The organism is Psychrobacter sp. APC 3426 (assembly GCF_030408035.1).
GTDB lineage: Bacteria > Pseudomonadota > Gammaproteobacteria > Pseudomonadales > Moraxellaceae > Psychrobacter.
In genome coordinates, this window is record NZ_JASDCF010000002.1 from 1 (window position 1) to 115,343 (window position 115,343).

Below are 115,343 nucleotides of genomic sequence, written 5' to 3' on the forward strand. Positions count from 1 at the left end.
GGGTAGTCGTCTTTAGCTTCAATTAGCATACGGACGGCTCGCTCTTGCATTTCAGGGGTATAGTTTCGTGTTTTCATTGTCGTATTCTCTCAGAAAATTGAGTCTCCGACAATCCCGGGGCGGTTCAGTACTTGGAAAATGAAACCTTTAGGCAGTGACATTATCGCAGAATCCAGTGTACGTGCATTTGCTACTAGTCTAAGTACAGCAGTAAAAAATGAACCTGAGAGATTCGCAAAACTAGCATTAACACTACCAAAAGATATCAATGAAAAGTTTATTGAGAATATTTTATATGGACTGGCAGATAACAATTCATTTAATTTAGAGGAAGGTTTCAAGGAGAGCTGGCAACCTTGTTCATTAGAACTTCGTTACAAAGTTATTAGACATTTTGAAGGTTTTGATGAGAGTCAAGCACTGACAAGATTATTAGTAGATACTCCAAAGATTATAGACCATTCTGATATGCTGGATAAGCTTATTGAAATTGCTCTTCACTCATCTAATCCTAATAATAACAAGCTCGATTTATATGACCCTAAAAAGGGAGATGATGCTGAGCATACTACTGCTGAGAGTCTGATGCAAAACTCTATAAACTGTTATAGAGGGATTGCATACGGTGGTATTGCCAAAATATTTTGGGATAATGAAGAGTATGCATGGGATAATTTGAGTTTGATTGACTCTGCTATAAATGATCCTCATCCGGCTGTAAAAATAGTAGCAGTCCGATTATTGACTCCTTTCTTAAATTACGACATAAATTATGCATTGCAAAGGTTTCTAGATTTATGTAAATCTGATTTAAGAATGAGCTGTGCTTATGAATCTTATCATTTTTTTAATTCAGCTTTTACAGATGATTTTAGAGAGCAGTATGTGGCATTAGTTAAACTCATGCTTATTTCTGAATATGAAGAGGTTCGTAAGCAGGCTGGCATACAAGTTTTTGCACGCTACTTTTTTAATGGTTTATTTGAGAATGAGCTATCATCTGTTTTAACAGCTGATGAGTCAGTTAAGCTAGGTATTGCCGAAGTTCTAGTTCAATTTCTAACGGTGGACGATTACGCAGAGCAAGAGCAAAAATTAGTCAAAGTATATAAATCTCTAATCAGCGATAGTTCTCAGGAAGTTAAAGATGAGTTGCTATCTTGTATTAGAGAAAAGAACTTTTGGAATAAAGGTATTACTGAAGAACTACTTGATATTTATATGAATTCTCAAGTAGTGAACAAAAAGCTATACTATTTATTCTATGCTTTAGAAAACTACGTTTTATGTTTAAATGATTTTAAAAGCATGTTATTAAAGTTATTTATTGAAATAGCTACAGCCAGTCTATCTGATGAAACTAAACAAATTGTTTACAGTGAAATGGACAAATTAACCAAAATATTGCAGAGAATATACGATGAAGCGGTCGATGATGAGGACGACGTTACTCTAAGTCTATGCTTAGATGTTTGGGATAGTTTATTAAAGTCAGATAGCTATGAAGTGAAGCAAGCAACTAGGCATATCGAAAATGGATTGCTAAATTAAAGTTTAGCAACTTCTATTATGATATATTTACTGAGCAATAATTGCGTAACATTAATTCTACTATTTAAGCGACTATGAAATCGACTTTTCTACTATCTATAGCCGTTTTAACACTTTCATCTCTTATTTCTACTGTTGCTATAGCTGCTCCTGGCTTCTCAAACGGTATTGAGTTATATGAAAGCCAAGATGGCGGTGTATATTCTACTTCTTGGACAGCTTACCCTATGACTATTACCAGTTATGGTGGTCCAAAATATGATAAGCCAGATAGTAAGCTTGTTGCTTTAACAGCAGATGGTAAGACAAGTGCTTTTAGAGGCATTTTGAGCATTTCTTGTTTAAGTCCAACAAGCTCACATATAGAAAGTGATGAAGATTATAAAAGTCTAAAAGATGCTATGGCTGATGGAACCATTCCTCGTCCAGCAGTGAATGGCTTGTTCGCTAAGTTCTGTAAATAATTAGTGGCATAGCTGATAATTGTGAGAGTTCAAAGTAAATTTAAAGCAAAAAAAATGACCTTATAATACAATAAGGTCCTTATTAACAATCTCATTATTACTTACAGGTTTTTAAAAGAACCAAAATCATAACTATCAAACTTACTATCATCATCAAAAATAGGTGAGTTTAAATAGCTTTGAGTGACTGTTGTAATATGATTCACTTGTTCGATATCGGTAGTCATGAATCCTACAGGTAGAGTGACATCGTATTGATCAGGGAGTTGAACATGATAACAAACAACAGCAAGTGTATCTTCTAATACTATAACTTCGGTATTGCCCTCCAGAAAACCTTCAGAAAACCCGTAAAGGTTATCTTGAGGCACTTCTTTGAACTGATGCTTTAAATCACGAACTTCATTGCGTAGGCTTCTACTTTCTTCAGGTAACGGTAAATAAGTTTTAAAGTTATACAATCTAACCTTTTCTTTATTGCGTTTCACCATAGCACCGTTGGAAATTGAGTTAATTACTTCAATTAGCTTCGTTTGCTTGCCCCAGTAAAAGTCGCTCGGCGCAATCCAAGTCAAGTTTTTAGTTGTTTTTAGATTATTAGCTAGCTCAGTAACTTTATCAATTATTTTATTTTGATGATATGTTTGTCCGACGAAATATGTTTCGTGATTACTATTTAATTCTAAGTCTAAAAACTTATTAAAATCAAACTTACCGCCTACAATAATTTTTAAAGTCTCTGGATCTTTTAAAGACTCCATACTTTGCACGATGTCATATAAGTTGTTTTGCTCCGATCTGTGGTTGCTCAGCGTTTCAGTAATCATTTGTTGAATGTTATCGGACCTAGTAAGATCAAGTTCGCTACGTTCTAATTGAGTGCCGTCTTCAGCATTAATTTCGAAAGGTTGGGTAAATCTAAAAAAGTCAGTATAAAGCTGTTCAATTAAATCTATCTTGTACAGCTCAATGTCCTCCGAAATATTTTCGATTACCTTATCTTCCTTTAGGTTCATAAAGTCTGCTTGAAACTGGCGTTTAGCGACATCCTTACTCTCTGACAAGTCTTTGTTTGGTACATTTAACTCCAGCGCGTTACGATTATCTTTAGAAGTCCTTTTTTTTGGTATAAAGTTTCTATCTAATAACTCTAAATGCAAACGTTGGGTTCTTTCTTGCAAACTAGGTATTTTTGGGCCTTTACTGTTTTGATCAAATAAGAGTTGACCCTTGCTTGACAGTCCGATAGTACCATCCTCATTCCATCTAACCCATCCTTTATCAGTCAAGTCTTGTATGGCGATTTCAGCTTCTCTTTGAGTAAAGTCAAAATAATCAGCTAGATGCTTAGGTTTACACGAATTTAACTTTAGTAAACGTAGGACAAACTCTCTGACAAAAGGAATTCCCCGCTCATCCATATAGGAAAATATGATTTTAAAGCTAGGTGATTTGATGGCAAAATCAATTTGATTAAACACTATGCTCTCAGAATTATTCATTATTTGCGTCCTCGCTTATTTGAGGATAATTTTATAAGGCTGTACTTTGAAGCGTCATCATACTCTTTGATATAGCTAAGAACTTTTGCTAACGGTGTATGTTTATTTTTTGGACTTTCCCAAGTTTTCGTTGCTCCAACAATCACGAGCTTATCCATAGCTCGTGATAGCGATACATTAGTACGGTTAGGCAAATGTAAGAATCCCGTTGTCAGTTGTTTATCAAAACGTGTAAGAGATACAATAATGATTCTATTTTCTTTACCTTGATAACTGTCTACCGTATCGATCTTTATCAGCTGTCTAAAGCTGTCATCCCAAGTATTTTCATTGAATTTTTTACGTAATAGTCGTTTTTGTTCCGCATACATACAGATCACTCCTATTAAGTGATCGCCTTCTTTCAAACACTTTTTGGCCGTCTCACTATTTAAAAGTTCATCATTGTTTTGGATGTCTTGCAGTAATTTGATGATGATATCAACCTCAACCCGATTAGATGAACTCCCATTAGATGCACCTGTATGATACGCATTAGGCATAGAGGATGTATCAAGCCAACTGACACAGGACTCGATCTCTTTGGGTACGCTGTTATATATATCAGGAATATCTTCTTCTTGTTTACCGTTTTCAAGCAAACCGTCGTAAAAACAGTATGAAACAAGATTACCAATAGCAGGTGCCATACGGTATTGAGTTTTCAGTGTAGCGCAAGTATTTTTTCCATATTCAGACTGGAATACACGCTCAAAGTCACTACCTAAAGCATCATCTAACTCTTCACCTCGCTTAGGAATACCTAGTCGTCGTGCTAAAGCTAACTTGTGTTCTTGTGAATAGATGGGAGGTAGTTGTTTATGATCACCAACCAATAGTACTCTCTTCCCAGACTGCATGGCGATGGCTAACTCACTAGAGATTGATCTTGCTGCTTCGTCAATGATAACCCAATCATAGACATTTTCGTTAATACCGATATGTGACTGTCCCATACCAACACAGGTCCCGACTACTAACTGACGCGATCTAGCAAGGAACTCTGCATAGTTAGTACGCTCATTTGATAATGAATCAAGCATATCTTCAGTAAGTTGAATTAACTCACTAGCTTCTGAGCTTTCCTTTGGTTCAACGGAGTATTCTTTATTGATTTCAGAAACTAACTTGGTATAAATATCTTCAATACTTGACTGCTTAATGTTGAAATCTATATTAAAATTGGTTTGAGCCATCTTAGATTCGATATCTTGCTCAATAGCTTTAAGAAGATCTTTTTCCTCTTTATTATCTATATCCTTTTTCTTATTGTCTTTATCACTCATCAATAAATTATAACGCTTAATCTGTTGACCTATATCAAAGTGTATTTGAGCCCTTTTGCGCAAGTAGTCTTTTTCTAGTCCCAATAATAAACCAAGATTTTGAATGCGTTCAATTTTTTCAGCTTTAAGTAACTCGTACTTTGAATTTTGCAAGTTCTCAGAGAATACATCCTGCAATTCACTTGAAACAGTTCTACTACGGTTACTAAAACGTACAACATCCAGTTCTGTAGTAAGCCGACGACAGTGGCGACGTATACGTTCAGCTGCTGTATTAACTGCTTGATGAGACTGGCTTACTAGCAAAATGCTCTGAGTATTTTGTTTTTCAAATAAATAATGTACGAATGCTGCTATAAACTCAGTTTTACCCGTCCCAGGAGGTCCCTGTAGGAGAGATACAGGTCCATTTTTTAATAGTTTTTCAAACGCCTCTTTTTGGGGATCATTTAATCTTATCGTCTGCCCATATTCATTAGTGCGATCATATCGTTTGAAGTCATCTTCACCAATAGTAGAGTCGTAATGAGTAGCGGGTAGTTTACAAGTTGCATCAAAATATTCATAAAGGTTATTGATTACGGCCTCGCCATCTAAAATTCTAGATAGCGCATTTTTACGACGGTTAAAAGAAACCTTACTCCGTTTACTTTGTATATAGACTATTGTGTCTTCAACTATAGAGTTATTACGCTTGACACTACCTGGCTTAAAATGAAGCTCGTTTAAAGAGCTCCTTTTAACATCTATATTTCCATATACAAAGGTCTTATCATTAGCAGTATCTTTGCCTAAAGCTTGTACAATATCGTCTTTATTGAATTGGTCTAAAGGGCTTACTTCTCCATTGTAGGGTACATAAACCTTATCCTCATTCTGCCAAATAACTGAGTCAGTGGCGGTAATATATGGAAGCGCCTCGGTTTCGGTGTTTAAAATTGCTTGCCATAACTCTTTAACTGTAAAGAAGTATGAACTTTCCTTCTTTGAAGGCTCTTCAGTAAACTCAATTATTTCAGAAGTAAAATCAAGCTCAGATTCAGGTTCTACATTTTGATTAGTAGTGTCATCCGTTCTTTGTAACTCTTTAATAAAGTCGTCAACTGCATTAGTAAAATGAGCGTCCTTTAATAGTACTTTGTTTAAATCAGCTAAATCATGACGATGCTTGCTAGTTAGCCGAACTCCTACAGAAATAATTGATTGGCTATCTCTTCTGTCTTTAGCTGATATATGGTCTCGGCTAATAGGCGGTAGGACATGCGTAAACTTTTTTTCTGTTATTGAGTAAAAAGCTTTAAACAAACCACCTAAACCTATAAATTTAACTAGTATATCGTTCTTTTCTTTACTTTTACTTTTTTCAAACTGAAAAAATAGCTCATCGTTTTCTGGATATATTTCAAGCGTGTCAAAAGAATCTCTATTGCCAATACCTACCTCAATCATTTGAACTTCAGATTTTGGTTGAAGAGCGTCTTTAAAACGTTCAAGAGAAATAAAACCTGATTTGAGGTCTAACAACTCAGTAGATACCACTTCAGCAATATCAGGAAATTCAGTAGAGTCTTCACCCCAAGCAACTCCTAATAGCTCACAACTCATTTTCATAACTGCAAAAATATCACGCATTTGAGTCGTAGCGTTTTCAGCGTGGCTAGGAGCGTATTCATAATTTAAGTTGCTACTACCATTTGAGTTAAAGTCTAAAGCATCAAATAGATACAACTGATAATCGATATCATCAGAATCAGCAGCAATTGGACTTATTTTTATATTTTCAGGATGCAAATCACCATGCGTAACACCAATTCCATGAAGATGCTCAATAGCATGAATAAGTTGATTAATGACTCCAAGTTTATGCTCAAGAGTTAACTTATCATCTAAGCTTTTTAACTCTGACCACATAAAACCGTCTTCTACGAAGTCACTAACCATATACAAACTACCAGACTTAGTAGCAATTCCAAACTCGTGAATATTAGGTATGTATTTTGGTGAAAGCTGTTTTAAGTTAGAAATTCTCTGTAGCCAATCGAATAAAATACGAGCTTTATAATCTTCATTAACTGGAAAGGTATTCAACCACGCCTTAACTATTCGACCATTAGATAAGTAAACTTCCTTTTCGTTAGTTTCAACGATGAAGTCTTCATCCTCTCTAAACTGACGATAATGACTAATATTATGATAAAAAGGTTCTAGTTGATCCTTATCAAATGAGAAGTCTTTTTTATCTGTGGGCCTAGCTTCATTGAACGCTTCTAGAAAATCCTTTGCATTTTTGTAAGAATCTTCAGATAAAGCTTTTCTAATAATAAGGGAGTACCACTCATTATCAGCTTCTAACTCATGTTTAAATGACCCAATACTATCATTAGATAAGCGCTTCGATTGTAGAATATGCCAGGATAATACAGCTAAAGCTCGTACATCTAATTGGTAAGCAGTGGGTCTATTTATAGGATAGGCATCTTGGACTAAGTCAGTGTCAGTGGATACGGTGAGTATGTCTCTAATATCTCCAACAGTTCCTTTCTTAGGAAAAAAAGCAGTAGCGAAACCAGATAGCGAGACTTTTTTGTCAGCAGATAGCCAGACACTGTGTTTTCCTAAATCCCTATGAGCAATATCAGCATTGTGCAAATCGACAAATTTATGCAAGAGTAATTTGACATAGTCAATGCGGTCTTTAATTAGAATTTGTTTGGCTATTTGACCTATAAATTGATTAAATCTAAGTTGAGAAGGCATCAAATCAAATAAGTCGGTATGATCTACGGTCATCTCTGATTTTTGGGGGACTGTTTTATAATTCAAACAGGCAGAGTAAAGCTCTTCATTAATACCCTTTAAATGTTGTAAAACCTCATACTCTCGACTGACTAACTTAAACCTACCGTCAGGTGTTTGCGCCTCTGGGTTTTGTATCTTTGAAAAATCCCAACGACGTAATAACGCTTTATCATCTTTAGAATGATCTGAATGGGCAAAATACTCACTATATACTTCATTGGGATGTTTGAATACGGCCTCATCTTCTGCAACATAGCCATTTACGCGAATACTCTTAGGTTTTACATTGCTTCCACCAAAAATATCATCAAATACTGCAAAATCTTTATTTAAAACCTTAGCATCTGGGTGCGGTCTAAAACGGTCATTAAATTTTTTCTCATCTTTGAGTTGTAGGAACTCTTTCAGACTTAGAGTGTGTATTTTCTCATTGTCCTCTAATTTACTGTAATCTGCATTGCCTGTCATTACGACCAAAAAATGTATAATTGGGGTGCGGACTTTATTAGTGAATTTGTTTTTGTACCTCTTTAATATACGGTCCATTAAATACTGTTTATCACGTGTAATAGAAACTGGAGATCTGCCCATATCTTTACTGCCGAGATACCAGCGATTATTTTTACTCGTAACTTTATATTTATTCCAGTCTTTTAGCTCTATTATTAGCACATTGCAATGAGTGATGATTACTAAATCAAATTCACCTTCTTTATTGCCTTTAGGATCAGCTAATCTAAATCCGGAATAACCCTTCCATGGAAACATAGGATTGCTAGGTGCGCTTTTTTGAAATTGAGCCCAACTCATATTTCTATTATCAAGCTCAGCTAGTACATCTGATACTTGAAAGCTTGCTTTAATTTTTCCAATAGCTTCAACTTCATGCTGTGTAAGCCCGCCACCCCAATCCTGTACTTCCATTATTTATCCTTAAATTTTTCTTTATATACATTTAATACTTGATAGTTTGTATCTTAGCTAGCCAAATAATAACGCAAGTTAAATAGTAGATTAAGTGAATCGCCATCCTGTAATGCGCCAATACTATCTATGTTTAATTCAGGGTGGTTGCAATCGTACTGACTAATATTTTTTAAATTATTATTAATGAAGTCTAACTGAACTTGGTTCATTGCAGACAAATATTTTGCGATAGGGCTTAATTTGACTAACTCAAGGCTTTGCGCTTTCTTGAGGTAATCATGCGACTCTCTCTTCAAACCTTTAAAATGATAAAATAAACTTAATTCACGACATCTCAACATATCTATATATTGCATGGAGAAGCTATTTACTGAAATACTGTTTACTATATCGTCAACTCTAGTTATCAACTCCTTAATATCCGACTTTTCAGAGATAAGCAATTTTTGATTTAATACAAATAGAGAAAAGAAGTAGTCAAACTCTTGAGCATCCTCATTTTCATTAATATAGTCAATAGCGATATTAACAGCATCATCTAATCGACACTCTTTACTTAGTATTAGTAGTCTCAGGCAGAAAATACGGCTCTTATCAGATTTATGGCTTAGATAGGGTAATATCTCTTCAATATAGCTTTTGATTACTTCTGTTTTATCAGCGCTATAATTTAGTGTCATACAGCGTATCAGGGTGCTTTTAGCACGAATTGCCATACTAGAACGTAAAAAGTCTGACTTCTCCATATCAGGTGAAATTAACTCCCAGATATTGCGATACTCATCTATCATATTCCAATGAGCACGGGCTAACTCTTCAGACTTTTCAAAGTCTAAAGAGTTAACGTATATCTCTACTTCTCTAGAGTGAAAATCTAATATCATTGAAAAATTGCTTGGATCTGATATAAGCTCATTGATTATAGATTTTTGTCTCTGTACCACTTCTTTAGCCTTATCAACGTCACCGATATGGTTCAAGCACAGTAAAGCTAAATTATTCAATTTAAATTTAAAAGAATTAAAGTTGCGAATACCTAATTCTGTATTAGCATCTTCAAGTATATGTAGTAGCTCAATTAAAATATTTAATTTTTGAAAATAACTTTTATAGACTGTCTTGTCACGCCATATTCTCTCTAAAAGTCCTTCAAAGTATATTTTTGCTCCAGAAGAACCTGTCTGTGTGAATACCACTTTGATGAGTCGGTACAAAGCAGATTTATAATCTTTATTTTTAGGATGTTTATCTACTAATTTTAAGCTATCGAATAATGCATTAATATAATTCTGATTACGCTCATGATTCAAGATTCTTCTTAGTTCAGGTGAGGAAAAGGTTTCAAAAGAAAATAATTGCCCATTATCTTTCAAATCGTTCAAAATTTTATAGTTTTCGGAAAACCTTTGGTTATAAGTTATATTACATATAAAGTCCGCACAAATGAGACCCCATTGATATTTAGCATCTCTCATATGCACTTCTATATTGTTCAATAAGGCAATTTGTCCTGAAGCTACTAAGTCTGACTCTACTGCTTTAGGTAATGCCTGCAATATTTCTTGATCAATATTAAATTGAGTGGTTTGGCGGACTGCATTAATCGTTCTTGTCGCTACAACTAAGTCTAAATGAGTTATTTCAGAATTGAAAAATTCGTGGACGGCAGTTTCAGCCTGAATAATCAAATCTAAAAGCATCAAGCGGTAGGTACGCTCAAGGTTATGTGCGCTGACTTTAGCTTTATTAATAGTGGTAACGAAGCAAGACGGCGTATTAGCAGAATTTAAAGTTTTAAATAAATCTGTGGCAATATTTAAAGCTTTATCATTACCTGAGTTTCTACGTATTTCAGTAAGATGAAAGTCATCTTGACCATTCAGCTCATATTTTTTGATAAGAGGGTATATCGCAGTACGTAACTTATCTTCTGAATTCTTAAATGAATCAGCAATAATTAGCCCACCAATCAGCCAAGATTGATTAGGGCTTTCAAAATCACCCGATTCATCGATATAGAGGGTATATTTCATTATCGATCTCTTATACTAGTAAAATAATCACCGCATTCAGGGCATACAATATTATCAATCTTTGTAGGTTCATTAAGACTAAGCATGTGGTAAGTCCAATAAAACCCATTCTTATAGAGAGGTTGGTGACATTTTCTACAGTTATTAACTGTCCATTTGAAGCCACATTCTTTTTTATTATTACAAGTATGTAGCACTCCATTGGTAAATTCGTTTTCTTTGGGATTACCATCATGATCTAACCCGCAAGCAATACAGTAATTATGCCCATGAGTTTGTAAGAACATTCCAAATAGTCTTTGTAAATTATCGAGGTTGAGAGGGTGCTTAATTACATCAGGGTGTAAGAATATACCTCCGTAACGATGATTAGGAAGTTGATCATTAGTGTCGTTTAATAAAAATGCCTCACCATAATATGCTTGTTTAGACCAAATTCTATTTGATAATGGATTTGAAATTAAGTCACTAACGCTAGTAATAATATATACCCAGTTGTCATTGTCACCTTGTTTATAATCCTTGTTATCTTTCAAATCATTGACTGTTTCCAGTACATTAATAGACGCATAAAACTTAGCATCTAAAACTAAAGTATAAGTACAGTAGTTATTATCACCATTTTTTCGGTTAAAGTGTAAAACGTAGTCTGGGCGAACTAGACGCTCTCCACCTTTAACAAGTATTTCTTTTTCATAAAAAAAGTCTATATAAGAACCGTTATTATGCACAAGTGTTATTTTCACGTTTTTAACATCTTTACTATCGTATATTATATCTGCAACTTTATGGCTCCAGTTGTCATCACTAGGCTTGAATTTAAATTTGTGTATTAAGGTTTTTAAGATGATAATCAATACCCATCTTTCATATATCTTAGGTAGTTCTAAAGATAACAGAGGGTTACTAAATAATTTATGATATTTAAGAGAGTCAAGTATTTCTTTATTGAAAATTTTGTAATATAAGGACAGTACCTTGGAGTACTGTTTGTTATTAGAATAAACTAATGACGTTGGCTTGATTGTAGTTGAATTTATTCCATAACTTTTAAGTAAGCTTATAGTGGTATTAAGATCTACAATCAAGCTAGAGTAAGCAAGAGAAACAGATTCTAGATCTTCTAAATTTTTTTCATTTTTTCTATTCAGATCAGAAATAATTTTTTCATTTTCTTTTTTATATTTACTATCAAATTCGAAGTCTGCACTAGAATAGTTTGATATAAGTTGACTAAAATTTGAAACCGTATCTAGTTCAATCTTTTTGATAGAGTTTAGCTTTACAATATCATAATTTGGGAAACGATGAGATTCTATACAATCGCCTATAACTTTGTACTGGCTATATTCTTCTATACTATTATGTATAGATATAGGTAGCCTGTAACTAACAGAATCATTGCCATATATTGCGTAGCTAAAATCTCCCTTCCATTTTTTTCTAAAATGAAGAACTTCATCAAAATTACAATTATTCTCACTTATATGAAAACTATCAACTAATTTGTCTAGATTATCTTGATGTTTTTGCTTATTTAAATTGATAGAATTAATTTGGTTCTGAATGATCTGTCCATAGTCTGATTTATTTTCATCTATATATTTACCAAAATCTATATATAGCTGTGATTCCAAACTTGATAAAGTTGGATCTATAATATTGTTTATCATACTTAATAGTAATAATCTTACTTCGATAGCCATATACAGCAAAAATCCATTCACTGAATTAATCACTGACTCTGAATAATGTGTGCTTTCATAGTATTTTTTATATGGATTTGCGACATACTGCTTCAGAAAATCTACATCTGGCTTGATTCGTTCTGAACTTTCTAACTTTTTGGACTTAACTAATGACTTATGAAGTTTAACTGCTACACTATTCAAAGATTTGATAAACTCTCTGGCTAACTTTAAATCAATAAGTTGCAGATATTCTATATCTGTATCTTCTACACTACCAGTGCTAGTTATTCCTTTTTTATTATAAATTAGCTTATAAAACTCTCCTCTAAATGCATCCATTATTAACTTCATTCCACCTTCATCTAAGACCTTATCATGAATATTAATCAAAATAGTAGTTTGGCCTACTAATGAAGGTATAATTAGATAACTCTTTCCAATATGGTTTCTAAGATTGGATTTCATAAAAGATTTAGATTTCCCTAGAAAACTATTTTTTTCTACCCACCATTCTTTGGAGTTACTATCTTTTATAGCTACTAGCTCAAAAATATCTTTCTTTTCATTCATTAAATAAGGAGGGATATTTAAGTTTGTATCTTCAAAATATATTGCAAATTGACCGCTACTTTTCATGGGATATGTGATTAATTCAATTTCATAGTCGATACTAGAATCACTAAAGTTAGGTTCAATATCAATATTCCATGGTGATTCAATAATACTTTTGACTTCTCCTGTTTCAGGAAAGCGTTTTACGCTAATATATTTTGCTGTCAATCCTCTCATTATAGATTTTAACCCCAATAGCTAATACTATGATTCAAAGCACCATTAAGGTTTGATTGAAGATTTTCAATCTCACTATATGAATTATAATGCTCTAATCCTAGGTCGCTTAAAAGCATAAAAAGGTCAACCAGTTTATCAAGTTGATCTCTTGTTACAGTCATTCTAGGCAGTATTTTATGCAGGATAAAACCATTAGTAGCGATGATTTTAGCTTGGCTATCATTATCTTCTAACACCTTTATTTGATTTAAATAGTTTAAAGCTTGTCTAATAGCTCTCATTCCGATAGCTATATCAAATTCACTATTAAAAAATTTTGCTAGTTCAGTTATTTCTATACAGAAATCATCGTCCAAATCCATCTCAGGATAATTCAGTCGATTTCCTAGTCTATCAAAAGAGATATTAACTACCTTATTTAACCCTTCTGAAAAAGGAAACTCAGTTCTATAATTTTCTATTTGTAGTTTTAAACTTTTAATATCCATATAGAGTGGGTTATCAAATTTCATAACTTGCACTCTATCAAGAACTTTAGATGAAAAATTGTAAGTAGTTTCGTCAATGTTCGCTGTACCAAAGAAATGGACGTTGTCACCTATAGTAATGTTGGGACGTATAGATGGAACCAACTGCTGATAGAGCTTATGATAGTCTTCAGAAGAAGAGCTTTTATAACCATATTCATTATCTATGTATGCAACCAAATTTTTATATTTAGTAATGTTTTTAGGGGTAATAGATTGAGGAGAGATACCATTCAAAATATCTCCCAATTTCCCCAGATCGGGATAGAGACTTTCTGAATATAATTGTATTTCAATCAGATGATCTCTATCTTCAAGTTTTGATAGGAAATCAGCAAAATAATACTCAACTCTAGCAAGGTTCATCTCATCCAAGCATATAAAATAAGACTTTTCAGGGTTGTCTTCAGCTTCAAATAAGGCATCTAGGAACTCTGTTGAAATATACTGCTTTTGAATAGGATTATAGTAGCCTAATAAGTCCTCTTTACTCATCCAATTAGGCTTAACTGGTATAATATAAGCTTGAGCATTAACAGCTCTTGCAAACTCCTTAACTATTTTCGTTTTACCTACTCCTGATTGACCAGCAAGTATAATAAAATCGTGTGTCCTAACTAGTGCAAAGAAATCTAGTATAGTATTTCTTTCATAATACATTCCTCTAGCTAGAATGTACCCATGAATATAATCTATTAACTTACTGTAACTATCAAAGTCGTTAAAGGCTAATAAGCTTCCTTGATGTATGTGATTATCAGTATTATTTGATAAGTCATCTTTTATCAATCTATATTTTTTAAATATTTCTGTATTTTCTTTATGTATTTTTAATTCGTTACTATGTTTCTTTTTCAAATTCTTAAATAAATCCTCAGACTCTCTTAACTCTTTTATTTTATTAGTCAAAGCTTTTTCTAACTTGATATTTTCACTGACTAAATTTTCTTTATTACTTTTTTCTAATAGAATTATCTCATCCAACTCTTTTAATTGCTTGCGTTTCAATTCCTCTTCTTCAATTAGCTCATATAAAAATTCAATTGACTGCGGAATATTATAATCTTTTTTTATTTTATTGGTTATATATAGATATGCGCTTTCGGTAAGGAAGATTTTTTCAGGATCACTTGGATCTTTAATTAAATCATTTTCGGATATTGTTTTTAGATTCTCTTTTGATAAAGGCTCAAATTTTAATAAATCTATAATATTCTTACTTTTGAAACTATTTCTTATTAAGAAACCTCTTATTATTGTCTTATTATCTGAAAGGGTCTGATAGTAATTCAAAATCTCTGGAACTTTTGATTTCGTTATAAATACATTTTCAATGATCTTATTATTTAATTTTAATGGTTCTCCACTACCACAATATTTTATATTTTTAAGCAAAACTTCACCGTTGGTCATTACTCTTAACTGACCAACGACTTCAATAGGTATAGAGTTATTTTCGAAAAAATCTTTAATAAATTCATCCATATTTGAGTTTATCTCTTGTTCTATTACAGTCTGCATAAAAATTAACCTTTAAAACATGAACCATCAAATAATTTTAGGCGAATATATATTTAATAAATTGACTAAAAATTAACCCTCAAGCTCATCCAAAACCGCACGGAAGCTTGCCAGCCCAGCTTCGATATTATCGATAATGTCACTCGCTAAATCTTCAGGGTCTGGCAGATTGTCTAAATCAGTTAGTGAGTCGTCTTTTAACCATGAAATATCTAGGCTGGTTTTATCACGCTTTTTAATGTCCTCGATACTATATTTGCGCCAGCGGCCGGTAGGGTTGGTTTCAGGGTCATAGGTTTCGACACGCTCATGGATATTATCAGCGTTATAACAAGCTATGAAATCTTGCAAATGCTCAAGCGTCATCGGTTTGCGCTTAAGAGTGTGATGGACATTGGTACGGTAATCGTATATCCACACATCTTTGGTAACGGCATCTTCTTGAGCAGAATGATTATCAAAGAATAAGACGTTTGCCTTAACACCATTGGCATAAAAGATACCTGTTGGTAGACGCAAAATCGTATGTAAATTGGTCACCTCGAGTAGTTTTTTACGCACAATCTCGCCAGCGCCACCTTCAAATAGTACGTTGTCTGGCAAAACCACACCTGCTTTGCCATTAATCTTGAGCATGGTGTAAATATGCTGGAGGAAGTTAACCTGTTTATTAGAGGTAGTCGCCCAGAAATCTTGACGGTTATAGACAAAGTCTTCTTTTTCTTGCTCGCCTTCATCATTGGTGACGGTGATGCTGCTTTTTTTACCAAAAGGTGGGTTGGCAAGTACCATATCGACACTTTTACCTGCTGACCCAATCAAGGCATCATCTGAGCTGATAGGGCTATCACCATCAATCTCACCAATGCCATGCAAGAATAAATTCATCAAGCACAGTCTGCGAGTATTGGCGACGATTTCATTACCCGAAAATGTATTGTGCTTTAGGCTTTCCTTTTCTTCTTTATCAAGCTTATGATGCTGTTCTATATAATCATAAGCCGCAAGCAAAAAGCCACCTGTGCCCGCTGCTGGGTCGGCAATAGTAATATCAGGACTAGGTTCCATACAGGCAACGATAGCTTGAATCAGAGGCCTTGGGGTAAAGTATTGACCTGCGCCAGACTTGGTATCCTCAGCATTTTTTTCCAAGATACCTTCGTAGATATCGCCTTTGACATCAGTGCCCAGTCGTACCCATTTGGTGCTGTCTATCATGTCAATGAGGCGACCAAGCTTAGCGGGATCTTGAATCTTATTCAGTGCTTTGGTAAAGATTTGCCCCAGTAAGCCTTTTTGCTTACCAAGCTCTCTTAGTAGCTGGATATAGTGGATTTCGAGTGCTGCGCCTGACTTACTGGTCAAACTGTCCCACTCAAAGCCTTTGGGTACGCCAATATCTCGGTTATAAGGCGGCAAGCTGTATTCGTGTGCCATTTTCAAAAAGATAAGATAAGTAATTTGTTCTAGATAATCGCCATAGCTGACGCCATCATCACGTAGGGTATTACAAAAGCTCCAGACTTTGGAGACTATAGAGCTGGCTTGGTTGCTCTGCTGATTGCTTGATAAAATATTTGGGGTAGCTGTGTCACTCATGCTTTTCTCTCGTATGGATACTATCTGGTACTGATAAATTATAGATAAATGGCTTTTGTATTAGCAATTAAAGCGGTAATGTTATCTGCTCATCTTTTTTAGATTTCTTTGGTGTCTTAGCAGATTTGGTTTTCGCTTTGCTTTTTGAGGCAGCTTTATCTTGTTTCGCCTGTTTTTCAGCAAGTGCTTTGGCTTCGCGCTCGGCTTTGATTTGGGCTAACAACTCGCTGGCTGGCGGATCATTAGGGTCTTGTGGTACAAGCTTACCTTGAAAGGCTTTATGAAGAATTGAAGTTTTTAGTAGATTAGCTTTAAGGATTTTACTTTCTAAAGTAGATATTATTGAATCTGTTTCACTTAGCTTTTCATCCAATGTACTAACAATAATATCCTGTTCTTGTTTTGAACAAAGAACTACAGGCATTTTTTTGATATCACCGCCTGAAATTCCAGATTGACCAGCAGTGGTTCTAATCCTACGTTCAATAAAGCTTCTACTAACCCCAACATTCAAGCCATATGCCAAAAAGCTATTCTCTACCTCATCTAAATCCACTCTAGCTCTAATCAATTTATCTGGATAAACATAATCCTCTGTCGATTTAAAAAGAGCACATACACCTACATAACGTCTAGTGCCGTTGTATCTTGTAAAGAGCAGATCTCCTTGTTGCAATAAAAAGCTTGGAACCTCATGTTCACTTGAAAGGTATCTGTAATCATCAAGATTAAGGCTGAAAGCTCTTACTGCACTAATACGCAATATTTTTGTGCCCTCATGACCTTCTGGCTTCAAAGATAGGCCATTTCTTATGAGCTCACAAATTCCTTCAAATTCAACAACAACCCATTCATGAGGCAAGTCACTACTATCCAAAACCAAAAGCTCTTTAGGTTTAGTAGGCTTTCTAGGTTTTGACCATTCCTTACCTTGTTCTTCCCAATCTTTAACCGCTTGTTCCCAATCCGCGATTTGCTGATCGTAGTAATTTTGACGAGCGGCTTGAATCTGCTTTAGCAACTCATCAGCACTAGGCAAGGGTTTGCCATGCTTCTCAGCATAATCTTCTCGCCATTTAGCCGTCAGCTTTCCTTCAAAAGCATGCTTAAGTAATGACTGACGGTATTGTCCAAGTTGCCGTTTGGCAAGCGTTAGATTCTCAATACCAGCATCGACCTCTGAAAACAGCGTTTCAATTTTATCGACAATTCGGTTTTGTTCGTTTACTGGAGGAATGGGGATATCAATTGCTTTTAATCCCGATTGTGTTATTTGTGGTTGAGCAGAACCAGATATTACGAATGAAAAGTTAAAGTTCTTCAAATAATAAAATAGATATTTAAAGTTCATTAATTTCGGTATGTTATCTAAACACATCGCATTACCATTTATATATGCGTATGGTTCTGAAATATGAATTTCACCGCATGTCGCCCCTCGACAAGTTATCATCAATGCTGGATCTTCATGATTGTATTCATTAAAGAAACCTATTTTCCCATTAGCACCATATACTGGATAGCCAGTTTCTAATAAGTCCTTTGTAGCTATAGTTTTCCATTGTTTAGGCTCTGAAATATCAAAAATATTACATATTTCCCAACTTACTGGTAAATCTACTTCATTTATCATGCAATCAACTCAATATTTATTTCATTTAGTAATTCGTCAAAGTCCAAGCCTTCACTAAGCACCTCATAAGCTTCACCTAGGCCGCCATACTGGTTAAATGGGCTAAGCTCAAAGTCATCAGAAGCTATCGCAAACGAGGTCGTCACATGGTCACGAATCAGTCGTAACCATGCCATCTGGTTCTCTGTAAAGGGCGTTTTACTTCTTGCGTTATGGGCAAACACCCAGTCTTGGAAGTTTTTACGTACCGTACTGTCAAAAGGTGTTAGCTTATCATCGATACCGACCACACGGCGCACCAAACTGACCAGCGCCGTTAATTCGTCTTCCACCTTTTGAGAGGTCACACCATCGATGATGGAGTACGCTTCCCAAACACTGAATATGGCTAAGGGTGGCTTGCTTGCTTTAATCGCTTCATATAGCTCTTTTATCATCGCAAAGCTGAGTGCCTGACGACGATGCGGCTGATTATACAAGATTTGTAGCGCCGTAATATTGTCTTTATTGGCTTCTATATAATCAGTAAATCGGTTGACAAGGCTCTCGGCTTTTTCGACTTGGTCAGTTTCCCAACCTATATTAGTTACTTCATCGATGTTCAGGTGATCAATCTTCTGCTCACTTTCTCGTCTGATTTCTTCAAGCTCTGTGATTAGCTCACCATTGAGCCATCTGCTGGCTTCTTTCACTCGCTTATGCTGCGCTTTCTTCACAGCTTTATCACTAGGCGTCTCGTCAATACTGATGCCTTCAAGCTGGCAAGCGGACTCATGCACGAGATCGACATCGATAGCCGTGAATAAGCGTTTAACCAACTCACTTAACGATACTCCACCAGTGGCTTTTTCTACCGTAGCGTGTTGTTCAGGTTCCAAAGCGATATCGAGACGTTTTAATCGGCTGGCAAATGAGCTTACCGTATCGGTGTCGGATTGACCCATCATGATACCTGTAGCGAGATCACGAAAGCTGACCGATTTCTTGGTATCTAATTGACTACTACTGGTTTTAAGCGATTTAGTGACCCCGATAGCATCGACGATGACGTAATGCGTTTTAGCACTCCTAGCACTAGGGGTGACCTTTTGGAGACCTTCTTTATCGAGGGTACGTGTGCCACGGCCTTTCATTTGCTCAAAGAAATTGCGACTTTTGACATCACGCATAAAGAGCAGACATTCAAGCGGTTTTACATCTGTACCTGTGGCTATCATGGTCACCGTGACTGCAATACGAGGATTATAGCTATTACGGAAGTTAGCCAGTACGGTTTTGGCCGCTTCACCTTCTTCAGTGATTTCACCTTCATCATCGACTCTATCTTGACCTGCTTTATAAGTAATTTTTTTGCAGAAATCGTTGCCTTTACCGAATTCCTCTCGGACAATATTAATGATATCGTCAGCGTGGCTGTCGCTTTTAGCAAATATCAGCGTTTTAGGCACTTCGTTACGTGCAGGAAAAATATTGGGCAAGCTGTCTTTAAAGCTTTTTATAACCGTACGAATTTGGCTGGGATTGACAATGTCTTTATCTAGCTGTTTAGAAGAGTACGCTTCATCGCTGTCTTGTGCCTGCCAGCGTTTTTTACGAGTGACTTTTTCTCTGTGTTCTATCAGCTCTTTAGCCGTTAGTTTTGCGCCTTCTTTAGTGATTTTAGTCTCTATCAAATAGACCTCATTGCCTACATTGACCCCATCAGCGACTGCTTCTTCGTGGGTATATTCACTAACGACGTTTTGGTTAAAAAAGCCAAAGGTGCGGCTATCAGGCGTTGCTGTCAGACCGATTAAAAACGAATCATAGTAATCGAGTACTTGTCGCCACAGGTTATAGATAGAGCGATGACACTCGTCGATAAATATAAAGTCAAAAAACTCAGGAGGAATGGCGCTATTGTAAACCACAGGCAATGGCTCTTTGATATGTTTCTCGTATTCCTCCAGACCTTCTTGTTCCAATGCTTGGTCTAGCGGCTCACCTTTGAGGATAGAGTACATACGCTGAATGGTGCAAATATAAACTTGGACACCTGACGGGACATGCGGCGAGGTAATAATTTGCGCGTTATAAAGTTCTGTAAACTTGCGATTGTCATCATGTGGTGAGAATACAATCATTTCTTGTTCTGCTTGCTCACCTAAGTTGATGGTATCTACTAGAAACAAAATACGGCGCTTACCTGTGTATTTCAGCAATCGGTACATAATACTAATAGCGGTATAAGTTTTACCTGCTCCTGTCGCCATCTGAATCAATGCACGCGGGCGAGCCTCAGCAAATGACTTTTCTATATTGACAATAGCACGCTCTTGACAATCACGTAGGTCAAGCTCTGACGCTGGTAAGTCGTCTGGATTTAACGGAGGAATAGATTTTAGTTTCTTACGTAAGGTATTCTTGCCCTCGGCAAACCATTTTTCTAGCGTCTCTGGGCGATGAAAGTTGAAGACTTCTCGTGAGCGCGGATTGGGATCATTTTGATTGGTAAAGCGAGTAATAACACCAGTAGACTCATACAGAAAAGCAATATCTGCTTCGTCAATATGCTTAAAGTCACTGGTAGCATAACGTGCGCTTTGTTCTTCAACCGTCGTTATCTTCTGCCCATAGTCTTCAGCTTTTGCCTCAATGATACCGACAGCTTCTCTATCTATGAATAGCACATAATCAGCAGGGCCCGTGCTAGTTGGATACTCCCTAACCGCAACCCCTAGACCGGCATTAGGATTATAGTCCTTGAGTTTCTGTACCAACCAACCAGCTTGTTTAAGTTGGCGATCAATATTGTCTCGGGCGATGTCTTCTGGACGCTGATTTGTTGTCATATTCACGTTCAATCTTAATGTTGAATTTAAATAGACTAATATAGCTGAAAATTGTTGATAAAGCTAAGACCAACAAGTGTTGGAATAAATATTATTCCACACTAAGGGTTAGTGGTACTATGCCAAACATTGCTTTGTAAGCAAATATTGTAGCCATTAAACCCGTGAATAGGAAAAAACGTTTAACTATTCGATGAAAATAAGGTAATAGAATGAATTTTTGGCATATGCAATTGCATGAAGATAATATAAATTGGAAACGTGAAAAAGAGGTTCTCGAGCAAGTAGGTTACATTGGTATGGGTGACTGGAAAGAAAAAAGAAAAGCTCAACAACTTAGCTTTCAAAATGATATGGATATTGGAGACATTGTAGCTATTAAAAGAGGGGAAACTTTAATAGCTTTAGTGAAAGTAATAGGAGAGTATGAATACAAGAGTGAAACCAATAGAAATTTCGATTGGTTTGAGCGACGGCGTCAAGTTGAAATATTAGATTGGTATCGTACCGCATATGATCTAAAAATTGTAGGTAGGAAGACCTTAACTAGATGTGACATGACCAATAGCGATGCAGAAACCAACATCAATATTAAAAAATGGTATGAGAAAGTTATGAGTAACACTGAAATTAATGAAGTATCTGCACTCCTAAAATACAAGCATCAAGTAATTTTACAAGGCCCGCCAGGCACAGGTAAAACTCGACTGGCTAAATTGGTTGCTAAGAATTTGACGCAACCTGAACTTAAGGGTACACCTGAATCCATAATTGATGATTTAGTGAAAAACTTCGATACAGAGTCTGATGAAGTAAAATCAGCTAGATCAAAAAACGATAAATTATTATCTAAATTTTATGAATCTTTTCCTAAGGAGTGCTTAAGCGGACTTTCTTTGTCAGAATATGCAATTGGGCATGGGGATAACGACTCGCTCTGCTGGTGGCTAGAGGTAGGGTTAGAAAGATTGGGTACATTCTCACCAGGATTTTCAAACAACTACCCTATATATTGGAGTAAGAAGAACGATAGATACATGCTCAATAAAAAGGTAGCTAATTCAACTGATGATGAGTCTGCAATGAAACAGATTGCTAATGAGCTATCAAAGCTAATTCAAAAAACTGACCTTGATGATTCCATTAAATTTTTTGGTCCATGTTTCACGTTAAAAGTGTTACATAGCTACTATCCAGATGAATATTTTCCTGTAAACAGTGAGAAAATATTGAATAATGCTCTAAAGCTGTTTGGTAGTTACGACAAGAAGCTAGGAGTAATTGCAAAAAACACTAAGCTAAATGATATTTATCTTAGTAAAAAAAATCAATTAGATACTGACCTTACGAATATTGAGTTTATTAGCATTCTTTGGAATAACTTTAATTTAGAGGATGGAGAGGATTTATCTGAGTTTGATGAAGTGATGACTCATGGTGAGTATAAAATAATTCAGTTTCATCCTGCTTATACCTATGAAGACTTTGTAAGGGGTATCGTTGCCAAGACTAATGATGCTGGAAATATCAGCTATGAAGTTGAGAATAAGATTCTCGCTGAATTTGCAAAAAAAGCTATTGATAACCCTAATGGTAATTACGTACTTATAATCGACGAGATTAATCGCGCTAACCTACCATCTGTCCTAGGTGAGCTTATTTATGCGCTTGAATATCGTGGTGAGAGCGTTGAATCTATGTATGAGTATGAAAATATACTAAATATTAAACTCCCTAAAAACCTATATATCATAGGCACAATGAATACGGCTGATCGCTCGGTAGGTCACATTGATTACGCCATTCGTAGACGTTTTGCATTTTATGACGTATTGCCATCAAAAAAAGTAATCACATTTCAAAAAGCTACAAAGCTATTCGAATCTATTGAGAAATTATTCAAAGGTGATAATGCTCAAATTTCTTCTGACTTTGATGCTGATGACGTTCAGTTGGGTCATAGCTACTTCTTACCATCTAAAAAGGATATATCCGAGGAAGATTTCTATAAAGAGCTTTCTATAAAACTGAAATATGAGATTAAACCCATTCTATACGAGTACATAAAGGACGGTGTTTTATTAGATAGCGCTAGAGAGGTAGTAGAAAACCTTCATGTCTAAGCTAATAAGATCAAACCATTTAGGAACTGTAAGCGAACACAAGCAGATAGATTTTGCTTATAAAGAGGTAGAGGTTTCAGATATATTTTTTCAAGACAATGAGAAGAATGAGCGATGCGTTCAAGTTGTTTATGGTAGAGAAAGCCTTTCGCTCAAAATGTCATACTTTATTGGTGCAGACTGGCTTGTAAAGAATCAACAAGCCATCTATGTAGCACCAAAGATTAATAAAGGGCTGCAAGAAATTGACTATCTAGGCATGCTTCAATCATGTCTTACGCATGGTGATATTGCTAAGAATACTAAAGACCTATACCACATTAAGCTAAACGAGCCTTTTATTGAAATAGATCAGCAGATGGATTTATTAACGCCACTATTGATCATGCAGTTTCTTCAAACTCTAAAAATCTTGGTAAAAAAGGGATTGAAACAATCCTATTATAAAGTCGAGCGTAATCTTAATAGCAGAGTTAAAGGTAAAGTATTAATTGCTCAAAATATCAAAAAGAATATAGTTCGAAATAGAGTTACGAATACCTTTTGTAGTTATGAAGAGTTTGGCTTTGATAGCATTGAGAATAGAGTTTTAAAGCATACGCTAAGCTTTGTTAGACGTTATTTATCTCAATACCCAGAGTATCTTGGATCAATGAAGTGTTTAATTGACTATTGCACACCTGCTTTCGAGAGAGTTAGTGATGAAGTTAATTTACATGAGCTTAAAGCAGTCAAGCGTAACTCCTTTTATAAAGAGTATCAGGAAGCCTTAAAACTCTCTAAGATCATTCTTAAGCGCTTTGGCTATCATATCAGTGAGATCGACAATAGTAGCGTTGAACAAATATCAGTACCACCGTTCTGGATTGATATGTCAAAACTTTTCGAACTGTACGTGTTAGGACTTCTTAAAGATAAATATGGAGATAAGATACTTTTTCAAGCGAAAGGTAGCTACGGGAATCCAGACTATTTACTGATAGATGACATGCAACCACTTATCATAGATGCGAAATACAGACCTACTTATCAACAAGACAAGAATTTAAGCTATATCATTGAAGATATTAGACAGATAAGCGGTTATGCAAGAGACGTGGGTATATTAGATAAGCTAGGCTACCATACGGTAGAGGAGCAGTCATCAAGTGTTGTCAGTTGTGTCGTTATCTACACTGATCAAGATGAGGGCGATAAGCTACCAAACAGTTTAACCGCTGGTAAATCGATTGAAGGCTTTACTAAGTTCTATAAGGTGCCAATCTCTGTTCCTGTTCTCAAAAATCAAACAGCTGAATAAACTCTGTCAAACGGGATCGTTTACCACAACCAACTTTTCACAATCTTGGTCACAAAATGGTCACCGTTTGGTCACTGAGCAGTTGGTCACCGATTTTCAAAAGATAGAGCTTATGCGCAAAAACTTATCATTCATGCATTGTTAAAGAGCAGACCATTTGGTAAAGATGAATAGAGAGAAAGTATCCAGCTCTTATAAAGAAAGGGTTTAAGAAGAAAATTAGACACAAAAAAACCTCAAGTAAACGAATACTTGAGGCGAAACTTGCTTAAACTCGAGAGTTTAAATTCGTTTTAAATATGGCGCAGCGGACGGGACTCGAACCCGCGACCCCCGGCGTGACAGGCCGGTATTCTAACCAACTGAACTACCGCTGCTTAGGTCATCTTTAACGTTTTACCTTTATGAAGAGGTCCACTTCGCTAAAATAGTGGTGGGTGATGACGGATTCGAACCGCCGACATTCTGCGTGTAAGGCAGACGCTCTACCAACTGAGCTAATCACCCTTCGAACAATTGCGATGCAATTTATTCAACAGTAACTGAGCCCTTAAGTTTGTCACTAAGCTCCGTTGCTGTGGGTGTGTATTATATAGATTTACACATGGCTGTCAAATGATATTTTGACAATTTTAGCAAATAATCAAAAATAACTTCTTAATCTAATGATTATCACTGATATAAGCCATATATCTAGAGATGTCTCTACGAAGATACTTATTATTGTTACCTATTGTGCGAAGTGTAAAAGCTACTATACTACTGGTTGTTTATTTTATCTTGATTGTTGGAGGCGGGCATAGATACTTTTACTATTGAACAATACTTTACAACCTGGTCTTGGGGAGACTTTGCAGGGGTGGGTTTGGTATTGCATATTGTTCTTATGATAGTAATGACGCTACGCATTGTCTCTGTACAACGTAATATCGGGGTGTCGATTGCTTGGGTCGCTGTGCTTTATACGTTGCCTGTATTCGGTTTTATCGCTTACATTTTGCTGGGTGAGCCGATGATTGGGCGGCGTTATCGCGAGCGTGTCGATCAAGCAAGCTTACTGATGAATGATATGGCGCGGCGTGAGCATTTGGTGTTTGACCAAGGGCAGGATTTGCTACCAGTCAATTATCGAGGTGTTAGCCAAATTGGTACGCGATGGACAGGGTTTGGGGTGTTTCCTGACCATAAGATGCAATTATTGACTGACCCTAATGCTATTTTTCAGGGTTTGATTGATGATATCAAGGGAGCACAGCGCATTATCCTGATGGAGTTTTATATTGTTTATCCTAAGGGGCAGATATTAGAATTGATAGAAGCTTTGGCAGCGGCGGCTCAGCGCGGGGTAGAGTGCCATATATTGGCTGATAGCGTGGGCAGTTTTAGCTTTTTTAATAGTAGCGCGCATCGTACATTGGAGCGAGCGGGTGTGTTTGTGCATCAATCATTGCCCGTAGGTTTGTTTAAGACGCTATTTAAGCGTTCTGATTTGCGCAATCATCGTAAGATTGTGGTTATTGATGAACACATTGGCTATATCGGCAGTTTTAACTTGGTTGATCCAAGGTTTTTTAAACAAAATAAAAACGTCGGGCAGTGGATTGATGTGGCGTTGCGCATGACCAGTCAGCATTCAATCAGTATTACTACTGCGATGGCAAAGGTCGTGGTTACAGATATCGGTGCTGAAAATAACGATAATTTAGATGCGCTTAATCAGCGGGTGAACAATTATACTCGTAAGCTATATGTGATGGATCCGACGATTAACGACCTAAATAGCCGAGTAAAAGTGCTGGGTGATAGCATTGATTATCACGAGCAGCCAGATATTGGTTCTACCTCTATTGTGATACCTAGGATGCCTATCGTTGAAGGCGTACTGGCACAATTGATACCCTCAGCGCCGCAAGTCACCGCCCATGTGATTTACAATACCTTGGTAACGGTGATTCACCGTGCTAATAAGCGTATCCGTATTACGACGCCGTACTTTGTACCTGATGAAGCGCTATCAAGTGCTCTTACGATTGCGGCTAAGCGCGGTGTTGAAGTGACACTAATTGTGCCGGAAAAGGTTGATTCGTTCCTCGTCCAACACGCATCACAAGCCTATTATCAGGAACTGCTTGAGGCAGGTGTGACCATTGCTTTATTCAAAGGCGGACTGCTACATGCCAAAACCGTCGTCATTGATGATGATTATTGTTTATTTGGCACTGTTAATATCGATATGCGTAGCTTTTATCTCAATATGGAAGTCAGCTTAGCGATTTATACCCCAGAGATGGTGGCACAAGTCGCTGATTGCCAAGAGGTCTATTTGCAAAGCTGTCGACTTTTAAGCCCAGAAGAGTGGCAACAACGCCATGGTGCTGAGCGTTTGTTTGACAATGTGGTGCGTTTGTTTAGTCCGTTATTATAGTCTTCTACTATACAGATGGTGTGTACTTGTTTGCTCAGCAGCATACTAAGCATTATAAATGTTTGGCAATGGTATTATATTTTAGAATAAAGTAAGCTAGTTGGTTATGACCATCAGTATCTTAGTAAACCTAAGCCCATGAACTATTCATAAAAAAGGACGCGCTTGTCTATGTCTGCATCGCCCTCAACGTCCATTGATTATATTGCAGCAGGCTATTGGCAAGACTTCTTGGCTGATCGCGCTATCGCAGGTGGTATCGCTTATGAAAGCGAGCTTCGTGATTGTATATTAGATGAGTCGCTGGCAAGTTTGCAGCGAGTTGATACACTGTTATCTCAGATACGCCGTGACCTGATTAAGCGTGGTTACTGGGATGAAGCGGCGCTATTGATTGATGAGCGTTATCGCAACTTGATGGTGTTTTTGGCATTTTATGCAGGGCGAGTACTGGCGCAGCAATGGCAACATACACCGCATTGGTATGGGCAGTTTGAGTTAGGTAAGCGCTATCCCGAATTGGGACTCATCACCGATGATTTCTATCAGCATATGGCTGTCGTTTATAGAGACGATATTCAGGTGACACACGCAGAAGTCGTTTCTGACAATCATGTACTGTTTTTTGCATTAGAGCCCATCGGCTTGCGTCTGTTTGGTCATATTGATCGACATTTTATTGCTGTGCAAGGTGGTGAGGTGGCAAGCGGATTGTATCAGGCAGTTAGCGCTAGGCTTCCTAATGCCAATCATAAGGCAGGTGTTCATGTAGAGACAGCCAATGCTGTAGATACCTCTAAATCTCTAGAAAAAGTATCGTTCAATGAGATGTCAGCGGATAGCTTATCTCAACAACAGCCTCATATTAAGCCTGAGTTAGCTAAAGCAGACAGATTGCCAGCCAACAGTAACTTAAGCACTGCTACAACGTCACAGCCATCAGCACAAGCGTCTCCGCAGTCTCAACCTCAACCACAATCTAAACCATCACCAAAACTATCGTCAGCGTCTAAACCCAAGACATCACCCACACCAGAGATGTTTACACAGCTGCTTACAGAATTAGATGAGATTGAGGTCGTGCAGACGGCTGGTCAAACTGAATATCAGCAAGCTTATATAGTGTTGATGCAGTTTGAGCAGTATATTGCCAAACAGAACAAACCCCGCTCGCAAATTGTCTTTTCAGAGAAGCACGTGGCGGCAAAGAAACAAGCGTTGTTAAAGTTGCAAGCGTCCGCTAACGCTGGCAATACCGCTGCCATGCTACGGTTAGCAATGTATGAGCTACTAGACGAAGGGTTGGACGTTCAGAAAATCGCTAATACAGATTCAACTGATGAGTTAGGAGCCGAGTGGGTCAAAAAAGCCGCTGGCAAAAATGACAGTCGTGCCCAGCGTTTACTGAGTAAAATGTACTACCAAGGCGTAGGGGTGGCACAGGATATAGACAATGGTAAATACTGGCTCGAACAAGCGGCAGAAAATGGTCATGTGGAGGCCGCGAGTGTGGTGAGTCAGTGGCAGCAAGCACAAGCATTGATAACCACGCAAAAGCAAGAACAGCACAGTATCAAGCGCTATCAGATGTTGCTGGGTGCCGTATTGGTCGTTGCGATACTCATATTTATCATTGTCTAAAATATTTGAGGCAGACAGTGATTAAAGGCGTATTGTTCAGTGTTAAATTGAGGTAGAATTGGCGCGTTTTTTATTGTCACCTTGTATTAATTACCACCTTGCAATAGTTGATTCAATCCAAAAAAGTCATAGCAGTCAAGTGCAAACATATACCAGTGTAGAGATATATGTAATACTTCAAGCGCCTTTAATACTGTCATTCTTTTATCGTGGATTGACCATATAATCTGATTCATTACTAATCTGGGCTTTTCTATGCCATCTTCTGAAATACCACCTGAGCATTCAAAAGTGACCGACCCAGCAGCATTGCCTAGCCATGCTGTTTATCAGCCACCATTTTACTATCAATTTGCCATCAACATACTCAAGCCATTATATCGACTGCAAGTGTGGCGCCGTTCTCATAAACGTGACAACTATCAGCAAGAAGTGGCGCAGCGCTTTGGTAAACAGTATCCTCCGCGACCAATGGTTAAAGAAACCAACGCAGATAATGCGACACCAAGCAAAGGGGTCGTTTGGTGTCATGCTGTCTCATTGGGTGAGACCAATACAGTGGCGCCATTGCTTGATGCCCTGTTGGCTGAGGGTTATCAGATATGGTTAACCAATACCACGCAGACCGGCTTTACCCGTGGTGCCAATCGCTTTGCTGATGAGATAGCGCAAGGTCGCATGAGCCACAGTTATGTGCCTGTAGACAGTCCTCGCGTCATTGAAAATTTCTTAGCACATGTGCAGCCTATTGCTGCACTGTTTGTAGAAACCGAGCTGTGGGCAAACATCCTCACCAAATTATCTGAACACCGTATTCCCAGTATCTTGGTCAATGGTCGGTTATCGGCGTCTTCTTTTAAAAGTTATCAAAAAATTGCGGCGGTCAGTGCCAGCATGGTACAAAACCTGACGTTGATTATCGCGCAAGACAATGCGTCTGCTAAACGCTTTCGGCAGCTAGGTGCAAATAGTGCGCAAATACGTGTGGCAGGGTCACTTAAGTGGGTGATTAATACGCCCAAACGAGACGATAAAACAGACAGTACAACACATCATAAAGCAAGTGAAGATAAGGGTATAGAAGCGCTTGAATGGATAAAGCAAATTGAGTCAGCAAACCGTCCTATTTGGGTCGCGGCCAGCACGCATAGTGGCGAAGAAGCTGCAGCACTGTCCTTACATAAACAATTGCTAGCAGACGCCGCATTCTCTGATGTATTGCTTATCATTGTGCCTAGACACCCTGAACGATTTGATGAGGTAGCTGCGTTGATTCAAGAGTCGGAGTTCAGCCTAGCGAGGCGCAGTGCAAACGACGTTATGACTGCCAACACGCAAGTCTATCTGGCTGACAGTATGGGTGAGCTGATGACGTGGTATAAGTTGGCAGATGTGGCACTGGTAGGTGGCTCGTTGGTCGATGTTGGTGGACATAACCCTGTTGAGCCGGCGAGCGTGGCTACGCCTGTGCTTATGGGCCGCTATACTCAATCTTGTCAAACAGTGGTTGATAAGTTGTCCGAGGTTGGTGCTTTATATCAGCCAAATAATACGTTTTATACTCCTATTAATAGCAGTGCTGCAACCGATGTTGCGGCAGATGTTAATGAGCAGTTAAGTATTAAGAAGACACAGCCTGCTTTAGCACTTGATGATAACAGTGGCAATGATAAGAGCCGTGCTAATACCAATGCTAATAACAGTGATAGCGATGACATAGCGTTGATTTATCAGCAGTTAGCGTCTTGGTTACATCATCTTGAATTGGCAAAGATAGCAGGGCAAGCAGGCGAGCAGATGACGGTACAACAACAAGCGGTACTCACGCGTCAACTGACTATGATTGAAGACGTTATTGTCAACTCACTATAAAAGAATGCCAGTGTGAAAAGAGTGACAACAATGATAACAATGACATTTTTATTCCGTGGCCTTGTCACTGTTGAATTGAATCGACTGTACGAACGAATACTCAATTAAGCAACACTCACATCAAGAGCGACTATGAACTGTATATTATTACCCATCGAAAATATCTCATCAGATGTCGCGCGTATTGATTCTTTGGCGCAAATAAATCATGTAAATAAAGTGTTAGGGGCAACGGTTGGAGATACGCTCAAAATTGGTCAAATAGAGGGAAAGTTAGGCACTGCTATTATAGAGAAGGTCAGCTCAGATAATATTCACTTGCGTGATGTGCAGCTCACAATGACACCACCCCCTAAACTCGATTTAACCGTCATATTGGCACTGCCGCGTCCCAAAGTACTTCGCCGCTTGATTATGGATATGGCCGCGCTTGGCGTCCTCGATATTATTCTTATCAATAGTTACCGTACACAAAAAAGCTACTGGCAAAGCCCAATGCTCAATCGCTTAGATGAGTTTGTGTTAGAAGGGCTGCAACAAGGTGTTGACACGATAGCGCCTCGTATTACGTTGCAAAAACGCTTTAAACCCTTCGTTGAAGATGAGCTGGCAGGTTTAATGACCAATCGCGCCATCGTCGCACATCCTTATAGTGAAAAGTCATTTGCACAATATGTACAGCAGCAGCGCTTAGGACTGCCAGGGTTGGTCTGTATTGGTAGCGAAGGTGGTTGGATAGATTATGAGATTGAGCTGCTCGCCGCACAAGGGTGTGAAGCGGTGAATATAGGTCCACGGATTCTACGTACGGAAGCGGCGGTCAATGCCATCTTAGGTCAGTGGCTGTTTTAGAGGTATGTGATTCAAAAGTATTATGTTTCTCAAGCGTAGATAGACTGACCCAATTCAAATAAGCTAATTCAGAAAAATGAAGTTAAACGAGCTGATAAACACGTTAATCAACCGCCAAACACTTTATAGAAATGGTCTGTATTTAGCGAAAAAATCTGTGTTTAGCAAGCATTTACCAAGCCAAGAAATGAGTGTATGGCTGAGTTAAATAAATGTATTGATAATTAATCTCATTTCCATTAGTATGATGTTTTCAGATATTATGGCCTTATCGGCTCTCATTTTATCGACTTTTAGGGCTGTCTTATCACACGCTTATCTTGTTTATTTATCTTATCTTTTTTATAGCACCATTATGGGGAAAACCATGTCATTGACCGCCATTAGCGCTAACTTTACTTCTACCAAGCTTACTTTACCTGTTGTCGTATTTGGCACAATGTTAGGGTTGGCAGGTTGTAGTAATTCATCTACGACAGAAGAAAACGTAGAAGCAGAAACGTCAGCTGCGGCTACAGAGCAACAAGCTGCAAATGATGGTGCTACCAATGCAGATGGTCAGACGATTACTATTTATTCTTCTCGTAATGAGCAGCTGATTAAGCCACTATTGGATCGTTATACCGAAGAGACAGGCGTAAAAATTGAGCTGGTAACAGACAAAACAGGTCCGCTCATGGCGCGTCTGCAAGCTGAAGGTCAAAACACGCCAGCCGATATGCTGTTAACGGTAGATGCTGGTAATTTATGGCAAGCGGCTCAACAAGGTTTGTTGCAGCCAGTGGCGTCAAGTGTATTAGAAGCGAACGTTCCTGCTAAGTATCGTGACCCAAAGGGTCAGTGGACAGGTCTATCACTGCGCGCCCGTACTATCTTTTATGACCCAAGCAAAGTCAGTGCCGATGATCTATCGACCTATGCTGATTTGGCCGATCCAAAGTGGAAAGGCAAGCTATGCTTACGTACTTCTAAAAAGGTATACAACCAATCACTCGTTGCTAGCATGATGGAACACTTGGGCGAAGAAAAAACCGAAGAAGTCATCCGTGGATGGGTAGATAACCTAGCGACTGACGTATTCAGCGACGACACCAGTATGCTAGAGGCTATTGCTGCTGGTCAGTGTGAAGTGGGTATTGCTAATAGTTATTACTATGGTCGTCTGCTTGATGAAAAACCAAACTTCCCTGTGAAGATATTCTGGGCAAACCAAGGCTCAACTGGTACGCATGTAAACATCTCAGGTGCGGGCGTGGTAGCCGGTTCAGACAACCCAGATGGTACATTGAAACTGATGGAATGGTTGTCTTCTGATGAAGCGCAAGGTCTCTATGCCAGCTCAGACAAAGAATTCCCTGTCAAAGAAGGCGTGGATGAGTCAGAAATGCTCAGAGCATGGGGACAGTTTAAGAAAGACGACATCAACGTGCAAAAATTTGGTGAGTTACAAACGCAAGCCATCCAAATGATGGACAAAGCAGGTTACAAGTAGGGTTTTGAATCACGCCAATCTTAAGAATGGTTAAGGTTGGCGCTGTTTTTTTAAGGTTTGTATGACATAAGTCTCTATGCACATAAGCTTCTATGCATATGACACGGTAATGACAATATGATCACAACGCCAGATGCGTCTGTCAGCCAAAGCGATACCGCTGATGATAATATGATTGATGACAATCAAAAGGTCAGTCAAGACCACGCCGTCCGTAAACGTATTCTCTCGAAATCAGTCTTAGGACTGATTTCGTTGTTTATGCTTGTGCCGATTTTAATCGTACTGTTATCGTGGACACAGCCAGTGGCTGATATCTGGACGCACATGACTGATTATGTGCTGCCGCAAGTTCTAAAGAATACCGCTATTTTATTGCTCATGGTGACGGTTATCTCAGGTACTATCGGTACCGCGCTTGCGTGGGTTACCAGCATGTACCGTTTCCCTGGACAGCGCTTTTTTTCGTGGGCGCTGATGTTGCCACTTGCGATACCTGCCTATGTATTGGCGTTTGTCACCATTGGAATCGTTGATTTTAGCGGACCACTCCAAACAGGTCTGCGCGATTTAGGCATTACCACGGCGATTCCATCGGTACGTAATGTCTGGGGTGCAGGTTTGGTGTTATCATTAGCCTTTTATCCCTATGTCTATTTGCTGGCGCGCCAAGCATTCTTATCGCAAGGTAGACGTGCTATTGAAGCGGGGCAGATGCTGGGTTTGAGCCGCAGTCGAGTGTTTTTTCGGTTGGCATTACCGCAAGCGCTGCCATGGGTTATTGGTGGATTGCTACTAGCCAGTATGGAAACCTTAGCAGATTTTGGTGCGGTTTCTGTCTTCAATGTCGATACTTTTACCACCGCCATTTATAAAGCATGGTTTGGCTTTTTTAGTTTGACCACCGCGGCACAATTGGCAGCTTTATTAATTGGTGTGGTCTTTATCGTGGTACTGTTTGAGCAATACTGGCAAGCAAAGCGCGGTAACTCTGTGACACAAGGGAGCAATCAGCGTTTTGACGCCAGCAAGCCTGCTAAATTTGGCATGACCTTATTGTGTACCTTTGTATTTTCGATTGCTTTTTTAATACCGTTTTTGCAGCTTATCTATTGGACTGCGTTGAATTTCCGCCAAGATTTTGATGCCCGTTATATTGATTTTGTCATCAATAGTCTCATGATTGCTAGCATGACCACCATATTTATTGCCTTCTTGGCGATTATCATTACGTGGATTAAGCGCCAGTATCCGGATAAATTGACCAAGCTCATGACCACATTGGCCAACTTGGGCTATGTAGTGCCAGGAACGGTACTGGCAGTTGGGATATTTATCCCAATCGCTTGGCTAGACAATCAGATGATCGCTTTTGGGATTACCTCGCAACAAGTACTATCAGGCAGCGTGATTGTGATGCTCTTGGCTTTATCGACGCGCTTTATGACCGTGAGTTTTCAGCCAATTGATCGCCAGTTGCAGCGGCTAACCGTCAATCAAGAAGCCGCCGCCAAGTTGCTCAGCGACAGTCCATATCAGCGTTGGCGGCATGTGATGTTGCCTATACTTAGCCCTGGTGTGCTAACAGCGTTATTGATGGGTTTCGTTGAAGTGATGAAAGAGATGCCGATTACCTTGATGACGCGGCGACAGGGCTGGGACACATTAGCGGTAAGGGTGTTTGAGATGACCAGCGAAGGCATGTGGGGACGAGCTGCACTGCCAAGTTTATTGATTGTATTAGTCGGTCTATTGCCTGTTTGGATATTATTGCGTCAAAGCGATAAACAAAGTTAGGATATACAAAGTTAAAGATATTCTTACTGAGATATTCTTAGCCTCAACCGATGTGTTTGAATAATTTTATAGCTTGTTTTATTGTTTACTGTTTCATTCTTTGATTTATGAGTTTTATTTATTAATAGCCAACGGGTACCCTCTATGTACACTGACTCCATTAACGACTCATTAGAATCTAAAGCCATTGGTGGTCATTCTATACAGAATAAGTCCATAAGGGCCAAGGCTATAAAGTCTGTGTGTGTAAAGACCAAATCTAGATTTGAGCATAGAAAGAAGCGACCAATAGCACAATCTCAAGCTCAACAACTCCAAATCAGTAACCCTATAGAGCAAGATGCGCTAAAAAAAGATGCTGTAAAACAAAACCCTCTATCAAACCAATATACTGAGACAGATATCGCCACCACTCCTTATTTTAGTGTGCAAGATTTAATCGTAGGCTATGATGATACCATCATCGTAAGCGGGCTATCACTGACGCTACAGCAAGGTGAGGTTGGCTGCTTTTTGGGCTATAGTGGTTGCGGGAAAACCACAGCACTACGAGCAATTGCAGGTTTAGAGGAAAGCCGCGGCGGTACCATTCACCTAAACAATAAGCGTCTCACTGACAAGACAGGTCGCCATTCATTTGCAGTCGTTCCTGCCAAGCGTGGTATGGGTATGGTTTTCCAAGATTATGCATTATTTGGTCATTTAAGCGTCGCAAAAAATATCGCTTTTGGACTGAATAAATGGTCTGCTGCTGATAAAAAAGCCCGTGTTAACGAGATGTTAAGCCTCGTTGAATTAACTGAGCATGCTGATAAACGTCCAAATGAGCTATCGGGTGGACAACAGCAGCGGGTGGCTTTAGCCCGTGCCTTAGCGCCGAAGCCGAAGTTATTACTGCTTGATGAGCCATTTTCTAACCTTGACGTGGTATTGCGTGAATCGCTTGCCATGAGTGTGCGTGATATTCTAAAACGTACCAACACCACGGCGATATTGGTCACTCACGATCAGAACGAAGCCTTTGCCATCGCTGATAAAGTTGGTGTGATGTATAAGGGCGAGTTGGTGCAATGGGCGACACCGAGCGATCTCTATCATGAGCCTGTCAGCCCATTCGTTGCCGAGTTCGTCGGTGAGGGTGCGATGATAGATGGGATTATTCAAGAGGGACATGTCGAAACGGCACTCGGGGACATCTATCGGCGTATGGAGGTTTGTGATGAGTCAGGGCAGCCGCAATACTGTGAGTATGATTATCCAAACGGTACACCGATTAAAGTATTGGTACGCCCAGATGACATCATTCATGACGATGAGAGTACCCAGACAGCATTGGTTGTTGGACGTGTTTTTCGCGGTGCCAATTATTTGTATCGCTTACAGCTTGAGGATGGTCAGACCGTTCTGTCTCTCGTTCCCAGTCATCACAATCATGAAATCGGTACTCGTATTGGTATTTTGCCCATACTTGAGCATGTGGTAGTGTTTGATGAAAAAGACATCAATGCCACCACTTGGTCGGAATACGACAGAGCCTCTATGGTCGATGAGGACGAATAGCGATTCAACACGGCCTCACTACAGCATAATGTTCTGACAGCATGAGATTGTGAGAGTATCAGTATGATGGTTAAAATTAACGAGTTGCCATCACATGCAGATAACGCCCAAGCCATTTATACGGCTCTAGTTGCGAATAGCGTAGCTCCATTCTAATGACCGCCTCTGGGTCATTGTGTCCACCACGTTTTAGCGGTGCATAATCATGAAACACACGTAAACCGCTGGTGCGTACTGTGCGATAGTGATGTGACTCTAACCAAGACTCAAGCTCTTCTTTAGCGACTGGGTGATTTGGTGTGAGGCTTTTTTTGTTATCGGCTTTATATTCGCTGTTATCGAGTAGGTTAAAGTTACCCATAATGAGGTTGCGATAATCAAAGCTTGCTGGGTTATAAAAGCACAGCGACAGCATGCCACTCTCTATTAAATGCTGGTCAAAAAAGTCCATCACCGCTGCAGGCTCTGCCAACCATTCTAGTAGGGCATGACACAGTATCAAATCAAACTTTTGCATATCCTCTTTAGCCAGTTTAGCGTCAAGCTCCTGATAGGGGCAGACATGCCAAGTGATATTAAGAGGCTTATTATTCTGCTCTGCACTTGTTCTCGCTTTCTCCAGCATATTGGCTGAGATATCATTAACGACCAATGTGTGCCCCTGAGCGGCAAGCTCAATCGCAATCTGTGCCAGTCCTGCACCCACATCTAAAATACGTAAAGGTCGTCCAAGACGGTTGCTCATCTGGGCACTATACTCAAAAATATCACGGCGTAGTACAGCCAAGCGGATATCACCTTTTAGACCGCCATAAACCTTTTTTTCAAAATGATCAGCGATGGCATCAAAACTGCGATCAGTCCGCGTGTCTTCGAGCGCTGTTGATAACGGTGTTTGGGTGGTACTATTTTTACTGATGTCTTTGCCGTTATTGATGTCTGTTTGCTTAGAGGGTTGAGTCGTTTGCATAGATAAAGAGCCACACTTTGTATAAGTAAGAGTAATGAACTACCTCCTACCTTAGAGGTAGGGGGTTTCTGCGGGGATTTGTTAAATTGCTGTTTGTAGAAGTAATGCCTAATTGGTATCAGCAATGATTCATCAGTGTTTGCACCAGCGGTTGCATAAATAGTCGATTAAAGACTTTTACCCGAAGAAGTCTGATTGGTAATACTAGCTACCCTAAACCATTACCCCTTTGGTCAGTAGCATGTTTTGTGATAGCTTTTGAGCCATGTTTGCGGTATAAATATAGGGTAGAGAGTACGAGCTGACCAACCGCCTTTTAACAAATATTATTTATCATGATCAACGACTCTCGATAATCTTCTGATTTAACTGCTAAGGATAGCAACGATGGCCACTTCCCAATCTGACCGTAATAGCGCAGTGTCAACTGCCAGTAACCAACACTCAACCATTGCCACTACTCACAAGCCTATGATGTCACGCTGTCTATTATCGGTTGCCATCGCTAGTAGTTTACTATTGGTCGGTTGTGGTGACGACAATGACTTTGATGTGGTTGACACAGTGACTGCCCCAGCGACCTCTGAGTTTGTTGAGACCTTTGACGCCAGCCAAGTCGATACCAGTCTGACTATTAGCAATAGTGCAACGCCCACAGCCAAATGCGGCGTTACCATAGAAAAGGTCAGCTATGATACCAAGGGTGCTGCAGACGAAGATACCAATGCCACGGCTGCATTGATGCTGCCGACGGGTGATGCTGTTGAATGCCAAGGTGATCGTCCGGTGCTATTATATGCTCACGGCACGACGACCGACAAGTCTTATGACTTTGCGCAAGTCGGTAATAACGAAAACCCTGCGGCAGGCGAAGCCAACTTAATCGCCGCCAATTTCGCCGCGCAAGGCTATATCGTTGTCGCGCCCAATTATGCCGGCTATGATAGCTCAGAGCTTGGTTACCATCCTTATCTCGTTGCCCAACAACAATCAACCGATATGGTCGATGCTTTAGAGAGTGCGCGCTCAATCATCGAACGACAAAAACGTGCTAATGATGACAATTATGTCAACATTGATGATTCAGGCCAGCTGTTTATCGCCGGCTACTCACAAGGCGGCTATGTCACGATGGCAACCGCTAGATTGTTAGAATCACAAGACAAAACAGTGACGGCGATAGCACCATCATCAGGTCCTTATGCACTGGCAGCTTTTGGTGATGAGATATTTACAGGGAATGTTAACATTGGTGCGTCTAGATTTGCGCCATTGCTTGGCATTGGTTTACAAGAAAAATATGGCAATATTTATGATAAAAAATCAGACATATTTTTGGATAAATATGCCAATGCGCAACTGCCAAATGAATTACCATTTGGTGAGCTAGTCGATACGGGAAAACTGCCTAATAATGCGTTATTTCAAAAGAACCCAAGCGACCCAGTGCTGGCAGGTTTAAAACAAGGTAAGGTGTTTTCTGTATTGGGCGGCTATGACGAAAATGACTATTTGATTAAGACAGGCTTTCGTGCAGCCTATGTGGCAGATACTATCAAGAATCCTGATGGGTTATGGGCAGAAAATGGCAACGGACTGACAGCAGCGACTCCTGAAAATAATCTTCGTAAGGCGCTAAAAGACAATGACTTACGTGGCTATGTGCCAAGAATGCCAACACTTATCTGCGGTGGCAATCAGGATCCGACCGTTTACTTTGATACCAATACTGGCTCGATGGTAAAACTACTACAGGCCGCCGCAGCTAATAATCCTGCAAAACCGCTCAATATCACAGTATTGGATGTTGATAAAGATAATGAAGCCCAGCGTCCTGGCAAACAGACTTTCACAATGATTGGACAAGCTGCCATGAATAAATGGGATGCAGAATCCGTAAGAGTTAGCGTGCAAACCAACTTTAGTGATAGTGTTACCAAGGTCAAAGCTGACGCTGCACCACAAGGTGCTATCGCAGAATTGCTAGCGTTCTACACCAATTATCATGGAGGCTTAGTGAGTCCAGCTTGTACACAAGCCACGCGAGAGTTTTTCAATCAGGAATTTAAACGTGCTTAAGAGCGCTCAAACTTAATTCTACAATTCATTTTACTATCAAAAAAACTGTGTCCAATATATTGGGCGCAGTTTTTTCGTGAGTGTTATTTAATACTGCGTAATAGGGAAGATATGAAATCGATAATGTTATCACTGATTGCATCTGTCTTTATGATAGCTCCCATCAGTCAAGCACAGGCTAAAAATACCCCATGCTCAGGTAAAATGGGCGGCGTGTCACATTGCTCAAAAGACGGTAAGTTTGTCTGTAAAAATGGCAAAATCAGTCAATCAAAAAAAACCTGCCAGTGATATGTTCTTGGATGGGGTCAATTGGTCAAAAAATTGTGGCTAATCCGCTGTTTTGCTTGATTTTAATGCCACTCAGATGCCCCTAAATCAGCAAATTTGTGCTAAAATAGCTTCTTTAATCGAACATTACTTTTAACAAAAATCGTATCACCATTTTCCTATTGTTTTGCACGCTTAGCAGTGCTTTTTTATGGTCTATATTTTGATGGTAGCTGCACATTTCTGCAGCTGTATTTCTGTATAATTCATGAGTAATTCAAGCAATCGTGTCAGCATTAGAAAAAGAATGTGAGTGAAGGAGTGTATATGAGCGAATCGGTCAGTCCTATTGGCATCGTAGATGAACTAAAGCAGTCGTATTTGGATTATGCGATGAGCGTGATTGTCTCGCGTGCGCTGCCAGATGTGCGTGATGGGTTCAAGCCTGTACACCGCCGTGTGATGTATGCCATGCATGTGCTGTCTAATGATTACAATAAACCGTATAAAAAATCAGCACGTGTGGTTGGTGATGTCATCGGTAAATATCATCCACATGGTGATAGTGCGGTATATGACGCGATTGTGCGGATGGCGCAGGATTTTAGCTTGCGTTATCCAATGGTTGATGGTCAAGGTAACTTTGGCTCGATTGATGATGATCCTCCGGCAGCCATGCGTTATACCGAAGTCCGTATGACCAAACTAACCCATCAGATGCTTGCTGATTTGGACAAAGATACGGTCGATTGGGAAGACAACTACGATGGTTCTGAGCGCATGCCAAGCGTGATGCCAGCACGTATTCCTAACCTACTGGTCAATGGTGCCACTGGTATCGCGGTCGGTATGGCGACCAATATGGCGCCGCATAACCTGACAGAAGTCATCAATGCTTGCTTGGCGTATGCTGCCAACCCGCAAGTCTCCGCTGAAGAATTGATGTCACATATCTCGGGTCCTGACTTCCCAACGGGCGGTATTATCTACGGCCGTGCTGGTATTTTAGATGCCTATCGCACTGGTAAGGGCCGTCTGCATGTACGCGGTCGTTATCATATTGAGGCGATGAGTGATACAGGTGTCAACCGTGATCGTGAGCGTATTGTCTTTACTGAAGTGCCTTATCAGGCTAATAAAGCCAAGCTTATTGAGCGTATCGCAGAACTGGTGCGAGATAAGAAAATCGAAGGCATCAGCGAAATACGAGATGAGTCTGACAAAGACGGTATGCGTATCGCCATTGACTTGCGTCGCGGTGAAACAGCAGAAGTTATCGTTAATAATTTGTTCTTACAAACACCGCTAGAATCGAGCTTCAGTATCAACATGGTGGCGCTTGATAACGGTCAGCCAAAACTACTGACCTTACGTCAGCTGATTGCAGCTTTTATCCGTCACCGTCAAGAGGTGGTGACTCGCCGTACCATTTATGAGCTGAATAAAGCCCGCGTTCGTGGTCATTTGCTAGAAGGCTTAACGGTCGCATTAGCCAATATTGACGAGATTATTGCGACTATTAAAGCCTCTGCTAGTCGTGGTGAGGCGCGTGAAAGCCTATTGAATAACACGTGGGGTTCAGGTAGCGTCGTTGCGATGCTAAAAGCTGCTGGCAGCCAGTCTGTACGTCCTGACTTTATTGAAGGTGAAGACCCAAAAGCACCGTTTGGTTTGATTGACGATACTGTTGAGGGTGAGCAGCGTTATCGCTTATCACTCGATCAGGTCAATGCCATTTTGGAGATGCAGCTGCATCGCTTGACAGGCCTTGAGCAAGACAAATTGACCGAAGAGTATCAGGATTTATTACGTGAGATTGCTCATTTAGAGTCTATTCTTGGCGACTTTGATAAGCTAATGACTATTATCTCTAACGAGATGATTGAGATTCGTGATAACTTTGGTGATGAGCGCCGTACTGATATTATTGATTCGCGTACTGATTTTAACCGTGAAGACCTTATCCCTGAGCAGACAGTCGTCATGACAGTATCGCGTACTGGCTACGCCAAAACTCAGCCGATTGACGACTATGTCGCGCAAAAACGTGGCGGTAAAGGTAAATCTGCAACTGCCATGAAAGAAGATGATGTGATTGATCATCTACTCGTAACATCAACGCATGCGACGGTACTGTGTTTCACTGATAGTGGGCGTGTCTTTAGCTTACGTGGTTTTGAAGTACCGATTGCCAGTCGCGGTGCGCGTGGTCGTCCATTGGTGAATTTAATCGGCTTAAATCCTGATGAAACCGTCACGACCATATTGCCAATTCCTAAGATAGTAGAAGAGTTATCGGGCAAAGGTGAGATGTCATTGACAGATGCCTTAGTAGATGGCGATGACAGCTTATTAGAAGATGATAATTTAGAAGGTAGCACTCAAGCAGAGCCACCTTTTGTATTCTTTGCAACGGCCAATGGTACCGTGAAGCGGGTAGAGCTTAAGCAATTTGCCAACATTCGCTCGAATGGCTTGATTGCCATTGGATTAGAAGAGGGTGATAAGCTGGTCAGCACACGTATCACTAACGGTAGTCAAGAAGTGATGTTGTTTGCGTCAAGTGGTAAGGCCATTCGTTTCGATGAAAATGATGCTCGCGTGATGGGTCGTACTGCCAAAGGTGTTCGTGGTATGCGTCTGGCTACTGAGGAATTCATCAAGTCATTGGTCGTTATCGAAGATGATGTACGCGAAATCCTAATTGCTTGTGAGAATGGCTTTGGTAAACGTACCTTTATCGATGAGTTCAATACCCAAAATCGTGGCGGTGGCGGTGTGATTGCCATTAAGACAAGCGCTCGTAATGGTGCGCTCGTACGAGCGACTAAGGTTGATCCAGAAGATGACATTATCTTAATCTCAGACAAAGGCACGTTAGTTCGTACGCCAGTTGAGCATGTGGCCAGTTCAGGTCGTAATACGCAGGGTGTCACGCTGATTCGTCTATCAAAAGATGAAAAGTTGGTTGCTATGGCGCGTGTTGAGCATGAAGAAAACGACGATGAGCTAGTCGATGCTATGAGAGAAGACGGTACGTTTGATGTAGAGGGTCAAGAGCAGATAGATATTGATGCGGCGACTGGAAACACAGCGACGACTGATGTCAATGACGTTATCGATATTGCCAATGACCATACCTTAGATAATGAAAGTACAGACGACGAATAAATGTCTCAGTAGTTAGCTATTTAGTGTAGTCTTATATGATTGTTCTAAAAAGCCTCTGACGTTATCGTTGGAGGCTTTTTTTCTGAGTGTTGTTTTTTTAAGGCTGTTTTTATGCTCACGACCAACCAAACCTTTCAAGGAACTCTTGCATCAATATCATCGAGCTTTTTATTCTCGATGATGTTTTTGTTTGGTCTTTTTATGCTGCCTTTAACGGGTACGCAAGTAGCGTCATGGCGTGTACTCATGATGCTATTAAGTCTGGTGTTACTGGTCAGCTTTACCAAGCAATGGCAACATGTCTTTGATTATCTAAAAACCTTAAAAACGCCAAAAGAGTGGCTGATATTTATACTACCGACGCCGATATTGGGTGGGCAGATTTGGCTATTTATGTGGGGTCCGGTCAATGGTTTTGGTCTTGATGTCACTTTGGGCTATTTTTTATTGCCACTGGTGATGATAGTGCTCGGTCGCTTTTTTTATCATGAGCATATGAGCGCATTTCAGTGGATGGCAGCGCTACTTGCTGCGCTGGGTATTGGTTATGATATCTTTCAATACGGCTCGATATCTTGGGTGACGTTGTTTGTCTGTTTGGGTTATCCACCGTATTATCTACTGCGACGTACACTCGCTGTGCCACCTATTACGGGGTTGTTGTCTGATTTAACATTGTTGACGCCAGTGGTGCTCATCATGCTGTCTGTCAGTGGCGGCTTTAGCATGGCAGCGCAGGATGTAAAGTTTTGGTATTTATTGCCGTTACTGGGTGCTTTTAGCGCGCTTGCGATGTCATTGACGATGATTGCCAGTAGCAAACTGCCAGTGTCGTTGTTTGGGGCGCTAAGTTATATTGAGCCAATGTTGCTGTTTGTATTATCAATTACTGTCCTCAGTCAAAGCCTGGAGGAAGGCGGTTCTCTGTTCATGTATGGCATGATTACGCTGGCATTATTGGTGATGATTATCGATAGTGCGATGGGCTATCTCAATCGTCGCCGTGACAATCATTTGCATGGTTACCGAGAGCCGCAAGTGGGCGGCTTCCCACCGCGCCATCGTTTGATAAACCGTCGTATTGATGGCGTCTTAACCGCGCATCGGTTCCGCAAGCTTCGTCGTTATCAGCGAAAAGTGGATAAAATCCAGCGTAAAATAGAGCAGCTTGATTCAAAGTAAACAATGATGTGCAAGTCTTTGTAAAAAGTGCTATTGATATCGATTAAATATATTGAATGTGTCAATGAATAAATGACTTAAGTAGATGTATTGATTATCTATTCTGACTTTGACATAATGCAGCCTATTACCTATATCATATAAGATAAGCGCGATATGATGACAGCGTTTATATCAGTATTAGACGATTGAGTGATATACAAAGAACCTCATCGATGATAAGCCTCCGACGTCCGCGTCTGAGGCTTTTGTTTTTTTCTAAAATTGCCAAGGATGTGCGCCAATTTTAAAAGGCTGTTGTTATGCTCACCACCAATCAAACAACGCAGGGTACTGTCTCTGCAGTGGCAGCAAACTTTGCATATTCATTGCTATTCTTATTTGGCTTGCTGATGCAGCCACTATCAGGCACACAAGTCGCTTCTTGGCGAGTGCTGATGATGCTACTCAGTTTGGTGCTGCTGGTTAGCGTACTAAAGCAGTGGCAACATATTTTTGATTATCTAAAAACCCTGAAGACGCCCAAAGAGTGGTTCTTGTTTATTTTACCAACACCGATATTGGGTGCCCAAATTTGGATATTTATGTGGGCACCAGTCAATAACTTGGGTCTAGAGGTGACTTTGGGTTACTTTTTATACCCGATGATTATGATTATGGTTGGTCGGTTTTTTTATAATGAGGATATGACCCTGCTACAGTGGGTTGCGACCATCTGCGCCGCCTTAGGTATTGCGTATGATGTTTGGCAATATGGCACTGTTTCTTGGGCGACTTTGTTTGTGTGTTTGGGTTATCCGCCTTATTATTTGTTGCGTCGCAAGTTGGCAGTGCCGCCCATTACCGGTCTTATCTCAGATTTGGTTTTGTTGACACCTGTGGTATTGATAGTGTTATATATGAGCGGTGGATTTGAGCTGGCAATATCTACTGAGAAGTTTTGGTATCTGCTGCCGCTACTAGGCATTATCAGTACGGCTGCCATGTCACTAACCATGGTCGCCAGTCAAAAGCTGCCTGTCTCATTGTTTGGCACTTTATGCTATCTTGAGCCGATATTCTTATTTATATTCTCTGTCACTATTTTGCATCAAAGTGTCGATGAGGGTGGTTCGGTATTTATGTACGCCATGATTTTTATCGCGCTGCTGATCATGATTGCTGATAGTGCACATGGGTACTATGCACGTAAGCGTGATGACCGTCTGCATGGTTACAACGAGCCACAGGTGGGGAGTTTTCCGCCGCGTCGTCGTCTAAAAAATCGCCGTATCAAAGGTGTATTGGCAGCACATCGCTTTCGTAAAATTAGAAAATATCAGCAAAAAATAGACAAGATGACACGAAAAATTGAAGAGTTGCATTCTAAATAAAACGGGTTAGCAAGTCATTTTTATTAAACTTGATAGCGATTGTTTTATAGACGTTTTTCACCAGTACCCTACACGGTTTCTGTGTCAATGGCAGGTTAATTACGTTATTATCAAACGCAGTACTGCCACGCTTAATTGGGTGCATAGCACGTTATGCAGTGTACACTATATAAATACTATCGCTTATACACATGATAACTAGGACGGTTTATGTTACATCTTCATCATTTAGCAAACTCACGCTCGTTTCGTATTATTTGGCTGTTAGAAGAACTAAACACTGATTATGAATTGACTTGCTACGAGCGTAATAAAGCGTATCGTGCGCCTGATAGCTTAAAAAAAGTGCATCCAATCGGTCATGCACCAATGCTAGAGGTCAACGATCGCGTGCTGATTGAGTCAGGGTTTATCATCGAGTATTTAATCAAGCATTACGATACAGAAAAGCAGCTCAAACCTGCTGATGACAACGAAGCGGCATGGGAAGCTTATACCTTTTGGTTACACTTTGCTGAAGCGTCATTAATGCCGCCGCTAGTGATGCGCTTGGTATTTAGCAAAGTTGTTGACCAATCACCAATGCTGATTAAGCCTGTGAGTAAAAAAATCCAAAGTCAGGTTGAAAAGAGCATGATTAGTAGCAGCTTAGAAAAAATGCTGTGTATGATGGAACAACATCTGCAAGACAATCATTGGTTTGCTGGTAGCGAGTTTAGTGCCGCAGATATTCAGATGCATCTTGCGGTCGTTGGTGCCAATGCGGGTCCAGGTTTAGACAAGACTAAATATGCCAATATTTTAATTTGGCTGAAACGCTGTGAAGAGCGTGATGCCTTTAAGCGGGCAGAAGAGAAAGGCGGTCGTTTAAAATTCTAAACGAGACGAATGTTATCAACGATTAGGATACGCCCTAATCATTGATTTAAAATTAACATAAAAGGTTTTGTTTATTTATAGACAAAACCTTTTTTAGGATAAGAAATGACAGACTTGAATAAACCCAACAGTACACCGATTGACAGTGAGATTGCAGCCAAACAGCATATAGAGGCGGCAGAGGTGAATAGCCAGCAAGTATCTATCAAAGCATGGTCACAAAAATTGCTGGTAGTGATTTTGTGTGTTGCTAGCTTTTATGGCGGCTGGAAATCTTATGAGTCCAATATGGTCAATGAATGTACGGCTAATGGCGGTAAAATGATTGAAGGTCAAAGAACCATGCTATGCCAGTCATTATAGTAGATAAGGATTTAGTTAAAAGAGGGCGTCTATGTTAAAGCTCACCTTTTTGGGTACTTCCGCAGGGGTACCAACCAAGCAGCGTAACGTCACAGCACTAGCGATTGAGTGCCTAAATCCTTATAGCTCGGGGGCAAGTCGACAGCAAAACAAAAAGTCGCGTCCTTGGGTTTTAGTTGATTGCGGTGAGGGCACACAGCAGCAACTGTTACATACCAAGCTATCTCTACATCAGCTGCAAGCCATTTGTATTACTCATGTGCATGGCGACCATTGCTATGGTTTGCCAGGATTGCTGGCGAGTGCGGCCATGTCAGGACGTACTGCAGCGCTGACGCTTATTGCGCCAAAAGCGATAGCGACGCTGCTTGAAGCCATTACGGTAACGACTGAGCTGTACTTTCCGTTTGCCATTAATTTTATGGCGATAGAAGATGTATTGTCTGAGCCAAATGATGAGCACAAAGGTGATGTAACTATCAATTTAGACCACCAACATCAGCTGGTTATAGATATTCACCCTTTATCACATCGTGTCGCCTCTTATGGATTTGCGATGACTGAAACCATCAGCCGTCGCACGCTCAACACAGAAAAATTAACAGCGGCAGGTATTCCCGCAAGCGCGCTGTGGGGCAGACTGCAACAGGGCGAAGATGTTGTGACCGAAGACGGACGCAATCTTTATTCAGCAGATTATGTCGATAATGACAGCCAACGTACTCGGGTAGTGATTGCAGGCGATAATGATACGCCAGAGCGCCTAAGCGCTGCGGTAGTTGATGCAGATTTACTGGTGCATGAAGCCACTTATACCCATGAGGTGTTAAATAAGATTCAGGCAAAAAACCCAGACTTTGATCCCATGCATAGTAGCGCACAGCTGGTAGGTAGGTTCGCTCAAAACAATGAGGTTAAGAATCTAATTTTGACCCATTTTAGCGCTCGCTATCAAAGCTTTGATAACCCACAGAGTAGTACGCCGAACATGGCGCATATTCGCCTGGATGCCCAAAGTGCTTATGCAGGCAGTCTATGGTTGGCAGTAGATTTTGACCAATATATGGTGAATGGCGCAGCGAATTTGGTAGATGAAGAAGGGGGTAGCTGCGTGCAGTACTTAGGTTCTGCACGCGCTCATAAAAAATGACTTGTAGCTGGTGTTTAACAAATCCCCGCAGAAACCCCCTATCTCTAAGGTAGTGGGTAGTTCATGACTGATTGTCCTCAGCTGCCAATTGTGTCTGTCCTATCCAGTAGCGGCTAAACTGATACGCCACTCGTCCTGAACGTCCACCGCGCTCTGATGCCCAGCGTAATGCTGCCGCTCTGATATTATCAGGTAGCGTCTTATTTTCTTCTTCATTATGATTACTTTCTTTAACGTCATTCGCATTATGTAGATTGCGATTTGGCGAAAGCGATAAATAATGGCGCACGATGTGTAAGTAAGTGTTTTGATCCATGGGATGAAAGGACAACCAAAGCCCAAAGCGATCAGACAGCGATACCGTCTCGTCTATGGTTTCATAAGGGTTGACCTCGTCAGTCTGACCGTTATAGATATTGACATTGTCTTTCATCAGCTGTGGCAATAGATGACGGCGGTTACTGGTTGCATAGACCAATAGCTTGTCTTGCTCTGAATCCAGCGAGCCGTCCAACACACTCTTCAATGTCCGATAACTCTCATCTTGACCGTTAAACGCCAAATCATCACAGTACACCACATAGTGGCAGCCACAATCCGCTGGCAGCGCATTAATGGCGGTGCGTATCTTATCAAGCACCCGCAGGTCATCACGGGCAATTTCAATAATACGCAGTCCTTCGCTATGATAAGCTTGTAGCAATGCCCGAATCAGCGATGACTTGCCAGCGCCGCGTGTGCCTGTCATCAAAACGTGATTGGCAGGATAGCCCTTTAGAAACTGCCGTGTGTTCTGTACCAGTTTTGCCTTTTGCGTATCGATACCATGCAAGTCATCTAAACTTAAAAACAAGTTAACAGCCAGCGGCTCTAGATGACCCTGATGACCGCCAACCCACCGATAGGCCAGCTGTTCAGGATCAATCTCGATGGTTGGCGTGACCTGCTCTTGCAGATACTGCCCAAGCAAATCCAGTAAATGGTCGGGTAGGGCATAATTCATATGGGTGTTAGTGGATTGGGGCATAATAATTGGTCGCTTATATAAATTAAAATGTCGTTTGGCATACTAGACGCATAAAGGTTTCACTTTACCATGAAAAATAGTGCCAGTAATCCATCTACAGAAAAAGCGTGTGCAAAGCACGCAAGTATAGAAAGAAGGTCTTCGAAACAAGCACTACAAACGCAAGCACAGAAAATTCTGCCAGTGCTGACCAATTTATTCTCAAGCTTACATTATAGCCAGATAGCGCATCAACGACTCAGCCAGCAAAGTGATAGTGGTGAGGCCAATTACCAAGGGTTAACGCGCAGTCAGCATGCACAATTTGGGCAGGTGATGATTAAATGGCAGTTAAGTGCTGACAGCAATAAAAAATCGGCTGATTTAGCTTATGAGGCTGACGTTTTAAAATCTATAAATATATCAATCAGTGAAAACAGCCTGCCTGCTATCGCTCCACCAATACTAGCCTACGATAACGTCACGATTCAAATACTAAAACCGTCTTCGCAGCTGACTATCCTTGTCACGCCTTATTATCCAAATGGCAGCTTGGCATCTCAGCTTAATTCTCAAAATCACTCGCGATTAACAGACGTACAAAAGCATCATTTTATTGTGCAGTCTGCTCTTCTCGTCGCCAAGCTACATAACATTGGCTGGCTACATAATGATATTAAGCCTAGTAATATTTTGCTAGATGGTTTCATGCCAAATCATGCGGATAATAGCAGTATCGTACCTGATTTATTATTAACTGACTTTGCTTTGGCAGAAGCAATTAATGACGATATTGCTCAAAACAGTGATAAGGATAGTACGGGAGACAGTGCTGGTACGCCAGCCTATCTTGCCCCTGAACGCTGGCAAGGACAGGGCGCAACGCTACAAAGTGATATTTACGCGTTTGGGATAATGATGTATGAAACATTAACGGGCGAGCGGCCTTTTAATATTGATAATCAGAGTGGTGAGCCGTTAAGAGAGTGGGCAATTCAACATTGCCAACAGCCAGTTCCAACATTGCCGTTAGAGTATAGTGGTTATCAAGGTATCATTGATAAAGCGTTGGCGAAGCGGGTAGAGAGAAGGTATCAAAGTATGGAAGATATTGTGGTGGATTTGGAAAGATTATAATCATGAATGCTAAACTCTAGACACAAAAAAACCTGCTAAAAAGCAGGCTTTAATATTTGGTCTAAGATGTACTATCCGAAAATGGTGGGGCTGGAGAGACTCGAACTCTCACACCTTGCGGCGCCAGAACCTAAATCTGGTGCGTCTACCAATTCCGCCACAGCCCCATTTTCGTTACTCTATCATCAAAGGCAGTTAAATTCAAATGCCATCGAGATAGTTAACTGATTCGGTAGTGCGTCTCAGTGGTTGGCTATTATATAGAGTTTGAATCGTTTGGCAACCCCTATTTGCGATTATTTTTAATTATTTAGCAATTATTTTCGATGTATTTCATAAAATACTGATATTTATAGGAATTTTTTATAATAATTTCTGGTTTTAATTTCAATTATTTTGCTCTGATGCGGTAATTTCTAATTGCTGTAATTTGCGCGTCAAAGTATTGCGTCCCCAACCGAGTAAGTTAGCGGCTGCTATCTTTTTACCACCGCTATGGTTGAGAGCAGCCTTTAGCAATACACGTTCAAACTCTGGCGTTGCGGTTTGCAAGATATCAGTTTCGCCAGTTTGCAGAGACTGCTCAGCCCATATGGCAAGTGCCTGCTGCCAACACTGGTTTTCATTAGTTCGGCTGACTTGATTGTTTTGAACGTTTTTATTGTCTTGATGGTTTTGCTTGTTTTGATTGGGACTATACACGCCATCACTGTGCTGCTGATTTTGAGTAGCTTCTTTTACAGACAGGTTTTGTAGTGGATGAGGTTCTTGAAGCGAGGGCATCTTTTCAATCAGCTCTGGTGGTAAATCCTCGACCATGACCGTATCGCCCGTTGCCATCACCGTCAACCATAAGCAGACATTCTCAAGTTGGCGGACATTACCACGCCACTCAAAAGATTGCATCACTTGTAGCGCTGTGGGGTGAAGCTGCTTTTCAGTGCTATTCATCTGTTCAGCGGCGCGCTGCATAAAGTAGGTGGCTAATGCTGGAATGTCTTCAGGTCGCGTCCGTAATGGCGGTAATGGCAGGCGAATCACATTGAGGCGATAAAATAAATCCTCACGGAATTTACCTTGCTTGACGAGCGCTTCTAAGTTTTGATGAGTGGCGGCAATGATACGTACGTCTACTTTGACTGGTTGCTGTCCGCCCACGCGAAAAAACTCACCATTGGCCAGTACGCGTAGTAGGCGCGTCTGGGTGCTATACGGCATGTCACCAATTTCATCTAAGAATAGCGTTCCACCATCAGCTTGCTCAAAACGACCTTGGCGCGTCGTTGTTGCGCCAGTAAACGCGCCTTTTTCGTGACCGAATAATTCAGATTCAATCAAATCATGCGGAATCGCCGCCATATTAAGAGCAATAAAAGGTTGCTGCGCTCGCGGAGAGTGCTCATGTAGAGCGCTAGCGACCAACTCTTTACCCGTACCTGATTCTCCTGTAATCAAAACGGTAATAGGTGAGTGCGCTAAGCGCCCAATAGCGCGAAATACCGTTTGCATCGCTTGTGATTGACCAATAATGCCGCTGGGGTTGTTATTAGTTTGAGGTTTGGGTTTTTCCTGAGCTTTATTTTCAGCAGCTTTAGGGGGTTTTCTAGCTGATTTAACTACATTTGGTTTGCTCGCAGGCTGTTCTTTGGTATCGGTACTTACATTTGTATTAGACTCGATTGAATGATTTAATACGACTAAATTCGGTTGGTAATTAATAGCTTTATAAATCGTGGCGACCGCATCATCTAAATCAAAGGGCTTGGGCAGATATTCAAATGCGCCTGTTTGATAGCTACTGATCGCAGACGTAAGGTCGGAATGCGCTGTCATAATGACAATCGGTAGCTTAGGGAAGTGCTGATGTACCCAGTCACTAAAGGACAGACCATCCATCATAGGCATACGAATATCGGTCAATATCACATCTGGTAGTGGGTCGGCTGCTTCGTGCTGTTGCAAGACATCATTAAGGCGTGTCCATGCAGCTTGCGCTTGGGTAAAGCTGATAACGTTGAGACCGGCATCCTCAAAAGTATCTGCCAATACCAAGCGCAGCGCTGCATCATCATCGATAAGCCATAATGTCGCAGGAGTGGCATCAGGCGCGTTATTGACGGTGACCATTGGAACTTGCTCATTGCTCGTAAGATGTTGAGTGTCATTATACTGAGTCATGTGTTATGCCTAATAAGCAGTGAGAGGATGGGGTGGCAGCATTAACTTTCAGCGATTGGCTGCTGAAAAGGTAGGTAAAGGGTAAAACGGGTTTGGCTGTTATTGTTTTTAAAACCGCCGCTAGGGTTCTGTAATTGGGTAGAGCTGACATCAATCATACCATGATGGCGGCTGATGATATCTTGCACGATGGATAAGCCAAGCCCAGTACCGGCGGCGCGACTGGTCACCATCGGGAAAAATATCTGACCAATCAGTGCATCATCTATCCCTGAGCCATTATCAGTAATGGTGATTTGTAAGACTTGTTTATGCTGCTGGCTACCAATGGTATGTTGAAAGGCAACCCGCGTTTGGATATGAAGTTTTGGCTGATAGCTGCTAGCACCGTCAAGCTGACACTGCGTAATATCTGACACCAAGTTATTGGATGCGGCTGGCACGTTTTTCTGCAGCGTTTGCTTAAACTCAGTCATCGATTCGCAAGCATTATTAATGAGGTTTAAGAACACTTGGATTAATTGATCTTTATCCGCGCATAATTCAGGCAACGACAAATCATAATCACGCTGTAGCGCCACTTCTGGATATTGATTAACTGTTAAAGCCAAAACATGCTCTAGCGGCTCATGAATATTGAGCATTTGCCAGTTTGGTAGCTGACTTGTGCCAAGGAGTTGTCCAATCAACTGGGTCAGACGATCGGTCTCTGAGATAATGATATCGGTATAATTGCGGAGTTTCACCGCATTTTTTTGCTGGGTATTGTCATGATTTAAATCGGTAGTTTTATTTAGGGTAATAGCGGTAGCTTCCCTTTCAAAAGAAGACATCTCGCTAAATTTGATAAATTGCCGCTGCAATAATTGCGCGGCACCGCGAATACCTGCCAATGGATTTTTTATTTCATGGGCGACCGAACGCAGCATATGACGAGCCACACTATATTGTTGCTGCTGGCGCTGTTCTTCTGAAATACGGCTCTGACGATCTTTGCCCCACATCTCAATAATAAAATAAGGCAGCTGCTTGTAGGTGACAGGTGTCACACTATAATCCACAGAGAGTATGAGTCCGCCATTTAATGGGGTGTTTATCAGATGGTCGTGATCAATAAAAGGTTGTTGATAGTGCTTTGCTTGAGAAAATCGCTCAGTCAAAGAAAACGCCCTATCTTCTCGATTTTTATTAATAATAAGAGGGTCTTGTACCATCAACTCATCGGGTGCAAGTAACGTCAGTATTGATTGATTAAGCAGGCGCCCGCTGCTGATAGCCAGTAGTTGCTCAGCTTGGGCATTTAGCCAAGTAATTGATAGATTATCATCAACCCACAATATAGCTGTAAACAAATGCTGTGATATAAATACCAAATCTGGCGTTGGTTTAGCGGTGATTAAATCAGCTGTCATGAGTGCTGCCTAGAGTAAAGAGATGCTCGATATAATATTTAACCATAAATCAACACTATAGAGCGGCAAAACTGGCGATTTTTGCAAAAAAAACGTACAATGCGCACAGCCATTTTTCTCTAGCAAGGTCAGCCATGCCCAAAACTTCTACCGAGTCGGTTAATACGACTGTTACCATTTCACAGCCAGCTTCTATTGCCCCAAAAGACACTGCCACTATTTTTAATCCTGCTAAGCCAAATATAGCGGAAGACAGTCAGGCCGATGTCAGTCAAGCAAACACTAACCAGACTTATCACCATAAAGCCAACCATAATCAAAACCGTAGTATTGAGCAAAGTAGCCATGTGGTGTCAGCCAATGCGCCGGTGAACGCCGCGCCAAAGATTGGCTTTGTGTCATTAGGTTGTCCAAAAGCCTTGGTCGATAGTGAGCGTATTATCACAGAGCTCAGCCGTGATGGTTATCAAGTCGCCAGTGATTATGAAGGTGCAGACTTGGTCGTGGTCAATACTTGCGGCTTTATTGAGTCGGCCGTGCAAGAGTCGCTTGACGCCATTGGTGAAGCGATTAGCAAAAACGGTAAAGTGATTGTCACAGGCTGCTTGGGTAAAGAGGCGGAAAAAATACGTGAAATGCACCCAGCCGTACTCGCAGTGACCGGCGCGCATGCTTATGATGAAGTGATTACTGCCGTATCGCAGCATGTGCCAAAGCCAAATCGCAGTCAGGATGCAAACTATGATCCAAAGATAGATTTGATTAATGAGGCGGGTATCAAATTGACCCCAAGCCATTATGCGTATCTAAAAATATCGGAAGGCTGTAACCATCGTTGTACTTTCTGCATCATTCCAAGCTTACGTGGCGATTTGGTCTCGCGTCCGATTGATAGCGTGATGAATGAAGCCTTGGCGCTAAAAAACGCTGGCGTGAAAGAGTTGCTTATTATCTCGCAAGATACTTCCGCTTATGGACTGGACTTAAAATATAGAACCAGTTTTTGGAATGGTATGCCGCTTAAGTCAAAGTTTTATGACTTATGCCAAGCGTTAAACGATTTGGGTATTTGGGTGCGCCTGCATTATGTTTATCCATATCCGCATGTGGATAAAGTCGTTGAGCTCATGGGTGAGAAAAAACTACTGCCTTATCTTGATATTCCATTCCAGCATGCCAGCCATCGCATCCTAAAAGCGATGAAGCGCCCAGCGCATAGTGAAAACACCTTGGCACGTATCAAAGCGTGGCGTGAGATTTGCCCTGATATCGTTATTCGTTCAACCTTTGTGGTTGGCTTCCCAGGTGAGACGGAAGAAGATTTCCAATGCCTGCTTGATTGGTTGGTCGAGGCGCGCCTCGATCGCGTTGGTGCTTTTACGTATTCAGAAGTCGAAGGTGCGGTTGCCAATGACTTGCCAAATCATGTGCCTGAAGATGTTAAGCAAGAGCGCTATGAGCGTTTGATGACGCTACAACAGGATATCTCAGCACAGAAACTACAAGAGAAAGTTGGTAAAACTCTGATGGTATTGGTCGATGAGATTGATAGTGAAGAGGGCATTGCGATTTGCCGCAGCTACGCTGATGCACCAGAGATTGACGGTCATGTCTACGTTGATGACATCACGGCGCAAGTCAAAGTCGGACAGTTCCTAACTGTCACAATCGATGACGCTAGCGAGTATGATTTGTTTGCCAGTTATAAAGGCTAGAAAACCACACCGATAACCGAGTGAAAATTGCCCAATAGCGGGCAGTTTTTGCTACAATTAGCGCAATTTAGCCTTTTTACACGTTTGTCATCAGTCATCGTGCTTTTTATAGTACGTTACTTTATGGCATCTCGGGTAAAGTCACAGGCAAAGTCTATTTGTGTTTTACCAATCATTTTAATTATAATTTAATGCTAACAAGGTGACCTCATGTCTGACAAAAACCCGCGTTACTCTCGTATCTTGCTAAAGCTTTCTGGTGAAGCCTTAGCCGGTGGCAAAGATATGGGAATCGATACTGAAGTGCTCGATAAGATGAGTCTGTCAATCGCACATTTGCGTGGACTTGGTGTACAGGTCGGTATCGTCGTTGGCGGTGGTAACTTATATCGTGGTGCTCAGCTTCAACAAGAAGGCTTGGTCGGCCGTGTCACAGGTGACCAAATGGGTATGCTTGCTACCGTCATGAATGGTTTGGCAATGCGTGATGCCCTTGAGCGCCGCAATATTAAAACACGTTTAATGTCAGCATTGCCGATTGGTGAAGTGACTGAAAGCTATAGCAGCCGTAACGCCATTCGTTATTTAAAGAATGGTGAAGTATGTATTTTTGTCGCGGGCACGGGTAATCCTTTCTTCACCACCGATACTGCTGCTTGTCTACGTGGTATCGAAATTGAAGCGGGTCTTATCTTGAAAGCGACCAAAGTTGATGGCGTCTATGACAAAGACCCAAGCTTGCATAGCGATGCGGTTAAATACGACGGTTTGACCTTTGATGAAGTATTAGAGCAAAAGCTTGGGGTCATGGATTTAACGGCAATCGCTTTATGCCGTGAGCATAATGTGCCTCTACAAGTCTTTGATATGACCAAGCCTAATGCGTTATTAAATGTGGTGATGGGTGAAAACGAAGGCACTCGTGTTTATCATTAAGCGTAGGCTTTATCATTGATATGAATATGAAGTGACTGATGTATTCAGCATCGGCACTTGAATAAGATTTATACCTAACAGCAATGAATGATTTATCGACAGCGATAAATAAGGATACATGATGATTAATGAGATTAAGAAAGACGGCGAAGCACGCATGGCAAAGACGCTAGAGGCGCTCGAAAGCACTTTTAGTAAAGTACGTACTGGCCGCGCGCATCCAGGTATGCTATCAGGTGTAATGGTTAGCTACTACGGCGCAGATACGCCATTGAATCAAGTGGCAAGCGTCAACGTTGAAGATTCACGCACACTATTGGTTCAGCCATTTGAGCGTACCATGGTGCAAGCGATTGATAAAGCCATTCGCGAAGCAGACTTGGGTTTGAACCCGATGACCGCTGATGTGATTCGTGTACCGATGCCAGCATTGACCGAAGACACACGCCGCGATATGCAAAAGCTTGCTCGTAGCGAAGCGGAAAGTAGCCGCGTCTCTATCCGCAATATTCGCCGTGATATGATGAATGACATCAAAGATTTGGCAAAAGAGAAAGAAATTTCAGAAGATGACGAGCGCCGTGCCAGTGATGATATTCAAAAAATCACCGATAAATATATCGAAACCATTGATAGCCGTTTAAGCAAAAAAGAAAGCGACTTAATGGAAGTATAAACACTGATTTTTGTCATTTGTAGCGAAGTCAGTTCAGCCGTATCTCTATAGTTAAGCAGCCAATGTGCCATTGCTATTGGCTGCTTATTGTTGTGTTGCCCAAAACTATTAGCAGCTGAACTCGCTGCGTTCCATTTCAAAAGCTGTTAAAAGCCTGATTCATGGTATGTTTGTGAATTTTATGTTTTGGGCTGTTTAGCTGCCATATTGCGCGTTACTATTATATTACCTCAACAATAAGCAAGTCAGCCTATGTCTATTTCAGCACTCCTTCCTCGCCATATCGCTATCATTATGGATGGCAATAATCGTTATGGAAAAGCCAATCATTTAGGCAAAGGCCAAGGGCATGTAGCGGGTAAAGATGCATTAGATCCTATTGTCGAATATTGTGTCGATACTGGCATCGAGGTATTAACGGTATTTGCCTTTTCTAGTGAAAACTGGCAACGTCCACCTAGCGAGGTGGCGCTATTGATGCAGCTATTAGCATCCACTATTCACGAGCAGATGCCACGTATGCACGAGTACCGTATACGTTTGCGTTTTATTGGCGATCGTAGTCAGCTTAGTGAAGAGCTGCAAGCATTGATGGCGGATGCTGAGGCAAAAACCGCTGATTTTACCGCCATGACCTTGGTTATTGCCATCAGCTACGGTGGACAATGGGACATTGCTCATGCAGCAAAGCAGTTGGCCCAGCAAGTAGAGTCAGGTAAGTTGCGCGCGGAAGATATCGACAAAGACCTGCTTGGTGAATATGTGCAACTGGCGGATGCACCGGCAGTAGATATGCTGATACGTACAGGCGGTGAGTACCGACTCTCTAACTTTTTATTGTGGCAATCAGCCTATGCTGAGCTGTTCTTTACCCAAACATTATGGCCAAGTTTTGCTGTAGATGAGCTGTCAGCGATGGTAGCAGAGTTTGCCCAGCGCCAACGTCGTTTTGGTAAAACCAGCGAACAGATTGTCACTGAACAGCAAACACCCTAACAAATATTTCTAGGTGTGATGTAAGGTTCTCTTTTTATTAACTGACATTTTTAGTGTTCTGTAAGCTTAGAGTTTTCTAATAAGTGGTTAATCCTACTTGCTTATGAAATAATAAAGCGCTTTAATTGCTATCAAACGCTATTAGTGGGCTATTGTATATTAGCTGCTATAATGCACTTTTTGACCATGCGTTCTTCATTATTATAAGGCTCGATAAATATGTGGCAACGAATTAAGACGGCAATTGTTCTCGTTATTATCGTTGGTATTGCAATGTTTGCGAGCCAAACTCCTGTTTTATTTGCGCCACTTTTGGCGATTGGTGTCATTATTGCAGCGCACGAGTGGACCAAGCTGATGCCTAAATGGCGCCAGCCTGCGCTATTTGTGTTGCTGGTTTTGGTGCTGACATTAGTATCGCTTATGTTCAAAGTGACTTGGCTGTTTTGGTGGGTGGCTTCACTCGCAATCTGGTTCATGGCGGTCTCTTGGGTACGGGTTTTTCCAACTCATACCAATTGGTATGGTAAAAAGCTGGCATTGATGGGCGCAGTGATTTTGACTGCCGCCATTACCGCTATGTTTTATCTATGGCAACTGTCAGCATGGTGGCTGCTCTATGTATTCTTACTGGTATGGTGTGCCGATAGTGGTGCTTACTTTGTTGGGCGTAAGTTCGGTCGCCGCAAGATGGCACCGAATGTCTCACCCAATAAAAGCATGGAAGGATTGGCTGGAGGCTTGGTCACAGGTTTGCTCGTTGTTGTCGTGATTAGTGTCTTTAAATTACAGCTCACTGGTATACCACTAGTCGCTTTTGTGGGCTTGTCAGCGTTGACTATTTTGGCATCAGTACTGGGTGATTTGTTTGAGTCGATGCTTAAACGCCGTGCTGATGTTAAGGACTCTGGAACGATTTTGCCAGGACATGGCGGCGTATTAGATCGTATTGATTCACTATTGTCTGCTACACCAATATTCGCACTTGGGTTTTGGGCAATACAGCAGTTCGGGCTGATGGTAGTGTAGGTCAGAGTGAGGCAAGGCTTAAGTGTCTGAATGTTTCATGGCAGAGAGGCTGGACTAGTAGCTCAGCTTTTGCCGGTTATTCCGTCTCGCTTTTCGCCATGTGTTGATATGTATCACTATAATCTCAAACCACTACGATTAATCACGTCTTATTTATGTCCTAAACTTCTCATTTATTTTCCACCGTATTATTCATAGGTCCCGATGGTTATGACGCAACGCATCGCCGTACTAGGCGCGACTGGCTCGATTGGCGACAGTACACTAGCAATCTTAGCCGCGCAGCCGCAGCACTATCAGGTTTACGCTTTATCAGGGCACCATCGTCTAGATAAGTTATTTGCTCTTTGTCAGCAGTTTTTGCCAAAGCGTGTCAGTGTGCCTATAGCAGCGGTCAGTGACTTTGCTCAGCGACTTAGTAGAGCGGGTCTTGATATCGATGTGGTAGGCGGTGAAGCAGGGCTCGTCGATATCGCCACCGACTCACAAACCGATACAGTTGTTGCTGCTATCGTAGGTGCGGCAGGTCTGCCTTCTACCTTGGCAGCAGCGCGTGCAGGTAAGCGTATCTTACTTGCTAATAAAGAGGCGCTGGTGATGGCAGGGCAGGTCATGATTAATGCGGTAAAAACGCACCATGCTACCTTGTTACCCTTAGATTCAGAGCACAACGCAATTTTTCAGTGTTTACCGTTGGCGATTCAACAAGATAATAGCCAGATTCATCAGCCGAATCATGGGGTACGTAAGCTGTGGTTGACGGCGTCTGGTGGGCCATTTTTACAACAGTCATTTGCCCAAATGCAGCAAGCTAGCATTGCTGAGGCGGTCAAACATCCTAATTGGTCGATGGGGCAAAAAATATCGGTAGACTCGGCTACGATGATGAATAAAGGGCTTGAGCTAATCGAAGCCTGCCATTTATTTGATTTGCCTGAAGATAAGATAAATGTGGTCATTCATCCACAAAGTATTATTCACTCAATGGTAGAATATAGCGACGGCAGCTTCTTAGCGCAGCTGGGCAGTCCCGATATGAAGACCCCTATTGCCCATGCACTCAGTTATCCTGACCGTATCAATAGTGGCTCGCAGCCATTGGATTTATTTGCTCTAAGTGGTCTTGAGTTTATTGAGCCTGATTTACAGAAATTTGCGTGTTTGCGTTTGGCGAGACAGGCGATGCAAGCAGGTACGCAGGCCACAATTGTACTTAATGCTGCCAATGAGATTGCTGTTGACGCCTTTTTAAAGGGGCAAATTCGCCTAACGGACATTGCGGATATTAACGAACAAGCATTGGATGAGATACAGCTGCCACCATTGAACGAAACCGCTGACATAGAAGATATATTGGCAATCGATAAGATTGCACGCCACCTGACTGATAAGTTGGTAGCAAAGCTAACATAATCGTAGCAAGCGTCTCTTAGCTGATCCATGACATTGATAAACGATATTAGCGAAGATGTTAATAAAAATGCTGAGAGACAATACTGAGAAAAAATCATGACGTTTTTACTAACACTTCTTGCCGCCATATTTGTCTTGGGCCCGCTTATTGCATTGCATGAGTGGGGGCATTACATTGTGGCGCGTCTCTGCGGCGTTAAGGTATTGACATATTCTATCGGTTTTGGACCTAAAATCGCAGGCTGGACTAGCAAAAAAAGTGGTATTGATTATCGTATATCTGCCTTACCACTCGGTGGTTATGTCAAAATGCTCGATGAGCGTGAAGGTGAGGTAGCAGTTGATGAGCAGCATTTATCCTTTAATCGCCAGCATCCGCTAAAAAAGATTGCTATTGTAGCGGCTGGTCCTCTCATGAACTTTATTATTGCCATTGTCTTGTTTTGGATATTGTTTATGACCCCATCCGAGCAGTTGGCGACAAAGATTGGACAGGTGTTACCTGATACGCCAGCAGCCATGGCACAATTGCCAGCTGGTGATACTATCGTTGCGATTGATGGTCATGACGTACAGACGTGGGAAGGTATTAACTATCGTTTAGCAGGGCGTATGGGTGAGACGGATAACGTCAGTGTCACCTTACAATCTGATGCATCAGGTAATAATGAGACCAAAACCTATCAAGCACCCGTCAATGAGTTCATGCAAGGCGATGCGCAAGGCAAAGATGCGTTGACGAGCTTTGGCATGCTGCCATGGCAGCCACAGATTGCGCCAGTGGTTGGTGATTTAGCCCCTGATGGTGCGGCTAGTCGTCAAGGTCTAAAGGTAGGTGACCGTATCACGGCGATCAATGACGAAGAGATAAAAGACTGGATCAGTGCCACGCGTATCATTCGTGATAATCCAGAGGTCTTGCTAAATTTCACCGTCATGCGTGATGGCAAGCCGGTACAATTATCTATTATGCCACAAGGCAAAAAAGACAATTTGGGTAACGGTTTTGGGCAAATTGGTGCTATGGTGGCACAGTCTGAAATTGTCATTCCCGATGATTATAAAACCACAGTAGTCTATGGTCCTGGTGAATCACTGGTGAAGTCGTTTGAAAAAACCGAACAGCTAGCAGTAATGACAGTGAGCTCGATGGGCAAGATGCTATCAGGTATGATTGGTCTCGATAATCTGTCAGGGCCAATTACCATTGCTAAGGTTGCCAAACAAAGTTTTGATATCAGTTGGCAGATGGTACTCTCTACCGCTGCACTGATTAGTTTGAGTCTGGCTGTGCTGAACTTATTACCTATTCCTGTATTGGATGGTGGACATATTGTGTATCATCTCATAGAGCTGATTCGCGGCAAGCCACTGTCAGAAGGGGTGCAAATGGTTGGACTTAATATCGGTTTACTCTTGCTGGTAGGTTTCATGGTGTTAGCAATTGGTAATGATATCAGCCGGCTATTTTGACGATTGCTTATCGCCTTTGGATGATAAGGCAAGATGCGCTAATGGTTTTGCGCCTATTATTCTGCGATTATTAACGGGACACATGAGTGGCTTTGTGTCGCTGTCTCTGTACTAATCGTAATTTTTAGTTTATTTTATGATGCATTTTATATAAAGTGTTCTGAGTCTCCCATGCTGAAGCTGACGACTTTGTGCGAAATGGGCTAGACAATACATGCTTTTTACCTTAACTTAAGCAAGTTTTTTATTGACGGATAGTGTTTATGCGTACGCCTTTATTTATGAGCGCGGCAGGGTTGCCGTTAGTTGTAGCGATGATGAGTATGCCTGTACAGGCTGCAGAATTTGTAGTGACTGACATCGGTTTCAATGGTCTGCAACGTCTAACCCCAGATAGCCTCTATCCGGTTCTGCCTATTACGGTAGGGGATACGGTTAATGACAGCAGTTTGGCTGCCAGCATCAAGGCGCTATATGCCACCGAGAATTTCGCTGACATTCAAAGCCGTGTCGAAGGTGGTCAGCTACGATTCGATGTCGTTGAGCGTCCTACCATTGCAGAAGTCAATTTCGAAGGCAATAAGCTCATTCCAAAAGAAGGATTAGAGCAAGGTCTTGGCAATGCCGGTTTGTCTGTCGGTGATGTACTCAAGCAAGCGACCCTCCAAGGCGTCGCCAACGAGCTACAGCAGCAGTACATCAGTCAAGGGTATTACAACAGTAATATCGAAGTCGACCAAACGCTACTCGACGGTAACCGAGTCAAGCTAGATGTGCGCTTTATCGAAGGCAAGCCTGCAAAAGTCGTCGATATCAATATCATTGGTAACAAGCACTTTAGCGATGAAGAAATTAAAGACGTCTTTGCGGTAAAAGAGTCCTCTTGGACACGTCTACTGTCTAAATCTGATCGCTATGCCAAAGAAAAACTGGCAGCCAGCTTAGAGAACCTAAAAGCCTTATATCAAAACGATGGTTATGTGCGTTTTGCTGTCGACAATGCAGTGCTTAATATCAGTGAAGACAAGCGCAGTGTATTTATCGAAGTCAGTTTAAGCGAAGGTGAGCAATATCAGTTTGGCGAGGTTAATTTTTTAGGTAAGCCAACGTTTGAGACAAGCGAGCTAAAAGAGCTGGTCACTTTTGCACCTAACGAAAAATACTCTCAAGCCAAACTCGATGAGACTACCGCTGAGCTCAAACGTCGTTATGGTAACGAAGGCTATTACTTGGCACAAGTTAGACCGGTACCACGTATCAATGACGATACGAAAATGGTAGAAGTTGATTACTTTATTGACCCAGCACGCCCTATCTTTGTGCGTCGTATTAACTTCACGGGTAACATCAAAACCCAAGATGAAGTATTACGTCGCGAGATGCGTCAATTAGAGGGTGCACTTGCCTCTAGCGAAAAAATACAGCTATCACGCACACGTTTGATGCGTACAGGTTTCTTTAAAGCGGTCAACGTCGATGTCAAACCTGTCCCTAACCAGCCAGATCAAGTCGATGTACAATACACCGTAGAAGAGCAGCCTTCTGGTAGTTCAACCATTGCTGCGGGTTATTCGCAAAGTGGTGGTGTTACTTTCCAGTTAGATTTGACGCAAAACAACTTTATGGGTACTGGTAACCGTGTGAAAGCGGCACTATCACGCTCAGAGACACGTGATTCTTATAGCTTGGGCTATACCGATCCATACTTTACTGAAAATGGCGTGTCACAAGGTCTTAGTGCTTACTACCGTGAGACTAAATACGATGATAGAAACGTTAGTAACTATGTCACCGATTCTTATGGTGCGACGCTGAACTACAGTTACCCTGTTGATGAAACCAAACGTGTCAGCGCAGGCTTAAACGTTGATAATACGTCAGTACGTGGTGGCCGTTTCTTAGGGGTTTCAAACGTGCAGCAGCTGATCGATGATGGCGGCACGCTTGAAAATTTTATTAACAATGAAGGCGAAGCGTCTGGTCGTACTGGTTTTAAAAACGACTATCAAACCTATAACTTGCTATTTGGTTGGGACTACAGCACTTTAGATCGTCCAGTGTTCCCAACTAAGGGTATGAGCCACACTGTTGATGCCACTATTGGCCTTGGTGACACCAATTATCAAAAGCTCGTTTACCGAGGTAATGTCTATTATCCTTTCTACAAAGACTGGGTAGCACGTGGTTATACTAAGCTTGGCTATGGTAATGACTTACCATTCTATGAAAACTTCTACGCCGGTGGCTATGGCTCGGTACGTGGTTATGAAGCTTCGACACTTGGACCAAAATCACAGACTTATTATGATGCTATCAACGATGATGTCCGCTACAAGGACGAAGAAATTGGTGGTAACGCACTGGCAAGCTTCGGTGCAGAACTGATTCTGCCAATGCCGTTCAAAGGGGACTGGGCAGATCAAGTACGTCCAGTACTGTTCGCCGAAGGCGGTCAAGTATTTGATACCACGAATAAAGAAGACCGTACTTTCGTAAACCCTGATACTAATGTTGATACTGGTGTGCCATTATTGACGCAGGATAATGATATGCGCTTTAGTGCGGGTGCTGGCATCACCTGGTATACGCCAATTGGTCCTATCTCATTAAGTTATGCTGTGCCTATCGGTGATAAAGAAGGCGATGAGACTGAAAAAGTACAGTTCCAGATAGGTAATACGTTCTAAGTTAACGACACTGCGTAAAAATAGCGTCTTTTATTAATTTATTATCCTAAGTAAATAAAAGACAGCTAGCGATTAACAGGTCATCAAGCTGATATATCGGCTTGATGACCTGCCTTATATTCATAAGAATATTAACCATTATATTAATAACTATATTAACAGCCACTATGATAACGACTGAGCAACTTATCACTCGGATTGAACAACGTCAGCCTATCGCAAATAAAGCGGCTATTAACGCTGAGCAGTTATGTCAAACATTTAACAGTGTTGGTAGTCTCACGACTGCTGATAGCAAGCAGCTCAGTTTTTTGGCTGATCCTCATTATATCTCTAGCCTTGCGAGCAGCCAGGCAGGTGCAGTTTTAGTCACTGCGGAATATCGTGACCAAGTACCGGCAACAGCGATAGCGTTAGTCGTCGCAAGCCCTTACTTAGCTTACGCTAGTGCCAGTCAGTTGTTTGCTCATCATTCATTATCTAGTGGTATACATCCTAGCGCAGTGATCGCTGATAGTGCGGTCATTGGCGAGCAGGCCAATATTGGTCCTTTTTGTGTGATTGGTGACAATGTCCAGATTGGCGCGCGTACCTCGCTTGATGCTCATGTGGTAGTCGAGGCAAATACGACAGTAGGCACAGATGGTGTCATCAAATCGCAAGTGGTCATCGGACACGACTGTATTATTGGTAATCATGTTAGGTTGCATGCAGGCGTGAGTGTGGGTGCAGAAGGCTTTGGCTTTGCACCAACCAGAGACCCTAGCGATACAGGATGGGAGCGTATCGCTCAGCTAGGTCGGGTGATTATTGGTGACCATGTGCGCATTGGCAGTCAGACTTGTATCGACCGCGGCGCTATTGATGATACGGTAATAGGAAATCATGTTATTATTGATAATCTAGTGCAAGTGGCTCATAACGTGCGCATCGGTGATGGTACCGCCATTGCAGCGCAAACCGGTATCGCAGGTAGTACCAGTATAGGTAAGCGTTGTATTATAGGTGGCGCGGTCGGTATTACTGGTCACATTGAGATTACAGATGACGTCACTTTATCTGGTATGACAATGGTGACCAAATCTATCAAAAAGTCTGGGTCATATTCCTCTGGAACTGCTGCAATGCCGACTGCCAATTGGCGCCGTGCTGCAGTACGTTTCCGTCAGTTAGGCCGTGATTAACACTGATATAAGCAAACAATTATAAGTAAGTATTTTTGAAAATGTAAAATACAGCAAATCGCTAAAAAAATAGAGTGCTAAAAAATAGCCAAAGTATTGCAAGGAAGCCCCATTATGAGCAGCAACGATATTGATATCACAACCGCAGAAGACATTAAAAGTTTGGCTGATCAAGGTCTTACGCTGCCCTTAACCTACCAGACGTTAAAACATTATCTACCGCATCGTTATCCTTTTATGTTGGTAGATAAGGTTATCGCCTGTACGCCAGGTGAGTGTATTACTGGGATTAAAAATGTCACCATTAATGAAGAGTTTTTTAATGGACATTTTCCTGATGAGCCAATTATGCCTGGGGTGTTGATGGTAGAGTCAATGGCACAGGTTTCAGGTGTGCTGGGTTTTATCAGCGCTGGACTCACGGCAGAAGATGGTTATCTCTATTTATTTGCAGGGGTAGATAAGGTTCGTTTTAAGCGCCGAGTCATTCCTGGTGATCAGTTGATTATCCGCGCCAAAACAGTGATGCAAAAGCGTGGTATTTATAAATTTGACTGTACCGTACATGTCGAAGATGAGCTGGCTGCTAGTGCTCAGGTAATGATTGCTCGTCAAGAGCAATAAGTTGTTTTTTTAGAGCCATAGTTAGCATCAACGTATAAAGAGCATGCAAATAACATTGCATCAAAGCAATTGAGAAAATAGAATTATTATTAATAGTTGCAGTTAATAGTCATACAGGCGTCACTATTGTTGATTAAGTATGGATTCTATATCCGCTTCAATATTTACACGAAATTTACTCGCATTAGACGATACAAAGGCCCAAAATATGAGTCAGATTCATCCAACAGCACTCATCTCATCATCTGCCCAGATTGATGAGACTGCCATCATTGGTCCTTATTGTATAGTCGGTGATGAGGTAACCATTGGTGCGCACACGGTATTACATCGCCATGTTGTTGTAACAAAGCTGACCCGTATCGGTGAGTACAATGAGTTTTATCAGTTTGCTAGCATTGGGGAAGATCCACAGGATTTGAAATATGCTGGTGAACGCACTTGGCTTGAGATTGGCGATCACAATACCATTCGCGAAGCTTGTAGCTTACATCGTGGCACCGCCCAAGACAGTGAGCTAACCAAAATTGGTAGCCATAACTTGCTGATGGTAAATACACATGTGGCTCACGACTGCGTGATTGGTGATCACAATGTATTGGCCAATAACGTTGGTGTGGCAGGTCATGTGACCATTGGCGATCACACAATTATTGGCGGTAATTCTGGTATCCATCAGTTTTGTACTGTGGATGACTATAGTTTGATTGGTGGGGCAAGTCTGATATTAAAGGACGTGGCAGCTTTTACCATGGTTTCTGGTAATCCTGCAAAAACACATGGTCTAAATGTTGAAGGCATGCGTCGTAAAGATTGGTCAAAAGAGACGATTGATGTGCTGCGTCAAGCGTATCGCACTATTTTTAGGTCAGGTCTGACCACGGTACAGGCGCTACAAATATTACATGATGAGCTTTTACCTAAAGAGCCGAAAATTCAGTTACTTATCGATTCGTTACAAAAAAGTCGCCGCGGTGTCGTTCGATAACGCTTTCTGTATGTCAATCAATCCTAGAAAAATACTGGGCGGCTATTTGCCAAACTCTTGTTAATTATCGATAGAATTATAAGAAAGCCATAACCAATTGTTATGGCTTTTTATGTTTATGAACACTTGACTTTTATGGTCGCTTAGCAGAAACTTAGCGTTTACGGTATTGTAAACAATTTTTTCTTAATGTTACTGGACGCTTCATATTGAGGCGTTTAATAAATGGTTTAAAAATATTCAAAGCTATTTATGATAATCATGGAAGGTTATCAGTAATATTAATTGAAGCATGAGGACGGAAAAAAATGGCTATTAATAAACAAGAACATGCACAGTGGAGCTCAAGTCTTGGCTTTGTGCTAGCAGCGGTAGGATCGGCAGTTGGTTTAGGGAATATATGGAAATTCCCATATATGGTCGGTGAAAGTGGTGGTTCAGCTTTTGTTATCGCTTATTTATTCTGTATCGCGTTAGTAGGTTTTCCGATTCTAGTTGCTGAGTGGTTGATTGGTCGTCGTGGGCAGAAGAACCCAGTCAATACCTTTGCTGATGTAGCAGCAAGTGAGGGTAAATCACGCAGTTGGGGTATCATTGGTGCTTCAGGTATTTTGGGTGGGTTCTTAATTCTATCTTTCTATAGTGTCATCGGTGGTTGGGCACTTAACTATATTACCAAGGTCGCTTCAGGTGGTTTTGTTGGTCAAGATAGCGATGCTATCGGCGCAACGTTTGATGCGATGTTGGCATCAGCAGGCACTTTGACCATTTGGCATACAGTATTCATGATATTGACGGCTGTTATCGTCGGTATTGGTGTGACAAGTGGTATCGAAAAAACAGCTAAGATTTTGATGCCTTTGTTAGGTCTTATCCTATTCGTTATCGTTGGTTATAACGTTATGAATGGTGGCTTTGGTGAGGCAGTTGCATATTTATTTGCGCCAGACCTTAGCAAACTAACGGCTGATGTGATGCTTGCTGCATTGGGTCATGCGTTCTTCACGCTATCTATAGGTATGGGTATTATGGTTGCTTATGGCTCATATTTGGGCCGTGAAGTGAACTTGCTTAAAACAGCACGTACCGTTGTTATCCTAGATACTGTCATTGCCTTGGCGGCTGGTTTGGCAATTTTCCCAATCATCTTTAGCAATGGTCTTGATCCTGCTTCAGGTCCGGGTCTTATCTTTGTCAGCTTACCAATTGCGTTTGGTAGCATGGGCGCAGGTACTATCATTGGTACCTTGTTCTTCTTGCTGATTACGTTTGCGGCTATTACCTCGTCGATTTCATTGCTTGAGCCAACGGTTGAGTTTTTAGAAGAGCGCACGCCTATGAGTCGTACAGTATCGACTATCGCTGCGAGTACTGTGATTTGGTTGCTAGGTATTGCTGCGTTATTGTCGTTCAACTTGTGGTCTGACTTTACGATTATGGGTAATGGTATCTTTGATGCGTTAGATAAGCTAACCAGTAAATTTATCCTACCATTGACCGGTCTTGCAGCGATTATCTTCCTTGCTTGGAGAATGGATCAACGCAGTATCCAGCAAGAGCTTGGTTTGTCAGAAGGTGCTTGGAAGCTTTGGCAGATTATCGCTAAGTTCGTTGCTCCAATCGCAGTTATTGTTGTATTTATTACCACACTAATGGGCTAGGATTTATACTCTTAAAGAGTATTTGATTGGTCAGTTTTTAAAATTGATGGTTGAAAAAAGGGCTTAAGATAATTCTTAAGCCCTTTTTCGTATGCGCAATAATGTCAATTCGCTAATTTTAAATGCATCAACTATAAAAATAAGATTAGCGTAAGTTTAGCTCAGGAACCGTTTGACCACGCTTACTATAAAACTCATTAACAAACTCATCAAAGGTGTCTTGTTCAATAGCGTCTCTGATACCTTGCATCAAACGCTGGTAATAACGCAGGTTATGAATGGTGGCCAGCTGAGCGCCTAGCATCTCTTTGCACTTATTAAGATGATATAAATAGGCACGGCTAAAGTTTTGGCAAGTATAGCAGTCACATTCAGGGTCTAATGGGCCTTCATCATTACGGTACTGGCTATTACGGATACGTACCACGCCAGTATTGTCTGTATCACCTGTGACGAAATAATGACCATTGCGGGCATTACGAGTAGGCATCACGCAGTCAAACATATCTACGCCGCGGCGTACGCCTTCAACTAAATCTTCAGGCTTGCCAACGCCCATAAGATAGCGTGGCTTATCTGCTGGCATATCATCAGGTAGGTAGTCTAGTACATCTATCATCTCTTCTTTAGGTTCGCCAACCGAAAGACCTCCAATAGCATAACCATCAAAGCCAATCTCTAACAGACCTTCAAGTGATTGTTGACGTAAATCAGGATACATACTACCTTGTACGATGCCGAATAAGGCATTGGTGCTGCCCAGTCTGTTGTGCTCGTCAACGCAGCGCTGTCCCCAACGTAGTGATAGCTCTAAAGATTTTTTGGCTTCATCATGAGTCGCTGGATAAGGCGTACATTCATCAAACTGCATGACGATATCTGAATTCAGGCTATACTGAATTTGCATCGATTTTTCTGGTGATAAGAATACTTTAGCGCCATCAATAGGGGATTTGAAGTCGACACCTTCTTCGGTGATTTTACGCATAGCACCCAAACTGAATACTTGGAAGCCACCCGAATCGGTCAAGATAGGCTTATCCCAATGCATAAATTTGTGCAAGCCACCGAATTTATCGATAACGTCAGTACCTGGACGTAGCCATAAGTGGAAGGTATTGCCTAACACGATATCAGCACCAATGGCTTCAATATCACGTGGCAGCATACCTTTGACTGTACCGTAAGTACCAACAGGCATAAAGGCAGGCGTTTGCACGTCGCCATGATTGAGATGAACTGTACCACGGCGTGCGCGCGTCTCGCCGCTGGCCGTTTTGTGTAAGACAAATTGCATATGATAACCGCTATTTAAGCTATGAAAATGGCGCTAATTATAGCATTGTTAGGAGTTTTTTGGACATGGATGTTTAATGGTGATTCATATATCCATTGGAGCGTGTATTACGACGACAACCAAAAGATACAGACAGTGTCGTTCAGTGCTTGCTGTACCTACGCAGAATTTATTTTATAATGGATTGACTATATGATTAGCTGTGTCAAAATCGCTTGTTCTATTATAGGTAGCACTTGCACTCATCTTCCGTGTTACTCACATTTTTGGAAATGATATACCCATAAAAAAAGACAGCAAGTGCTGTCTTTTTTATATTTAACGTTTATACAAATAATCTTAGCTGTTTTGCTCGCGGATGATATTTAGCATACGGCGTAATGGTTCAGCTGCGCCCCATAGTAACTGATCACCAACGGTAAACGCGCCTAGATATTCAGGACCCATATTGAGCTTGCGTAAGCGTCCTAGCGCAACGGTCAAAGTACCGGTCACGGCTACTGGCGTTAGGCGGTTCATCGTGGCTTCTTTATCGTCTTCGACCAAGTCTAACCATTCATTGCCACTGTTTTTCAATGCGGCTTCGATTTCTTCTAACGGAATGTCTTTTTTAAGCTTGATAGTTAAGCCCTGTGCATGACAGCGCATCGCGCCAACGCGTACACACATGCCGTCGATAGGAATGCTACTAGCCTCAGAGTTACCAAGGATTTTATTGGTTTCAACACCACCTTTCCATTCTTCACGCGACTGCTTGTTCTCTAGTTGTGCATCGATATAAGGAATTAAGCTACCCGCTAGTGGCACACCAAAGTACTGCTTTGGAAAGTCATCTGAGCGTTGAGTTTGGGCGATTTTCTTATCAATCTCAAGAATGGCGCTAGCAGGATCAGCCAATTCATCTTGGACGGCGTCACGCAGGACACCCATACCTTCGATTAGCTCGCGCATGTTGTTTGCGCCAGAGCCACTAGCAGCTTGATAGGTCATGGCGCTGACCCATTCTACCCAACCTTTATTGAATAACTCACCGATAGCCATCAGCATGAGTGACACAGTACAGTTACCACCGATGAAGTCTTTTTTACCATTGGCAAGTGCGCTATCAATGACGCTGCGGTTGACCGGATCAAGAATGATGATGCTGTCGTCTTCCATACGTAAAGTACTTGCCGCGTCAATCCAGTAGCCATTCCAGCCATTATCACGTAACGGTTGGTGCACCTTTGAGGTGTAATCGCCACCTTGGCAGGTAATAATCACGTCACAAGCTGCTAGTGCATCAATATCATGAGCGTCTTTTAATTGGCTGGTCTTCACACCATCGAAGCTTGGTGCGTCACCACCAGCGTTACTGGTTGAAAAAAACACGGGCGTAATGCCGTCAAAGTCTTTTTCTTCCTGCATACGCTGTATCAATACTGAGCCAACCATTCCGCGCCAGCCTACCAAGCCTACTGTTAAATTACTCATGAAATCTAATCCTATTTACAATTATTTGTTACACCGCCAACCAATAACAATGCCGTGAATGGCCATAAAAAGCAAGGCGTTTTGGCTATTTTCCGCTGTTTTTCATACACTATTTGCTATGTTCACCATAACGTTAAGTTATTAGCATGGCGAGAATGATGGCTACAACAATTGTTGCTCGTGACTTCTGTGAAATTGCCGCTATAAGCGGCGTACTTATAACTTAATTATAATAGCCAAATGATTGAAATTGTAACGTTTTATGGCAGTTGCTAGCTAATTAAGTCTCATTAGTAGGCGATACTCTTCTGAAATGCTAAAGTAAGCACCTGACGTCAGTTCAGTTAAAAAAGACGGTATCATTGTTGTTTTAATCAAGGCTTTTTGACAAAGATATTTCGTTGTAATAATAATTCCTATAAAAAAAGATATCATTATCAGTTCAATCATCAATTAATAAACGGCTAATACATATTATGGATCTTTCACTCTTATATTACGGCGCACAGTGGCTAGCAGGATTCATCGCATTTGTAACGATTTGGGGTTGGATACCGCTTGATAACTGGTGGGTGCGTGGTGTTGAATTTCCACGTATTCAAATAATGGTACTAGGCGTTATAGCTTGGATTGGTATGTTGGTATTTTGGCCAAACTGGGAGCTAGGGCAGTGGCTACTATTTATCGTACTAAGTATCACCTTAGCATTTCAACTTAGAATGGTACTGCCCTATACCAAACTATGGAAAAAAGAAGTCCAACAAGCAAAAGTTAAGCTGGAAGGTGAAGCTCATCAAATAAAAATCATGGTCTCCAACGTTCTGACCCCTAACGATGAAACCCAAAAATTGGTTGATTTGGTCAAACAAAGGCAGCCTGATATTTTGATCACTCTAGAAAGTGATGAGAAATGGGAAAAGGCGTTGCATCAAGTCGAGCCAGATTATCCATATACGGTAAAAGTGCCGCTGGATAATCTCTATGGTATGCATCTGTATTCTAAGCTTGAGTTGATAGACCCTGAAGTTAAGTACCTAATGATAGATGATATACCGTCTATTCATACGCAGATGCGCCTGCAAAGTGGGCGCGTTATTTGGTTGTATTGCTTGCACCCGATGCCGCCAAGTCCAACGGAAGCAGACAAGTCAACCACGCGTGATGCTGAACTACTGATGGTGGGCAAGCATATCAAAGAGAATGATCAAACCGCCATATTAGCCGGTGATCTCAACGACGTTGCATGGTCAAAGACGACACGCCGCTTTCAACGCATCTCAGGACTATTAGATCCGCGCATCGGTCGCCACTTTATAAATACTTTCCATGTTAAATATCCGTTTTTGCGTTGGGCATTAGATCATATTTTCCATAGTGCTTGCTTTACGGTCGTTGATATTCAACGTATGCCTTCTGTTGGCTCTGATCACTTCCCAGTGATGACGACTTTGCAATACGAGCCTGAGGAAGCAAGCCAGCAAGAGCAAAACGCACCGACCGCAGAAGCAGACGATATTAAAGAGACCGATAACAAAATAGAAGAAGGTAAAAAAGAGGGTGAAAAAGTATCTAAGGAGCACGCTGAGGAGCAGCGCACCGCAGACTGATGCTGCTCATCATGATGCTGTAAATGTGCTATCAAATACCCAGTGCGGACGTAAGCATATGCTTACGTTAAATAAGGTCTTTAGCCTCTAGTCGCATTAAGTTGATTGCCCTACAATACAACCATCAACACAAGGATACGCAAGGATGCAGTGTTGAGACAGTATCAATAAAAGCACAGGTCAGCCCGCTGTCTTATAGATGACTGTTTATGACTTAGGATAAGTCAGCACGGAAGAGATAATAACAACAATATGAAACGCCATAGCCCTGAACCAATCGCCCTAGGTTCGGGGCTTTTCTTTGCTTGTAGGTTTTTAATTTTCAAACTGAACAGCTAAAGATAGAGAAAAGACAATGACTCTGTAGAGTAAATGAAATAATCTATATTCTTTAGCATTAGAAAAAGGGTACACGCATTGGCATGTACCCTTTTCAACAAAAAATATCAGACTTAATGAGCGGACTCACGTCTCAACAAACTATCCAAGTACCTGGATGTAAGCACCAGCACGTAGCTCTTGTAACCAGTCTTCTTTGGCTTGCGGCGCTAGGCGTTGATATAGTGCTTGGCGAGCCATATTGCGGCGATACTGATCACTGACATCCTGTTGACGTTTGCCATCGACCTTAAGAATATGCCAACCAAACTGAGTCTTAAAGGGGGCAGAGTAATCACCAACGGCTGTGTTTTTCATCATGGCCTCAAATGGACCAATCATATCCTCTTCGCTGACCCAATCAAGATCGCCACCGCGCCCAGCAGAGCCTGGATCATCTGAATAGGTTGAGGCTAGAGCGGCGAAGTCAGCACCGCTACGCAACTGCTCATACAAGTCATTAATTTTTTGTTCAGCAAGGGCGTCAGTCTGTAGCTCATCGACTTTGACTAGGATATGACGAGTATGCCACTGCGGTATCAGCATAGTATCGCTGGCTTTTTTATCAGCCAACTTGATGATATCAATGCCTTCTGGTGTGATTAAAGGTGCGCTTACTGCACCGACATCTAGCTTGGTAATTTCAGTCGATAGTTCGGTAGGTAGAGAGGCTGCTTTATGAAAGCCCATATCACCACCTTGTAGCGGGATAGCATAGCTGCCTTGGCTAGCCGCAATTGCTTCATCGACATTTACATTGGGTGTAAGCAGACGAGTACGCAATGCTTGTGCGACCTTTAATGCTTCTTCGCGCTGGTCTTCTGACAGTCGGCTATAATCATCCATGTAGGGCACGCGTACATGAATCGTTTGATACTCGCTTTGGTTTAGACGCTTGGCTTCTGGTGATGCCAAAAATGCATCAATGTCCTGCTCGCTAATGCGCACACGGCTACTGATTTGGCGTTGCTGTAATGCCTGAATAGCAGCGTCTTCAATCAATTGAGCGCGCAGTGTGGCATAGCTGCCAGGTTGTGCAGCATCTAGGCGTTGCTGCAGTGCTGATACACTACTCAGACCTTCCGCTTGTGCGATTTGGTCAAGGCGTTGATTGATAGCGGCTTCATCAGGGTTTAGACCGATACGCTGGACCATGGATAATTGCAACTCACGTAAGATGAGGGCATTTAGTACTTCAGACTGCAGCTGTGCTGAGTTGGCAATAGGCTCGCCTGCCGCTTGTGCGCGTGCTTGGGTTTGCGTGATTGCATCAACCAACTCGCTTTTGAGGATAGCGTTTTCGTTGACCAAAGCAATGATGCCGTCGGTACTATTGGCTGGCGTCAAACGATTGACGTTGCTTTTTTCAGCAGCACTTGCTTGTTCTTGAGACGCTGGTGCTGATGCAGCGTTAACGGTGGCAGCATGGGCGCTCAATGTAAACGCAAGGCTGGCACTCATAGATAGCAGTACCGCGCGGCTGGTCTGACGTAAAGAAAAAAATCTCATGATGCTCCTCATCAATGTCATCGCATCGGATGGTAGTCGGTTAACTCTACCCAATACACTTAATAATCAAATAGTAGACAGGGTTGTCCATAATAGGGTTAGAAATATTGTTCTACAAATACTGGGTTATAAATATCGATGCAATTCGATATCAGTACAGCTCAATATAATTATAAACTTGGCTTTAAATTATTCTTAGCGATTTGCTAGGATATGAAAGCAGTTTAGTCTTTCCACGCAGTTTGTACCGGTTCAAAGCCCAATATTTTATCAGAGAGCAATCGTGTCAAGCGGCTGCTACCACTACCAAGTCCGTTCAGTCTGATTTCTGCCATAATCGCTTGGGTCGGTTTGTCTTTGACGTTTAGGTCATTATAGTAACGACGGCCATAAACTGCAAAACCAAAACAGCAATCTTCGTAATCAACACCAATTAAAGAGTCGAGCATTTTATCACGATTGTAGTCGTATTGACCTTGAGCCAATACTCGCCAGCTATTATTAATAGGGAAGACTGCTGACGCGGTAAATGCAGACAATGGTAACTGATTGGTATTTTCATCACGCTGACGCTTCACAAATCCCACGTTAAACAAGCTGTTGTCTGATGGCTGATAACGCAGCTCAGTCGTCACAAAGTTTAAGTCATAATCATTGGTCAGCGCACCACTGACATCAACCCAAAAGTTATTGTACGGCTGCGTACTGGTATTCCAAACCATCCCCGAAGAAGAAGAAGTAAAGACAGGCTGCTCATCGTCAAGCGTGACACGGCCATTATCGATATAAAACTGCTCTGCAATGCTACCATCAAAACGTGTCACACCCGTTGCGTCGATGTAACGATAGTTGATACCAGGAGTGATAGCATGCAAGTCTTGCAAACGATCATGTCCTAAGAACCAGCTGTCAGAAAACAACTGCTCATAGTTGATAGAAGCAATACGGGTATTAAAGTTAGGAATATCGTTTTGATCTTCAAAAGGCGAATAGGTGTACTTCAAACGCGGGCTCAATAAGCGATAGCCACCTAGGGTATCGTCAAACGCACCAAAAGGTGAGCCTGCTTGATAAAAGTTCAGCCCAGCATCGATACTCGCTTGCGGTACAAATACCGACTGACTGCCATCTTCTTCACTCAGCTGATTGTCTGCTAGGCTGTCTTCATCGTAGGAGGTATAAAGATGCTGCAAGCTAAGTTTAGGCTTAATATAACCCCAAGACTTCTCTATTGGATAGCCAGCACTGAGTTTGTTATAAATACGCGCGCCACTTTTTTCATTTTCAGAGCCATCATCGATGGATTTTTTGAAATACGCTGAGTCATGGACGCCGGTGATATCAAAGCGCTCTGCCCATGGCAAACGATAATCCAGTGTGAGTTGTGGCAATCGTGAATAAGGTTTGTCTTTATCTTCTAATGGTTGCCCGTTGTCGGTAAAGGCATTGAGCGTTTGAAACGTTTCGACCTTTAGCTCGCCATTGACGTAGTCATTATAATAGTTGACGCGCGCACGGCGTGGCAGGTTTATTGTATTGTCCGACAAGCCTAGGGTATCAAAGTCATTCAGGTAATCTGCATCTGATACATAACTGTATTTAGCATCACCGCTTAAGCGCGGAATGCTACTAGATGACCAGTAATGGTCATAGAAAAAACTGCTGCGGTCTTCGTCATCATACTCTCTATCACTAGGTAAGTATGAGCCGTTAAAAATACCTTCACCGTAGTTTTCGGTCAAATAGCGAAACTCACCTGAGAGCATAGGATTACGGTCAGTATAAACGTGAGTGTTGAGCGTCGCATCGTAATTGGGTGCCAAATTAAAATAGTAGGGCACATCAATCTCAAGACCACTCTCACTACTGATACGGGCACTCGGTAATAAAAACCCACTACTGCGGCGATCATCAATCGGGAAGTTAAAATAAGGCAAGTAAAACACCGGTACATCAGCGATTCGGAAGGTGGTATTGTAAGCTTCACCTCGCCCCGTATCGGTATCTAGGTCAATGCTTTTGGCATCAAATTGCCATTTTCGATTGGTTGGTGGACAAGTGCTGAACATGACCTCGTCCAACTCATATTGTGTATCGTTGGGTCTATTCAAGCGTTTTGCATAGCCGTGAGCTTGCAGATCTACACTGGCAAAAGCAACATCACTGGCGGTTGATTGTCCAGTTTCGGTGTTGTAGTTTAGGCTATCCGCGACGCCGATTAGGCCACCTTGTGATGCTTTATCAACAAAGTTGGCTTGGTCATTACTTAACGAGCGATTTGGCGTGTTGCTGTTTTGTCTACGGTTGTTTTGAACGCCGCTACGCGCAAACTGCTCACCTGTCGCTTGATCAGTAAACATGACTTTACCCTGAGCGGCAGCCACACCCGTGCTCAAATCCAACAAAACCTTGTCAGCTTCGATATGCTGCGTGCCCTGATTGATAATGACATTGCCTGACAGCTCAGCATAGTCGACATTGTCATAATAACCATAGTCCGACTCTGAAAACAGCGGCGCTTGATGATTGGGGATGCCATTAAGATTAGGCGCTGCTTGCCCGTTAACACTACCAGCTTCATTGACCGCACGTTGATAATTGGGATTACCTTTGGGGTATACCCATTGACCCTCACAGCGTTGCGCACTATCTACTGCATTAGGCAATAATTTTAAATCTCTACCGACCTTTGGAATGGTTTGTGCGGTAGGCGCGAGCGTGTTTTGAAGGTGGTCTTGGTTAGAGCCTGATTGGTTAGCATTCAATTGTGCAGAACTATTAACATGCTCTTTTGCTTGCACCTCAGTCTCTGGGGTCAGCTCATAAAACTCTGCCAAGCGCATCAAGCTGTCTTGAATACTCTCATCACTCACATCTGTCTTAGTAGTTGCTTGCGTAGATACTGGTGTGATGGTTTCACTGACTCGTGCATCATTGTCGTTCTGATTGTCATTAATGGCAGTAATGTCTAAAGGACGATTATCGAAGACTTCATTGTCAAAAGCAGCACTGTTGTCAAAAGCAGCATCGTTTAACTCAGTATTATCCCTTTCTGTAGCATTGACTAGAGAAGCATTGTTAGACTCAGTGGTGGCTAAGACTTTTTGGTATGGCTTATTATTAGCATGAGTCGTTGGGTAAGTATTGTTTTGATAGCTGATATCATTATTAGTGCGCTCTGGATTGATGTGGCTACTAGCGTTGACATCATTTGCGACATCAGAGACATAGCTGCTCGTAGCATCATTTAGCAATGGCTCAACGGTTTGTGTCTCTGACTCGGTGAGTGCAGCACTGACCGCTAGGCTCGAGAAGCCTAGGGCACCAAATAGTATCAAACGGATGCTTTGGTAAAGCGGAGAATATAACAAGGGCACACCTATGATTGCAGAGCCAATTGGATTGCGATACTGAGTTTAGCAGTCGTATTATTTTACTGTATATAGCAATAGATATACGCCTAAAGACTCACTAATTGATAATATAATCTCAAGAATTCGGCTGTTTTACATATAATGACGACTAATCATAGTCAAAAAAAACCAAATCAGCTACACTATTTACCAAATTTTATAATATGGCCACGCCATTTCTGTATCCATGGCAAGCACTAAGTGCCAAACCTAAATGTCAAAAGACATATCAAAGCATTTATGACAGCAGCTGTGATGGATAGAGATGTCACTATTTTAGCAAGGTTTTGTCAGACTTATCACTACTTTAGTTGTTTAGACTGATATTTAACCTTTTATGACTGACAAAACAATTTTAGAGAATACTATGACCGAATCGCATATAAACAGCCGTCAACAGCAATTAGAGAGCTGGCTGCAGCAAGTATTTGCAGAGCAAGCATTTACCCTTGATAGCTTGCCTGGTGACGCCAGTGCCCGCCAATATCATCGTATTCAATTGTCAGAAGCTGATAACTCGGAGGTTGCGCGCTATATTGTCATGGATTCAGCTGACGAACAAGATGCCATGCGCCAGTTTATCAATGTGGCCAAACTGATGGCACCAGCGATTAACGTGCCGACGCTGGTCGCACAAGATATAGAAAAAGGCTTTTTGGTTTTGCAAGACTTTGGGGCGGTGGAGTTTGCCCATTTGCTTGTCCATGCAACGCCTGCACAGATTGATGAGCACTATCAGCTAGCAATGCAGACATTGACCGCACTACAAACTGTCCCAGTTGAGACGGCACAGTCTCAACACCAGCTGCCAGATTATGATGTCGAGTTATTAAATCGTGAGATGGATTTATTTAGCGATTGGTTTATACCTTATATCGGTGTCGAGCTTGATAACGCGCTATGGAGTGATTTAAAAGCAGCATTAATCAAAGAGATATTGCAGCAGCCGCAGGTCATCGTTCATCGTGATTATCACAGCCGCAATCTGATGCAAGACCAAGCCGACCACTCGCGCTTAGGCGTGATTGATTTTCAAGATGCTGTGATTGGTTCTTATACTTATGACTTGGTGTCGTTAGTGCGTGATGCTTATGTGGAATGGCCAGAGAGCCAAGTGTCGGCATGGGTTAATGCGTTTTGGCAGTTGCAAAAGCAGGCCGGCCTGACCACGGCAGACAGTATAGAGCAGCTCGAAAACGATATGAATGTCATGGGCGTACAGCGACATCTAAAAGTGTTGGGTATTTTTGTGCGCTTATCGCAGCGCGATGGCAAAGACCGCTATCTGGCTGATATCCCTAAGGTCATGCGCGACTTGATGTACGAGCTGGAATGGTTAGAGGTACAGGGTAGTCATGGCATGCAGCAAGTGGTTGCTTCTTTTAATGAGTATTTAAGAGAGACGATATTGCCAGCTTATCAGAGTAAGTTTGTACAGCAATATATTTAGGCTGCGTTACTGGCGAGTGTCGTGCGACGCCAGTGCTTATCTGATATGTTACGTTGAAACATCAATAGATTTGACCCTGGATTTTGAATTCAATAAAAATAAGACAAAGGAGCGCACATGTCTGAGAGTAACCGAGCAATGATTACCCAAGCAATGATTTTGGCTGCTGGCAAGGGTACCCGTTTGCGTCCGTTAACACTTGAGACGCCCAAGCCTTTAGTAGAGGTGGGTGGACAGCCGCTTATCGTTTGGCATATCAAGGCGTTAAAAGCAGCTGGCATTAAAGATATTACCATTAATGCGTCATGGCTGGCTGATAAGCTGATGGACACATTGGGTGATGGTGCGCAATATGGCGTCACCCTTCATTGGTCAGTTGAAGAGGATGAGCCTTTAGAGACCGCTGGTGGTATTTTTCAGGCATTACAATCAGGCAAGCTTCGAGATGAGCCTTTTATCTTAGTCAACTCGGACGTATGGACGACCTATGATTTTACTCAGCTACAAGAGTATGAGCTGGGTGCCGACCAGCGTGCTCATCTATTATTGATAGATAATCCAGATCATAATGATGGTGGTGACTTTGCGATTAATAACGGTTTGGCGAGTGAACAGCCCATTGGTGATGCAGATAAATATACTTTTGCAGGTATCAGTGTAATGTCGCCACAGTTGGTTGAAGGGCTGGCATCAGGTCAGCCAGCAGCGCTTGCACCACTCCTCAAGCAAGCCATGATAAAGTTTCAAATCACCGCTGAAGTGATTAAAGACAACTGGATAGATGTCGGTACGCCTGAGCGCTTGACGCAAGTCAATGAGTTTATTGACAGCAAGGGTGTTGATAACCATAAAGGCGCCTAGATTAAAGTGCTTAAATTAAGATGGTTTGATTTGGTGAGTGTTAGCCCATCTAAATGACTATCCATTGAATCTCTAGTAAGTAGTCGCAAACGAAAAAGCAGCGCCGATCATCGACGCTGCTTTTTTATGTCAGATAGTAATTAATCAGTGGGGTAGGTTTATATTAAACACCCATGGCCAGTTTGATTAACTGGGCAATCGTAAAAATAACCAAAAACCCTGCTATATATAAGCCAATGAACCATGCCCATTGTGATTGTTTCTTGCTGAGCTTTTTCATGCTCGCCTCCTACTTGCGTGTTAGTACGACTTCTATCTTAAGTCAAGCTAGACACCGCTAAACCAAGCATAGCAACTACCACTACTTACAGCAGTCGCTATTAACTTTTATCCATTTTTGATGATTAATACATATGCTCATGATCCGTCTTACCCTTAAAGGTGTAATAGGCAAAGGCGGTATAACTCAGAATAATCGGCAGCATAATAACAGCACCAATCAACATAAAGGACAATGAGGTATCAGCGGCAGCGGCCTCATAAATGGTCATTTGATAAGGTACGATATAAGGGAAGATGGCAAAGCATACACCGATATATCCCATCAAAAACAGCGCCACTGTTAATAAGAATGGGCGATATTCACGCTCAGTTTTCAAGTCTTTACGCATGATAAAGAATAAGATTATTACGATAATTGGCATAGGTGCTAGGTACAGTAAACCTGGGAAACCAAACCAACCCTCGAGCGCATTGATGTCTGAAAAATACATAAAGGCCGTGACCACAACCATCGCGACTACCAATGCTGAGAGCATCCAACCAGATACCTTACGCGCCCAGACTTGCAAGGTGTGTTCGGTCTTGATGATGAGCCACGTAGAGCCAAGTAGGGCATAACCGATAATCATGGCGAAGCCGCAGATGATAGAGAAAGGCGTGAGCCAGTCAAAGGGTCCGCCCGTATATAAGCGGTTGCTTGCTTCAAGTCCTTGCACCAGAGCGCCAAGCATAATTCCTTGCGAGAAGGTCGCAACGACGGAACCAACAAAGAAGAAAGTGTCCCAAACATGGCGACGTGAGGAGGCCTTAAAGCGGAACTCAAAGGCGACACCGCGCATGATAAGACCAAACAACATCGCTGTGACTGGCAAATAAAGACCCGTCATAATAATGCCATAAGCCACTGGAAATGCAGCAAACAAGCCACCGCCACCCAATACCAGCCAAGTCTCATTACCATCCCAAAACGGCGCAATAGAGTTCATCATGCGGCTACGGTTTTTGTCTGAGCCTGCGAACGGAAATAAGATACCGCAGCCCAAATCAAAACCATCAAGCAACACATAGATAAAGACGGATAGGGCAATGAGTCCGCCCCAAATTAAAGGTAAGTCTAATACATCACCGTAGTTAAACATTAGCGTAACCCTCCATCATCAACGTCGTCCGCAGGAGCGTCTAAATCTTCTTCAGTACTCTTAGCAGGATTGTTATCACCGCTCAGCGCACGGCCTTGACTCTCTGTCACTGAATGCTCATAGAAATTATCATCAGCAGGATCCTCATAAGGTTTGGGCCCTTGGGCAATCAAACGTAATATATAGAAGCTCCCTGCACCAAAAACGAACACATACAGCACGATGAAACCAATCAGCGTCGTTGCCACTTGCTGTGCGGCGAGCGGTGACATACTTTCAGCGGTGCGTATCACACCATAGACAGTCCATGGTTGACGCCCCGTTTCGGTGACAAACCAACCTGCCAGCAATGCGATAAAGCCAAGCGGCGTCATCACTATCCAAGCACGGTGGAACCAAACACTGTCAGGACTGAATTGTTGTTTTTTAAAGTATTTGTAAAGACTGAACAAGCCGACCAGTACCATCAACATACCGATACCAACCATGATACGAAATGCCCAAAATACAATTATGACAGGCGGTTGGTCTTCGGGTGCCCAGTTTTTTAGACCCTTAATCTCACCATCAAGTGAATGGGTAAGAATCAGACCTGAGACATAAGGAATGCTGACTTCATATTTATTGGTCTGGTTTTCTTGGTCGGGAATGGCAAATAGGCGTAACGCTGCACCGCGCTCATCTTCCCAAATACCTTCCATCGCCGCGACTTTGGCTGGCTGATGCTCCAAAGTATTTAGACCATGTTCATCACCAATCAATACTTGAGCAGGTGCCACAAATATGGCCATAATCATTGCCATACCTAGCATCACGCGACCATGCTGACGGTGTTCGACATGTTTCTTGGATTGAAGATAATAGGCGCCGATACCACCAACCACAAAAGCTGTGGTCAAGAACGCTGCGGTCATCATATGAGCGTAACGATACGGGAAGGAAGGGTTAAAGATAATCTCAATCCAATTGGTTGGATAAAGTATCCCGTCTGCACCCATCATAAAGCCTTGCGGCGTCTGCATAAAGCTGTTGGCAGCCAAAATCCAGAATCCTGAAATCAGCGTGCCGATGGCGACAATCGCAGTCGAGGCAAAGTGCATGCGTTTGCTGACACGCCCCCAACCAAACAGCATAATCCCTAAGAAGGATGCTTCTAAGAAAAACGCGGTCAATACTTCATAGGCGAGTAGTGGTCCTAAGACGTTACCGGCCTTGTCAGAAAAGACGGCCCAGTTGGTACCGAACTGGTAGGACATCACCACACCCGATACCACACCCATGCCGAATACCACGGCAAAAATCTTTACCCAGTGTTTATAGACTTCGGCATAGATAGGCTCGCCAGTACGCAGCCAACGGAACTCAAGTACCGTCAGCCAGCTGGCAAGTCCAATAGAAAAGGCAGGAAAAACAATATGGAACGAGATGACAAAAGCGAATTGGATACGCGCGAGCATCAGCGCATCGAGCTGGTCAATCATAAACGTAGCGAACATAAACGGTTACCCTTATCTGTTAGCTGAATAGCGCTGGCTTCCATAAAACGCTCAAGTAACTGTCCGTAACTGTCCATCGAACTAAGGGCAATCATTACGGGCAATGGCTCAGTGTTGATTAGCGAGCAACCTTAGGCATAGAGTGCGGCTAAGCTAACGACTGTTTAGCTGAATTAAGTAATTTATATCCTTATAAATTAATACATTACTGTTATGTGCTGTCAACATATTATGCGCCTACCTCGATAGACACGCAAGCTGTGCAATAAGTCACGCGCGCACCTAGCAGTCATTAAAAACCGCTTAAAAAGCCCTCTAAAGTTGTGACTCATCATCTTGAAAAACAATGAGATACTACAGTTTTTCTTAATAACGTGCATATCCAATAGCTAAGCAGAAAAGCCACAAATATCCAACATGCCGTCAACGATAGAGTTTCATTTACCACCCCATTACTATAGGTTCAGTTTATAGCGAGCGATTATAGCGCCTCAAATTTGAATTACTCTTGTAGCTGCTTATGCAAAATTCGTCTGAGTGTCAAAATAGTCTGTGGGTTGGTCTGGATACTGTGACCACCGTTGATGACCGTTTCGGAAGCTGCCCCATCAAGATGTGCGCTGGTATAAGGCACAATCCCATCTGATAGCCGTTCGGTCAACGCTTGGCTGATGTCTTCATTGACAGTGATTGCTGCGACCAAAGGCTGAGCGGGGATTTTTGACTCATCGCCAGCATTGAGTGGACTGTTGGTATCGTCATCATTAATATCAGTGTTTTCTTCTGTGGCTTGTGATAAATCAATTTTTGCACCACCTGGCTGCATTTGCGCCAGCCCTTGGGTGATATCAGAGTCATTATTGGCAATGATTGAGTGATAAGTAATACGGTCACTGATAGTGAGGTCCTTCGTTAGCTGTATAAAGGAAGACTTATCGCTAAGCTGGCTCGCCCCATTTTGCAGATATAAAGCACCTAATGGGTTCTGTGCCAAGTCACCTTGTGTGGCAATGGTTGCAAGGTTATCAGTAACAGTCTTCACTAGACCAACTGGCAGGTAGACAATGCGGCGTAGGGCACGGGTGAACCAGCGGTCTGCATAGTCAGTACCACGAAACGGCGCGGATAAAAACACAGCCGTATCTACTTGTGGTAACGCTTGTAGCTCGAATCGCTCTTTGAGTTGTTGCTCGCCAAATGACTCTCTAAGTGCATCACGAATTTGACGTTTTTCATTAGTAGACAAGACGTTTTGGTCATCAAGTCTGTCTAAGTCATCGACCAAATTATCGTTGGACAGCATCATGCGAGCGATGAGTGCACCCATACTGTGGCTGACGATGACGCTATTTTTACTGGCGCGATTTTGTCCTTTAGGGTCAGTCTGCTCGTAAGTGCTATTGATGAGGCGCTGGATTTGATAACGGTTTTCTAAAATAGGCAGATTGGTGGGATAAAATATTTGCCAGACCTGATAGTTAGCACGCAACTTATCATCATTGAGAATATCGTTGGTTAAATTTACCCAAGTCGCTGGGCTAGAAGCCAAACCATGCAGCATGATGATCACGCGTTTGTTTGGATCATAAGGCTCAAGCATAAACAACTTGGGCAATCTCGCCTCAGGTTGGCGGGTAATTAAGTTTAGGTAGCCGACACCATCTAGCTGATTCTCTGACAACCATAAGCCGTAACCGGCGGAGAAGTTGGCAGCCAAGGGATACTTTTCATTCAGAATATTGACGTTTTCTGTTTGGTAAGGATTATAAAGGTGAATATCTAGCTGACGGCTGCTCAACACATCGAGCACGCTCTCGCCACTTGGTATGATTAGCCCAGTCAGCAGTAAATGACCGGTAGGATAAACACGAGAGCTTGGTTTGTTTTCCTCTGTATTGCTATCGTTTTGGTCATTGGTCAGTCGACCTGATAGTGACGATACCAATAGCTGACGAATCGTCGTCGTATAACGATCATCCAGTGATGCCACCAAACTAATACCCAATCCTGGACGCTTGCTGATTGAGTTAAGACCAGATAATCGTAGCTCATAGGTGGAGACCAAGTCTGCCAGTGCAGAGGTCTGTTTATGAGCGTTTTGCAGGTAGCTATTTTCATTTGGTAGGTAGACACCAAGGTCATAGTTTTCGACTGCTATCTTCATGACCTTGATTTGGTCGGTCGGTTTACTCTTTAATGGCGACAAGTTAGCGATGGAAGCTTGGTCACTACTGTCACGCTTGTTAGAGGCGATGGGTAGGTATTCTATTTCTGTTTCACCCATTAGCCTGTCTGAGCCATCAGATGACTTATAGAGTTGCGTAATAACGTCATTGCTGGCCGAGTTGTAGATATCTTGAGTTTGGATGTCGGTATCGTTTGGGATGCGACTCTGAGCACGAGACCTATTGCTTTCTTTATCTGCACCCTCAAAATCGTGTTCTAAGCTGTCATAGAATAAATAAGTATAACTAGACTTTACAGCGTCAAATAGACGCTCTTGATAATTGGTCAGGCATTGACTGGTGTTCTCTTGCTGAGCTTTGGCGTCTTTGTCACTCAGAGGTGCATTGGCATAATAAGGGTCAAGTGGCGGGCGAGCAAGGGCATCACGGCAGGATTGAGAGTCAGCAAGCTGGCGTGCCTTTGCATAATGTAGCTCAGCGAAAGTCGCTAATGCAGGGCGATAATGCTCATTGAGCATGCTGTCTGTCAGCTGAGTGAGGCACAAATCAAAGTGTTGCATACAAGCTTGCTCATTGAGCCCTGCTGATAACAACGCTGATGCGGTGTCGCTACTCAGGTTTTTGTCAGTGACAATATTGCCGCGCTGTGCAGTGATAGTTTTTGCGGATGCTTGCTTATTCACAGATACCGTACTACAAGCAGGAAGTAAGGTGACTGCTGCTAGTAGCGCCACTGAACCAATCGATAAGGATTTTTTATTAGCGTGCATTACTATGTGTTTAATAGGGCTAGCGAGAGTCATAGAGCAGTCCAGTAAGTGATAGTAATAAGAACAAATAGGTGGGTATGCGTGATAGTAGCTAAATTATAATAGCCAAACCATCGTAGCCATAAGTGTAGCGTAACTTTAGGCGTTAGACTATTTTATTATAATTACACTAGGACATGCCTAAGGTAGATACGGTGTTAGCGGATACAAAAAAGCGTCTTCACTTTATGTGAGTATAAAGTGAAGACGCCAAGTGATTTATGTTAGGACGGTTTGTGTGTTACTGCATAAAGCCGTAAATAATAGCTGGTCACGCCGTCTTAAACGCAGTCAATGGTGATGACTGTATATGACTGATTTTATACCCCTGGTTTTTGATTGATATCAGGAGCAGGGATATCCCAAATATAGAATTGACCATCTTCGACAAGCTTGATTTGCTGACGAATGATAGCATCGTTTGGATTCTGGGTTGCTAGACGACGCAGACGCTCTAAAGCGCTATCACGGCGATCGCTCAGTAAGTCTGATTGTGCCAAGCTTTGTTCAGCTTCGGTATAACCCAATGAAACGGCACGGTCTAGATATTTTTGACCTTCTTTAAAACCGCCACCTTCTGACAACATCATGCCATATAAAAAGTTGGCTTCACCGCTATCAGGACGAATTTTGATGGCACGGTCAACGTACTGACCACCGCGGATAGTGTAGTCTGATCCCAAGTCTAGGTTACGTCCCATACCATTAAGCTTGGCAGCACGAAGCAATACCTCAAAGGAGGCCTCTGGTGACTTAGCATAAGGCTCAATCCAGTCAGCCAACACTTTTATTTTTTCGCGGGTGTAATGACGCTGTGAGCGGTTAGGGAAGTTCGGTGGATAATGACGGGCATTTGGTGAAACGTCTTCAATGAAATCATCAAGTAGGCTGACGTCTAACTGATCGATATTGCCGCCTCTTTGCTGCGGAATCAACACGGTCGTGACAAAGCTCACATCAGACAACTGTACTTTCGGTGTTGGGATGTTGGCCAATTGACCACTGCGTAGGTCGATACCAGTCGCTGTCATTGGACCAGGCTCATAGACACGAGTAGTACCAGTAAATTCAGGGGTTGCTGACTGCGGTCTAACGTCTTGTGGTTGCAACGTACTCATGGGTGCGCGCATCGGTGCACGATTTTGCGGGGTTGCGTTTTGCTGGGCAGTATTTGACTGAGCAGCGTTTGTTTGAGCGGTACTAGCAGCACTAGGGTTTGCAAGACGAATCACACGTTTGCTCGAATCCATCGCACTAGGTACCGATGTGGCGGCGTCAGCTTCTGCTGCATGGACAGGTGCAGATAGCATCATGGCACAGGCTGCAGCTAGTGCGGTCAACGTTGCAAATTTAGGCGACTTAGTAGACGCGCTAGTAGAGAGAGTAGTGGCTTTCATAAAAATCGTTACCTTATTTATTTAGTCATTATTTAACAGTTAATGGTTTTACGTCCTGTCTATCGTGCAAATATTCTGCACAAAATCGTACAAATTTTTAATACACTAGCAAATTGAACTGAGCGCTATCAGTAGTAGGATTGTTAATAGTCACTGCACCTACGCTTACTATACCTGCAATTCTAAAACCTACAACTAGAAATACCAGGTATTACTTTTATAGGTGATAAGCAGTGGCTTTCATGCGATTGGCCATCCAGCGCATTGTTTGACGGACTGGTGGAGATAATGCTGCGCCGCCACTGGCTAACGCCAGCTCACGATGATGCAATTCTTCAATATCCATTTGCGCCAGTATCTCTTTTGAGCGCTTATCATGTTCGGGCAGCTGTTTGATATGGTCTTGCAAATGCTCGCTGACCTGAGCTTCGGTCTCTGCCACGAACCCCAAGCTAAACTCGTTAGAGATGGCACCAGCAACCGCACCAAGACCGAAAGACATGCCATACCATAATGGTGTAAAGACACTGGCATGACTGCCAAGCTCATCTAGTCGAGTCTCACACCAAACCAGATGGTCGACCTCTTCTTCAGCGGATTGTTGCATGGCTTGTTTGACGCCATCATCTTTTGCGGCAAATGCTTGCCCATGATATAGACCTTGCGCGCATACTTCGCCGGTATGGTTTATACGCATCAATCCTGCGACATGCCGCGCTTCGGTGATGGTCAGCTCAGGAATCTCATCACTACTGACAGGCAGAGGACGGGTACTGGGGTTTGAGTGTGGTACGACAGCTCGTAATGCCTTATCGACCCCAAGTAATAATTGGTCGATTTTGGATAAGGGACGCGGGGCCATAATTCACTCCTGATGGCTTTGGATACAGTCAAATAAAGGGGGTGTTTTTAAATTATCGATTGTTAAGGTGTCAGTTTTCAAGGTTGTTTTTAAGTGTTTAAATTGCTGTTTACACCATTATAGTCATGACTTGATAAACCTTACTATAGCAAACAATCCAAATTTTCCGCATCAATATTATGGGTTTGATGAGTCAATGTTTGCTATGGTGACAAGACGCTCAGTATTGGCATACGGATAATCAGTTGTGTCGTCATTATAAGACGACGTCATCATGCGTTTGGATGACTGCATTTTTAATGTGTTTATTAAGTTTAATATATAAAAAAGTACCAAATACAATATTAAGCAAACCTGTCACTAAAAAGAGCTGTGGTAGGGTCAAGCCCAATGTATTTAGGATAACAATCGCAAAAATCGCAGAGGTGACCATAAATATTGCATTGAAGATATTGTTGGCACCCACGATGCGCGCGCGATGGCTCTTGGGCGCATATGCCTGCATAGAGGCATATAAAGGCACAATATATAGACCACCACTAAAGCCTAAAAAGAATAAATCTGCAAAGACGCGCCAGCTACCACTCATACCAAACAAATCGCCAATGCCAAGCAGAGTATCATTATTCACCGCCATATTAAGACCTGATAATGAAAAATATAAGTCGATAGCAAAGATGCTTAAACCTGCAATACCGAATGGCAACAGGCGCAAGCTAACTTGGTTTTTGGTCAGTGATTTACATAATAGTGAGCCAATCGACACACCAACAGAAAATAGCGTCAATAGGAAAATAACCACTGACTCATCACCTTGTAAGATGACTTTGCTAAATTCAGGTGTTTGAGTGAGAAACGTCGCGCCATAAAACCAAAACCAGCTGTTGCCCAGAATGACAAAGAACAAAAACGGCAATGAATATAAATAGCGTACCGTGGCTAAGCTTGTGGTAAAAATGTTCCAGTTGATTTTCAGGTTCGGCTGCATCGCTGGCATGGTTGGAATATAACGTGAAGCCAAATAACCCAAAACCGCGACCACCAATACGCTGGCGCTAATCCAATATAAAGACTGCGATAATTGGGTTAACACTCCTGCGATAATCATACCAAGCAGAATGGCGAGCGATGTGCCCATTTGAAACAAACCATTGGCGCCAACAAGCTCATCTTCTTTCATGGCTTGTGGTAAGTAAGCGTATTTAATCGGTCCAAAAAAGGTCGAGTGCGTGCCCATCAAAAACAACGCCACAAACAGCAGGGCATACCATTCAAAGACAAAACCAATAGCAGCGACCGTCATTATCACCAGTTCAAGCAGCTTAATAAAGCGCGTGAGCTTAGATTTTTCGAACTTATCTGCAATCTGACCTGCCAATGCTGAAAACAAAAAATAGGGCAGAATAAACAACATCGCGGCCAAGTTATTTAGAATACTGACTTCCATGCCTAACTGACTAGCAGCGGTGTAAGTCAGTACCAGTATCAAGGCTTGCTTAAAGATGTTGTCATTGAAGGCGCCCAAAAACTGGGTAAAAAACATGGCGCTAAAACGGCGGCGCTTGAATAACTGAAACTGGTTGGCCATGAAAATTCCTACAGATGGGTCGCGGCTGGTGGATTAAAGGAAGATTGTTAAAGTAAGACACTATATGCCAATTTTGCTATCAAAGGTAATTATCAACAGTATCAAAAACTTATCGAAATATAGCATAGGTTTTATTAATATTAAGCCGTATAATAGCAAGGCTTGCTCAAAAATACATGCCGCCCACGCTATGATTTCATCATTATCTAAGTTATGATTTGTAAATTTTACAAGGTTGCACCGTAATTCGTTAGTAACGATGAAGCCTTGCTATGGTTAGCTTCTAGGTGGTTTTTTAAGCCTAAAGGCTCTTGCGAATTAGGCAGGTATGTCTCAAGAAGCAGATATAAAAAGTAGCTTTAACGAAAGATTGTAAAAAGCATCTTTAAATAGGTGGTTGAAACTATAAACTGTCGTAAAGATTGGCTGATAACTTTATTATTAGCCTGATGAAAAGCAAACCAGTAAACCACTAATTCAAAACAACTGCTATAAGTTTATTCACCGGTAAGACCTAGCGACTGTTATCGCTCATCATATAGTGCCGCGTGAGGTGATAGGAAATACACATGAAACATCAGCCTTCAACTCTAGCGCGCAACATATCGCCTCTGCAGCGTGATATGCCGAATATTGACGATAGCACCAGCATGCTAGCCCCTCGTATTAATGCCTCGCGCACTCGTTTTGCCCGTTCCGCACTTTTCACTGCCTTGACAACGAGCTTCGTTGGCTTTGGTGTGGCACCAGCGGCGTTTGCTGAAACGCTCAGCAATACAAACAATACTAACCCCTCTATCAGTAAGTCAGTTGCGACCAACCCGTCAACCACAACGACAGATGTTGGGCTTGTCGATGCTGAATCTATCAATAATAAAGTGGCAAATAATGACACGCAGTTGGATATTGCTTTAGATGCTTTGCGCCTAAAAAAAGCGGTAGAACAAGGTGTCATTGATCAATCGGTATTGGATGATTATCGCGAGCAAAGCTTAGGCCTCAAAAAGCCAGATTCAAAACAGTCACCTAACCAGTCACCGAGCGCATCAACCTTCCAAACAGATGCTAATGAAGGTTTCGATGATAGGGATGAGTTAAACGGTACTCAGGCCGATGTGTCTGACGACTACAATGCTAATAATGACGACTTATTACAGCAAGCAACCGCGATACAGCAGCAGGGTTATCAGATGATGACACCTGAGCAAATAGATCGTGAGCTGGCTGCGATGGATATGGAAAACGCCCAAGATATCGATAATATCAATGGCATTGGGAATAGTACCAATAATAGCTTTAATGATAATAGTGGCGCTAATAATACCAATTATCCAAGTAATGGCGACTTTGATGCGCCAATCGCGACATTAAATGATACCACCCCGCCCATCGGGCTAGACGTGGATTTAGATGCGACCAATCTGCCAGCACCAAGCAACCTAGAGACCTTAGGTAAAAATCAAACAGCGGCGGAACAGGCAGAGACCGCTGAGGTTATGTCGCGTCCGATTACTGTCAGTGATTCGGTCAGTAGTGGGCGTGTAGATGAGTCAGGTGATATTAGCGATGAGATTTCAGCAAGTGCTGATGGTATTCTGAATGGAGGTGAGACACCATCAGCTGCTATCAATCCTGATGATTATTTACCAGACTATCAGACCGAGACTCAGGCAGTCAGTCAAAGCATCGAACAAGCCGATAAACCCAAGCCATTGGCTCGTAATAATGGCAATATTGTGAAGCGACTTTATAATCGCTTGTTTAATGCGGGCGCGATGTCTTTGCCGCATGTTGAAACCACGGTTTATTTGCAGCAAGCGGCAGGTGATGCGACTGCTGATGGCAAACCAAAACTCACCAAGGCGGACGATGACGTCCAACCAGTGAAAAACATCAAAGCCGCCCTTGACGACACCACGGTGCAGTCTGTCGTTGACTTTACCGCGGCCTTGCCACGTTTGCGTCAAACCGCATTAGATGCTGCAAAAGCAGTTGGCTATTACGATATAACGTTGCGTCTGCGTCAACCTAACCGTGACACGCTCGATGTCGTCATAGAAAAGCTAGGCGAGCCGGTACGTGTGGATAGTCGTATTGTCGAGATTCGCGGTGAAGGCCGTGAGCAAACAGAGTTCGCAACCTTAGAAAAAGAATTACCGCCACAAGAGGGTGATATTTTCAATCACCGTGTTTATAAAAATAGCAAGGCAGCGCTTGAGTCTTTGAGTAACACCTACGGTTACTTCGATGAGTATTGGCTAAATAAATCTGTCGATATCATCTTGCCAGATAATACGGCAGACGTATCTTTGGTGTATAACACCGGTGATCGTTATGAGTTTGATGACGTCGTGTTTTTTACTTATGATGAGGCGACCAATACACTGACTCAAGACCCTGATAAGCTCCCTGTTGAGCTGTCTTTATTGCAGCAACTGCTTGATTTTAAGCCGGGTGATAAGTTCTATCGTCCAGCGGTCACTAAGTTTAGTAATGATTTATCAGCGACTCGTTATTTCAATACCGTCAACGTCGAATCCATATTGCCGCCAGATGATAGTAGTGAAGCGAGTACCTTAGCTTTTGACAATGCACCAACTGATAGTAACAATAGCGATGAGCGCTTAGATGGCGATGTCACTAATGGTATCCCTGCTACTACGAACAGTAATGAAAGTCCATCTGCCACTAATAATGGCCGTGTCAGCACCGCAAACAGCAGTAATGACAATGGGGATGGTGTAGACAGTGAAGGTGGCGCGACCACTAGCAGTAGCGGAGAGACAGTTAATGCCGCTGATATTGCTGCTATCGAGTTTGAAGCGGATGAAGAGACGCTCGATAAACTGCAAGCCATCAAACAAAAAGCTGAACGCTTAAGTCGTTTGCCAAATGACCGTGTATTGGATGAAAAAGACCAAGAAGCAGACAGTATTTTGGGTAAAATCAGCGACTCAATCAGTAATGTCGCTCAAAAAATATTCCCTGACGAAAAAAGCCTACTGGCTGATGAAAACTTTGTACCACCAACCTTAGCAGGGCGTAAAACACCACAAGAAGTGGCTGAAAGCAAAAAAGTGCCACTCTACGTGTTCGTGTCTTCTAGCAAGCCACGTGATGCCCAAGTCGGTCTAGGTTATGGGACAGATACGGGGGTACGGGCAACCGCAAAAATTGATTATAACTTGCTCAATCGTCAAGGCTATCAAGCGGGTGTAGAAACTGAGGTGTCGAGAATTACCAAAAATGTCGCCGTTTATGGCAGCAGACCTTGGAAGCATCCGCTCAATGATAAGTTAGATGGGCGTTTAACTTACGAAGAGGAAGTCATCGATCAAGGCGAAGGTAACTTTGACTTGTCTACCAGAACGCTAAAAGCGGCAGTGGCACGCAATATCCGCCGTGAAAGTGGTTGGAATCGCAGCTACTCTTTGCGCTATCGATTGGACGAACTAGAGACTGGGGTTGATGAGGCAGAGTTGGACGACCTTCCTATACGTTTTACCTCTTCTAAGCCTAAACAGCAAGCCTTGCTGCTCGGTTATGGTATGAACAAAACTGATGTAGACAGTGCGACCAACCCGACCCGTGGTATTCGTCAGTATTATTCGCTTGAGGCGGGGACAGACAGTGCCCTTAGCGATACAGATTTGGCCATCGTTCGTGCAGGGGTTAGTGGTATCTATAGTTTTGGTGATGACAATAAGCATCAGGTACTAGGCAGTCTCAATACAGGCTATATTTGGGCAGATGACTTTTATGAAGTGCCTTATAAGCTGCGTTTCTTTGCTGGCGGTGACCAAAGTATTCGCGGCTATGACTATGAGAGCTTGTCACCATTAGATAAAGGTTATTTGACAGGCGGCCAAGTGCTCGCAGTCGGTAGTGCCGAGTATAATTATGAGTTTAGACCAGGGTTCCGCGGTGCTTTCTTTACTGATGTGGGCAATGCTTATGACAAAGACTTTGATACGGACACAAAAGTGGGTGTCGGCGTTGGTATTCGCTGGGCATCCCCTGTCGGCGTCGTACGAGTGGATGTCGCCGCTGGTGTGACAGAAGAGAGTATTCCCGTTAGACTGCATTTCTTTATTGGATCGCCTTTATAGTCTCTACCTTGTTCTATGTACTATCTATCGTGCCGATTGCTGGTAATCATTCTTTAACGTAGTTGAGTGTCATGCTGACAAAAAACACCCCACCAAATAGCTCACCAGATGAAGATCCAGCACAGCGCGATGCTCGCGCCGTCAGGCGTTGGTATCCGCTGTCTTTTTTGCTCAAACTGTTGGTGCTGATTTTAATTGTATTGGCAGTTATGTTTGCGGTGTTTTTTTATGCAGCAGGCACAGAGTCTGGTACCAAATTCATATTAGAAAAAGTCGGTGCCGAGACGGGTATCAAGTTTAAATATGGTCGCGGTAATTTGCGTGATGGCATTTGGGTGAGCGATATCGATATCGAGGCGACCGAAGACCTTGAGGTATTGGTGGATAAAGCCTACGTCAAGATAGGCTGGCGCGCTGTGTTTGCTAAAGAAGTGCATCTGCGCGATGCAGACATTCACAATATCGAGATTATCAATAACAAGCCACCAACAGGTGAACCGTTCGATTATAAAACCCTGCAACTGCCAGTTAATTTGCGTTTTGACCAAGCAAAAATAAAAAACATCATCTATAAGCAAGTGACCAAAGAGCCTATCGTTGTCCATGATATCGCCGCGCGAGATTTGACGTGGGTTGGGAGTTTGGTAACAGTGGGTCGCGGTGACTTGCAGTATGCCGATATTGTCAAGGTCAGTGCTTTGCAAGGTGAGGTTGATTTACAAGGTGACTATCCACTAGATTTGAGCGCCATCGCTGAAGTCAGTGCCTTAGAAAAAGCCTACATAGATCCGCTTAATATCACCGCCACAGGGACACTCAAACGTACCGTTGGTAAAGTGCGCAGTCGCTATAATGACAGTGATGTCAGCGGTGATTTTGTGGCGCAAGGCCTGGATGAAGGTTCGCCGTTTCAGGCAAAGTTGCAATGGGATGATATTCTCATTCCTTATGCCGAGAGCCAAAACATTCGTCTCAAAAGCGGTACGGCGACGGCCACAGGGGTCATCTCTGAGATACGTCTGCGTATCAACACCGAGTTGACCGCTAAAGACATCCCTTCAGGTCATTATCAGGGTCGCGGTATTATTGCGAATAGCCAATTGCGCGTTGATCGTTTAGATGCGCAGGTACCAGCTGGCAATTTGGTGTTGCAAGGTATCTTAGATTGGCAAGACAGCTTCGATGCAAAAGTACGCGCAACTGGCAGTAACTTTGACATTCGCCGTGCTATTCCGGACGACTATGCTGATTTCAAAGTGTATGCACCGCAGAAGCTAAATGGTCGGTTATCCGTGCATTACCAGCACCGAAACAGCACTGGAAATCTAGAGATGGACGCAGACCTGCGTCAGCGTGATGGTGAGCATGTCAATGCAAATATCGTCCGTGGCAAGGTCTCAGCCAAATCAAAACAAGCAGCGCCACTATATATCGATGCGCGCTGGCAAAACCTCGTTCGTAAAGACATCCCTAATATTGGTAACATTGACAGTCCACGTGGTCAGGCAGACGTCATCGTCCGCGGCTCACAACTCTCAGTCGATGCCAATGCGGTCATCAATGAGCTCAATGCCGCTCCTAAAGGTAACTATGATGTGCGTGTCCGTAAAGCGGGAGATGTCATTGATATTAATCGCCTCAATTATAATGGCATCGTGGGTGACTTGTCTGGTACGGGACAAATCCAATTGGCGAGCAAAAACCGTCCGCTGACCTGGCAGATTGACGCGCGCACCAAGGGTTTGCTACCCAAAGAGTATCGTAGCGATTTGCCACTGGAGCGACTAACCGGTAGTGTCAATGCCCGTGGTCGCTTACTAAATATTAAAAAAGGTGGTGTGAGTGGTCAGCGTCATATCATCACGTTGAACAATACCGACTTACAAGCACGGCTTGATGCCACCCAAGACGGGCGTACCATCGGTGTCACCGGCGCTGGTGATGCTAGCGTTGATATCGTGGGCGGTGAGCTGTCTGTGTTTGATGCACGCTTTGATGGTCAAGTCGATACTGCCGATGTACCTAAAGGTCGCCTATCGATTGATGCGGCTGGCACGCCCAAATTAATCAGCATTCGTAAATTGAATTACAACGGTGAGGCTGGTGCGGTGAACGCCAAGGGTGTCATTGACTTACGTAAAAATATTGGTTGGACGGTAGAGGGTCGTTTTGACAAGTTTAATGTGGGTTATTTCTTACCCAATAATCCAGCGATTGTTACCGGTGATTTAACGACCAGCGGTGAGTGGCAAACGCCACCTAAGAACAGTGCAAATACGCCAGGTAGGCTGCAACGTTTTGCCGTGAATTTTGATGGAGTGTTAGATGCTGAACAACTACCCGCCGGCAAGCTAACGATTGACGCTAGCGGTGATGCCCAACAGATTCTTATCAAGCGTTTCCGTCATGTAGGGGCAGCAGGTAGTATTGATGCGAAAGGTACTGTTGATGTGCGTCAAGGTATCGCTTGGGATATCAATGCAGTAATGGATCGATTTAATGTCGGTTATTTTCTAAAGGATACGCCAAGTCTTATCACTGGCACCATCGATACGGATGGGCGCTGGAGTGACAACCAACAAATTATTAATGTCAAACAAGTCAACTTAAGCGGCATGCTAAAAGGCCAACCGCTCAGTGCCAAAGGCAGCTTGGCGGCAAAAATGCGTTTGCCTAAAGATTTGGCAAGCTACTTTAAGCGTCTACAAACACAAGATGCACAGGCCCAATATAAGCAAGTGAATGCGTTAATTGATAGCTTAAATGCAGACAACTTAGTGCTGCGTTGGGGCGACAATTACGTTACCGCCAATGGTAATGCCAAGCAGCTACAGGCCAAGGTTAATATCACCAGTTTAGACCAGCTGTCAGATAAATTGGCGGGCAAGGTCACAGGCGGTGCCACCTTATCACAGCCAGCAAGGCAAGCCTTACCAACCCTCTATATTGACTTGGTGGGTGAACGTATTACCTTGCCAGGCTTTATTCTGCGCCAAGGCCGCGTGCGTGGCAAGCTGGTCAATCTAGCAAACAGCCCTAGTCAGCTGATTGTGACTGCTGAAGGTTTGGATGCTGCTGGACAGAGTTTTAAAAGTGTTAAAGCCACCTTCAATGGCACTGAGCAGGCACATGTGGTTGACCTTAATGTTGCTAACGAGCAGCTTGATATTGGCGCCAGACTCAAAGGTGGTTTTAATCGTGACAACCTAATCTGGTCAGGGGTAATTGGTAAAGGCCGTGTGAAATCTAAATATGCCACCTTAAACCAGTTACAGCCAGCGCAATTAATTGTCAATCTGCCCAATGATCAACGTGGCAATAGCAGTGATTTAAAGGTGCAGATGGCAGCACATTGTTGGCAGGCAACTGACCAAACTGGCAAACTTTGCTTACGTGAAAACTTGGTCGCATCACCAGATAAAGGTGAGGTCAATGTGGCATTGCAGAATCTAGACACCTCGTTGTTCTCAGTGTTTTTGCCCAAAGACATCGAGTGGCATGGCAAAATTAATGGTAAGGCCATCGTTGGCTGGCAAAAAGGTCGTGCACCGACTATCAATACCACACTGTACTCAGACAATGGCAAAATCGGTTTGATTCAAGATGGCGATAGTGAGCCGGTTACCTTGCCGTACAAGCGTGTTTCCCTCATTGCTTTGTCAGTCCCTGAAGGCATCAAACTGCGTACGGATATCAATACGGGTCGCGGTGCGCGTGGCTACGCTGAAGTTGTCGTTGATCCGTATAAAACGCCGAAGCCAATCTCTGGCGCACTGGTACTTAATGAGTTGAACTTGGCAGTGTTTAAGCCATTCTTCCCAGGTATGCGAGTATTAGAAGGTGACGTCACCATGGCAGGCGGGCTTGGCGGTACTTTAGATAAGCCACAGTTCTATGGTGATGTAAAATTGGCCAATGGCCGCATTGCCATGCTTGATTTGCCTGTGAATTTGCGGAAGGTCAACGTCGAGGCCAAAATTCGAGGTACACAAGCGACCATTGATGGTACGTTTAATAGTGGTTCAGGTGCAGGTAACTTGACTGGTACAGTCAATTGGCAACAAAAACTGCAAGCGAAGCTCAGCATCATCGGCGAACGCTTGGTGATTACGCAGCCACCATTGCTAGTCGCTGAGATTAACCCTGATATCGATATCATCGTGCGCCCAGGCGATCGTTATGTCGATATTAAGGGGGCAGTGAGTGTGCCATCGGCGACCATTCGTCCACCAGAGGCCAGTGAAGATATCATTACTCAAACAGAAGACGCCGTCGTCCTTGATCGCCGCTTGATTGGTAATATCGATGAAGTCTTGGCTATCTCAAAACCTTGGTCGATTAATGCCGATATCGGTGTTGACTTGGGTGAGGATATTAACTTCCGTGGTTTTGGTGCGGTCATTCCTTTGGCTGGTGCCATTAACATCAATCAAAATGGCACTGGGGTCATGCGTGCCAAAGGGGTGGTGCAGGTATCACGTCGTACCAATATCAATGCTTTTGGGCAGAGTTTAGAGTTGAACTATGGTCAGGTACGATTCAATGGTGATGTGATGAAGCCTAGCCTCAGTATCGAAGCGGTCAAAACCATCAGTGGTAAAACAGTGGGGCTACGGGTTAAAGGCAATGTCGAAAACCCAAATATCATCGTCTTTAATAATGCAGGCTTGACCCAGCAGCAAGCGATGAATGCCTTGGTCACCGGCCGTATCAATAACAAGAGCGCCACCCAAATCAGTGAGCAAGGATTTAAGTCGCAAGTCACTAATAACTTAGCAGCAGCAGGACTGAGCTTTGGACTGAGTGGGACACGCAGCTTAACCAATCAGATAGGTCAGGTTTTTGGTCTGCAAAGTCTGACCGTGGACGCCTCAGGCAGCAGTGAGGATACCAATGTCAATGTCACAGGCTACGTGACCCCTGACTTATATATCCGCTATGGTGTGGGTGTCTTTAATGCCCAAAACAGTCTGTCGATTCGTTATCAGCTGACACGACGTATCTACGTTGAAGCCACATCAGCCGCAGAGAACGCCGTGGATGTGGTCTATAGTTGGCAGTTCTAAACGTCAGCGCTCATATGCTAAGTATCATCTGCTGCATATTGAGTGTGTATCGCCAGCATATCAATGCATTAGGTGAGTGAAGGTATTTAATAACCATACTTTATAATTGTCAGCCAAAAAAACGCCTTTTGATAAGGCGTTTTTTTATAATAGTCAGTCGTTAAATCAACCATTCAATACTGAGTGCTTGTCACTCTATTTCGTTAGAATTAAGCGATTATTACGGGTCAAGCGTAGTCGATACTCTTCACCTTCATGCTCGATACGCACCTCTTTGGTCAAAGCAAAAAGATGCTGGGATTGTAAGGTAGGCAGACGATTTTCGCGGCAGTTTAAATAACGAGAGATGACCATGCTCATAGTAAATTCCTTTTGATAAAACAATAAGTAGTAATAGAAAAACACCTTTAACGATAATAATTATCATTTAGATTTGGTGATTTTGCAAGCCAATTGATAAAATAAAATGCAGACTTTATGTAAACTTATCTAAATCTACTGTGCTGCCTGATTTGTCAGCACTGCTCTTGCAGTGGGGTATTATAAAAATACTATTATTAATCAGCTATTTACTCTGATTTTAAATATTTTTTGCTTATAGCACTGTTAATGAGCATGATGATGAAACTAGCAATAGTGACAGCGACAGCAGTAATAAAATCTGTAAAAAACAGCCATGAAAAATAGTGATAAAGGACATCTATGCCAAGTTCAGTAAACACTCAGTCAGCAACTAACAGGGTCAACACAGTAACGGGTACAGCAATGACGGTAAACGTTGCCGTTGCGGTTATCCATTATCAGGATTGGTATTTACTTGGATTTCGCAGTGCCGCCCAACATCAAGGCAATCGCTACGAATTTGTAGGTGGCAAGATAGAAGCTAGCGAGACCGCAAAGCAGGCGTTAATTAGAGAGGTCGCTGAAGAGACTGGTATCGATATTCAAGACAATATCATTGTTAAGCTTGGGCGTTTGCATCATAACTACGGGGATAAGCAGGTCAGCTTGCAGGTTTATAAAAGCGAATTGACTGACGAGCAGTTTACACAATACAAGGACTGCCAGTACGGATTAGAAGGACAGGTGCTAACATGGGTGCCACTGTCTGAGCTATTGGCAGAGAGATATCCTCTACCGGCTGCCAATAAGACGATTTTAGAATGGCTTAGAGTACCCGCTAAGATAACGATTACTTATCCCTTAGCGTATTTTAATGATTGTTCTGAGTCAGCCGTAGCATGGCTTGAATTTCATCAAGAAAAGCTAACCACTGCCGCTTGGGTATATATTCGAGTAAAAGATGTCACCTTAAGGGACTCGCAGAGTCTAGCAGCCAAGTTACTCGCTGCGCGACCAGACATTCGGGCGATATTGCCATATGATGATAGGGGTGCTATGAGCAAATCTCTTGTAGATGAAGAGCCGATGGCAGCTCAAGACAGCATTACTAATGACCACGTGGTGGCTCATCATTTAACACAAAGCGATTTGATGCAATGGACTAAGAGTATCAAAGCAAACCTAAGCGTAAGCGTTGCCCATACGTCACAGAGTGATATCTTATTAAACGGTATTCTATCAAGCAATCAACCACTCATCATCAGTTGCCATGACACTGCGAGTATTCAAGCTGCCAATCAGCTGGCCAGTGCGCGCTTACAGCAAAATTTGCCACCAGTTATTGGTGTTTTTATCTCGCCAGTACTCACCACTCAAACTCATCCTGACACTGTGCCACTTGGTTGGAAAAACTGGTCTGCACTAGCACAATTGGCAGACATGCCTGTCATCGGTTTGGGCGGCTTATCACCTAATATGATTGACCACGCCTTACAGTATGGTGGTATCAGCGTTGCTGGTATTCGTCAGTTCTTGTAACCAATGAAATCATAACGATCATATCCTTAAACGGGTGCTAGCTCACGTTATGTCAGCGTTGTCAGCAGTTAATCAACGTCGATACAAATGCCTGATTTTGAAGATATTTAGCCAGTGAGTAACTATGTGTTTATTCTATAATATAAACACAGAATTACTTACAAACCGTTGCGTTTCCCTACATTGCGACACTGTTTTAATAGCGCCGCTGCCATTAGTATAGACTACCTGATTACAGAGTGCTTATTCTAGATTACGCAGGCGTATTGCTTGTCAAAGCACTTCTGAGCATTTCCCATAAGATTTAATTTTGACGCTTAGTTATTATCCTTAATATTACTTATAATGAGTTTTAATTAAGTGTTATTTTCAAGAAATTAGAGTCAAATGAAGATGTGTACAAAGACCTTTAACGGTCAAAATTAATGAACAGATTTATTAATTAAAACCACTATTACTAATATGGTATACCTATGAAAACCAACAAGTTACCTCAATCAGAATGGTCTGATTTACAGGAATCTGGTTCTCAATCTCAGCAGACTAACCAGTCGAGCAGCCATTATCTGAATAATGATAATGTTGGGCAGGCAGGTTATGCTAGTAACGATGACAGTTACTGTTACGATATCTTGAACGACGATTACTCGAACCATTTGGCAAAGGATACGTCTTCGCAAGACAGCTATTTTGGATATAAAAGCGCCGACAAGAGCCTGATAAAGGCATATGAGTCTGCTATGATTGACAGCTATGATGTAGAAAATGATGAGCCAAAGCACAGCGACACTGAAGACTTCAATATCGTTAATGGCTATCATCCACAACACTCAGAAAATCTGAGTGTTGAACAGCCTACAGCGACGAGCTCATCAGAGAGTGAGGTTGATACTTTAATAGATACTAAAAGTAGAAACCTCAGCTTGGATTCAACGACGTCAGCACCTATGACTACTGATACCTACAACGAGATACCGGAGCGCATATTTATGAATGGACTGATTAAGCACACAGGTATCGCTTTAGCAATCATCATACCCTTAGCAGCGTTTTCAGCTTATGCAGCCACGCCGCCGGTGAATACTGCGGCTAATGCCACAACGGACAAAACCACGACAGAGACATTGTCCGTTAAACCAAGTGCTATTATTCATAATAAGTCGGCAAATACGCCAACGACAGTCGATAGTGTGGATCTCAAAAAGTATGCAGGTACTTGGTATGAGATAGGGCGCTTGCCGATGTATTTTCAGCGTAATTGTGCCAGTGATGTCACTGCTACTTATACTGAAAAGACTGACGGCTCAGGTATCATCGTTACCAATAAATGTGCAGATAAGGATGGTGCTGATATTGTCGCTGATGGCTTGGCCAAGCCTGTGGATGATACAGGTAGCAAGTTAAAAGTGACATTTTTACCGTCTTGGATTCGTTGGTTACCTGTTGGTCGTGCAGATTACTGGGTATTGGCGCGCGATGCTGATTATAAGACAGCATTGGTCGGCACCCCTGACAAAGATTATCTATGGCTGTTGGCTCGTTCACCCAACGTCAGTCAAGAAACGTATGCAAAGTATCGTCAGATTGCTCAGCAACAAGGCTATGATTTAAAAGAGTTTAAGCTGACGCCGCAAACCAATCAAACCGTTAGCTTGGTTCCGTAAGCTTAATGCCATACGCTTGATTTCTAAATATTTGGTCTCATAACAGTGATAGTCATGGCTTTATTTTGTTCAATGACTTAGCTGACTTTATAGGCAAATAGCAACATAATCATGTATAGGTTTTTTGAGACAAAAAATGAAGGTGGCTTATTGTGCTGCCTTTATTTTTATAAAGACGGCTATAGCTGAATAAAATACCATATAACGCATAGCATATCGGTTATCACTGGCAAAATAAGGCGTTTTAGTCTAAAATCTACCCCATCTAAATACGCTACTGCGAATAATCGAAATAGAAAGATTTCGGTTATCCTGTAAACGTCGATATTTAGAGAACATATTCCTCTCTATCTGTATTTCTTTACCTTCTACTGATCATACATTACTGACCATAAGGATGTTTCTCGTGAGCAACGCTGATACCTTACGCCAATTACATCAAGACCATTTGAGCAACTATAATAACCAAGAGCAACAAGCTATTGAGCTGATGGGGTTATTAAACAAGCTCTACAATGAGCAAGACGTGCAAGTTACCTTGTTCGGTGAAACCCTAGACACTACCTCCGTTGGTCAAATACTAGCATTGCATCAAAAAGTTGCATTGCGTGACCAAGGTGCTAAGTCTATCGATATCGCTGATACTTTGGCTATGGTCAAAGCACTTGCAGATAGCAAAGACATTCAAACGGCCCGTATTGATGTGGGTCAATTGATTGCCAATGACAGCGACATACAAGCTTCTTTGCAATCTATTAATAATGACAAAAATGCGATGAATGGCGCAACAGATGTTGTGCTATATGGTTTTGGTCGTATCGGTCGTATTTTAACGCGTCTGTTGTTATCGCAAGCGTCAAGCGTAAAGGGTCTACAGTTAAAAGCCATCGTAGTACGTCCTGCAGCAGCTGGTGACTTAGCCAAGCGTGCCTCATTGTTAGAGCGTGACTCTATTCATGGTAGTTTTGCTGGCGGTGTGATTGTTGACGATGAAAACAACGGTTTGATTATTAATGGCCGCTTTGTACAAGTGATTTACGCCAATGACCCAAGCGATATCGACTATACCGCTTATGGTATCAATGATGCTCTAGTGGTTGATAACACAGGTATTTGGAAAGACGAAGCGGGTCTTGGTAAGCACTTACAATCTACTGGCGTGAAAAAAGTATTGTTAACAGCACCAGCTGGCGGTGATATCAAAAACGTCGTCTATGGTGTGAATAACGACACAGTTGGTGAAGATACTATCGTTAGTGCCGCTAGCTGTACTACCAATGCTATTACGCCAACGTTAAAAGTATTGAATGATGAATATGGCATCGAAAACGGTCACGTTGAGACGATTCACTCATTCACCAATGACCAGAACTTAATTGATAACTATCATAAAGCTGATCGCCGTGGACGTAGTGCCGTACTTAACATGGTTATCACTAGTACTGGTGCAGCAAAGGCAGTTGGTAAAGCGCTACCAGAATTGAGTGGTAAGCTGACGGGTAATGCTATCCGTGTGCCAACGCCAAACGTCAGCCTAGCAATCTTGAACTTGAACCTTAAAACAGCGCCAGCCAGTGCTGATGCGTTAAATGAGTTTATGCGCAAGGTTTCTAATAGTAGCACTTGGCAGTCACAAATCGCTTATACAGACTCTACCGAAGCGGTTTCAACTGACTTTGTTGGTACAACTCACGTTGGTATCGTTGATGCACAAGCAACTATTCTAACGGATAATCATGCCATCGTTTATATCTGGTATGACAACGAAGTGGGCTACAGCACGCAAGTATTACGCTTAGCAACGCAAATGGCCGGTATTAGCTATACGCAAATTCCAGCATAAAACCTAAGCTATACTTAGAGCCATATACTGAAATATAATACTTCAACACCCGATAGTCCGATTGGTTATCGGGTGTTATTGTCATAATGAATGCTAAGCGCAAACATAAGGCTTGATGTATTTATTGTGTCAGAACAACATAGCAAAAACCTATAATACGGCCGTGGGCTGTAGCCAGTTTATAAACTGGATTGTAAATTAAGGAATGTAAAATGCGATTTATTGATGAAGCCGTCGTAACGGTAAAAGCAGGTGACGGTGGTAACGGAATCGCCAGTTTTCGCCGAGAGAAATATGTCCCACGTGGTGGTCCTGATGGTGGTGATGGTGGTAAAGGTGGTGACGTCTATGTCATTGCAGAGGACAACACCAACACCCTAGTTGACTATCGCTATACGCGCCGCTATGACGCCATGCGAGCGGAGAATGGTCATAGTAGAAACTGTTCAGGTAAGGGCTCTGATGATCTGTTTTTGCCAGTGCCTATTGGTACTACGATAGTTGATACCGAAACAGATGAAGTGTTGGGTGACTTGATTGAGATTGGTCAGACTTTGCTGATTGCCAAAGGCGGTGATGGTGGTTTGGGTAATACTCACTTTAAAAGCTCGACCAACCAAGCACCGCGTAAAGCGACGTCTGGTTTTGAAGGTGAGCTAAAAGTTCTTAAGTTTGAGCTAAAAGTAGTGGCTGATGTTGGTTTGGTTGGTTTGCCTAACGCCGGTAAATCTACTTTTATCCGCCAAGTTTCTGCTGCTAGACCAAAAGTTGCTGACTATCCGTTTACCACATTAGTACCGAACTTAGGCGTGGTTGATATCGGCCGTCACCGCTCGTTTGTCATGGCAGATATCCCTGGTTTGATTGAAGGCGCATCAGAAGGTGCAGGTCTTGGTATTCGCTTTTTAAAACATGTTGCTCGGACTCGTCGTCTGCTACACTTGGTCGATGTTAAGCCGATCGACGGTAGTGACCCAGTCGAAAACGCCCGCGTCATTTTAAATGAGCTTGAGCGTTTTTCTCCTGAATTGGCTAATTTGCCACAGATTTTGGTATTAAACAAAATCGATCAGGTCGCTGATGAAGACCTAAACGAGCTATGCACCCATATTGTCGCAGAACTCGGCTGGACAGGTATTGTCTTTCGTACCGCCACCCTCACAGGCGAAGGCGTCGATGCCATCAAATATCATTTAATGAATGAGATTGAGCGTGAGCGTGAGCGTGAGCTTGAAGATCCTATCTTCGCAGAAGCTCAAAAAGAGCGTTTTGAGCGCTTAGAAGCAGAAGTACGCCTTAACACTGAAGCTCAACGTGAAGCCTATCGCGCAGCTCGCAAAGCCGCACGCGAAGGGATAGACTTAAATGACGATACTGATTTAGATGATGACGACGAAGATGGCGTTGAAGTCGTTTATGTGCCTTAAGCTATGAGGTTTAAACTGATATACTTGAATTTCTTAGAGCAATCCCCGTAATTAATCTATACAAGACACAGGAGTTTATATGGCAGGTGACATAGAAAACACGACCGAAGAAGCAAGGTTTGTTAAGCAAACTCGCAACTTTGATATTCAGCGCGTTATTGTCAAGATTGGCTCATCGTTATTAACCAATAACGGTCGAGGGCTAGATCGAACTGCCATTTACGAATGGGCCAAGCAGATTGCCAAGTTGCATAAGCAAGGCGTTGAGGTGCTGCTAGTATCATCAGGCGCAGTCGCTGAAGGCGTCGTGCGCATGAACTTAGAAGAGCGTCCCAAAAAGCTAGCAGCGCTGCAAGCTTGTGCTTCTATCGGCCAGATGGGTTTGATTGAAACCTGGTGGTCAGCATTGATTCAACATGGTATTCAAAGCTCTCAGCTACTACTTACTCATGATGATTTGTCTAACCGTAGCCGTTACCTCAATACCACGGGTGCATTGACACAATTACTAGAGTGGAATGTGTTACCTGTCATCAATGAGAATGACACGATTACCATTGATGAGATTAAATTCGGTGATAATGACACGCTAGGTGCCATGGCAGCAGCGATGGTCAATGCAGATCTATACATTATCTTAACGGATCAAGATGGCGTATTCACGGACAATCCGCGTGATAATCCCGATGCTAAAATGATTCGTCAAGAGCGTGCTATGGCTGATTATTTGTTCGATATCGCAGGCGATGGTGGTAAGCTTGGACGTGGTGGTATGCTAACCAAGATTCGAGCCGGTCGCCTAGCTGCCATGGGGGGTTGCCCGACAGTAATCGTCAGTGGTGCTATCGATGACGTTATTACTCGCGTGGTATCTGGTGAAGCTGTTGGTACGTTATTGACGACCAATGATCAAGATAAAATCATTGCTCGCAAACAGTGGCTCGCTGCGCATTTACGTATGTCAGGCACGTTGATTGTGGATGCGGGTGCTGCAAAAGCTGTCGTTGAACATCATAAGAGCTTGTTACCAGTTGGCGTAGCAGAGGTACGTGGGGACTTTGATGAAGGCGATGTCGTTGAGATTGTCCATCAAGATACAGGCGAGCGTATTGCGGTTGGTCAGGTCAACTTCTCATCTCGTGACGCCTGCCGTGTGGCTCGTGAACGTACTGAGCAATTTGATAGAATCCTTGGTAGTAATGAAGAGCGCGTAGTCATGGTACACCGTGATAATCTGGCATTAACGGTATAGCGTATTCATTTTCATTTAATAGTTTTTTCAAAGCTTAATAGTAAATGGCATTCAACATTGAAAGTCGATATCGATTTTTGATGTCGTGAGTTTTAGCGTTGAATGTCGCTATCTATGCGTTATAAGCGTTTATTATTCTTTTATTCAACTTATTTTATCCAGCACAGTATTCATTGATAAATATGAATGCTGTGTTGTTTTGGAGATTTGTACATGAGTGCTTCAGACAATAGTAACTCGATTCAGCAAGAATTTGCGCCTTTAAAAAACGATAGATTACTACGTGCATTACGCTTTGAGCCAATTGATACCACGCCAGTTTGGATGATGCGTCAAGCAGGCCGTTATTTACCAGAATATAAAGCCACTCGTGCGGAAGCGGGCGACTTTATGAGCCTATGTAGAGATACTGACCGCGCAACTGAGGTGACATTGCAGCCACTGCGTCGTTATGACCTAGATGCGGCTATTTTATTCAGTGATATCTTGACCATTCCTGACGCTATGGGCTTGGGTTTATACTTTGAAACTGGTGAAGGTCCTAAATTTAAACATCCTATTCGTGAGCAGGCAGACTTAGATAGATTGCCAGTACTCGATGTGAATGATTCTCTTGATTATGTGATGCGTGCAGTCACTAGCATTCGTAAAGCGTTAAATGGTCAGGTGCCATTATTTGGTTTTTCTGGTAGTCCATGGACGCTAGCGACTTATATGATTGAAGGCGGTGGCTCAAAAGATTACCGCTATACCAAGGGTTTCTTATATAGCAATCCTGCATTTTTACATGAGTTGTTAGACAAGCTAGCAACCTCTGTCATTGATTATTTAGATGCGCAAGTTGTCGCTGGCGCGCAAATCCTACAGATATTTGATAGTTGGGGTGGGGCGCTTGGCCATCGTCAGTTTATTGATTTCTCACATACTTATAATAAGCGTATTGTCGCTGAGCTAAAAGTACGCCATCCACACATACCAGTGGTGCTATTTACCAAAGGCGGTGGTTTGTGGCTGGATATCCAGGCAGATAGCGAAGCGGATGCCTTAGGTTTAGATTGGACGATGCCATTGGATCGTGCGCGTCAGGTATTGAGTGAAAGCCAGCGCCAGTTGACCAAACACCATAAAAAACTACAAAGTAGCAAAGCCATTCAAGGTAACTTGGATCCAGCAACTTTATACGGTTCACCTGAAACAATTCGCGCTGAAGTCAATTTCATGCTTGATAGTGCTTATGCTGGTGGTGAAAAGACAGGATACGTGGCAAACTTAGGCCATGGCATCACACAATGGGTGAATCCTGACAATGCCAAAGTGTTTATTGATGCTGTGCATGATTACAAGATTTAAAATATCTTAAATTTAAAAAATTTTAAGATGTAACAATGCTAACGTTTTAAATCGCTAAGTTTTTAACATGACCAAAATTAGACGTTGTAGCACTTATCCATAAAGCTAAATGCCTAAAGATAAAGGTTACGACGGTCTAATATTTATTAAGTATAAGCAAGAAAAGGATATCTTATGATTTCAGCAGCTATTGTCGGCGGTACAGGTTATACGGGTGTCGAGCTAATCCGCTTATTATCCGCACATCCTGAAGTATCTATCGATTTGCTTACATCGCGTAGCGAGGCTGGTACGCGAGCTGATGAGATATTCCCAAGCTTACGTGGTATTTCGGACATCGTCTTTAGTGACTTAGGTGACGATACGCTTGCAACCTTACAAAAATGTGATGTGGTGTTTTTTGCCACACCACATGGTGTTGCGATGAAGCAAACCGAAGCGCTTACTCAAGCAGGTGTCAAGGTCATTGACTTGGCTGCTGATTTTCGTTTGCAGTCATTGACGGACTTTGAGCATTGGTACCAACAGCCGCATGCGTGCCCTGAGCTGCTAAAGACAGCCGTATATGGATTGCCTGAAGTTAATCGTGAGAAGCTCGCCCAAGCATCGGTCGTGGGCAACCCTGGTTGTTATCCGACCACGGCGATTTTAGGTCTGAAACCGATTATTGAGACGCAAAATAAACAAGACGAAAGACTGATTGAATCTCGTATTGTCATTGATGCCAAATCTGGCGTTTCTGGCGCTGGGCGTCAAGCTAAGCTTGCACTGAACTATGCAGAAACGACAGACAACTTTAAAGCCTATAGCGTTGAAGGTCATCGTCATCTGCCAGAAATCGAACAGGGCGTTGCCCAATTATTGGACAGCCAGTTCACGCACCGTATTCGTTTTTTACCGCATTTAGTGCCGATGATACGTGGCATGTTGAGCTCGATTCATATGGAGCTGACTGATGCGGGTGCCGCTATCGATTGGCAGAAAGCCTTTGAAAATGCATATGCATCAGAGCTGTTTATTGATGTGATGCCAAAAGGTATTTACCCAGATACGCGCAGTGTTCGTGCCAGCAATCGTTTACGTATTGCGGTACATCAGGACAATGAACGAGCCGAGTTGACGGTTATTGTGGTACAAGATAACTTGGTGAAAGGGGCCGCAGGACAAGCGGTACAGAATATGAATGTTATGTTTGGGTTTGATGAATCGATGGGATTGAATTTTGCGCCCATTGTTCCCTAACAGAAGTTTATTAATTATCAATTCATTCATATTTATGGTGCTAGGTATTGATTATAAATTCCGCTATAATAACCTGCCCTTACTGTTAAGAGATACTGTCTAAATGCGTGTTAAGATCGTACTACGCCTTTGCTCACAGCCAGCACGTCTATCGTGCCAAGCCTCTGTTCCATATCATATGGAGCGTAGAACGCATTCTCCTAAAAGTAGTGTGGGTCTTTCAAATAACATTGCCAGCCATCAGCAAGGCGCTTCCACACTCGTATTGGCACTGTTTGTGATGGCGATATTAGTGACTGCTATCGTTGGATTGGTGTTTGGTCATAAGCTTGGGTATCAGCGTGGATTTCATTCCATGCAAAATGAAGCTAAGCAGGCCATTATCAATAGTAGTGAAGCAAGTAAAGAGCTTGAGGACTTGCGCCTTAGCAATAAAATAGCGACCAACCAAGCGGCGACTGCGAAGCAGGAGCTTGCGATTAGCTTGGCTAATTTGACTGAATTACGTGATAACCAACAAGAATTGACGGTCGAAAACAGACAGGTCTCACAGCTTAACGAATTATATGCCGATGTCATTACTGACAAAGGTGGTATGCCATTACAGATATTGGGTGCGAAAATCGAACCACTGCCTGAGAATGCTTTTGAGTATGGTTTTGATATTGGCATGCTGAGCGCTGACGGCAAAGCAAAACGATTAAGACCGACTCTGACATTGCTGAATGATGATGACTTTGTAGAAGTACCGTTAGACCCTGCGAGCTATACTATCGAAGGCATCGTTCGTATCCGTGGTCGCTTTATGATGCCGTCAGGCTTTAAACCGCTACAAGCCAAGTTGAGCTTACAAGCGGGTGGTCAGGAAATAGAGCAGCTGTACGATTGGAAACTCGGTGATAGAGTGGATAATATGCCATTATCACTTTTGGACTTACCAGACGTTGATGAAAGCCCAATCGAACCCTAATATACCATTAGTTGTTAAGCTGTTGATGAATAACCATATATCGTAAAGCATAATGATGGTTTTATAAGGTGTGCTTTTTAATAGTATTCTTTGTAATGTGCCTAATTAACTGCCTTTTTCTTATAGTGCTTAAAATATAGGCTCTAAGAATATAGAGCTTAGGAACATATATTCCACGTATTCTATCGCCTCCGTTAATCCGAACTTACCTTATAATTATATTTTGATTATTATGAAACAAATGATATTACAAGCTATGCCAAGCGTTTCTGATTGGCACTTTCCAAACATGCCTGCTCACCGTGCACAAGATGGTGACACGGATGGAGAAACTACACCAGAAGCAGACGTGCTGGTGGCTGAGCCCGAAGTGGCGAAACCGCCTATGTATGCGGTGGTGATGTACAACGACAACTATACTCCAATGGAATTCGTTGTTTATGTTTTACAGTCAGAATTCCGTCACAGTATGGATTCCGCAGTTGAAATTATGTTGACGATTCATAATAGCAGCAAAGGCATTGCTGGCATTTATCCCAAAGATATTGCTGAAACCAAAGCCAAAAAGGTAAACAGCTTAGCACATCGTGAAGGCTATCCATTATTGACCCAAATCGAGCCACATCAAGGTGAGTAGGAGTATTGTCCTTTCTTAATCCTGCTTTTACTTTACCTCTTTATTAGCTCTTATTAAGTTCACTATCATAGTGAGATTAGTAAGAGCTTTTTGTTTTGCATGTCTCTATCAGTCACTTCCTGTGTTCATTTTACCTCGTATCGACCATAGCCTTGATTTCTCTCTAAGATAACCCTATATATTAATTCACACCATTAAATAATACCCTTTAAATAACCACTGGTACTTTCTCTTCATTTATTACATTGACTAAGTTTGCAAATAGAATAGTTCACTAACTATTTTTGGTTATTGAGGCATATTGTATTCGTTGAACGTTACTTGTTGGGTATTGTTAACTCAGCACTCAAAAACCTTTATCAAACTCTTGTTTATACCCTCATTTTTTATTACTCAATTTTTTATCTACTGATATTTTCAAATTACATAGCTCATATTATGTCTATGGATCTCATTGCATAATATGCTTCGATACATTTTAGTCTGTGTTAATAGATTGACTATGCTTAAGTATCGTGTTGAGATAAAGAAAAGCGAATATGAATTATAAAATCACTTACTCGATGATAGATAGGTTATGCAGTCCTTAGATTAAAGGATGGTTAATGTCATTTATTTACGCTCATTAATAATACGATTATTGCCCTTGAACAATCCATCTGTCGCCCTGATTTACTTACTAACTCATTCATAAAGCTATCAATTATAAAGATAGGTATAACCGTAGGAAGCTGTTATGTTAAGTCGTCATCTTGAAGTTTCTTTGCGTTTAGCAATGACACTCGCGCGTCAAAAATCGCATGAGTATCTCACTGTTGAACACTTGTTATTGGCATTATTAGAAAACACTCACGCTGCCAATACCCTGACTGCCTGTAATGCCAATGTCTCAACGCTGCGTACCGAGCTAGAAGCTTATATCAATAAGCACACGCCAACGGTAGATGCAGATACAGAGCAATCGCCGCAGCCAACCCAAAGCTTTGACCGTATTTTGCAACGTGCTATTTTTCATGTGCAGTCTATCGGTGGTGGTCGCCTTGTAGAAGGCTCCGATATTTTAGTATCTATGTTTTCAGAGCATGATACTTATGCGGTATATTTGCTCAAGAAACAAGGTATCAGCCGTCTTGAGCTGACTCAGTATTTGTCACATGGTCAAGATAAGGACGAGCCATCTGAACCACGTGCTTCAATGACTGGTGAGCGCCGTAGTGCCTCAGAAAAGACAAGTAAAGATCCATTGGTTGAATTTGCAACTAACCTAAACCAGCGTGCTGCTGAAGGTAAAACGGATCCATTAATCGGGCGTGCCTCTGAGATTGAGCGTGCGGCGCAAGTATTGTGTCGTCGCCGCAAAAACAATCCATTATTGGTTGGTGAGCCAGGCGTTGGTAAAACCTCTATTGCTGAAGGTTTGGCATGGTTAATTATCAATGATAAAGCACCGAAGCCACTTAATGGCTGTGTGATTTATAGCCTTGATATTGGTGCATTAATCGCGGGTACAAAGTATCGTGGCGATTTCGAAAAACGCATGAAGTCGCTACTTGATGCATTGAAGAAAAAGCCCAATGCTATTTTATTCATTGATGAGATTCATATGATTATTGGCGCAGGGTCGTCAATGAGTAGCAATATGGATGTCTCAAACTTAATTAAGCCAGCACTTGCCAACGGTGAGCTACGTTGTATAGGCTCTACCACCTTTACCGAGTACCGTCAGGTATTTGAGAAGGACCATGCCTTGTCACGTCGTTTCCAAAAGATCGATGTAAAAGAACCAAGTGTTGATGATACGATTGATATTCTACGTGGTCTTAAACCACGCTATGAAGAGTTTCATAATGTTGAGTACACTGATGAGGCATTGGTCACGGCTGTACAGTTATCAGCCAAACATATTCATGAGCGTTTCTTGCCAGACAAAGCGATAGACGTAATCGATGAAGCAGGTGCTTATAAGCGTCTGGGCGTTATTCCTGATGCGGATGACATCGATGCAGAAGAAAGCTTTATTGCTGATTTAGAGCAAGACTTTGATGCTCAGATTGATGCGGATGTCGAAGGTCTAGAAAGTGATATCAATGGCGATAGCGCTGCTCATGGTCAAGATAATGAGATGAAAGATGAAGCGGATACGGCTAAAGCCAATGATCGCGCTAAAGCGTCTGATAAAAAGGCTGCTAAGGTGAAAAAAGCACCGATGAAAATTGATGTGGCAGATATTGAAGCCATCATCGCTAAGCTAGCGCGCATTCCGCCCAAATCCGTATCCAGTGATGATAAGAGTATTCTTGAGCATCTAGATCGCGACCTTAAACATTTGGTCTTTGGTCAGGACGAAGCTATTGCGACCCTAGCCGATGCGATTAAATTGTCTCGTGCCGGTTTAAAAGCACCAGACAAGCCAATTGGTTCATTTATGTTTGCAGGCCCAACGGGTGTCGGTAAAACAGAAGTATCACGTCAATTGGCCAACTTGTTAGGCGTTGAGTTGGTACGCTTTGACATGTCAGAGTATATGGAAGCGCATACAGCCTCACGTCTAATAGGTGCGCCTCCAGGCTATGTCGGTTACGATCAAGGTGGTTTGCTTACAGAGAAAATTAATCAGCATCCCCACTGTGTATTGTTGCTAGATGAAATAGAAAAAGCGCACCCTGATGTATTCAACTTGCTGCTGCAAGTCATGGATCATGGTACTTTGACAGATAATAATGGCCGTGTCGCTATCTTTAAGCAAGTCATTGTCATTATGACTACTAACGTCGGTGCTGATAGTATCAGTCGCTCATCCATGGGCTTTACGCAGCAAGACCATAGCCGTGATAACACTGAATCGCTCAAACGCGTCTTTACACCAGAATTCCGCAACCGTTTGGATGCGATTATTCAGTTCAATCCATTGGATACTTCTGTGGTGGTGTCGGTAGTCGATAAGTTCTTGGTTGAGCTACAAGTGCAACTTGATGACAAGCAAGTGACACTTGAGATTGATGATGAAGTACGCGACTATCTGGCTGATAAGGGCTATGACCGCTTAATGGGTGCGCGTCCTATGCAGCGTCTGATTCAAGACGAGATTAAAAAGCCACTCGCAAGTATGATTTTGTTCGGTGACTTGGTCAATGGTGGGGTAGTACACCTGACATTGGAGCCTGAAGATACCAATAATGAAGAAGGTGACTCTGTTAAGCTCGATAAATACAATGATAAAGCCTCTGATAAAGGCTCATCAGACAGTCGTATTGTTTTGACAGTTGTCGAAACTCATGCGCCGCATCCAGACTCTGAGTCATTAGCAAGCTAAGTTTATATTGCTAATATAATAAAAACGGTTACT

70 protein-coding genes and 3 tRNA genes are annotated in these 115,343 nt (G+C 42.3%); 47 read left to right on the forward strand and 26 right to left on the reverse strand.

Annotated features, from left to right (window positions below; all coding sequences use genetic code 11):
• The first annotated feature begins 138 nt into the window (after positions 1-138).
• Both QL919_RS02245 and QL919_RS02250 read left to right on the forward strand, forming a co-directional pair.
• Complete coding sequence (locus tag QL919_RS02245; protein WP_290187980.1) at positions 139-1,551, forward strand: hypothetical protein; 1,413 nt, start codon at positions 139-141, stop codon at positions 1,549-1,551.
• Between the two features lie 74 nt (positions 1,552-1,625).
• On the forward strand, positions 1,626-2,015 hold the full coding sequence (locus QL919_RS02250; protein WP_290187981.1) for a hypothetical protein: 390 nt from the start codon (positions 1,626-1,628) through the stop codon (positions 2,013-2,015).
• A gap of 101 nt (positions 2,016-2,116) precedes the next feature.
• On the opposite strand, the gene QL919_RS02255 is transcribed toward QL919_RS02250, so the two are convergent.
• The 8 genes from QL919_RS02255 to QL919_RS02290 all read right to left on the reverse strand — a co-directional run bounded on the left by QL919_RS02255 (position 2,117) and on the right by QL919_RS02290 (position 21,195).
• Entirely contained in the window at positions 2,117-3,517 is a 1,401-nt protein-coding gene (locus QL919_RS02255) for a hypothetical protein (protein WP_201586278.1), read from the reverse strand.
• Positions 3,517-8,565 carry an AAA domain-containing protein gene (locus QL919_RS02260; RefSeq protein WP_290187982.1) on the reverse strand — a complete coding sequence of 1,683 codons (5,049 nt, stop codon included), beginning with the start codon at positions 8,563-8,565 and terminating at the stop codon, positions 3,517-3,519. Before QL919_RS02260 ends, QL919_RS02255 begins: the two co-directional genes overlap by 1 nt.
• A gap of 53 nt (positions 8,566-8,618) precedes the next feature.
• Positions 8,619-10,601: a DUF3800 domain-containing protein gene (locus QL919_RS02265; protein ID WP_290187983.1), complete on the reverse strand. Its 1,983-nt coding sequence runs from the start codon at positions 10,599-10,601 to the stop codon at positions 8,619-8,621.
• Positions 10,601-13,081, reverse strand: a complete 2,481-nt coding sequence (locus QL919_RS02270) for a nuclease domain-containing protein (protein WP_290187984.1) — start codon at positions 13,079-13,081, stop codon at positions 10,601-10,603. The genes QL919_RS02265 and QL919_RS02270 overlap by 1 nt, the downstream gene beginning before the upstream one ends.
• A gap of 8 nt (positions 13,082-13,089) precedes the next feature.
• Positions 13,090-15,132 (reverse strand): AAA family ATPase, encoded by a 2,043-nt coding sequence (locus QL919_RS02275; protein WP_290187985.1) that lies wholly within the window; start codon positions 15,130-15,132, stop codon positions 13,090-13,092.
• 72 nt (positions 15,133-15,204) lie between these two features.
• Positions 15,205-16,731, reverse strand: coding sequence for a class I SAM-dependent DNA methyltransferase (locus QL919_RS02280; protein ID WP_290187986.1), 1,527 nt, complete (start codon positions 16,729-16,731; stop codon positions 15,205-15,207).
• 67 nt (positions 16,732-16,798) lie between these two features.
• Entirely contained in the window at positions 16,799-18,364 is a 1,566-nt protein-coding gene (locus tag QL919_RS02285) for a restriction endonuclease subunit S (RefSeq protein WP_290187987.1), read from the reverse strand.
• Positions 18,361-21,195, reverse strand: coding sequence for a DEAD/DEAH box helicase family protein (locus QL919_RS02290; protein ID WP_290187988.1), 2,835 nt, complete (start codon positions 21,193-21,195; stop codon positions 18,361-18,363). The genes QL919_RS02285 and QL919_RS02290 overlap by 4 nt, the downstream gene beginning before the upstream one ends.
• Before the next feature lie 212 nt (positions 21,196-21,407).
• Here QL919_RS02290 and QL919_RS02295 point away from each other — a divergent pair, with 212 nt between their 5' ends.
• Together QL919_RS02295 and QL919_RS02300 are read left to right on the forward strand one after the other, a co-directional pair.
• Positions 21,408-23,318, forward strand: a complete 1,911-nt coding sequence (locus QL919_RS02295; protein WP_290187989.1) for an AAA family ATPase — start codon at positions 21,408-21,410, stop codon at positions 23,316-23,318.
• Entirely contained in the window at positions 23,311-24,618 is a 1,308-nt protein-coding gene (locus QL919_RS02300) for a hypothetical protein (protein ID WP_290187990.1), read from the forward strand. The genes QL919_RS02295 and QL919_RS02300 overlap by 8 nt, the downstream gene beginning before the upstream one ends.
• Positions 24,619-24,918: 300 nt before the next feature.
• On the opposite strand, the gene QL919_RS02305 is transcribed toward QL919_RS02300, so the two are convergent.
• Positions 24,919-24,995, reverse strand: a tRNA-Asp gene (locus QL919_RS02305).
• A 54-nt stretch (positions 24,996-25,049) separates the two neighbouring features.
• Positions 25,050-25,125 (reverse strand) — tRNA-Val (locus QL919_RS02310).
• A gap of 280 nt (positions 25,126-25,405) precedes the next feature.
• Between QL919_RS02310 and QL919_RS02315 the strand changes: the two genes are divergently transcribed.
• From QL919_RS02315 to QL919_RS02345, 7 genes are all read left to right on the forward strand, one after another.
• Positions 25,406-27,043 carry a cardiolipin synthase gene (locus tag QL919_RS02315; RefSeq protein WP_290188168.1) on the forward strand — a complete coding sequence of 546 codons (1,638 nt, stop codon included), beginning with the start codon at positions 25,406-25,408 and terminating at the stop codon, positions 27,041-27,043.
• Positions 27,044-27,214: 171 nt separating this feature from the next.
• A complete protein-coding gene (locus QL919_RS02320) occupies positions 27,215-28,684 on the forward strand; it encodes a sel1 repeat family protein (RefSeq protein ID WP_290187991.1) in 1,470 nt (489 codons plus the stop codon).
• Between the two features lie 255 nt (positions 28,685-28,939).
• Positions 28,940-30,556, forward strand: a complete 1,617-nt coding sequence (locus QL919_RS02325; protein ID WP_290187992.1) for a 3-deoxy-D-manno-octulosonic acid transferase — start codon at positions 28,940-28,942, stop codon at positions 30,554-30,556.
• Between the two features lie 132 nt (positions 30,557-30,688).
• Positions 30,689-31,408, forward strand: a complete 720-nt coding sequence (locus tag QL919_RS02330) for a 16S rRNA (uracil(1498)-N(3))-methyltransferase (protein WP_290187993.1) — start codon at positions 30,689-30,691, stop codon at positions 31,406-31,408.
• 367 nt (positions 31,409-31,775) lie between these two features.
• Positions 31,776-32,900 (forward strand): extracellular solute-binding protein, encoded by a 1,125-nt coding sequence (locus QL919_RS02335; RefSeq protein ID WP_290187994.1) that lies wholly within the window; start codon positions 31,776-31,778, stop codon positions 32,898-32,900.
• Between the two features lie 117 nt (positions 32,901-33,017).
• On the forward strand, positions 33,018-34,697 hold the full coding sequence (locus QL919_RS02340; protein WP_290187995.1) for an iron ABC transporter permease: 1,680 nt from the start codon (positions 33,018-33,020) through the stop codon (positions 34,695-34,697).
• A 144-nt stretch (positions 34,698-34,841) separates the two neighbouring features.
• A complete protein-coding gene (locus QL919_RS02345) occupies positions 34,842-36,257 on the forward strand; it encodes an ABC transporter ATP-binding protein (RefSeq protein ID WP_290187996.1) in 1,416 nt (471 codons plus the stop codon).
• Positions 36,258-36,333: 76 nt separating this feature from the next.
• On the opposite strand, the gene QL919_RS02350 is transcribed toward QL919_RS02345, so the two are convergent.
• On the reverse strand, positions 36,334-37,227 hold the full coding sequence (locus tag QL919_RS02350; protein WP_290187997.1) for a methyltransferase domain-containing protein: 894 nt from the start codon (positions 37,225-37,227) through the stop codon (positions 36,334-36,336).
• A gap of 387 nt (positions 37,228-37,614) precedes the next feature.
• Here QL919_RS02350 and QL919_RS02355 point away from each other — a divergent pair, with 387 nt between their 5' ends.
• From QL919_RS02355 to QL919_RS02390, 8 genes are all read left to right on the forward strand, one after another.
• Positions 37,615-39,306, forward strand: coding sequence for a hypothetical protein (locus QL919_RS02355; protein ID WP_290187998.1), 1,692 nt, complete (start codon positions 37,615-37,617; stop codon positions 39,304-39,306).
• Between the two features lie 111 nt (positions 39,307-39,417).
• Positions 39,418-39,597, forward strand: a complete 180-nt coding sequence (locus QL919_RS02360) for a hypothetical protein (RefSeq protein ID WP_290187999.1) — start codon at positions 39,418-39,420, stop codon at positions 39,595-39,597.
• 306 nt (positions 39,598-39,903) lie between these two features.
• Positions 39,904-42,747 carry a DNA gyrase subunit A gene (gyrA, locus tag QL919_RS02365; protein ID WP_290188000.1) on the forward strand — a complete coding sequence of 948 codons (2,844 nt, stop codon included), beginning with the start codon at positions 39,904-39,906 and terminating at the stop codon, positions 42,745-42,747.
• 111 nt (positions 42,748-42,858) lie between these two features.
• A complete protein-coding gene (rarD, locus tag QL919_RS02370) occupies positions 42,859-43,929 on the forward strand; it encodes an EamA family transporter RarD (RefSeq protein ID WP_290188001.1) in 1,071 nt (356 codons plus the stop codon).
• 302 nt (positions 43,930-44,231) lie between these two features.
• Positions 44,232-45,302 (forward strand): EamA family transporter RarD, encoded by a 1,071-nt coding sequence (rarD, locus tag QL919_RS02375; protein WP_290188002.1) that lies wholly within the window; start codon positions 44,232-44,234, stop codon positions 45,300-45,302.
• 210 nt (positions 45,303-45,512) lie between these two features.
• A complete protein-coding gene (locus QL919_RS02380; RefSeq protein WP_290188003.1) occupies positions 45,513-46,181 on the forward strand; it encodes a glutathione S-transferase in 669 nt (222 codons plus the stop codon).
• Positions 46,182-46,286: 105 nt separating this feature from the next.
• Positions 46,287-46,544: a hypothetical protein gene (locus QL919_RS02385; protein WP_290188004.1), complete on the forward strand. Its 258-nt coding sequence runs from the start codon at positions 46,287-46,289 to the stop codon at positions 46,542-46,544.
• A gap of 31 nt (positions 46,545-46,575) precedes the next feature.
• A complete protein-coding gene (locus tag QL919_RS02390; protein WP_290188005.1) occupies positions 46,576-47,694 on the forward strand; it encodes a ribonuclease Z in 1,119 nt (372 codons plus the stop codon).
• Between the two features lie 61 nt (positions 47,695-47,755).
• On the opposite strand, the gene QL919_RS02395 is transcribed toward QL919_RS02390, so the two are convergent.
• A complete protein-coding gene (locus QL919_RS02395) occupies positions 47,756-48,721 on the reverse strand; it encodes an ATP-binding protein (protein WP_290188006.1) in 966 nt (321 codons plus the stop codon).
• Positions 48,722-48,790: 69 nt separating this feature from the next.
• Here QL919_RS02395 and QL919_RS02400 point away from each other — a divergent pair, with 69 nt between their 5' ends.
• Positions 48,791-49,837 (forward strand): serine/threonine-protein kinase, encoded by a 1,047-nt coding sequence (locus QL919_RS02400; RefSeq protein WP_290188007.1) that lies wholly within the window; start codon positions 48,791-48,793, stop codon positions 49,835-49,837.
• Positions 49,838-49,919: 82 nt separating this feature from the next.
• Here QL919_RS02400 and QL919_RS02405 read toward each other — a convergent pair.
• From QL919_RS02405 to QL919_RS02415, 3 genes are all read right to left on the reverse strand, one after another.
• A tRNA-Leu gene (locus QL919_RS02405) sits at positions 49,920-50,004 on the reverse strand.
• A 220-nt stretch (positions 50,005-50,224) separates the two neighbouring features.
• Positions 50,225-52,015: a sigma 54-interacting transcriptional regulator gene (locus QL919_RS02410; RefSeq protein WP_290188008.1), complete on the reverse strand. Its 1,791-nt coding sequence runs from the start codon at positions 52,013-52,015 to the stop codon at positions 50,225-50,227.
• 41 nt (positions 52,016-52,056) lie between these two features.
• The gene (locus QL919_RS02415) at positions 52,057-53,427 is read right to left on the reverse strand and encodes an ATP-binding protein (RefSeq protein ID WP_290188009.1); all 1,371 of its coding nucleotides are present in this window, start codon (positions 53,425-53,427) and stop codon (positions 52,057-52,059) included.
• 134 nt (positions 53,428-53,561) lie between these two features.
• Between QL919_RS02415 and rimO the strand changes: the two genes are divergently transcribed.
• From rimO to QL919_RS02475, 12 genes are all read left to right on the forward strand, one after another.
• On the forward strand, positions 53,562-55,142 hold the full coding sequence (gene rimO / locus QL919_RS02420) for a 30S ribosomal protein S12 methylthiotransferase RimO (protein WP_290188010.1): 1,581 nt from the start codon (positions 53,562-53,564) through the stop codon (positions 55,140-55,142).
• A gap of 210 nt (positions 55,143-55,352) precedes the next feature.
• A complete protein-coding gene (gene pyrH / locus QL919_RS02425) occupies positions 55,353-56,078 on the forward strand; it encodes a UMP kinase (RefSeq protein ID WP_290188011.1) in 726 nt (241 codons plus the stop codon).
• Positions 56,079-56,199: 121 nt separating this feature from the next.
• Positions 56,200-56,754 carry a ribosome recycling factor gene (frr, locus tag QL919_RS02430; RefSeq protein WP_290188012.1) on the forward strand — a complete coding sequence of 185 codons (555 nt, stop codon included), beginning with the start codon at positions 56,200-56,202 and terminating at the stop codon, positions 56,752-56,754.
• A 252-nt stretch (positions 56,755-57,006) separates the two neighbouring features.
• Complete coding sequence (uppS, locus tag QL919_RS02435) at positions 57,007-57,750, forward strand: polyprenyl diphosphate synthase (protein WP_290188013.1); 744 nt, start codon at positions 57,007-57,009, stop codon at positions 57,748-57,750.
• 219 nt (positions 57,751-57,969) lie between these two features.
• Positions 57,970-58,779, forward strand: a complete 810-nt coding sequence (locus tag QL919_RS02440; RefSeq protein WP_290188014.1) for a phosphatidate cytidylyltransferase — start codon at positions 57,970-57,972, stop codon at positions 58,777-58,779.
• A gap of 204 nt (positions 58,780-58,983) precedes the next feature.
• Positions 58,984-60,192 (forward strand): 1-deoxy-D-xylulose-5-phosphate reductoisomerase, encoded by a 1,209-nt coding sequence (gene ispC / locus QL919_RS02445; RefSeq protein WP_290188015.1) that lies wholly within the window; start codon positions 58,984-58,986, stop codon positions 60,190-60,192.
• A 96-nt stretch (positions 60,193-60,288) separates the two neighbouring features.
• Positions 60,289-61,665, forward strand: a complete 1,377-nt coding sequence (gene rseP, locus QL919_RS02450; protein ID WP_290188016.1) for an RIP metalloprotease RseP — start codon at positions 60,289-60,291, stop codon at positions 61,663-61,665.
• Positions 61,666-61,928: 263 nt separating this feature from the next.
• Complete coding sequence (bamA, locus tag QL919_RS02455; protein WP_290188017.1) at positions 61,929-64,352, forward strand: outer membrane protein assembly factor BamA; 2,424 nt, start codon at positions 61,929-61,931, stop codon at positions 64,350-64,352.
• 167 nt (positions 64,353-64,519) lie between these two features.
• Complete coding sequence (gene lpxD, locus QL919_RS02460) at positions 64,520-65,536, forward strand: UDP-3-O-(3-hydroxymyristoyl)glucosamine N-acyltransferase (protein ID WP_290188018.1); 1,017 nt, start codon at positions 64,520-64,522, stop codon at positions 65,534-65,536.
• 114 nt (positions 65,537-65,650) lie between these two features.
• Positions 65,651-66,160 (forward strand): 3-hydroxyacyl-ACP dehydratase FabZ, encoded by a 510-nt coding sequence (gene fabZ, locus QL919_RS02465; protein ID WP_290188019.1) that lies wholly within the window; start codon positions 65,651-65,653, stop codon positions 66,158-66,160.
• A gap of 208 nt (positions 66,161-66,368) precedes the next feature.
• Positions 66,369-67,148, forward strand: a complete 780-nt coding sequence (lpxA, locus tag QL919_RS02470; protein ID WP_290188020.1) for an acyl-ACP--UDP-N-acetylglucosamine O-acyltransferase — start codon at positions 66,369-66,371, stop codon at positions 67,146-67,148.
• A 308-nt stretch (positions 67,149-67,456) separates the two neighbouring features.
• Positions 67,457-68,809, forward strand: a complete 1,353-nt coding sequence (locus tag QL919_RS02475) for a sodium-dependent transporter (RefSeq protein ID WP_290188021.1) — start codon at positions 67,457-67,459, stop codon at positions 68,807-68,809.
• A gap of 145 nt (positions 68,810-68,954) precedes the next feature.
• On the opposite strand, the gene tgt is transcribed toward QL919_RS02475, so the two are convergent.
• Positions 68,955-70,106, reverse strand: a complete 1,152-nt coding sequence (gene tgt / locus QL919_RS02480; RefSeq protein WP_290188022.1) for a tRNA guanosine(34) transglycosylase Tgt — start codon at positions 70,104-70,106, stop codon at positions 68,955-68,957.
• A gap of 339 nt (positions 70,107-70,445) precedes the next feature.
• Positions 70,446-71,579, reverse strand: coding sequence for an aspartate-semialdehyde dehydrogenase (gene asd, locus QL919_RS02485; RefSeq protein ID WP_290188023.1), 1,134 nt, complete (start codon positions 71,577-71,579; stop codon positions 70,446-70,448).
• 476 nt (positions 71,580-72,055) lie between these two features.
• Here asd and QL919_RS02490 point away from each other — a divergent pair, with 476 nt between their 5' ends.
• A complete protein-coding gene (locus QL919_RS02490; protein WP_290188024.1) occupies positions 72,056-73,186 on the forward strand; it encodes an endonuclease/exonuclease/phosphatase family protein in 1,131 nt (376 codons plus the stop codon).
• Positions 73,187-73,666: 480 nt separating this feature from the next.
• On the opposite strand, the gene QL919_RS02495 is transcribed toward QL919_RS02490, so the two are convergent.
• Positions 73,667-75,073, reverse strand: a complete 1,407-nt coding sequence (locus tag QL919_RS02495; protein WP_290188025.1) for a peptidylprolyl isomerase — start codon at positions 75,071-75,073, stop codon at positions 73,667-73,669.
• Positions 75,074-75,297: 224 nt separating this feature from the next.
• Positions 75,298-78,444, reverse strand: a complete 3,147-nt coding sequence (gene lptD / locus QL919_RS02500; RefSeq protein WP_290188026.1) for an LPS assembly protein LptD — start codon at positions 78,442-78,444, stop codon at positions 75,298-75,300.
• Between the two features lie 409 nt (positions 78,445-78,853).
• Here lptD and QL919_RS02505 point away from each other — a divergent pair, with 409 nt between their 5' ends.
• Positions 78,854-79,936, forward strand: coding sequence for a phosphotransferase (locus QL919_RS02505; protein WP_290188027.1), 1,083 nt, complete (start codon positions 78,854-78,856; stop codon positions 79,934-79,936).
• Between the two features lie 117 nt (positions 79,937-80,053).
• On the forward strand, positions 80,054-80,797 hold the full coding sequence (gene murU / locus QL919_RS02510) for an N-acetylmuramate alpha-1-phosphate uridylyltransferase MurU (protein ID WP_290188028.1): 744 nt from the start codon (positions 80,054-80,056) through the stop codon (positions 80,795-80,797).
• 404 nt (positions 80,798-81,201) lie between these two features.
• On the opposite strand, the gene cydB is transcribed toward murU, so the two are convergent.
• The 6 genes from cydB to QL919_RS02540 all read right to left on the reverse strand — a co-directional run bounded on the left by cydB (position 81,202) and on the right by QL919_RS02540 (position 90,556).
• On the reverse strand, positions 81,202-82,218 hold the full coding sequence (cydB, locus tag QL919_RS02515) for a cytochrome d ubiquinol oxidase subunit II (protein ID WP_290188029.1): 1,017 nt from the start codon (positions 82,216-82,218) through the stop codon (positions 81,202-81,204).
• Positions 82,218-83,699 (reverse strand): cytochrome ubiquinol oxidase subunit I, encoded by a 1,482-nt coding sequence (locus tag QL919_RS02520; RefSeq protein WP_290188169.1) that lies wholly within the window; start codon positions 83,697-83,699, stop codon positions 82,218-82,220. Before QL919_RS02520 ends, cydB begins: the two co-directional genes overlap by 1 nt.
• Before the next feature lie 517 nt (positions 83,700-84,216).
• Positions 84,217-86,670, reverse strand: a complete 2,454-nt coding sequence (locus tag QL919_RS02525; RefSeq protein WP_290188030.1) for an alpha/beta hydrolase — start codon at positions 86,668-86,670, stop codon at positions 84,217-84,219.
• Positions 86,671-87,029: 359 nt separating this feature from the next.
• Complete coding sequence (locus QL919_RS02530; protein WP_290188031.1) at positions 87,030-88,106, reverse strand: hypothetical protein; 1,077 nt, start codon at positions 88,104-88,106, stop codon at positions 87,030-87,032.
• Positions 88,107-88,323: 217 nt separating this feature from the next.
• Positions 88,324-88,968, reverse strand: coding sequence for a 2-polyprenyl-3-methyl-6-methoxy-1,4-benzoquinone monooxygenase (coq7, locus tag QL919_RS02535; protein WP_290188032.1), 645 nt, complete (start codon positions 88,966-88,968; stop codon positions 88,324-88,326).
• Positions 88,969-89,224: 256 nt separating this feature from the next.
• On the reverse strand, positions 89,225-90,556 hold the full coding sequence (locus QL919_RS02540) for an MFS transporter (protein WP_290188033.1): 1,332 nt from the start codon (positions 90,554-90,556) through the stop codon (positions 89,225-89,227).
• A gap of 569 nt (positions 90,557-91,125) precedes the next feature.
• Here QL919_RS02540 and QL919_RS02545 point away from each other — a divergent pair.
• Positions 91,126-94,665: a BamA/TamA family outer membrane protein gene (locus QL919_RS02545; protein ID WP_290188034.1), complete on the forward strand. Its 3,540-nt coding sequence runs from the start codon at positions 91,126-91,128 to the stop codon at positions 94,663-94,665.
• A 71-nt stretch (positions 94,666-94,736) separates the two neighbouring features.
• The gene (locus tag QL919_RS02550) at positions 94,737-99,731 is read left to right on the forward strand and encodes a translocation/assembly module TamB domain-containing protein (RefSeq protein WP_290188035.1); all 4,995 of its coding nucleotides are present in this window, start codon (positions 94,737-94,739) and stop codon (positions 99,729-99,731) included.
• 195 nt (positions 99,732-99,926) lie between these two features.
• Here the strand turns inward: QL919_RS02550 and QL919_RS02555 are convergent, their stop codons facing one another.
• Positions 99,927-100,091: a hemin uptake protein HemP gene (locus tag QL919_RS02555; protein WP_010200173.1), complete on the reverse strand. Its 165-nt coding sequence runs from the start codon at positions 100,089-100,091 to the stop codon at positions 99,927-99,929.
• A gap of 342 nt (positions 100,092-100,433) precedes the next feature.
• On the opposite strand from QL919_RS02555, the gene QL919_RS02560 reads away from it, so the two are divergent.
• The 10 genes from QL919_RS02560 (at position 100,434) to clpA (ending at position 115,310) form a co-directional block, all read left to right on the forward strand.
• The gene (locus QL919_RS02560) at positions 100,434-101,612 is read left to right on the forward strand and encodes an NUDIX domain-containing protein (RefSeq protein ID WP_290188036.1); all 1,179 of its coding nucleotides are present in this window, start codon (positions 100,434-100,436) and stop codon (positions 101,610-101,612) included.
• Between the two features lie 473 nt (positions 101,613-102,085).
• Positions 102,086-103,276 carry a lipocalin family protein gene (locus tag QL919_RS02565; RefSeq protein WP_290188037.1) on the forward strand — a complete coding sequence of 397 codons (1,191 nt, stop codon included), beginning with the start codon at positions 102,086-102,088 and terminating at the stop codon, positions 103,274-103,276.
• 397 nt (positions 103,277-103,673) lie between these two features.
• Positions 103,674-105,119: a glyceraldehyde-3-phosphate dehydrogenase gene (locus tag QL919_RS02570; protein WP_290188038.1), complete on the forward strand. Its 1,446-nt coding sequence runs from the start codon at positions 103,674-103,676 to the stop codon at positions 105,117-105,119.
• Positions 105,120-105,331: 212 nt separating this feature from the next.
• Entirely contained in the window at positions 105,332-106,546 is a 1,215-nt protein-coding gene (gene cgtA / locus QL919_RS02575) for an Obg family GTPase CgtA (protein WP_290188039.1), read from the forward strand.
• Positions 106,547-106,625: 79 nt separating this feature from the next.
• On the forward strand, positions 106,626-107,798 hold the full coding sequence (gene proB, locus QL919_RS02580) for a glutamate 5-kinase (RefSeq protein ID WP_290188040.1): 1,173 nt from the start codon (positions 106,626-106,628) through the stop codon (positions 107,796-107,798).
• Positions 107,799-108,011: 213 nt separating this feature from the next.
• The gene (gene hemE, locus QL919_RS02585) at positions 108,012-109,148 is read left to right on the forward strand and encodes a uroporphyrinogen decarboxylase (RefSeq protein ID WP_290188041.1); all 1,137 of its coding nucleotides are present in this window, start codon (positions 108,012-108,014) and stop codon (positions 109,146-109,148) included.
• Positions 109,149-109,322: 174 nt separating this feature from the next.
• Positions 109,323-110,390, forward strand: coding sequence for an N-acetyl-gamma-glutamyl-phosphate reductase (gene argC / locus QL919_RS02590; RefSeq protein ID WP_290188042.1), 1,068 nt, complete (start codon positions 109,323-109,325; stop codon positions 110,388-110,390).
• Positions 110,391-110,493: 103 nt separating this feature from the next.
• Positions 110,494-111,360: a hypothetical protein gene (locus QL919_RS02595; protein ID WP_290188043.1), complete on the forward strand. Its 867-nt coding sequence runs from the start codon at positions 110,494-110,496 to the stop codon at positions 111,358-111,360.
• A 256-nt stretch (positions 111,361-111,616) separates the two neighbouring features.
• On the forward strand, positions 111,617-111,997 hold the full coding sequence (locus tag QL919_RS02600; protein WP_290188044.1) for an ATP-dependent Clp protease adaptor ClpS: 381 nt from the start codon (positions 111,617-111,619) through the stop codon (positions 111,995-111,997).
• Positions 111,998-112,733: 736 nt separating this feature from the next.
• The gene (gene clpA / locus QL919_RS02605; RefSeq protein WP_290188045.1) at positions 112,734-115,310 is read left to right on the forward strand and encodes an ATP-dependent Clp protease ATP-binding subunit ClpA; all 2,577 of its coding nucleotides are present in this window, start codon (positions 112,734-112,736) and stop codon (positions 115,308-115,310) included.
• The last annotated feature ends 33 nt before the right edge of the window (positions 115,311-115,343 follow it).

What these genes read in the sequence shown, in the direction of transcription:
- QL919_RS02245 (WP_290187980.1), top strand. Translation starts at nt 139, where the DNA reads ATGAAACCTTTAGGCAGTGACATTATCGCAGAATCCAGTGTACGTGCA.
- QL919_RS02540 (WP_290188033.1), bottom strand. Translation starts at nt 90,556, where the DNA reads ATGGCCAACCAGTTTCAGTTATTCAAGCGCCGCCGTTTTAGCGCCATG.
- QL919_RS02330 (WP_290187993.1), top strand. Translation starts at nt 30,689, where the DNA reads ATGAACTGTATATTATTACCCATCGAAAATATCTCATCAGATGTCGCG.
- ispC (WP_290188015.1), top strand. Translation starts at nt 58,984, where the DNA reads ATGGTTATGACGCAACGCATCGCCGTACTAGGCGCGACTGGCTCGATT.
- QL919_RS02360 (WP_290187999.1), top strand. Translation starts at nt 39,418, where the DNA reads ATGAAATCGATAATGTTATCACTGATTGCATCTGTCTTTATGATAGCT.
- QL919_RS02565 (WP_290188037.1), top strand. Translation starts at nt 102,086, where the DNA reads ATGAAAACCAACAAGTTACCTCAATCAGAATGGTCTGATTTACAGGAA.
- bamA (WP_290188017.1), top strand. Translation starts at nt 61,929, where the DNA reads ATGCGTACGCCTTTATTTATGAGCGCGGCAGGGTTGCCGTTAGTTGTA.
- QL919_RS02390 (WP_290188005.1), top strand. Translation starts at nt 46,576, where the DNA reads ATGTTAAAGCTCACCTTTTTGGGTACTTCCGCAGGGGTACCAACCAAG.
- QL919_RS02490 (WP_290188024.1), top strand. Translation starts at nt 72,056, where the DNA reads ATGGATCTTTCACTCTTATATTACGGCGCACAGTGGCTAGCAGGATTC.
- uppS (WP_290188013.1), top strand. Translation starts at nt 57,007, where the DNA reads ATGTCTATTTCAGCACTCCTTCCTCGCCATATCGCTATCATTATGGAT.
- QL919_RS02255 (WP_201586278.1), bottom strand. Translation starts at nt 3,517, where the DNA reads ATGAATAATTCTGAGAGCATAGTGTTTAATCAAATTGATTTTGCCATC.
- QL919_RS02345 (WP_290187996.1), top strand. Translation starts at nt 34,842, where the DNA reads ATGTACACTGACTCCATTAACGACTCATTAGAATCTAAAGCCATTGGT.
- gyrA (WP_290188000.1), top strand. Translation starts at nt 39,904, where the DNA reads ATGAGCGAATCGGTCAGTCCTATTGGCATCGTAGATGAACTAAAGCAG.
- cydB (WP_290188029.1), bottom strand. Translation starts at nt 82,218, where the DNA reads ATGTTTAACTACGGTGATGTATTAGACTTACCTTTAATTTGGGGCGGA.
- QL919_RS02265 (WP_290187983.1), bottom strand. Translation starts at nt 10,601, where the DNA reads ATGAAATATACCCTCTATATCGATGAATCGGGTGATTTTGAAAGCCCT.
- argC (WP_290188042.1), top strand. Translation starts at nt 109,323, where the DNA reads ATGATTTCAGCAGCTATTGTCGGCGGTACAGGTTATACGGGTGTCGAG.
- QL919_RS02380 (WP_290188003.1), top strand. Translation starts at nt 45,513, where the DNA reads ATGTTACATCTTCATCATTTAGCAAACTCACGCTCGTTTCGTATTATT.
- hemE (WP_290188041.1), top strand. Translation starts at nt 108,012, where the DNA reads ATGAGTGCTTCAGACAATAGTAACTCGATTCAGCAAGAATTTGCGCCT.
- QL919_RS02290 (WP_290187988.1), bottom strand. Translation starts at nt 21,195, where the DNA reads ATGACAACAAATCAGCGTCCAGAAGACATCGCCCGAGACAATATTGAT.
- rarD (WP_290188001.1), top strand. Translation starts at nt 42,859, where the DNA reads ATGCTCACGACCAACCAAACCTTTCAAGGAACTCTTGCATCAATATCA.
- fabZ (WP_290188019.1), top strand. Translation starts at nt 65,651, where the DNA reads ATGAGCAGCAACGATATTGATATCACAACCGCAGAAGACATTAAAAGT.
- QL919_RS02300 (WP_290187990.1), top strand. Translation starts at nt 23,311, where the DNA reads ATGTCTAAGCTAATAAGATCAAACCATTTAGGAACTGTAAGCGAACAC.
- QL919_RS02320 (WP_290187991.1), top strand. Translation starts at nt 27,215, where the DNA reads ATGTCTGCATCGCCCTCAACGTCCATTGATTATATTGCAGCAGGCTAT.
- asd (WP_290188023.1), bottom strand. Translation starts at nt 71,579, where the DNA reads ATGAGTAATTTAACAGTAGGCTTGGTAGGCTGGCGCGGAATGGTTGGC.
- rseP (WP_290188016.1), top strand. Translation starts at nt 60,289, where the DNA reads ATGACGTTTTTACTAACACTTCTTGCCGCCATATTTGTCTTGGGCCCG.
- murU (WP_290188028.1), top strand. Translation starts at nt 80,054, where the DNA reads ATGTCTGAGAGTAACCGAGCAATGATTACCCAAGCAATGATTTTGGCT.
- QL919_RS02505 (WP_290188027.1), top strand. Translation starts at nt 78,854, where the DNA reads ATGACCGAATCGCATATAAACAGCCGTCAACAGCAATTAGAGAGCTGG.
- QL919_RS02550 (WP_290188035.1), top strand. Translation starts at nt 94,737, where the DNA reads ATGCTGACAAAAAACACCCCACCAAATAGCTCACCAGATGAAGATCCA.
- QL919_RS02600 (WP_290188044.1), top strand. Translation starts at nt 111,617, where the DNA reads ATGCCAAGCGTTTCTGATTGGCACTTTCCAAACATGCCTGCTCACCGT.
- QL919_RS02410 (WP_290188008.1), bottom strand. Translation starts at nt 52,015, where the DNA reads ATGACTCAGTATAATGACACTCAACATCTTACGAGCAATGAGCAAGTT.
- QL919_RS02555 (WP_010200173.1), bottom strand. Translation starts at nt 100,091, where the DNA reads ATGAGCATGGTCATCTCTCGTTATTTAAACTGCCGCGAAAATCGTCTG.
- clpA (WP_290188045.1), top strand. Translation starts at nt 112,734, where the DNA reads ATGTTAAGTCGTCATCTTGAAGTTTCTTTGCGTTTAGCAATGACACTC.
- frr (WP_290188012.1), top strand. Translation starts at nt 56,200, where the DNA reads ATGATTAATGAGATTAAGAAAGACGGCGAAGCACGCATGGCAAAGACG.
- lpxA (WP_290188020.1), top strand. Translation starts at nt 66,369, where the DNA reads ATGAGTCAGATTCATCCAACAGCACTCATCTCATCATCTGCCCAGATT.
- rarD (WP_290188002.1), top strand. Translation starts at nt 44,232, where the DNA reads ATGCTCACCACCAATCAAACAACGCAGGGTACTGTCTCTGCAGTGGCA.
- QL919_RS02530 (WP_290188031.1), bottom strand. Translation starts at nt 88,106, where the DNA reads ATGAAAGCCACTACTCTCTCTACTAGCGCGTCTACTAAGTCGCCTAAA.
- QL919_RS02495 (WP_290188025.1), bottom strand. Translation starts at nt 75,073, where the DNA reads ATGAGATTTTTTTCTTTACGTCAGACCAGCCGCGCGGTACTGCTATCT.
- QL919_RS02440 (WP_290188014.1), top strand. Translation starts at nt 57,970, where the DNA reads ATGTGGCAACGAATTAAGACGGCAATTGTTCTCGTTATTATCGTTGGT.
- QL919_RS02355 (WP_290187998.1), top strand. Translation starts at nt 37,615, where the DNA reads ATGGCCACTTCCCAATCTGACCGTAATAGCGCAGTGTCAACTGCCAGT.
- QL919_RS02400 (WP_290188007.1), top strand. Translation starts at nt 48,791, where the DNA reads ATGAAAAATAGTGCCAGTAATCCATCTACAGAAAAAGCGTGTGCAAAG.
- QL919_RS02385 (WP_290188004.1), top strand. Translation starts at nt 46,287, where the DNA reads ATGACAGACTTGAATAAACCCAACAGTACACCGATTGACAGTGAGATT.
- QL919_RS02475 (WP_290188021.1), top strand. Translation starts at nt 67,457, where the DNA reads ATGGCTATTAATAAACAAGAACATGCACAGTGGAGCTCAAGTCTTGGC.
- QL919_RS02340 (WP_290187995.1), top strand. Translation starts at nt 33,018, where the DNA reads ATGATCACAACGCCAGATGCGTCTGTCAGCCAAAGCGATACCGCTGAT.
- QL919_RS02270 (WP_290187984.1), bottom strand. Translation starts at nt 13,081, where the DNA reads ATGAGAGGATTGACAGCAAAATATATTAGCGTAAAACGCTTTCCTGAA.
- QL919_RS02595 (WP_290188043.1), top strand. Translation starts at nt 110,494, where the DNA reads ATGCGTGTTAAGATCGTACTACGCCTTTGCTCACAGCCAGCACGTCTA.
- QL919_RS02525 (WP_290188030.1), bottom strand. Translation starts at nt 86,670, where the DNA reads ATGCACGCTAATAAAAAATCCTTATCGATTGGTTCAGTGGCGCTACTA.
- cgtA (WP_290188039.1), top strand. Translation starts at nt 105,332, where the DNA reads ATGCGATTTATTGATGAAGCCGTCGTAACGGTAAAAGCAGGTGACGGT.
- QL919_RS02295 (WP_290187989.1), top strand. Translation starts at nt 21,408, where the DNA reads ATGAATTTTTGGCATATGCAATTGCATGAAGATAATATAAATTGGAAA.
- QL919_RS02325 (WP_290187992.1), top strand. Translation starts at nt 28,940, where the DNA reads ATGCCATCTTCTGAAATACCACCTGAGCATTCAAAAGTGACCGACCCA.
- tgt (WP_290188022.1), bottom strand. Translation starts at nt 70,106, where the DNA reads ATGCAATTTGTCTTACACAAAACGGCCAGCGGCGAGACGCGCGCACGC.
- QL919_RS02520 (WP_290188169.1), bottom strand. Translation starts at nt 83,699, where the DNA reads ATGATTGACCAGCTCGATGCGCTGATGCTCGCGCGTATCCAATTCGCT.
- QL919_RS02395 (WP_290188006.1), bottom strand. Translation starts at nt 48,721, where the DNA reads ATGCCCCAATCCACTAACACCCATATGAATTATGCCCTACCCGACCAT.
- QL919_RS02250 (WP_290187981.1), top strand. Translation starts at nt 1,626, where the DNA reads ATGAAATCGACTTTTCTACTATCTATAGCCGTTTTAACACTTTCATCT.
- QL919_RS02335 (WP_290187994.1), top strand. Translation starts at nt 31,776, where the DNA reads ATGTCATTGACCGCCATTAGCGCTAACTTTACTTCTACCAAGCTTACT.
- QL919_RS02415 (WP_290188009.1), bottom strand. Translation starts at nt 53,427, where the DNA reads ATGACAGCTGATTTAATCACCGCTAAACCAACGCCAGATTTGGTATTT.
- QL919_RS02285 (WP_290187987.1), bottom strand. Translation starts at nt 18,364, where the DNA reads ATGATAAATGAAGTAGATTTACCAGTAAGTTGGGAAATATGTAATATT.
- QL919_RS02350 (WP_290187997.1), bottom strand. Translation starts at nt 37,227, where the DNA reads ATGCAAACGACTCAACCCTCTAAGCAAACAGACATCAATAACGGCAAA.
- coq7 (WP_290188032.1), bottom strand. Translation starts at nt 88,968, where the DNA reads ATGGCCCCGCGTCCCTTATCCAAAATCGACCAATTATTACTTGGGGTC.
- rimO (WP_290188010.1), top strand. Translation starts at nt 53,562, where the DNA reads ATGCCCAAAACTTCTACCGAGTCGGTTAATACGACTGTTACCATTTCA.
- lpxD (WP_290188018.1), top strand. Translation starts at nt 64,520, where the DNA reads ATGATAACGACTGAGCAACTTATCACTCGGATTGAACAACGTCAGCCT.
- QL919_RS02260 (WP_290187982.1), bottom strand. Translation starts at nt 8,565, where the DNA reads ATGGAAGTACAGGATTGGGGTGGCGGGCTTACACAGCATGAAGTTGAA.
- pyrH (WP_290188011.1), top strand. Translation starts at nt 55,353, where the DNA reads ATGTCTGACAAAAACCCGCGTTACTCTCGTATCTTGCTAAAGCTTTCT.
- QL919_RS02560 (WP_290188036.1), top strand. Translation starts at nt 100,434, where the DNA reads ATGCCAAGTTCAGTAAACACTCAGTCAGCAACTAACAGGGTCAACACA.
- proB (WP_290188040.1), top strand. Translation starts at nt 106,626, where the DNA reads ATGGCAGGTGACATAGAAAACACGACCGAAGAAGCAAGGTTTGTTAAG.
- QL919_RS02280 (WP_290187986.1), bottom strand. Translation starts at nt 16,731, where the DNA reads ATGAGTGACACAGCTACCCCAAATATTTTATCAAGCAATCAGCAGAGC.
- QL919_RS02545 (WP_290188034.1), top strand. Translation starts at nt 91,126, where the DNA reads ATGAAACATCAGCCTTCAACTCTAGCGCGCAACATATCGCCTCTGCAG.
- QL919_RS02275 (WP_290187985.1), bottom strand. Translation starts at nt 15,132, where the DNA reads ATGCAGACTGTAATAGAACAAGAGATAAACTCAAATATGGATGAATTT.
- QL919_RS02570 (WP_290188038.1), top strand. Translation starts at nt 103,674, where the DNA reads ATGTTTCTCGTGAGCAACGCTGATACCTTACGCCAATTACATCAAGAC.